General features: G+C 71.0%; 77 protein-coding genes. 34 read left to right on the plus strand and 43 right to left on the minus strand.

Annotation, left to right across the window (positions count from 1 at the left end; translation table 11 throughout):
- The 3 genes from AAW14_RS28250 to AAW14_RS28260 all read left to right on the plus strand — a co-directional run.
- Positions 1-178, plus strand: a 178-nt coding sequence (locus AAW14_RS28250; protein WP_265566906.1) for an adenosylhomocysteinase, incomplete at its 5' end; no start/stop codon positions are given.
- Between the two features lie 15 nt (positions 179-193).
- A complete protein-coding gene (gene metF, locus AAW14_RS28255) occupies positions 194-1,084 on the plus strand; it encodes a methylenetetrahydrofolate reductase [NAD(P)H] (RefSeq protein ID WP_265566790.1) in 891 nt (296 codons plus the stop codon).
- Positions 1,081-2,625, plus strand: coding sequence for an FAD-dependent monooxygenase (locus AAW14_RS28260; protein WP_265566791.1), 1,545 nt, complete (start codon positions 1,081-1,083; stop codon positions 2,623-2,625). Before metF ends, AAW14_RS28260 begins: the two co-directional genes overlap by 4 nt.
- A 72-nt stretch (positions 2,626-2,697) precedes the next feature.
- Here AAW14_RS28260 and AAW14_RS28265 read toward each other — a convergent pair whose 3' ends face one another.
- The 10 genes from AAW14_RS28265 to AAW14_RS28310 form a co-directional block, all read right to left on the minus strand.
- Positions 2,698-3,561: an NAD(P)-dependent oxidoreductase gene (locus AAW14_RS28265; protein ID WP_265566792.1), complete on the minus strand. Its 864-nt coding sequence runs from the start codon at positions 3,559-3,561 to the stop codon at positions 2,698-2,700.
- A 32-nt stretch (positions 3,562-3,593) separates the two neighbouring features.
- The gene (locus AAW14_RS28270) at positions 3,594-3,905 is read right to left on the minus strand and encodes an antibiotic biosynthesis monooxygenase family protein (RefSeq protein ID WP_265566793.1); all 312 of its coding nucleotides are present in this window, start codon (positions 3,903-3,905) and stop codon (positions 3,594-3,596) included.
- Complete coding sequence (locus AAW14_RS28275; protein ID WP_265566795.1) at positions 3,895-4,215, minus strand: antibiotic biosynthesis monooxygenase family protein; 321 nt, start codon at positions 4,213-4,215, stop codon at positions 3,895-3,897. The genes AAW14_RS28270 and AAW14_RS28275 overlap by 11 nt, the downstream gene beginning before the upstream one ends.
- Positions 4,215-4,967 carry an SDR family NAD(P)-dependent oxidoreductase gene (locus AAW14_RS28280; protein WP_265566797.1) on the minus strand — a complete coding sequence of 251 codons (753 nt, stop codon included), beginning with the start codon at positions 4,965-4,967 and terminating at the stop codon, positions 4,215-4,217. The genes AAW14_RS28275 and AAW14_RS28280 overlap by 1 nt, the downstream gene beginning before the upstream one ends.
- Before the next feature lie 118 nt (positions 4,968-5,085).
- Complete coding sequence (locus AAW14_RS28285; protein ID WP_265566799.1) at positions 5,086-5,541, minus strand: anthrone oxygenase family protein; 456 nt, start codon at positions 5,539-5,541, stop codon at positions 5,086-5,088.
- 10 nt (positions 5,542-5,551) lie between these two features.
- Positions 5,552-6,016, minus strand: a complete 465-nt coding sequence (locus AAW14_RS28290) for an SRPBCC family protein (RefSeq protein WP_265566800.1) — start codon at positions 6,014-6,016, stop codon at positions 5,552-5,554.
- Between the two features lie 29 nt (positions 6,017-6,045).
- On the minus strand, positions 6,046-7,278 hold the full coding sequence (locus AAW14_RS28295; RefSeq protein WP_265566801.1) for a ketosynthase chain-length factor: 1,233 nt from the start codon (positions 7,276-7,278) through the stop codon (positions 6,046-6,048).
- On the minus strand, positions 7,275-8,564 hold the full coding sequence (locus AAW14_RS28300) for a beta-ketoacyl-[acyl-carrier-protein] synthase family protein (protein ID WP_265566803.1): 1,290 nt from the start codon (positions 8,562-8,564) through the stop codon (positions 7,275-7,277). The genes AAW14_RS28295 and AAW14_RS28300 overlap by 4 nt, the downstream gene beginning before the upstream one ends.
- Positions 8,561-8,995, minus strand: coding sequence for a cupin domain-containing protein (locus AAW14_RS28305; RefSeq protein ID WP_265566804.1), 435 nt, complete (start codon positions 8,993-8,995; stop codon positions 8,561-8,563). The genes AAW14_RS28300 and AAW14_RS28305 overlap by 4 nt, the downstream gene beginning before the upstream one ends.
- A 55-nt stretch (positions 8,996-9,050) precedes the next feature.
- A complete protein-coding gene (locus tag AAW14_RS28310) occupies positions 9,051-9,386 on the minus strand; it encodes a TcmI family type II polyketide cyclase (protein ID WP_265566806.1) in 336 nt (111 codons plus the stop codon).
- A 177-nt stretch (positions 9,387-9,563) separates the two neighbouring features.
- On the opposite strand from AAW14_RS28310, the gene AAW14_RS28315 reads away from it, so the two are divergent.
- Complete coding sequence (locus AAW14_RS28315) at positions 9,564-9,950, plus strand: SchA/CurD-like domain-containing protein (RefSeq protein ID WP_265566808.1); 387 nt, start codon at positions 9,564-9,566, stop codon at positions 9,948-9,950.
- A gap of 77 nt (positions 9,951-10,027) precedes the next feature.
- On the opposite strand, the gene AAW14_RS28320 is transcribed toward AAW14_RS28315, so the two are convergent.
- From AAW14_RS28320 to AAW14_RS28365, 10 genes are all read right to left on the minus strand, one after another.
- The gene (locus AAW14_RS28320) at positions 10,028-10,480 is read right to left on the minus strand and encodes a DUF1772 domain-containing protein (protein ID WP_265566809.1); all 453 of its coding nucleotides are present in this window, start codon (positions 10,478-10,480) and stop codon (positions 10,028-10,030) included.
- The gene (locus AAW14_RS28325) at positions 10,477-10,866 is read right to left on the minus strand and encodes a SchA/CurD-like domain-containing protein (RefSeq protein ID WP_265566810.1); all 390 of its coding nucleotides are present in this window, start codon (positions 10,864-10,866) and stop codon (positions 10,477-10,479) included. Before AAW14_RS28325 ends, AAW14_RS28320 begins: the two co-directional genes overlap by 4 nt.
- Complete coding sequence (locus AAW14_RS28330; RefSeq protein ID WP_265566812.1) at positions 10,866-11,639, minus strand: SDR family NAD(P)-dependent oxidoreductase; 774 nt, start codon at positions 11,637-11,639, stop codon at positions 10,866-10,868. The genes AAW14_RS28325 and AAW14_RS28330 overlap by 1 nt, the downstream gene beginning before the upstream one ends.
- Positions 11,636-11,905, minus strand: a complete 270-nt coding sequence (locus tag AAW14_RS28335; RefSeq protein WP_265566813.1) for an acyl carrier protein — start codon at positions 11,903-11,905, stop codon at positions 11,636-11,638. The genes AAW14_RS28330 and AAW14_RS28335 overlap by 4 nt, the downstream gene beginning before the upstream one ends.
- Before the next feature lie 79 nt (positions 11,906-11,984).
- Entirely contained in the window at positions 11,985-12,809 is an 825-nt protein-coding gene (locus tag AAW14_RS28340; RefSeq protein ID WP_265566815.1) for an AfsR/SARP family transcriptional regulator, read from the minus strand.
- Positions 12,810-12,824: 15 nt separating this feature from the next.
- Complete coding sequence (locus tag AAW14_RS28345; RefSeq protein ID WP_265566816.1) at positions 12,825-13,598, minus strand: thioesterase II family protein; 774 nt, start codon at positions 13,596-13,598, stop codon at positions 12,825-12,827.
- 72 nt (positions 13,599-13,670) lie between these two features.
- On the minus strand, positions 13,671-14,453 hold the full coding sequence (locus AAW14_RS28350; protein WP_265566818.1) for a 4'-phosphopantetheinyl transferase family protein: 783 nt from the start codon (positions 14,451-14,453) through the stop codon (positions 13,671-13,673).
- Positions 14,453-14,797 carry an acyl carrier protein gene (locus AAW14_RS28355; RefSeq protein ID WP_265566819.1) on the minus strand — a complete coding sequence of 115 codons (345 nt, stop codon included), beginning with the start codon at positions 14,795-14,797 and terminating at the stop codon, positions 14,453-14,455. The genes AAW14_RS28350 and AAW14_RS28355 overlap by 1 nt, the downstream gene beginning before the upstream one ends.
- Positions 14,798-14,822: 25 nt before the next feature.
- A complete protein-coding gene (locus tag AAW14_RS28360; protein WP_265566820.1) occupies positions 14,823-16,577 on the minus strand; it encodes an acyl-CoA dehydrogenase in 1,755 nt (584 codons plus the stop codon).
- A gap of 69 nt (positions 16,578-16,646) precedes the next feature.
- A complete protein-coding gene (locus tag AAW14_RS28365) occupies positions 16,647-16,847 on the minus strand; it encodes a hypothetical protein (RefSeq protein WP_265566822.1) in 201 nt (66 codons plus the stop codon).
- A 221-nt stretch (positions 16,848-17,068) separates the two neighbouring features.
- On the opposite strand from AAW14_RS28365, the gene AAW14_RS28370 reads away from it, so the two are divergent.
- From AAW14_RS28370 to AAW14_RS28385, 4 genes are all read left to right on the plus strand, one after another.
- Positions 17,069-17,746: an antibiotic biosynthesis monooxygenase gene (locus AAW14_RS28370; RefSeq protein WP_265566823.1), complete on the plus strand. Its 678-nt coding sequence runs from the start codon at positions 17,069-17,071 to the stop codon at positions 17,744-17,746.
- A gap of 92 nt (positions 17,747-17,838) precedes the next feature.
- Positions 17,839-18,057, plus strand: coding sequence for an acyl-CoA carboxylase epsilon subunit (locus AAW14_RS28375; RefSeq protein ID WP_265566825.1), 219 nt, complete (start codon positions 17,839-17,841; stop codon positions 18,055-18,057).
- 127 nt (positions 18,058-18,184) lie between these two features.
- The gene (locus tag AAW14_RS28380) at positions 18,185-19,915 is read left to right on the plus strand and encodes a fatty acyl-AMP ligase (RefSeq protein ID WP_265566826.1); all 1,731 of its coding nucleotides are present in this window, start codon (positions 18,185-18,187) and stop codon (positions 19,913-19,915) included.
- A gap of 33 nt (positions 19,916-19,948) precedes the next feature.
- Entirely contained in the window at positions 19,949-21,193 is a 1,245-nt protein-coding gene (locus tag AAW14_RS28385; protein WP_265566827.1) for an acyltransferase domain-containing protein, read from the plus strand.
- A 78-nt stretch (positions 21,194-21,271) separates the two neighbouring features.
- Here the strand turns inward: AAW14_RS28385 and AAW14_RS28390 are convergent, their stop codons facing one another.
- The 6 genes from AAW14_RS28390 to AAW14_RS28415 all read right to left on the minus strand — a co-directional run bounded on the left by AAW14_RS28390 (position 21,272) and on the right by AAW14_RS28415 (position 28,906).
- Positions 21,272-21,886, minus strand: coding sequence for a response regulator transcription factor (locus AAW14_RS28390; RefSeq protein ID WP_265566828.1), 615 nt, complete (start codon positions 21,884-21,886; stop codon positions 21,272-21,274).
- Between the two features lie 46 nt (positions 21,887-21,932).
- The gene (locus AAW14_RS28395) at positions 21,933-22,871 is read right to left on the minus strand and encodes a sensor histidine kinase (RefSeq protein WP_265566829.1); all 939 of its coding nucleotides are present in this window, start codon (positions 22,869-22,871) and stop codon (positions 21,933-21,935) included.
- 1,286 nt (positions 22,872-24,157) lie between these two features.
- Positions 24,158-25,714, minus strand: a complete 1,557-nt coding sequence (locus AAW14_RS28400) for a right-handed parallel beta-helix repeat-containing protein (RefSeq protein ID WP_265566831.1) — start codon at positions 25,712-25,714, stop codon at positions 24,158-24,160.
- Between the two features lie 483 nt (positions 25,715-26,197).
- Positions 26,198-26,350, minus strand: a complete 153-nt coding sequence (locus tag AAW14_RS28405) for a hypothetical protein (protein WP_265566833.1) — start codon at positions 26,348-26,350, stop codon at positions 26,198-26,200.
- 456 nt (positions 26,351-26,806) lie between these two features.
- A complete protein-coding gene (locus AAW14_RS28410; RefSeq protein WP_265566835.1) occupies positions 26,807-27,853 on the minus strand; it encodes a methyltransferase in 1,047 nt (348 codons plus the stop codon).
- Between the two features lie 42 nt (positions 27,854-27,895).
- Positions 27,896-28,906 carry a methyltransferase gene (locus AAW14_RS28415; protein ID WP_265566837.1) on the minus strand — a complete coding sequence of 337 codons (1,011 nt, stop codon included), beginning with the start codon at positions 28,904-28,906 and terminating at the stop codon, positions 27,896-27,898.
- Between the two features lie 184 nt (positions 28,907-29,090).
- Between AAW14_RS28415 and AAW14_RS28420 the strand changes: the two genes are divergently transcribed.
- Positions 29,091-30,287: a cytochrome P450 gene (locus tag AAW14_RS28420; protein ID WP_265566838.1), complete on the plus strand. Its 1,197-nt coding sequence runs from the start codon at positions 29,091-29,093 to the stop codon at positions 30,285-30,287.
- A gap of 7 nt (positions 30,288-30,294) precedes the next feature.
- The gene (locus tag AAW14_RS28425) at positions 30,295-30,516 is read left to right on the plus strand and encodes a ferredoxin (protein ID WP_265566839.1); all 222 of its coding nucleotides are present in this window, start codon (positions 30,295-30,297) and stop codon (positions 30,514-30,516) included.
- A 114-nt stretch (positions 30,517-30,630) separates the two neighbouring features.
- On the opposite strand, the gene AAW14_RS28430 is transcribed toward AAW14_RS28425, so the two are convergent.
- Complete coding sequence (locus AAW14_RS28430) at positions 30,631-31,191, minus strand: MarR family winged helix-turn-helix transcriptional regulator (RefSeq protein WP_265566840.1); 561 nt, start codon at positions 31,189-31,191, stop codon at positions 30,631-30,633.
- A gap of 114 nt (positions 31,192-31,305) precedes the next feature.
- On the opposite strand from AAW14_RS28430, the gene AAW14_RS28435 reads away from it, so the two are divergent.
- Positions 31,306-31,893, plus strand: coding sequence for a hypothetical protein (locus tag AAW14_RS28435; RefSeq protein WP_265566842.1), 588 nt, complete (start codon positions 31,306-31,308; stop codon positions 31,891-31,893).
- Here the strand turns inward: AAW14_RS28435 and AAW14_RS28440 are convergent.
- Positions 31,853-33,571, minus strand: a complete 1,719-nt coding sequence (locus AAW14_RS28440) for an MFS transporter (RefSeq protein WP_265566844.1) — start codon at positions 33,569-33,571, stop codon at positions 31,853-31,855. The two genes, AAW14_RS28435 and AAW14_RS28440, sit on opposite strands and share 41 nt — an antisense overlap.
- On the minus strand, positions 33,568-33,960 hold the full coding sequence (locus AAW14_RS28445) for a hypothetical protein (protein WP_265566845.1): 393 nt from the start codon (positions 33,958-33,960) through the stop codon (positions 33,568-33,570). The genes AAW14_RS28440 and AAW14_RS28445 overlap by 4 nt, the downstream gene beginning before the upstream one ends.
- Before the next feature lie 136 nt (positions 33,961-34,096).
- Here AAW14_RS28445 and AAW14_RS28450 point away from each other — a divergent pair, with 136 nt between their 5' ends.
- The 4 genes from AAW14_RS28450 to AAW14_RS28465 all read left to right on the plus strand — a co-directional run bounded on the left by AAW14_RS28450 (position 34,097) and on the right by AAW14_RS28465 (position 38,927).
- Positions 34,097-35,296, plus strand: coding sequence for a nucleotide disphospho-sugar-binding domain-containing protein (locus AAW14_RS28450; protein WP_265566847.1), 1,200 nt, complete (start codon positions 34,097-34,099; stop codon positions 35,294-35,296).
- Positions 35,297-35,324: 28 nt separating this feature from the next.
- Complete coding sequence (locus AAW14_RS28455; protein ID WP_322741134.1) at positions 35,325-36,092, plus strand: SDR family NAD(P)-dependent oxidoreductase; 768 nt, start codon at positions 35,325-35,327, stop codon at positions 36,090-36,092.
- 832 nt (positions 36,093-36,924) lie between these two features.
- On the plus strand, positions 36,925-38,274 hold the full coding sequence (locus tag AAW14_RS28460; protein WP_265566849.1) for an FAD-dependent oxidoreductase: 1,350 nt from the start codon (positions 36,925-36,927) through the stop codon (positions 38,272-38,274).
- A gap of 95 nt (positions 38,275-38,369) precedes the next feature.
- Positions 38,370-38,927: an SDR family NAD(P)-dependent oxidoreductase gene (locus AAW14_RS28465; protein WP_265566851.1), complete on the plus strand. Its 558-nt coding sequence runs from the start codon at positions 38,370-38,372 to the stop codon at positions 38,925-38,927.
- A 400-nt stretch (positions 38,928-39,327) separates the two neighbouring features.
- Here the strand turns inward: AAW14_RS28465 and AAW14_RS28470 are convergent, their stop codons facing one another.
- The gene (locus tag AAW14_RS28470) at positions 39,328-41,601 is read right to left on the minus strand and encodes a TOMM precursor leader peptide-binding protein (RefSeq protein ID WP_265566852.1); all 2,274 of its coding nucleotides are present in this window, start codon (positions 41,599-41,601) and stop codon (positions 39,328-39,330) included.
- Positions 41,595-41,891: a hypothetical protein gene (locus AAW14_RS28475; protein WP_265566854.1), complete on the minus strand. Its 297-nt coding sequence runs from the start codon at positions 41,889-41,891 to the stop codon at positions 41,595-41,597. The genes AAW14_RS28470 and AAW14_RS28475 overlap by 7 nt, the downstream gene beginning before the upstream one ends.
- Before the next feature lie 266 nt (positions 41,892-42,157).
- Here AAW14_RS28475 and AAW14_RS28480 point away from each other — a divergent pair, with 266 nt between their 5' ends.
- On the plus strand, positions 42,158-42,952 hold the full coding sequence (locus AAW14_RS28480) for an AfsR/SARP family transcriptional regulator (RefSeq protein WP_265566856.1): 795 nt from the start codon (positions 42,158-42,160) through the stop codon (positions 42,950-42,952).
- 93 nt (positions 42,953-43,045) lie between these two features.
- Positions 43,046-44,635 (plus strand): acyl-CoA carboxylase subunit beta, encoded by a 1,590-nt coding sequence (locus AAW14_RS28485; RefSeq protein WP_265566858.1) that lies wholly within the window; start codon positions 43,046-43,048, stop codon positions 44,633-44,635.
- A gap of 489 nt (positions 44,636-45,124) precedes the next feature.
- Here the strand turns inward: AAW14_RS28485 and AAW14_RS28490 are convergent, their stop codons facing one another.
- The 8 genes from AAW14_RS28490 to AAW14_RS28525 all read right to left on the minus strand — a co-directional run bounded on the left by AAW14_RS28490 (position 45,125) and on the right by AAW14_RS28525 (position 54,308).
- Positions 45,125-45,889 (minus strand): CAP domain-containing protein, encoded by a 765-nt coding sequence (locus tag AAW14_RS28490; protein ID WP_265566859.1) that lies wholly within the window; start codon positions 45,887-45,889, stop codon positions 45,125-45,127.
- 353 nt (positions 45,890-46,242) lie between these two features.
- Positions 46,243-47,175 carry an amidohydrolase family protein gene (locus AAW14_RS28495; protein ID WP_265566860.1) on the minus strand — a complete coding sequence of 311 codons (933 nt, stop codon included), beginning with the start codon at positions 47,173-47,175 and terminating at the stop codon, positions 46,243-46,245.
- Positions 47,172-48,362, minus strand: coding sequence for an isocitrate/isopropylmalate dehydrogenase family protein (locus AAW14_RS28500; protein WP_265566862.1), 1,191 nt, complete (start codon positions 48,360-48,362; stop codon positions 47,172-47,174). Before AAW14_RS28500 ends, AAW14_RS28495 begins: the two co-directional genes overlap by 4 nt.
- Complete coding sequence (locus tag AAW14_RS28505) at positions 48,359-49,546, minus strand: acyl-CoA dehydrogenase family protein (protein WP_265566863.1); 1,188 nt, start codon at positions 49,544-49,546, stop codon at positions 48,359-48,361. The genes AAW14_RS28500 and AAW14_RS28505 overlap by 4 nt, the downstream gene beginning before the upstream one ends.
- Positions 49,543-51,720 carry an acyl-CoA dehydrogenase family protein gene (locus AAW14_RS28510; protein ID WP_265566865.1) on the minus strand — a complete coding sequence of 726 codons (2,178 nt, stop codon included), beginning with the start codon at positions 51,718-51,720 and terminating at the stop codon, positions 49,543-49,545. The genes AAW14_RS28505 and AAW14_RS28510 overlap by 4 nt, the downstream gene beginning before the upstream one ends.
- A 75-nt stretch (positions 51,721-51,795) precedes the next feature.
- On the minus strand, positions 51,796-52,611 hold the full coding sequence (locus tag AAW14_RS28515; protein WP_265566866.1) for an LLM class F420-dependent oxidoreductase: 816 nt from the start codon (positions 52,609-52,611) through the stop codon (positions 51,796-51,798).
- A gap of 40 nt (positions 52,612-52,651) precedes the next feature.
- Entirely contained in the window at positions 52,652-53,647 is a 996-nt protein-coding gene (locus tag AAW14_RS28520) for a zinc-dependent alcohol dehydrogenase family protein (RefSeq protein WP_265566867.1), read from the minus strand.
- Positions 53,648-53,900: 253 nt separating this feature from the next.
- Entirely contained in the window at positions 53,901-54,308 is a 408-nt protein-coding gene (locus AAW14_RS28525; protein ID WP_265566869.1) for a winged helix-turn-helix transcriptional regulator, read from the minus strand.
- A 167-nt stretch (positions 54,309-54,475) separates the two neighbouring features.
- On the opposite strand from AAW14_RS28525, the gene AAW14_RS28530 reads away from it, so the two are divergent.
- Positions 54,476-55,405 (plus strand): NADP-dependent oxidoreductase, encoded by a 930-nt coding sequence (locus AAW14_RS28530; protein WP_265566870.1) that lies wholly within the window; start codon positions 54,476-54,478, stop codon positions 55,403-55,405.
- 180 nt (positions 55,406-55,585) lie between these two features.
- Here AAW14_RS28530 and AAW14_RS28535 read toward each other — a convergent pair whose 3' ends face one another.
- Positions 55,586-56,548, minus strand: a complete 963-nt coding sequence (locus AAW14_RS28535; RefSeq protein ID WP_265566872.1) for a LysR family transcriptional regulator — start codon at positions 56,546-56,548, stop codon at positions 55,586-55,588.
- 313 nt (positions 56,549-56,861) lie between these two features.
- On the opposite strand from AAW14_RS28535, the gene AAW14_RS28540 reads away from it, so the two are divergent.
- From AAW14_RS28540 to AAW14_RS28570, 7 genes are all read left to right on the plus strand, one after another.
- Positions 56,862-61,007, plus strand: coding sequence for a type I polyketide synthase (locus tag AAW14_RS28540; RefSeq protein ID WP_265566873.1), 4,146 nt, complete (start codon positions 56,862-56,864; stop codon positions 61,005-61,007).
- A complete protein-coding gene (locus AAW14_RS28545; RefSeq protein WP_265566874.1) occupies positions 61,004-62,443 on the plus strand; it encodes an MFS transporter in 1,440 nt (479 codons plus the stop codon). The genes AAW14_RS28540 and AAW14_RS28545 overlap by 4 nt, the downstream gene beginning before the upstream one ends.
- A 48-nt stretch (positions 62,444-62,491) precedes the next feature.
- Entirely contained in the window at positions 62,492-63,736 is a 1,245-nt protein-coding gene (locus tag AAW14_RS28550) for an acyl-CoA dehydrogenase family protein (protein ID WP_265566876.1), read from the plus strand.
- A 48-nt stretch (positions 63,737-63,784) separates the two neighbouring features.
- Positions 63,785-64,522, plus strand: a complete 738-nt coding sequence (locus AAW14_RS28555; protein WP_265566877.1) for an SDR family NAD(P)-dependent oxidoreductase — start codon at positions 63,785-63,787, stop codon at positions 64,520-64,522.
- 59 nt (positions 64,523-64,581) lie between these two features.
- Complete coding sequence (locus AAW14_RS28560; RefSeq protein ID WP_265566879.1) at positions 64,582-65,595, plus strand: ketoacyl-ACP synthase III family protein; 1,014 nt, start codon at positions 64,582-64,584, stop codon at positions 65,593-65,595.
- A gap of 148 nt (positions 65,596-65,743) precedes the next feature.
- Positions 65,744-65,956, plus strand: a complete 213-nt coding sequence (locus AAW14_RS28565) for a DUF5988 family protein (protein WP_265566881.1) — start codon at positions 65,744-65,746, stop codon at positions 65,954-65,956.
- Between the two features lie 299 nt (positions 65,957-66,255).
- The gene (locus tag AAW14_RS28570; protein WP_265566883.1) at positions 66,256-67,077 is read left to right on the plus strand and encodes an SDR family NAD(P)-dependent oxidoreductase; all 822 of its coding nucleotides are present in this window, start codon (positions 66,256-66,258) and stop codon (positions 67,075-67,077) included.
- 77 nt (positions 67,078-67,154) lie between these two features.
- Here the strand turns inward: AAW14_RS28570 and AAW14_RS28575 are convergent, their stop codons facing one another.
- Together AAW14_RS28575 and AAW14_RS28580 are read right to left on the minus strand one after the other, a co-directional pair.
- Positions 67,155-68,315 carry an MAB_1171c family putative transporter gene (locus AAW14_RS28575; RefSeq protein ID WP_265566884.1) on the minus strand — a complete coding sequence of 387 codons (1,161 nt, stop codon included), beginning with the start codon at positions 68,313-68,315 and terminating at the stop codon, positions 67,155-67,157.
- A complete protein-coding gene (locus AAW14_RS28580; protein ID WP_265566885.1) occupies positions 68,302-68,688 on the minus strand; it encodes a regulator component in 387 nt (128 codons plus the stop codon). The genes AAW14_RS28575 and AAW14_RS28580 overlap by 14 nt, the downstream gene beginning before the upstream one ends.
- Before the next feature lie 9 nt (positions 68,689-68,697).
- Between AAW14_RS28580 and AAW14_RS28585 the strand changes: the two genes are divergently transcribed.
- The 8 genes from AAW14_RS28585 (at position 68,698) to AAW14_RS28620 (ending at position 77,962) form a co-directional block, all read left to right on the plus strand.
- Positions 68,698-68,946: a hypothetical protein gene (locus AAW14_RS28585; protein WP_265566887.1), complete on the plus strand. Its 249-nt coding sequence runs from the start codon at positions 68,698-68,700 to the stop codon at positions 68,944-68,946.
- 752 nt (positions 68,947-69,698) lie between these two features.
- Entirely contained in the window at positions 69,699-70,613 is a 915-nt protein-coding gene (locus AAW14_RS28590; protein WP_322741135.1) for a TauD/TfdA family dioxygenase, read from the plus strand.
- Between the two features lie 43 nt (positions 70,614-70,656).
- On the plus strand, positions 70,657-71,976 hold the full coding sequence (locus AAW14_RS28595) for a LuxR C-terminal-related transcriptional regulator (RefSeq protein WP_265566889.1): 1,320 nt from the start codon (positions 70,657-70,659) through the stop codon (positions 71,974-71,976).
- A 346-nt stretch (positions 71,977-72,322) separates the two neighbouring features.
- Positions 72,323-72,484 carry a hypothetical protein gene (locus AAW14_RS28600; RefSeq protein WP_265566891.1) on the plus strand — a complete coding sequence of 54 codons (162 nt, stop codon included), beginning with the start codon at positions 72,323-72,325 and terminating at the stop codon, positions 72,482-72,484.
- Complete coding sequence (locus AAW14_RS28605; protein WP_265566893.1) at positions 72,481-74,229, plus strand: fatty acyl-AMP ligase; 1,749 nt, start codon at positions 72,481-72,483, stop codon at positions 74,227-74,229. Before AAW14_RS28600 ends, AAW14_RS28605 begins: the two co-directional genes overlap by 4 nt.
- Entirely contained in the window at positions 74,226-75,914 is a 1,689-nt protein-coding gene (locus AAW14_RS28610; protein WP_265566895.1) for an acyl-CoA dehydrogenase family protein, read from the plus strand. Before AAW14_RS28605 ends, AAW14_RS28610 begins: the two co-directional genes overlap by 4 nt.
- A complete protein-coding gene (locus AAW14_RS28615; RefSeq protein WP_265566897.1) occupies positions 75,911-77,653 on the plus strand; it encodes an acyl-CoA dehydrogenase in 1,743 nt (580 codons plus the stop codon). The genes AAW14_RS28610 and AAW14_RS28615 overlap by 4 nt, the downstream gene beginning before the upstream one ends.
- A 33-nt stretch (positions 77,654-77,686) precedes the next feature.
- A complete protein-coding gene (locus AAW14_RS28620) occupies positions 77,687-77,962 on the plus strand; it encodes an acyl carrier protein (RefSeq protein WP_265566899.1) in 276 nt (91 codons plus the stop codon).
- Between the two features lie 344 nt (positions 77,963-78,306).
- Here the strand turns inward: AAW14_RS28620 and AAW14_RS28630 are convergent, their stop codons facing one another.
- A complete protein-coding gene (locus AAW14_RS28630; RefSeq protein WP_265566901.1) occupies positions 78,307-79,509 on the minus strand; it encodes a cytochrome P450 in 1,203 nt (400 codons plus the stop codon).
- A 426-nt stretch (positions 79,510-79,935) separates the two neighbouring features.
- Between AAW14_RS28630 and AAW14_RS28635 the strand changes: the two genes are divergently transcribed.
- Positions 79,936-84,680 (plus strand): non-ribosomal peptide synthetase (locus AAW14_RS28635; protein ID WP_265566903.1); only part of this gene is annotated, 4,745 nt, incomplete at its 3' end.

An 84,680-nucleotide genomic window follows, 5' to 3' on the forward strand; every position in this document is an offset into this window, starting at 1 on the left:
CAAGCCCGATGTGTACCCGACCGGTGTGTACACGCTGCCCAAGCACCTCGACGAGAAGGTCGCCCGGCTCCACCTGGACGCCCTCGGTGTGAAGCTCACCGAGCTCCGCCCCGAGCAGGCCGCGTACATCGGCGTCGAGGTCGAGGGCCCGTACAAGTCCGACCACTACCGCTACTGACCCGGGAGGTGAGCCGTGCCACGCGTCTGCGATCTGCTCGCCGCCGGCCTGAGGTCCTACTCCTTCGAGTTCTTCCCGGCCAAGACCGAGAAGGGCGCACACCGACTGTGGGAGTCGATCCGCCGGCTCGAACCGCTCCAGCCCACCTTCGTCTCGGTGACCTACGGCGCCGGCGGATCCTCCCGGGACCGCACCGTCGAGACGACCCGGCGCATCGCCCGGGAGACCACCCTCACCCCGGTGGCGCACCTGACCGCCGTCCAGCACTCGGTGGCCGAGCTGCGCCATGTCATCGGGTCGTACGCGGAGGCGGGCGTCCGCGACATCCTCGCGCTGCGCGGGGACCCGCCCGGTGACCCGCAGGGCGAATGGCGGCGGCATCCCGAAGGCCTCGACCACGCCGACGAATTGGTGCGCCTCGTCCGCTCATGCGGTGACTTCGGCGTCGGTGTGGCCGCGTTCCCGGAACGCCATCCGCGCTCCGCCGACTGGGAGAGCGAGATCCGGTACTTCCGCCGCAAGTGCGAGGCAGGGGCCGGCTACGCGATCACCCAGATGTTCTTCCAGGTGGAGGACTACCTGAGGTTGCGTGACCGGCTGCACGCGCACGGCTGCGACATACCGGTGATCCCCGGGATCATGCCCGTCACACAGGTCCGCCAGGTCGAGCGGATGGCACAGCTGAGCAACGCCGTCTTCCCGCCGCGGCTGGCCGCGCGGCTCCACGCCGTCGAGGACGACCCCGAGGCCGTACGCCGGATCGGTGTGGAGTACGCGGCGGACATGTGCGAGCGGCTGCTCGCCGAGGGCGCGCCCGGACTGCACTTCATCACGCTGAACCAGTCCACCGCGACCCTGGAGATCTACCAGGGCCTCGGTCTTGCGGGGCAACGGGAGGCGGCGTGAGCGACACGGATCCGCCGGTGCTGGTGGTGGGGGCGGGGCTCACCGGTCTGGCGGCCGGCGCCCTGCTGGCCTGGCACGGAGTGCCCGTGCGGGTCGTCGACCGGCGGCCGTCCCAGTCCCGGCACCCCCGGGCCCGGGGACTCCACCCCCGGGCCATGGAGGTCATGCGCCGGCTCGGCGTGGAGGAGACCATACGGGCCGCGCCGTCCGCGGTGGCGCTGGCGCGCAACGACACCGTCATCACCACGACGTCGCTCGCCGACCGGGAGCTCGCCCGGCTCGACGCCGGCTACTTCATGGGCGCGCAGCGGAAGGTGGGAGGGCTGTCGCCCACGGGGTGGTGCCAGTGCCACCAGGCCGAGGTGGAGCCCATCCTGCGGGCGCGGGCACTGGAATTGGGCGCCCGGGTGGAACACGGCGTCGAGATGACCGACTTCCGTCAGGACGACCGCGGCGTGGAGGTGACCTTGAAGCACACCGCCGACGGCACCGGCGAGACCGTGCGGGCGAGCCATCTGATCGCGGCGGACGGCGCGCGCAGCGGTGTCCGGGAGCGGCTGGGCATGCCGTTCGAGGGGAGCGGGCCGTTCGGCAGGTTCGTCAACATCCACTTCCGCGCGGACCTGTCGGCGGCGCTGAACGGCCGCCGCTTCATCATGGCGTACATCCGCAACGAGCACGTCAGCGCGGGGCTGATGCCGCTGGACAACCGCTCCTTCTGGCTGCTCCACCTCGTCCTCGGCCCCGACGACGACGCGCGCCCCTCCGCCGAGCGGTGCCGCAAACTCGTGCGCGCCGCGGCGGGCGTCCCGGAGCTGGACGTCGACATCCTGGGCATTGCCCCGTGGGAGGCGTCGGCGCGGGTGGCCGCCCGGTTCCGGGAAGGCCGCATCCTGCTGCTCGGGGACGCGGCCCATGTCATGCCGCCCACCGGCTCCTTCGGGGCGAACACCGGCATCCTCGAGGCGCACAACCTCGCCTGGAAGCTGGCCGCGGTCCGTGCCGGGCAGGCGTCCGATGCGCTCCTTGACACCTACGACGGCGAGCGGCGGCCCGCCGCGGCGGCCACCGTCCAGCAGGCCGTGCTGCGCAACCGGGACCGCCAACGTCTGAACGAGACGCCGGGCGCGCGGCCCGACCCGCGGATCCGGCCCGACGCGGTGGTCTGGTTCGGCTCCGACTACGCCTCCGGCACCGGCCGCTGGGCCGACCTCCCGGACGGCCGTCCCGGCACCCGGGCCCCGCACGTGCCGTGGCCCACTGCCGGAGCGGACGGTTCCGTGCTCGATCTCTTCGGCCCCCGTTTCGTCCTGCTCACCGGGCCGGAACCGGCCGACAGCGGCTGGCGCCCGGCCGTGCAACGGCTGCCCCTCGACGTTCACGCACTCCCCGGCACCAAGGCGTGCGCCGCGTACGGCATCACGCCCGACGGCGCGGTCCTGGTCCGCCCCGACGGGTATGTGACCTGGCGGTCCCGGACAGCCGTGCCGGCACCCACGGCGGCCGTGGCCGGCGCCCTGGCCGACGTACTGCACCCCTGACGGGCGACGGAACGGACGGCAAGGCGCCCTCCCCCCGGCGGCACAAGGGGGGAAGGGCGCCCGAGTTCCGTACTACTTGTGGTGTTCGACGATGACGGACGCGTCCTTCGCACCGTCCCCGGCCGCCACCACCGCCGCGAACCGCTCTCGCACCACGTCCAGCACTGGCAGTTCCAGCCCGCTTTCAAGGGCGGCCTGCGTGGCGATCCGGATGTCCTTCTCCATCAGGTCCGAGCGGAAGAAGGCCGGTTCGTACGACCCCTTCAGCATCAGGCCGGCCCGGAAACGCATCACCACGGAGGCGAACCCGGACTCCGCGATGGCCGAGATGACCCGGTCCCGGTCGAGGCCGGCGGCGACCCCGTAGGCAACCGCTTCGGCCATCGAGGCGACCTGGGCGCCGAGCAGGAGGTTCAGGATGAGTTTCAGGCTCGTCGCCGTGCCCGGTGCGCCCAGGTGTACCACCTGGGTGCCGATCGCCTCCAGCACGGGCCGGACCTCGTCCAGGTCTTCCTCGGCCCCCGAGACGAACACCCGCAGTTCGCCCTTTCGGGCCTGGAGGGGATTGCCCACCACACACGCCTCGACGCGCCGCAGTCCCTTCTCGGCCAGCCGCCGAGCCGCCTCCCGGGCATAGCCGGGGGAGACGGTGGAGGTGTCGACGACGAGCGACCCGGGCTCCAGCACGGGGACGACCCGTCCGAACAGCACCTCTTCGACGGCCTGTTCGTGGCTGAGGCTCAGCACGACGACCCCGTGCCCCTCGGCGGCCTGCTCCGGCGAGTCGGCGCCACGAGCTCCGGCCCGCACCAAAGGATCCGCCTTCTCGGCGGTCCGGTTGAACACGGTGAGCCGGTAGTCGCCCTCCAGCAGCCTGTGCGCCATCCCGCTGCCCATGGCTCCGAGGCCGATGAACGCCAGTTGACGGTGGTCCATGACAACTCTTCTCCTTCGTTACGGGGCGCGCCTCAGTACGCGGCGTCCACCTCGAACACGGCGAACGGCGCGACGGTGCGCGTGTCCCGGTACGGCCGCAGGGGCGCGGTGTCCTGACGGTGGTCCGTGCCCTGCTCCCACTTCAGGAAGGCGGCCATGGACTCCCACCGGCTCATCACCGCGAGCGCGGTGGGATCCGCCGGGTTGCGCAGCAACTCGTTGCCCAGTAGTCCGGGCACGCCCGCCATCCGTTCGCTGACCCGGTGGTAGGCGGCCCGGACCGCGGCGAGCTGCTCGTCGTCGTACGCGGCCTGGTAGACGAGGACGCGGACCTCAGCCGGCACGGCCGACCGCCCTGCCCTCGATGCGCTCGACCAGTTCCATGGTGTGGAACGAGCCGTTGCGGCGGAACGGGTGCAGTGTCGCGCGGTGCTCGAGGTGAGCGGGGCTGTTCTCGAACTCCCGGAACTGCTTCTCGTCCACCCAGTCGCTGACGATGTAGTAGGTGCTCTCCTCGCCGGTGGAGCGGGACAGGGACTGGCCGAGGCTGGCCGGGTGGCCGGTCACGGCGTCGCTGCCCTCGCGCCAGACGCGCTCGAAGTCGGTCTCCCGGCCCGGCTCTATCTCCATACGGAGCATCACCCGGAAGGTCATCAGGAGATCCCCCCGTCGACGCCGATGACGTTGCCGGTGACATACCGGGAAAGGTCGCTGGCGAGCCAGAGCACCGCGCCCGCCACCTCGTCCGGAGTGCCGAGCCGGCCGAGGGCGGTCTTCGCTCCGTAGCGCTCGGCCATGAGGGTGCGCTGCTCCTCGGGCAGGGCGTGGAAGTTCTCGGTCTCGATGACCCCGAGGGCGATGACGTTGAACCGTATGCCCTTGGGGCCGAACTCCTTGGCGAGCGAGCGGTTCAGGCCCACCAGCGCCGCCTTGGTCGCGGTGTAGTGGGCGCGCAGCGGGATGCCGGCCTCCACGGCCCGGGAGCCGATGCTGACCACCGACGAACCCGCGCCGAGCAGCGGCAGGGCGTTCTGGATCACCAGGTGGGCGCCGGTGACATTGGTGGTGAAGATGCGCTGGAACTCCTCCAGCGGCAGCTCGGCGTACGGGATGTGGCTGATCGCGCCGGCGTTGTTGACGAGGAGGTCGAGCCGCCCGTGACGGTCCTTGACCTGCTCCAGCAGGCCGGCGACGTCGGACGGTTCGGTCAGGTCGGCGCGCACCACTGCGTGGTCACCGCCGGTCTCCTTCAGCTCGGCCTCCAGGGAGGCGACGTAGTCGCTCTCGCGCTGGTAGCAGGTGACGACGTCGACACCGGCCCGGGCCAGGGCGAGGACGACGCCTCGGCCGACGCCTCGGGTGCCGCCGGTGACCAGGGCCTTCTTGCCCTGCAGTGCGAGATCCATGATTCCTCCGCGGGTGGACGCGACAGTGACGTACGAGCAGGTGGGTGGAGCGGGAAGCGAAACAGGAGGTACGGAAGGGACGGGTCGTCAGAGCAGTGCGTACGGAAGGGACGGGTCGTCAGAGCAGTGCGCTCAGGGCCGCGCAGTTCACCACCAGAGCGGCGATGGTCAGCAGGCTGCGCCGACGGTTCCAGGCGCCCCAGGAGCGGCGCGGGTCCGTGAAGTCCGCCGGCAGGTTGTCCGGGTCGAGGGTGCGCATCCACCGGTTGACTGGGGCGTTGCGCGTGACCGAGATGACGGCCGTGGCCGTGGCGAGCGCGCCGGCCACGGCGAACGCCGCCCGCGCGGCCGGCTCCGGCGCCAGGAACGCCAGGCCCACGTCGCAGCCGACCGTGCCGACGAGGCACAGCGGCATCGCCGGGTCGTAGCGGGTGCCGAAGAACGCGTGGGCGTGTACGTACCGGTCGACGGGCAGGGAGGCCAGATAGGGGAAGCCGCCAAGCTGCGTGCCGAACAGCACCCCGGCCGCCAGCCCGTTCAGCAGCAGCACCAGGGGAGTGAGCAGGGCCAGCACGAGCTCCTCCTCAGCGGACGGCCGAACGTGCGGCGGCCTCGACCTTTTCCTTGATCAGGGCCATCTGCACCTTGGTGTTGCGGTTGAGGTGCTCGGTCATCGCCTCGTCCGTGGCCGGGGCCTGGGGCTTCATGTGGAAGTCCTGGACCCAGCGCATCCGGACACCACCGCCCGGCTCCTGCGTGTACTCCCAGTAGATCTTCATGTACTCGAACGGACCGGTCTCCACCCGCTCCGCGTGCACGGTACGGCTCTGTGCATCGGCGGTCCGCCGGGACACCCAGCTCCAGATCTGTCCGTCCTCGTCCGGGTGCATCGTCAGACGGAAGACCACGGTGTCGCCGTCGTGCTCGAGCACCTCGGCGGAGGCGTACTCGCTGAACAGTCCGGGCCAGTTGGGAACGTCGTTGGTCATCCGCCACACCACGTCCATGGGCGCGTCGATGACGATGTGGTTGTCGGTGTGTCCAGCCATCGTGAGTGCTCCTTGCGTTGTCGTCGCGGTCAGCGGCCCAGCACCAGGGCCGAGGTGAAGCCCCCGTGGCCGCGCGCCAGCACCAGGGCGTGCCGCAGCGGCAGCTCCCGGGGCGCGCCGGTCACCAGGTCGATCTGCAGCCCCGGGGCGGGCCGCCGGGTGCCGACGGTGGGCGGGACCACACCGTCGCGCAGCGCGAGCAACGCCGTCGCCACGTCGAGGGGTGCGCCGCCGCCGTAGAGCCGGCCGGTGAGCGTCTTCGGTGCCGTCACGGGCACCGCCGACGGCCCGAAGACGGCCGTGATCGCCTCCGCCTCGTCACGGTCGTCGGCGGGCAGTCCGGCAGCGTCGGCGAACACCACGTCGATGTCCCCCGGGGCCAACCGGGCCGAACGCAGCGCCTGTTCGGCGACCCGGCGCAGTACCCGGGGCCGCCCCGAGCCGGCCGGCGGGTCGAAGCCGGCGGCGTGGCCGAGCACCCGTCCGTAGCCCGGCAGAGCACCGCGGGCCTCGGCGGCCCCGGCACTCTCCAGCACGAGGATCGCCCCGCCCTCGCCGGGCACATGGCCGCGCGCCTCGGCGTCGAACGGCAGGTAGGCCCGTTCCGGGTCGGTGGCCGTGGACAGCTTCCCGGTGCTCAGCTGCGCGGTCAGGCCGTACGGGCACAGCGAGGCGTCCGTGCCGCCGGTGAGCACCAGCCGGGCGCCCCGGTCGGTGAGCCTGCGGGCCTGGGCGATCGCGTCGAGCCCGCCGGCCTGCTCACAGGCCAGCACACCGCACGGTCCGCGCATTCCGTGCCTGATCGACAGCTGGCCGGTGGTGGCCGCGTAGAACCAGGCGATCGACTGATAGGCGCCGACCCAGGACGGGTCGTGCTGGTACAGCGCCGTCATCTCCTTCTGCCCGAACTCCGTGCCGCCCGAGGACGAGGAGGTGACGACGGCCATCTCGTACTCGGGCAGTCCGGCCGGGTCGACGCCCGCGTCCGCGAGGGCCTCCTCGGCGGCGGCGAACGCCAGATGCGTCCAGTGGTCGGTCTGGGAGACCAGCCGGTTCGGCCGTACGGCGGTGGCGGCGTCGAAGCCCGGTACCTCGCCCGCGAGTTGCACCGGATACCCGGACGGGTCGAACCGGGTGAGCCGGCCGATCGCCGGTTTGCCGGCCAGGGTTGCCGACCAGTGGGCCTCCGTGCCGAGGCCCGTCGGCGCGGCGACGCCGATACCGGTGATCACCGGCGCCCCGGCGGGGGTGCTGACGGTCATGTCCCGCTCCTTCCGGCCGCGGCGGCCGCCGAGCCGGGGCGCGCCAGCAGCATCGCGGTCTGGAAGCCGCCGAAGCCGCTGCCCACGCTCAGCACCACGTCCATCGCGTGCTCACGCGCGGTGCGCGGCACGTAGTCCAGGTCGCACTGCGGGTCCGCGTTGTGCAGGTTCGCGGTCGGCGGGACGACCTGCCGGTCGAGGGCGAGGGCGCAGGCCGCCACCTCGATGGAGCCGATCGCGCCCAGGGAGTGGCCCACCATGGACTTGATCGAGCTCACCGGGATGTCGTAGGCGTGCGCGCCCAGGCTGCGCTTGAACGCGGCGGTCTCGTGCCGGTCGTTCTGCTTGGTGCCGGAACCGTGTGCGTTGACGTAGCCGACGTCCGTGGGGTTCAGCCGGGCCTGGTCCAGGGAGACCCCGATGGCTTCCGCCATCTCCCGCCCGTCGGGCTTCAGTCCGGTCATGTGGTAGGCGTTGCTGCGGCCGGCATAGCCGGCGACCTCGGCGTAGATCCGGGCGCCGCGCCGCTCGGCGGCCTCGCGTTCCTCCAGCACCAGCACCGCCGACCCCTCGGCGAGCACAAAGCCGTCCCGGTCCCGGTCGAAGGGCCGCGAGGCGTGCTCGGGGTCGCTGTTGTGCGGGGTCGTCGCCTTGATCGCGTCGAAGCAGGCCGAGGTGATCGGGGACAGCGGGGCGTCGGTGGCGCCGGCCAGGGCGACGTCCGCGCTGCCCTCCTCGATGAGCTGGACGGCGTGCGCGATGGAGTCCAGGCCGGAGGTGCATCCGGTGGACACCAGCGCTACCGGGCCCTCGGCGCCCACTTCCCACGCGACCTCGGCGGCCAGTGTGCTCGGCACCATGTAGCCGTACAGGTGCGGCACGCCGTACTCGTGGTCGACCAGCCACTTGCGGCCGCGGTCGCTGAGGATGACGTACTCCTCCTCCAGGCCCATGGTGCAGCCCACGGCGCTGCCGATGCTCACCGCGACCCGTTCGGGCTCCAGGTCGGCGAATTCCAGCCCGCTGTCGAGGACCGCCTCACGGGCGGAGACCACGGCGAACTGGGCGGCGCGGTCCATCCGCCGCACCTGCCGCGGCTCCAGGCCCGCGGCGATCGGGTCGAAGTCGACCTCCGCGGCGACCTGGGAGCGGAAGAGGGCCGGGTCGAACAGGGTGATGCGCCGGGTGGCGGTGCGCCCCTCGGCCAGCAGCTCCCAGAACGCCTCCCGGCCGACCCCGCCCGGTACCACGGCGCCGACACCGGTGATGACGGCACGTCGGCTCACGACGCCCCGCCCACGTCCGGGTTGGCCTCGTCGGGACGCTGCGCCTGCTCGGTGTCCACGTGCCCCAGTTCGGGCCGCGGCGCCAGCGGCGACAGATGGAAGGCCAGCGAAGCCGTGGTCTCACCGGTGTTGACCAGACGGTGGCGCACCCCGATGGGCACCAGCAGCGAGTCGCCGGCGGTGAGCGCGATCGGCTCGCCGTCCATCGTCATGCTCAGCTCGCCGCTGACGACGTGCAGGAACTCCTCGGAGTACGGGTGGTAATGCTCGGTGACGAAGTCGCCGGGCTCCAGCGTCAGTACGCCGCCGAAGCCCGAGGTGCAGCTGACGGTGCGGGGGCTCAGGGTGACGCGGATGTCGCCGCCGCGTTTGGTGTTGGGCGCGACCTCGTCGGCGGAGACCTTCACGGTCCGGGTGATGGCGGTGGTCATGGGTGCACGTTCCTTCCTGCGGAAGCTGCGAGGGGGCCGTGTGACACACGGGGTGTCACTGGATGCGCCCCTTGTCCTTCGTCCAGACGTAAAAGGGCTCGGCCATCGCGTCCTTGGGCTCCTTCCAGTTCGGGTCGTAGGGCTCGACGCACTCCGCGAGCCGGGTGTTGATGTCCTCGTAGAGCGGGTGGCTGCGCGCCCGGTAGAGGTTGGGGGAGATGTCCTCGTCGGCCTCGACCAGGTGGAAGTAGAGCCCGTGGAAGCGGAAGAGGGTGCGACGCGAGACCCCGATCATGTGCGGGAGGTCCGTGGCGTCGGACTCGGCGAAGATCTTGGCGATGTCGTCGGTCTTGTCGGGCCGCAGACGGGCCACGATCAGGGTGCGGTGCACGGCGAACCTCCCGGGAAAAGCCTCTGTCGGCATCGGATCCGGACGGTCGCACCGGCGTCTGGAGAGCCGCTCGAAGACACCTGAATTCCCGGCCGCGGCTGGACGGCAGTTCGAGGCGTCCCCGAGCCGGATCGGCTGGGCTGGGACACACACCCCGGAGCGACAAGGAGCCGTCCCATGCCGTTTGCGGCGATCACCTACGACATCAAGCCCGGCCACGAGAAGGAACTCGCCGAGATCTTCGGGAACTTCAAACGGGTACGCGGCAGCAACGTCTTCGACGCCCAGGGCCGCAGCGCCGGAACCATCCTGGCCACCGCGGTCTTCCTGCGGGACGACACGCTGGTCCGCGTCATCGAGTACACCGGCGACCTGGAGGCGGTCGCCCGGTTCATGGCGAACCAGCCGGGCGTACGCGAGGTCGAGCGCAAGCTCAAGCCGTACCTGAGCCGGCCCCGGGACACCGACACGCCGGAGGGCTTCGTGGCGACCTTCAAGCGCAGCCTCCTGAAGACCGTCGCGGAGGTCTCCGTACGGGATCGGGAGCCCGCCCCCCAGTCCTGACCGCCCCAGCACGCCTCCGGCCCTTCCGCACATTCGGTGCGCGGAAGGGCCGGAGGCGTTGCGTGTGTGCCCTGCCCTCAGGAAGCCGTGACGGCAGCCGCCGTCACGGCCAGGGCCAGCACGGCCAGGGTCGTCCGCAGCAGGTGCCAGCGGCGCCACAGGGGCCGCGGATCCTGCCAGTCCGCCGGCAGCGCCGTCGGGTCCAGGACGGCCTTGACCCGCCGGTTGATGGGCACGTTGCACAGATGGGACACCGTCGACACGCCGACGAGGAGCACGGTGGCGACGATGAACAGCACCCGCGCGGAACCGCTCGTCAGTGCGGCGAGCGCGCCGTCGGCGACCGCACTGCCGAGCACGATGACCGGCATCGTGGGATCCCAGTTCCGGCCCAGCAGCCGGTGCGCGTACACATAGGTGCCCGTGTCCATCGCGAACAGGGCGGGCACCACACTCAGAGCCACGGCGAACAGCACCCCCGCGGTGATGCCGCCGCCGAGCAGCGCGATGACCGCGAGCAGCGCGGTCATGACGCCTTGGCCGCCGAGGGATGGGTGTCGACGGTCAGCTGGGAGATCGAGCGCATCGTCGCGTTGCGGAAGTACTGGACGAAATCCTGCGTGCTGGTGGTGTCCCGCTGCTCGGCCAGGAACGGAGCCAGCTTCTCCTCCAGGATGTGCACCCCCTTCTGCGCGGCCATGTGGCGGGCGACGGCCGAGAAGTCGCCCTCGTAGTGGATGATCCGCACCAGCACTTCGTCCTTGACGAACACGGCCGTGCCGAGCAGGCGGCCGGCCCGGTCCCCGGACTCCCCGGCGAAGTCCGGCGTGCTCACCCGCTGGAAGCCCGCGAAGATCTCCGCGATCCGGTCCTCGTGACCCGGCTTCACGCGATAGGTGATGGCGGCGTAGGGCATCAGATTCCTCCGTCGACGTCGAGAGTGACACCGGTGACGTACGCGGCCGCGTCCCCGGCGAGATACAGGACCGCCCCGGCCACGTCCTCGGGACGGCCGAGGCGGCCGAGCGCCGTCATGCCCGCGATGCGCTCGGCAACCGGAGCCGGCAGGCCGGCCCCCGGTTCGGTCTCGGTCACACCGGGAGCCACGGTGTTGACCCGTACTCCCCGGCCCCCCAGCTCCTTGGCGAGGGCCCGGGTGAACCCGACCAGGGCGGCCTTGGAGGCGCTGTAGTGCACGCCGAGCGGCCGGCCGCGCAGCGCCACGGAGGCGCCCACGTTGACCACCGAGGCGCCCTCGGCGAGCAGGCCCACCAGCGCGTGGGTGACCTGGTAGACCGAGGTGGTGTTGTGGTTCAGCACCCGGTGCCACTCCGCCTGGTCCAGGTCCTCGAACTTGGCGTGGCCGTCCACACCGACGTTGTTGACCAGCACGTCGACACCGCCGAGGTGCTCGCGCACCGCGTCCGCCACCAGCCGGGCGCCCGCCGGCTCGGTGACGTCGGCCCGCACCAGTACGGGTGACTCGCCGCCGGCGGCGGTCAGTTCCTCGGCGAGGCGGCGGGCCGGTTCGCCGTCGGTGCGGTGCACGACGGCCAGCCGGGCGCCGGACCGGGCGAAGGCCAGCGCGATCGCCCGGCCGATGCCGCGGGTGCCGCCGGTGACCACCACACGCCGGCCGGTGAAGCCCGTGCCGGCGGGGCCGGGGGACAGGGGGGCGGGAGCGGTCACCGGACCGCTCCGGCGCGCGGGGCCTCCTTGATGAGGTTCAGCAGCAGCCGCGGTGTCTCGGCCTCCGCCACGGCGTCGTCGGACAGCATGATGCCGTGGCGGCGCTCGATCACGCCGGTGACCTGGAGCAGCGCCAGGGAGTCGTAGCCGAACTCCAGGAACGGCGTGTCGAGGGCCTCCTCACCGTCGAGGCTCATGCCCTCCTCCGGCGCTCCGACGCACTCCAGCAGCAGCGCGCTGAGTTCCGCAAGGGTGATGTCGCTCATCGTTCGTTCTTCCTTTCGCAGGCCGACCCAGGGCCGGTGTTCACGGTGGGGAACGGGACAGGGAGGCCGGGCCGGACCGTCAGCCGACCCGGGCCAGCCGCCCGAGCGGCAGGGAGCCGTCCAGGTCGAGCAGGGGGGAGGAGTCGAGCACCGCCCGCTGGAGGTTCTCGATGCCGGGCGAGGGATCGAGGCCGAGGTGCTGGCCGAGCGCGGCCCGCAACTGCCGGTAGGCGTTGAGGGCGTCCCCCCGGCGTCCGGCGCGGTACAGGGCCACCATCAGCTGGCCGTGGATGCCTTCGTGCAGCGGGTAGCGGGCGGCGAGTCCGGAGAGTTCGCCGATGAGCTCATGGTGGCGACCCAGCCTCAGGTCCGCCTCGATTCGCCCGTGAAGCACGCTCATCCGTGACTCCTCAAGGCGGGTGGCCTCCACCTCCAGCAGGGGGCCGCACTGCACGTCGACCAGGGCCCGGCCGTGCCACAGGGCGAGCGCCCGGCCCAGGTAGTCCGAGGTTGCGGCCCAGTCGCCCTGCTCCAGTGTCCGATGGCCGGCCGAGGCCAGCGCCTCGTACTCCTGGACGTCGACCAACCCGCCCTGGGTGTCGAGCAGATAGCCGCCGGGCTCGGTGACCAGGACGCTCTTCGCGCCGTTCGGCAGGCCGGCACGGTCCTCGCCGAGCGCGCCGGAGATGAGAGTGCGCAGCTGCAGTATGTAGGTCTGCAGGGTGGTCTGGACGCTGCGCGGCGGCGATTCCCCCCAGACCTCCTCCACCAACGAGGAGACCGAGACCAACTGGTTGGCTTGCAGGGCGAGCAGGGCGAGCACCTTGCGGGGCTTGACGGCGGTGGGTGTCACCGACACCCCCGACTGAATCGCCCTGAACGGCCCCAGTGCGCTGATGTCCATCCGCGGATCCCCTTCCTAGAAGTACGTTTCAGCCGGTGGGGGCGCGGGCACGGCGCTGTGCAGCGCTGCCCCGACGGCCGCCGGCACCTCGCGGTCGCGGACGAAGAAGTGACCGCCGGCGACGGTCCTGAGGTGGAACCCCGAGCTGGTGCAGCGCTCCCAGGCAGCAACCTGCGCGACGCTCACCATCGGGTCGTCCCGCCCCGCGAACGCCCACAACGGGCAGGGCAGGGGGGCCGGTTCAGCCGTGCGCAGGCCTGCCGCGAGCCGCAGGTCCGCCCGGAGGGTGCCGAGCGTGGCGCGCAGCCAGTCACGGCGGGCGAGCAGCGCCTCCGGCACGCTCGCGTCGTCGGTGAGCAGACCCGCCAGCTGCGCGTCGGTGAGGTTCCGGGCCGTCCCCGCCGCCAGCAGCGGTGAGGGCAGGTGCGGTGCCGGGCAGGCGCCGACCGCCACCAGTGCCGGCGCCCGGTGCCCCGTCTCGACGAGGTGCCGGGCCAACCGGTAGGCCACCAGCGCTCCCAGGCTGTGACCGTACAAGCCGTACGGCCCGTCCAGGAGCGGCCCCAGATCCTGCGTCAGCTCCACGAGGAGCCGGTCGGCGTCGGTGATCGGTGCCTCGCGCCGCAGGGACTCCCGGCCGGGCAGTCGAACCGGGACGACCGCGACGCCCGGGCCGACCCGCTGCCGCCACCCGGCGAAGGCCATGGCGCCCGCGCCCGCGTGGTGGAAGCACAGAAGTCTGCGCGCCGATCCGTCGGCGGGCCATCGCGCAGCGAGAAAACGAGGCACGGGATCCCCTTTCCGTCCCAACGCAGACCTGGGAGACGGCCTCGAGCGTCACCGCACCCTCTGGAAGAGCGCTCAACGAGCGGTCGAGAGTCGTGGTACGAAGGGTGCGTCACCGGTGTGGGGCCGGCCGCCGAAGCCGGGGTCGTGGACGGCGGCGCTCACCATGTAGCGGCCGGCGACCAGCCAGCTGGTGAACGACCACTCCCCGCCCGCGACGGGGGAGCCGTCCGGGCGCAGCAGCTGTACCTGCCTGTCCCGCGGGCTGAAGCCGAACTCGGTGAACCGGAACCGCAGCCCTTGGCCGATCGCCTTGCTGTACGCCTCTTTGAGCGTCCACAGCCGCACGAGTTCGCCGTTGCGCAGCTCCTCCACCACCTGCTGCAGGGCCTCGAGTTCGTATGGGGTGCACACCTGGCGCTCCGTGCCCAGGCCCAGCATCCGCCGGTCGGCGAGTTCGATGTCCACGCCGATCCTGCTGTGCCGGGTCAGCCCGACCACCAGCAGCTCCTCGGTGTGGCTCAGGCTCACATCCAGCTGGTCGATGCCGCGCAGGTACGGGCGGCCGCCGGGCTTGTACGCCAGCTCCAGTTCCTCCGGAGCGGTGCCCAGGACCGCGCCCGCCGCCGACTTCAGCAGCAGCCGGGACGCCACGAACCGCCGTAGGGCCTGCGGCTTTGTGATGCGTCCGAGCCGGGCGTGGTCACGCCCCAGAACCGCCGCCAGCCGGTCGTCGCCGAGGTCGTCGGGGAGCCAGTCGGAGATCGCCGCGTAGATGACGGACGCCCCCGAGGAGCGGACCTGCTCCCGCACCGGATCCCAGGAGGCGCCGGGACCGCGGCACAGCCACGGACGCATCAGCCCACCGGCAGACCGACGAGCTCCGTGAGCCGGTCCGCGAGGTCGCCGAGGGTGCCGCAGCCCAGGAACACGTCCGCCAGGGAAACCTCTGCCAGCTCCGGGTACCGGTGCTCCAGGCAGCACTTCATCTCGATGAGCATCACCGAGTCGACGTCGAGGTCGTCCTCGAGCCGCAGTTCGGGGGTCAGCTCCTGCGACGGCTGCCCGAGCACCCGGGCCACCTCCTCCCTCACGGCACGCAGCGTCGCGGGGACCGGGGCGTCCGCCCGGTCACCCGCCGGGCGGGTGGCAGGAGGGCCGGCCCAGGGGAGTACGGGGGGTGGGAGAGTGGGGCGGGTCATGGTTCTTGTTCCTCCTCGGCGGCGCTCATCGGCCGATCAGGGTGGCGTACAGGTCGTAGCTGCGGGCGTCGTCGAATCGGTCCACCAGCTCGGAGAGCAGTTGTTCCTCGCCGAGCCGGGGCGGTCTGGGGGTCGCCGGGTCGAGCCTGCGCAGCACCCGCGCCAGTGCCATCACCGCCCAGGCCGGGCCGGCCAGCAGGTCGTCGCCGGAGGCGGTGTGGTGGCGCCACACGCCCAGACAGGCGGCGCCCGCGGCGATCAGCGAGTACCGGTCGGCCAGCGCGTACACCCGGGGTTCGGGGCGACCGCCGCGGCGGCTGACCAGGGCCGCGCAGTCGTGCCGGAGCCGGTCCAGCTCGGTGCCGAGCGCGTCGGCGTATCCGGCCAGCGCCCGCTCCAGTTCGCCCCCGCCCGGTGCCCGCGCATGCTCCACGGAGGCCTCCAGGCCGCCCACGAGGGAGTCCCCCTCCGCGGGCAGGGTGAACTCCCAGGGCCGTACGTCGGGCAGCCCGGGTTCGAACGGCTGGAACAGCGCGGCACCGGCCGGACCACTGTCCGGGCCCCGTAGTGCGGGCAGCCGGAGAAGATGGGCGGCGATGGCCGCCCGGCTCGCCTCGCTGCCCACCGGGCCGAGACCGATCATCGGCAGGTCCCGCACCGACTTCTGGAAGGCGGCGTACGCGCCCTGACGCGCGTACGACTCCGCGCCGAGCACGATCGACAGGTCGTACAGCGTCTCGGTGAGGAACATGGGCAGCAGGTACTTCACCACCGCGCTCAGCGTGGCGCTCTCGCGCGGCAGCAGATGCACCGCCCGGGTGGCCACCAGCGCCAGCGCGTCGCACATCAGCAGATCGCTGAACGCGTCCAGGAGCGCCGCCCGGGTGCGGGGCATGCGCAACGAGGCCCGGCTGCGCGAACGGTGGGAGCGGGCGAAGGCGACCGCGGTGCGCAGCGCCGTGTCCGCGCAGCCCAGTGCCATCGACGGGCCGGCCGCGCGGGTGACGGGAAAGGCGCGCGCGGCCAGCTCCGCCCCGTCCGGCTCGGCACCGAGCAGTTCCCGGTCGCTCACCCGGTACCGGGTGAACTCCAGGCCGTGCACCAGACATCCGCGAATGCCGGTGGTGGACCTGCGGGGCAGCAGCCGGAACCCGGGGGTGCCGGACTGGGGGGTGTCGATGAGGAAGGCGCTGTGGGCATCCGGCCCGGACCGGCCCACGCGCGCGAACAACAGCAGTGAGGCCGCCCGCGCGGCGTTGTTGAGCGCCTCCTTCCGGCCACTGAGGAGGTATCCGTCACCGTCGGGGACCGCGGTGAATCCGTTGTGGAGGAAGTCGTTGCCCTCGGCCGGTTGGGGGTAGGCGCACGCCATGCGGCCACCGGAGAGCAACAGGTCCGCCGTACGCCGTCGTTGGTGTACGGAGCCCCCGGACCACACGACCACCGCCGCCAAGTACGTGCTCATCCCGTACCCCAGTCCCAGGGCCGCGTCCCGCCGGAACACCGTCCGCATCACCCGCACCAGGGCGTCCAGGCGCCGCAGTCGGCCGCCCAGTTCCTCGGGCACGAACTCGGCGTTGAACCCGAAGTCCTCGAGCAGTTGTTCCGCCGCCGGCAGCATCCGCCGCTCACCGTCGGCCCGCACGAACTGCTCGGCTCCCAGCGGGTTTCCCGGATCGTCCAGGTCCCCGAAGCCGTGCTCGAGCCGGGCGATGCGCTCCTGCACGCCGGTCTCGGCTGTTTGGGCGTACCCGTGCCCCGGAGTGGTGTCCGCCGCCATGGCCATCACCTCCGACCTCCCTTCCTGTGCGGCTCCGCAGTCCCCGTTCCTCCGCTGTGCCCCGGTCGGTCAAGGGCGGCTCAAGGTGGCCGTGGCACGCTCTTCGACACGCGCCGGGCCCGCGTTCTCGTACGGCCAGGAACTGCCGAAGAGCTCCCGCGGAGGCAGGCCCGGTATCCACATCCAGCCGTACGCCACCAAGGCGTGGAGCACCGGACGCAGCACACTGCGCAGCGGGCCGGAGGGGTTCGGTCCGAGGTTGTCGTTCATGCTCGGCATGGCACATCAGATCCCTTCGTGACACTCGATGGAGGCAGCCTCGCAACCGACGCTCAACCGGGCCTCAAGGAACCCTCGGAGCGGGACCGGGACAGGGCGCCGCCGCCCTGTTGGGCCGCCGACTCGAGTCCGCCTCGAGCGTTCCTTGGTCAGCTGTGCGGAAGGACTCTCAGGTTCCGGTGCGACCGTCAGGCCCGAAGGGAAGGTGCGCAGTGACGCGGAAGACCGCGAGCGGGAGGGCGCGGGAGCCGCGTCCGGCCGGTATGCGCGGAGACCGGGACCAGCAGGTCACCTCTGTACATGAGTTCGTACTCGGCGACGGGCACGACGCCGCGGACTTCGAAGCCGAACTCGACAGGCTGGTGTTGTCCCACAGCACGCGGAAGGGACTGCGGCACCAGGTGGTCCTGCGATCCCTGGACCGTCCGGGCGCCTATCTGCTTCTCGGCTGCTGGCAGACCTCCGAGCAGCTGGTCGACGCGATTCACGCGGACGCCGTCTGCGCCCGCTTCCACCAGCTCGGCCGGCTGGCCGAGGTCACGCCCGGACAGGCGGTGACGGTCGGGCTGATGGCGGCCGGACTCGCCTTGGCCGAAGCTGCGCACGCCTTGCTGATCGGGGCCGTGCTGGCCGGCTCGTCAGCCGCCTTCGAGATGCAGTTCGGCGAGCTGGTGGGCACGTTCCTCCACGACCCCGGGTTCGGGGGCGGTCTGCTGCTGCGGTCCACCCTCGATCCACGCGTCTACCACGGCCTCATCTGGTGGAGCAGTGCGCAGTCCTGCGAAGACGCCGTGCAGGGCGACCACTTCCTTCGGTGCCGTCGCCGCCTTCAGCGCCTGACTTCCCAACTCACCTTCGAAGGCGCGCAGTTCGTCCGAGAGGACGCCTGACTCCGCACGTCCCGAGCGGGCGGCCGTAGGACTCCAGTCACCCGCAGGCGGATTCCGACCGACGTTCGAGTCGGGTGGAACACGCTGGCGACATGCCCGAACACACCTTCTTCACCGTGCTCCGTGGGCATCCGGACGACACAGAGCTGGCCGCCCTGGCGGCGGTGCTGGCGGCGCTGCGCCTTTCCGGGCAGTCCGCAGCGGGCGCGGACACGGCCGCTCCGGTCCGGGGTGCCGAGGCGCCGCGCCGAGCCTCCTGGCACGCGGCCCGGTTCCGTCAGCGTCCCGCGGTGTCCTGGTCGGCTCCGTGAGCCGTCGGCCTCCCGGCCGGTCCGGACGGCAGGGCGGGCAGCGGGCTCGGGCCGGGCCCGCACACCGCTGTTCCGGGACGTTCCGCGTTCCGCGACGGCGCCGAGAAACACCTGCGAGGGGGACGCGTTGACCGAATACCGTACGTTCACCGAGCTCATGCTGGCGCGGAGCGCGGCACACCCGGACCGTGAGGCCCTGCTCCTGCTGCCGGACAACGCGGAGCGCACGAGACCGGAAGCGGTCTCCTACCGCTGCCTGGACGCGTCGGCGCGCCGGCTCGCCGGATGGCTGCAGAGCCACGGCGCCGCGGGCCAGCGGGTGCTGCTCATGCACCGGTCCCGCCACCGTTTCGCCGTGAGCTTCCTGGCGTGCCTGTACGCCGGCGCCGTCGCCGTGCCCGCTCCGCCGGGCGCCGGACGAGCCCACCACGCGGAGCGCATCGCCGGGATCGTCCGGGACACCGCGCCCTGCGTCGCGCTCACCGACGCCGCCCTCGCCCCCGAGACGTCACGGCTGCTGGCCCAGTGCGGACACGGAAGCACACCCTGTCTGCCGGCCGACGTGGTGCCCGCCGCCGAACCCTGGAATCCGCCAGAGCTGTCCCCCGACACGGTCACCTACCTCCAGTACACCTCCGGATCCACCGGCCACCCGCGCGGTGTCGTCGTCACCCACGCGAATCTGCTGGCCAACCAGCGGGCGATCCACGAGGCGCTGGGCACCGAGCCGGGTGCGCGGCTGGGCGGCTGGCTGCCGCTGCACCACGACCTCGGCCTCGTCGGGCAGCTGCTGCACCCGCTGTGGCTCGGCGGCACCTCGGTGATGCTGTCCGCCGAAGCGTTCGTCAGGTATCCGGTGCGCTGGCTGGAGGCCATCAGCCGGCACGGGATCACCGCCAGCGGTGCCCCGGACTTCGCCTATGACCTGTGCGTACGCCGGATCACCGATGAGCAGCTGGCCGGGCTCGACCTGTCCGGCTGGCGGACGGCCGTCTCCGGCGGCGAGAGCGTCCGGGCCGAGACGCTGCAGGCCTTCGGCGAACGCTTCGCCCCCGCCGGGTTCCGGGCCGAGGCCTTCGTGCCCTGCTACGGGCTGGCCGAGGCCACTCTGCTGGTCTCCGGCGGCAGGAACGCGGAGGCGAGCCAGGAGCGCACGGTCGACGCCGAGGCGCTCGAGCGGAACCAATGGCACGAGCCCGTACCGGGCCGGCCGGTGCGCCGGCTGTCGTCCTGCGGGCCGGCCGCCGGATGCGACGTCCGGATCGTCGCCCCCGAGACTGCGGCCGTGCTGCCGGAGGGACGGATCGGAGAGATATGGGTCCGAGGCGCCGCGGTGGCCCGCGGCTACTGGCGGGACCCGGGCCAGACCGCCCGGGCGTTCCACGCCGTGACGAGTGACGGCGAACGTGGCTTCCTGCGCACCGGCGACCTCGGTGCGCTGTGCGATGGAAGGCTCTATGTCACCGGACGCCTCAAGGACGTCATCGTGGTGGCAGGGCGGAACGTCTACCCGCAGGACGTGGAACGCACGGTGCAGCGCGTGAGCGCGCTCTTCGGGCCCGGTACGGCCTTCGGCGTGCCGGGCGAGCGGGAGCGGGTCGTGGTCGTCCAGGAACTGCGCACCCGCAGCAGCTTCGATCTGGACCTCGACGCCCTCGCCGCCCAGGTGGAGCGATGTCTCGCCGAGGAGTTCGACGTCCGGGTCGGCGGCGTGCTGCTGGTCCGCCCCGGCACGGTGCGCCGCACGACCAGCGGCAAGGTGGAGCGCTCCGCGATGCGGGAGCTGTTCCTGGGCGGTCGGATCCGGCCGCTGCACCAGCGGCTCGACAGCGACCTCGCGACCGTACTCGCCGTGTGAGCACGCCGACAGGGGGAAACGAAGGGGGCAGATGTGGATCGCACACCGCACGGTGAGCCGGCCGAACCCGATGTTCTGGCGTGGCTCACCCGGCGAATCTCGGACTACGCGTCCCGGGAGATCAGCCCGGAGACTCCGCTCTCCGAGTGCGGACTGGACTCGGTGGCCGTGCTGAGTCTGTTCGGCGACATTGAGGAGGGCTTCGGTTCGCTGATCGATCCCGACGACATCTGGGCCTACGCCTCGGTCCGTGCCCTGGCGCACCACATCACCGTGTGCCGGTCCCGCCTCGGCGACGGCGGGCGGATCCGCCCGGCGTTCGTTTTCGGAGGGCAGGGCGCCCAGCACCCCTGTATGACGGCCGGCCTCCACCGCGACTCCGCCGTGTACCGAGCGTGCCTGACGCGGGCGGACGAGGCGCTACGGCCGTATCTCGGCTGCTCGGTCGCCGAGGTGATCCTCAGCGGCGGTCCCGACATCGACCGTACGGCGCTGTCGCACTCGGCGGTCTTCGCCGTCGGCTACGCGCTGGCGGAGACCCTGCTGGACGCTGGGGTGCGGCCGGTGGCGGTGGTCGGGCACGGCGTGGGGGAGCTGACCGCGGCCGTGACCGCCCGGGCTCTCCCCCTGGCCGAGGCGGCCCAACTCGTCGCACTACGCGGGCAGTTCATCCAGGACCTGCCGGACGGCGGCGGCATGCTGGCCGTCTGTGCGGACCCCGACGAGGCGGCGGACGTCATCGCCGGTGAGCCCGAGGTGTACATCGGCGCGATCAACGCGGCACGGGCCACCGTGCTCTCCGGCCGCCTCGATGCACTGGCGCGGGTGCGTGACGCGCTGTCCGCGGCCGGCCTCTCCAGCAGGTTCCTGTCTGTCGGGCACGCCTATCACTCGCCGTGCATGAACCCGGTGGCTCCCCGGTTGCGGGCCCTGGCGCGCCGTTTCCCCGGCAGCCCGCCCGCGGTGGCCTACTACTCGCCGGTGTACGGCCGACAGTGGACGGAGCGGCTGGGGGCGGACTACTGGGCCGTGCAGGTCACCTCCCCGGTCCGGTTCGCCGCGGCCGTGCGGCGGATGCTGTCCCAGGACATGCCCACCCATGTGGTGGAGATCGGCCCGAGGCCGGTGCTCACCCCGTTCGTGCGCAGGATCGACGGGGCAGCCGGTCCGCGTTGCCTGCCGGTGTGCCGAGGCCCCGAGACCGACGTGGTGGATCTCGCCGGAGTCCTCTCCGCGCTGGATGCCGGGCCGCTCGCCGAGGACTCCATGATGTGGTGATCGGAACGACCCGGCGGCCGCTGTTCCGTCAGCGGCCAGGTGGTGACCGCCGGCCGAACTCCGCGGGCCCCACGCCGGTCACGGTATCCAGCCGGCCTCCTGGGCTATACGGATGGCGTCGACCCGGTTGCGGGCGTTGAGCTTGGAGACCACCGTCGTGAGGTAGTTGCGCACGGTTCCCTTGGTCAGGTAGAGGGCTCTCGCGATGTCGGCGGCGTCGCCGCCGAGGGCTGCCAGCCGGAGCACTTCGGTCTCCCGGCGCGACAGCGGGGACTCCACCGCCTCCCAGGCGGACAGCGCCAGTTGGGGGTCGACGACCCGCTGCCCGGCGGCCACCGACCGGACCGACTGGGCGAGTTGACTGGGCGGCGCGTCCTTGAGCAGGAATCCGCAGACCTGCGCGGACAGCGCCCGGCGGACCGTGCCCGGACGACCGAGGCTGGTGAGGATCAGCGCGCGGCAGCTCGGCAGCCGCTCGTGCAGTTCCGCAGCGGCGGTGATTCCGTCGGTGCCCGGCAGGTCGATGTCGATGACGGCCACGTCGGGACGGGTGCGCAGGGCCGCCTCCACGATGAGGTCACCGCGGTCGACCGACGCGACCACTTCGAGATCCGGTTCCAGCTCCAGCAGGGCGACGAGGGCCCCGCGGATCATGTGCACGTCCTCGGCAAGCAGGATTTTCAGCGACAGCATAGATGTCCCCCGATCAACGTGCTGTTCCGCCGTCGTGCGGTGAAGGTTATCCGTTGTCCCGCTGTGCCGTACCTGCCGGACGTACGGGAGCCTCGGCGACCAGATGGAACCGACCGTCCGCGTGTACACCGGAGGTGAGGCATCCCCCGACGGTGTCGAGCCGGGTGCGGAGGTTGTCCAGGCCGCTGCCGCCGGGGCCGGGGAAGCGGTCCTTGTCCACCACTCCGTCGTTGACGAGGGCCAGGCGCACGGTGTCGCCCTCGCGGAGTGCCGTGATGGTGCACGACTGCGCCTTGCTGTGCCGGAGGATGTTGGTCACTCCTTCCCGAAGGGTGGTCGCGAGCGCCGTGTCCACCGCCGGGTGCAGCCGGCCGCAGCGGATGTCCAGGGCAGCCCGTATGTCCGCCGCGGCCAGCACCGTCGCGGCCGACTCGGCCTCGTCCGCCAGCGACATCTCGCGGTAGCTGCGGGCCACCAGACGGGCGTCCGCGAGGGCCTGCCGCGAGACATCCAGCACCGAGGTCACCTCCTCCAGGGCACGCGACGGGTTGGCCACCACCAGACGGTGGATCAGCTCGCACTTGAGCGTGATGGCCGACAGGCTGTATCCGAGCAGGTCGTGTACGTCCCGGGAGAAGCGCAGCCGCTCCTGGGCGACCGCCATGCGGGCCAACTCCCGCCGGGCCGAGTGGACTTCGTGCACGAGGTCGGTCAGCCGGGTCAGCCCGTACAGCACCAGGCCGGTGAGCAGGGTGGTGAGCGGGGTGTACAACTCGGCGACGACCGGCAGATGGAGAGCGAAGGCATACCCGCCGATCACCACGGCCACCAGTGCGAACAGGATCCAGGACAGTGGAGCGGGCAGCATGAGCAGGATCGATGCGCTGAAGATGCCGCCCATGCTGCCCCAGGTGATTCCGAACCACAGGAAGGGGGCGAAGGTCAGGACCGCCTGGACGGTAAGCGTCAGGGCCTTCCACGGCATCGGCCAGCGACGGGTTTTGGGTGAGCTATGCAAAAGTTGAACGGCGAAAAGGGCTGTCACCGTGCCCACGCAGAGAAGAAGCCGGTCAACGCCGGGTTTCTCCCAGAGGACGTTGAGAAGAAGAACAGTTGTATAGCCGCACAGCGCCGTGATCGTAATGGTTTTGGCCACGTGTGTGGCCGGAATGTCGCCACCCGGTAGAGGTCTCACAGGTTCGCCGTCGGGATGTGCCCCCAGCTGCCGTTTTTGTTCCTTCCCGGATGGTTCGACGTCGTCGTGAACGACTCCTGTTTCCATAGGCCGGAAAGGGTCGACCATGCGGTGCCTCCTCGTCAGAGGGGTGGGATACGAATCCGGTATATACGTTAACCCGGAAAGGGGGAACATGGCTGAATCTCTTCTGCTGTGGGCGGGGCCTCGGCCGACCCCGGCAGGAGGGCCGGTGAAGGCCGCAGTCCATGTGGACTATTGGGGGATGCGGTCCGTCGGCCATTCCCGTTTCGCCTGTCGCCGGCGACAGGCCCCGCCTTCGCCCGGCCCATGTGGCCCGCCGCGGCCCGCCGTTGATTCCGCGTCCGATGCCTCACCTCGGCCGATGGGCCGTCGGCGACCCGGAGGCTCGCGCAGTTCCGGCCGAGCACGTCGTAGATCCGTGCCCTGTCGAGGAGTTCGGCGGCCTGCGCACCGCCGACGACCGGGAACCGCCCTCGCACCTCGCACCGGCGCGGTGCACGTCCGACCACGGGACCGCCTCCCGCACGGCGGCCGGACATCCGCACGCCGAACCCGGGCGGCTCCCCGCCCGACGGCCACCCCACCGACGGTCGGCACCGTCCGAGGGCCCTGTCCGACCGCCGGTGCGGGTGCCCTTGACGCCGGTCGGGCCTGGCAGAGAGCTTCGTGCTCCTGGTCGGGCCGCAGGGTCGAACGCGGTGGCCGTGGACCTTGTGTTGGCGTGGACGGCGTCCTTCGAAGAGCCCGGAAACTCTCCGCGGCGGCGTTGTCGAAGCGTGATCCGGTGCGTCCGCAGTTCTGCCGCAGCCCCAAGTCACTTATTTCACACCTGAATTCGGCAGTGTGAATTCGCTGCCGCGATCCGAGTGTGCGATGCATCCGGGTCGCAGGCCCCCGGCCGTGAGCGCAGGGACTCCGGGCTGACCCCGAGTTCCCGGGCGGTCTCGGGCGACACCTCGAAGAGTTCAGCAGGCCGCGGCGCGCGCGACGGCCCCGGTGGAGAGTGCGTGTCCGCCGGGGCCGGGCGTGCCCGCTGGACGCGGGTGGGAAGGTCAGCCGCTCACCGGGGGACCTTGGTAGGCGCCGATGCTGGGCGTGGAAGGTATCGGGTTCCCGAAGTAGTCACTGGCGCCGCTGTCGGCGAGCGACGCCCCGGCGCCGATCGCCGGGGAGCCCGTGCGCAGTCGGTAGCCGTCCGCGGTCCCGGCGGAGACCGCGGTGCCGGGGGCGGTGAGCAGGGGGTCGGCGGACACGCCGCCGGACGTGTGCGACGGCAGCGTGGAGACGTTGCGATAGAGGTTGTTGGTGTAGGTGTCGTACGGATCGGCGAAGGCGGAGCCCGCGGCGCTGCCGACGAAGATGTTGTTCGTCAGCCTGAAGGTGGTCGGGGAGACGGTGTTGACCATCGTCGTGGCACCCGGCGCGTAGATCGTGTTGTTGTAGATCCGGGTGTTCGGCACATCGCCGCAGGGCGCGGTGATGACAGCGAGGAAGCTGCCGCCGTTGTCGTTCTGGCTGATGTTGTAGCGCACGACGCCGCCGCTGGACGCCGCACCGTTGGAGGGGCAGACGAAGAGGAAGCCGCCTCCGTTGTCGTGCGAGAAGTTGTACTGGTACACGGTGTTGACGTTGGCGCCTTCGATGTCGAACGCCATGCCGGGCGACTTGCCGTGCCCGACGTCGTTGTTCTGGAACACGGTGTGGTCGGAGTTCCAGGCGTACATGCCGACGTTGTAGTCGGCGGAGCGGGTGTTGAACCCGTTCACGGTGTTGCGCACGACCCGGGCCTCGGAACCGTTGAACACCATGATCCCGTCGCCGCCGGCGTCGGACACCGTGTTGTCGGCGATGACGACACCGGTCATCGGCACCCAGGTGGAGCCGGGGCCGTTCGGGTAGATCGAGCGCTTCTGCCAGGACGAGACAGTGCCGATGCCGGTCCGGTCGACATGGGTCACCGTGTTGCGGCGGACCTGCACGTCGTCGAACCCGGTTGGTGTGGTCGACCCCTCCGCGCTGAACAGGATGCCGCCGCTGGCGTGCGGGTCCCGGCAGTCGCAGCCCTGCACGTCGTGGACGTTGACGTCGGCCACCACATAGTGGTGGCCGGTGCCGTAGTCCTCCAGCAGGACCTGGATCCCCACCCGCTGCTGGTCCGCGGCGGGCGCGGGGCCGGTGCTCGTGATGTCGAGGTGGCGCAGCTCCCACCCCTCGACGTTGTGCAGCAGCACGGCTGCCGTTGCGCCCTGGCCGTCGATCCGGGCGTCGGGGCCGGTGCCGTAGGACCTCGCCACGATGGGCGCAGCCGTGGTGCCGGAACCGTGCGGGGCCAGAGTGCCGTTGCAGGTCGTCCCGGCGCGGAACTGGATGACGTCGCCGGGCCGGAAGGTCGCGGCGTTGACCCGGGCGAGGCTGCGCCACGGGGCTGCGGCCGAGGTGCCGGAGGCGCTGTCATTGCCCGCGGAGCAGTCCACGTAGTACGTGGTTGCGCCGTAGTACGTGCTTGCGCCGGTCTCGGTCTGCGCGGAAGCCGTACCCGCGACGAGCACGAAGGCCAGTCCCAGCGTCGAGGCGACTGCCAGGCTCCTCGCAGTGATCGGTATTGCCATGAGGCCCCCAATCGGGCAGGCGGCCGATTCACGCCGCCTGTCCTGTTTCTGATGGTGCTGATTGGGCCGGATGCTTGCGCCGTGGCCTCGCGGAGCACTCGAGCGCCGCTGGATCGGGCACCGAGGCCGGAATGCCCGGGGCGCCCGGCGTGTGCCCGCGACCTGCCCAGCCGCCCGCCCTCGGCGCCGCCGACCTGGGCATCCTTGCGGCCGTCCCGTCCGGTCCCCGTGGGCGCCCCGTGGCAGCGGTCGCACTCAAGCCGCGCCTCCTGGCGCGCCCCTCGATTCCGGCCGCCGGTGTGTACCCGTAGGGTTCACATCCAGCCGAACCGCCGGTCGGCCGTCGCTGGGGAGCGGTTCAGCTCGCCTTGCGGGCCACCGTCAGAGTGTCGTGGTCGCCGAGCGGGCCACCGTCAGAGTTCGTGGTCGCCGAGCGGGCCGACTCGTGGAGGCGAAGCCCGCCCTCTGCGCGTACGCCGCGATCTAGACCGCCGGGTTCTCCGGGCCGCCGTCCGTGACCAGCAGTATGTCCAGGCCGATCACCGGGTTCCCGGCGTGCTTCGGCTCGTTGTCCGGCATCCGGTCGTGGCCCAGCAGGGCGCCGACGGGCTTCAGCGCGTCGAACGCCTTGTGCACCGGCTCGCCGCGCCGCCTGCGGGGCCCGGTCGTGCACCACAGTCCGTCGCCGGCTGGGGCAGCCGTAGCGTCTCCACCGGGCCGTCGCCGGTCTTCGCCGTCGCAGTGGCGCGTCCGGACAGCACGGCGCGGGCGGCCGCTTCGGCACCTGCGGCGTCGGTCCTGCCGCGCCCCCGCCGCAGCGTCATATCCGGACGGCCGATTCCGGTCACCTCGAGGCCGCGCGCAGGTGAGGGGCCCCTGCGGCGCCGTCCCGGCCGGAGCACTCCACCGCAGCCCGTCGCAATGTGCCCTCGCCGACGCCGCGACCCTGCCGGACGGCGGCCCCACCGGGACCTTCCGTCGCGGTGAGTACACCTCCCCCGGCGAGCCGTTTCCCGTGGGCCGCCCCTGGCACGGTCACGGGAGGGAGCCCCCGGCCGGCCCGGCGGGGGGCTCCCTGTTCCTGGTGGTGCGTCAGGCCGCGACCGCTTCCACCGCGTGATACATGAACGGGCAGGGCAGTGGAGTCAGCCCGCTCAGCTTCAGTCCGGAGGCCGCGAAGAGCTGCTCGAACTCGGTGAGGGTGCGCTCCAGGCCGGTGGTGACCGCCATCATCTCGATGTCGAAGACGGAGACCCCCAGCGCCTCGACGGGGTCCTCGCCGACCCGGCCCTCGGGCAGCACCGAGGTGAAGACCACGACCCGTCCGTCCTTGGCCATCGCCTCACGGCAGTTGCGCAGGATGCGGGTCGAGGAGTCGTCGTCCCAGTCGTGCAGGATGTTCTTCAGCAGGTAGCCGTCGGCACCGGCCGGGACTGAGTCGAAGAAGCTTCCCTCCACAATGTCGCAGCGGTCCTCGACACCCGCCTCCTTCAGCACCTGGGGCGCGGCCAGCACGCCGTTGGCCGTGTCGAAGACGGTGCCGCGCAGCTTGGGGTTGGCGTTGAGCACCGCGGACAGGTGGGTGCCGTTGCCGCCGCCGACGTCGACGATGTGCCGGAATCCGGTGAAGTCGAAGTTCTCCGTGATCGCCGGGATCTGGACCCTGCTGCCGGCCCCCATCGCGTCGTGGAAGCGCTGGGCCAGCTCGGGGTCGGTCTTCAGCTTGTCGAACAGACCCGCGCCGTGCACCAGGTCGAAGGCGGGCTTCCCGGTGCGGACCGCCTGCTCCAGTGCGCCCCAGGCCTGCCAGACCGCCGGGGCGGCGTGCATGGCGTCGAGCGGCGCGGCCTGGAGCGGATGGTCGCTGCGGTAGATGGCGCCGAGCGGAGTGAGCGAGAAGCGCTCGCCCTCGCCGATGGTGAGCAGCCCCGCGGCCGCCGCCGCGCGCAGCAGCCGGCGCAGGAACCCGGCGTGGGTGCCGGTGGTGGCGGCCAGTTCGGCGACGGTGAGGGCCGAGTCTCCGAGTGCGTCCGGGACGCCGAGCCGGGACACGGTGCCCGCAATCTGGTTGACGGCGAAGCCGAAGAGCAGCGGAAGGTAGTCCTCCGCGCCAGGCTGGGGGGTTCGGGATGTGGCCATGGTGCTCCCTTGGTGAGCGCTTGCGGTGGGCTGGGGTGCGGGTCAGCTCTTGCGGCAGAGCACGAGCGTGTCGTAGTCGCCGAGCGGCCGGTGTGTGATGCCGCCGAAGCCGGCGGCGTGGGCCTCGGCGGAGAGCTCGGCGACGGTGTACTCGGCGCCGCCCTCGGTCACCAGCAGCATGTTGAGGCTTGCGACCAGGTTCTCTGTGTCGTCCTCGGCCTGGCCGAGCATCCGGTCGTAGACCAGCAGGGCGCCGCCCGGGTTGACCGCGCGGTACGCCTTTGCCAGCAGCTCCTGCCGTTGCTGCGGGTCCCAGTCGTGCAGGATGTGGCCGAAGATCAGGACGTCGGCGGACGGCAGGGCGGGGGTGCGGAAGAAGTCGCCCGGATGGAAGGTGATCCGTTCGGCCAGGCCCTGCTCCGTCATGTACTCGTCGAAGAACGGCTCCATCTGGGGCAGGTCGAGGACATGCCCCTCCAACTCGGGCCGTGCAGATGCCAGTTGGGCCGCCAGATGGCCGCGGCAGCCGCCGAGATCCAGCACCGACCGGAAGTCCGTGCCGTCCAGGGCGGCGAGCAGTTGCGGGCCGAGGCCCTGGGTGACGCCGTCCATCATCCGTACGAAGTGGCCCAGCGCGGCGGAGTCGTCCAGCATCGCGGTGTAGTCGCCGTCGGCCTGCGGCTTCCCGGTGCGCAGAGCCTCGGTCAGCCGTCCGTACACCGGGTAGAGGTTGAGGTCGGCGCCGTGCAGGAAGCCGGCCACGCAGCCGGGTCGGCCGGGCACCAGAAAGCGGTCGGCGCCCTCGGCGTTGCGGAACCGGCCGGCCTCCTCCCGCAGCAGGCCCATGGCGATGAGCAGCCGCAGGAAGTGTGCCAGGCCCCGGCCATGCAGGCCCAGCCGGACGCGGATCTCCTCCTCGGTGGCGGGGCCGGTGTGCAGCATTGCGAACAGGTCCAGTCGCACCGCGGTGAGCAGCGCCTTGGACTGGCAGAACAGGTTGCCCAGGCGCAGGATGCCGGCTGCCGCAGTGGCATCCGGAGCGGTAGTCGTCATGGCCGCATCTCCCTTTCATGGCACCAACTGGCCGCACCGGGACGTTTTCAGCGGCGGATGGAGGATCGCTCGACCTGGGCCGGAGCGTCCGCAGTTCGACCCGGCCTTGAGTTCAGCCCCAGTGCCCGTTCGCAGACTGCCGTGGTAAGCGCACCGCCCCACTGAGACGAGATGAGGTGCCAAGGTGAGCTCGTCGTGCCCGGTCAGCTACCCCTTCCCCTGGGCCGAGACGCCCGACATCCCGCACGACTGGCGGACCATGCGGGAACAGTCCCTGCTGCACGTCACGCTGCCCAGCGGCGACCCGGCCGTCCTGGTCACCCGGTACCGGGACGTCCGCAAGCTCTTCGCGGACGAGCGGCTGAGCCGCAATACCGCCCGCTACCCCACCTCGCGGATCTCCGCCAACAACGACCTCTTCGGGGATCCGGAGATCGACAACGACCCGCCGCGCTACCTGGAGGAGCGCAGCGTGGTGATGCGGGCCTTCAGCGCGCGCCGGATCGAGGCGCTGCGCCCGATCGTCCAGCAGATCGCCGAGGAGTTGATGGACGCCATGGAGGCCGGACCGCGTCCGGCCGAACTGATGGAGGCGTTCGCGTTCCCGCTGCCGATCCTGGTGATCTGCCACATGCTGGGTGTGCCGCCGCGGGACCGCCAGAAGTTCCGCCGGCTCATCGACGGCTTCCTGTCGGTCTCGGCGCTGTCGGACGAGGAGGTCGAGGAGTGCCGTACCGGTCTGTGGACCTACCTCGGTGAGCTGATCGAGCACAAGCACGCCGACCTGGGCGACGACCTGATCAGCGAGTTGATCAGGGTGAGCGCCGAGGACCCGGAGAAGCTGACCCCGTACCAGCTGCAGCACTGGGTGAAGACCCTGCTCATCGCCGGGTACGTCACCACCGCCTCGCAGATCGGCACGAGCATCGCCGTCCTGCTGCACCGCACCTCCGTCGCCGACGAGCTGAAGAAGGACCTCGGTCTCGTCCCTTCCGCGGTCGAGGAGCTGCTGCGCTTCCAGATCATGGGCACCTCGCTGGGCTCGCTGCGCTATGCCCTGGAGGACATCGAGCTACTGGACGGCACGGTCATCCCCAAGGGCTCGACCGTGATGCTGTCGGTGGAGTCCAACATGGACGACACGGTGTTCGAGAACCCCTGCACCCTCGACATCCGCCGCCAGGACAACCACCACATGACGTTCGGCGCCGGCATCCACTTCTGCGCCGGGGCCGCGCTGGCCCGGATGGAGCTCCAGGTCGCCACCGAGGGGTTGCTCAAGCGCTTCCCGGGGCTGCGGCTCGCGGTGCCGGGGGAGGAGCTGGCCCGCCCCCAGGGCGGCTTCCTGGCCGGGTACGCCCGGATTCCGGTGGCCTGGTGAGTCGGCGATGAGCCCGACCGTGCGGGTGACCGCGGACAACGAGACCTGTGTGACCAGCAGTTTGTGCGTCTACCGGGTGCCGGAGGTCTTCGACCAGGACGAGGAAGGGCGGGTGGTCGTCCTGGACTCCCGTCCCTCCGCCGACCTGCTCACCGAGCTGCACCGCGCCCGGCGCAGCTGCCCGACCCGGTCCATCCATGTGGAGGTCGAGGAGGCCCCCGAAACGTAGTTCGCCGACGAGCCGGTGAGGGCCGGTCGGGCGGGGAGGCGGACGAAGGAGCGCGGCAACGAGGAGGCATGGCGCCGGGAGGCGCGTGCGCCCCAGGAGCGGGGCGCGGCCGGGTCAGCCGGTCGCGCCCCGCCGTCGTCTGCCTCCGCGTGTCCCGGCGTCGGGGGTGTCGGCGGGCCGGGCGAGGGCGGCGGCGTGTTCTTCCTGCTGGCGGGTGGCGAACCGCAGGAAGTCGGTCATCCTGGCCAGGGTGGTGCTGTCGAAGCCCCGCAGGTACTCCGCGCCCTCTTCGGCGATCGGGCTGAAGATCTCCTCCGTCAGCGTGCGGCCCTTCTCGGTGGGTTGCACGATGACGCGGCGCCGGTCCCCGGCATCCCGGACCCGGGTCGCGTAGCCGGCGCGCTCCAGCCGGTCGATGGCGGTGGTGACGCCTCCGGTGGTGAGTCCCGCGGCGGCGGCCAGCTCGCCCGGGCTCATCGGGGCCGGGCCGAAGAGCAGCTCCAGGCAGCGCAGGTCGGTGCGGTTGAGCCCGAGGCGGTCGGCGACGCGCTGGTCCAGGGTGTCGGCGGCGCGCTGGAACTCCTGCATCACATGGCCGAACTCCTCGATCAGAAGCTCGTGGTCCTCGCTGGTCCGCCGTGCTGCGGTGCTGGTCCGCCGTGCTGCCGTGCCCACTGGGAAGCCCTCTCGCTAGGTCTCTTGACATTCTAGCGAACCGGTCTAGAGTCTCTTGTAGAGCTAGTAACTAGAAAATCTAGTTACTAGGACATCTTCTCAAAGGAGGACGTCATGTCCGATCTGGTCAAGGGCACCACCGCCCGCCTGGTCTTCCCGCGTGGCATCCAGTACCTCACCCTCGACGTCGCGCCCTCGTCGGCCGGGGGGCTCTACACCGCCCGGTTCCAGGGGCCGGAGCCCCGCGTGGCCACCGACGACACCACCGTCTCGGTCGTCCCCCGGGGGGCGCGTCACCCGTTCGACCTGGTGGCCCGCAGGGCGCACTTCACGCTGAGCCCCGACGTCGAGTGGCACATCGTGTTCCAGGGCCCGGCGGTGCATGTGGAGGCCGATCTGACGGGTCTTCGGCTGCGCTCGCTGCAGACCGCCGCGGGCATGGCCGACGCGCACTTCCTGCTCCCCGAGACTGACCGGACGGTGCCCATCCGGCTCGGTGACGGAGCACGCAAGATCACCTTCCGGCGTCCGCCGGGCGTCGGGGTCTCGCTGCTCGGCGCACACGGAGTCACCGGCCTCTCGCTCGACGGCCGGTGGATGGGCTCCCAGCCCGCCATCGACTGGCGCAGCATCGAGGAGACGGCCCGAGGCCGGTACGAGATCACGCTCGACTCCGGTGCAAACCGCCTGACGATCGCGTGAACGCCCGCCGCTCGCGCAGCTCCGGCCGCCCTCTCGGACGGCGGTGCCGGCCGGGGCTCCGGCTGCCGCCGCTGCGCGGCAGCAGCGGGGTGAGCGCCAGCACCACCACAAGGGCCCCGGCCGGGTACCGCAGGCTGTCCGACGCCGCGTCTGCGAACGACCGCTGCCAGGCGGCCTGCACCCGGGCGGCCACCGCCGGGCTGTCGGCCGGTGCGGTACGGCAGCTCTCCGGCACCTGGTACGGATCGGTCGCCCTGGTGCGCTCTGCCACACATCGCACCAGGGCCGCCGAGGCGCTGTCCCGGGCCGCCCCCGCAGAGCCCTGCGCGGCCGGCCCGGCCCGCAGCGCCGGCAGTTGGGCGCGGGCGTGCGCGGCGCCGCCTGCCGCGACCTGGCCGAAGAAGAGCAGACCGACCAGGCCCACACCGGCCGCCGAGGCGAAGTACACGGCCGCGTTGGCGATCCCGGCACCGCTCCCCGCGTCCCGCTGGGGCACCCCGGCCAGCACCAGGTTGATAAGGATGGGGACGATGAGGCCGAGCCCGCAGCCGATCAGCGTCAGACAGCCGCACAGTGGCCAGAAGCCGAGCGGCTGCGCCCGGAGCACACTGCCCAGCAGCAGCGTCCCGGACGCGGCCACCACGCACCCGGTGGCCAGCAGTGCCCGCCCGATCCGCGGTGCCAGCGAGACCGCCGGCACTCCCAGCAGGCACAGGCCCAGGGTCCAGCCCACCGTGGCCGCGCCGGTGCGCAGCGCCGACCAGCCGAGCCCGGCCTGGGTGAGCCAGACGACCGGCATCTGCTGGGCGACCAGCGCCGAGTACACCAGGAGCAGTTGCACCATGCCCGCAGAGAACGAGCGGCTGCGAAACAGCCCCACCGGGACCAGCGCCCGCTCCGGCCCCCGGCGCGACTGATGCCATACGACCAGAACGCCCACCGGAAGCGCGCAGGTCAGCGCCGCCGTCATCCAGGCGGGCCAGCCCGCGGTCCGGCCCTGCTGCAACGGGTAGACCAACAGCCCGGAGAGCAGAGCCACCAGCAGGACCCCGACGGTGTCCAGCCGCTGCGGCCGATCCGACCGGGACTCGGGCAGCAGCAGCGCGGTGCCGATCAGCACCAGCACACCCACCGGCACGTTGACCAGGAAGATTGCCCGCCAGCCAAGACCGAGCGCATCGTCGGTGGCCAGCAGCCCGCCGAGCACCGGACCGGACAGCTGCGCCAGGTTCATCACACTGCCGTACACCGCGAAGGCCACCGCCCGCCGCTCGGGCGGGAAGAGCACCTGCAACACCGCGAGCACCTGAGGGATCATCAGGGCGCCGAAGCCGCCCTGCAGGAACCGGGCACCGATCAGCACGCCCGCGGTGGGCGCCAGAGCGCATACCGCGGACGCGGCGGTGAATCCGGACACCCCGACGAGGAACACCCGTCTGCGGCCGTGCAGGTCACCCAGCCTGCCGCCGGCGATCAGCAGTACCGCGAAGGCCAGCGCATAGGCGGCCAGGAACCACTGGGCCTCGGAGTAGCTCGCGTGCAGGTCCCGCTGAATGGCGGGCGCCGCCACCGCGGTGATGCCCAGGTCCAGCGTGTCCATGAAGGCCGCGAACAGCACGACGAGGAGTGCGCCCCAGGCCCGCCGGGACGGCGGGGCCGATGCCGGAACGGTGCTCATGCAGGCCCTTTCCGCAGCAGCGTGGCGGGGGCGATCGGCGGCTCGGTGGCGTCCTGGTCCAGCGGGACGCTCAGCCGCGACGCGGCGCGGGCGAAACCCTCGGCGCGCACCGCGCAGTACCGAAGGGACGTCGTCGTCCGGCTGAACATCGGCGCGTGCCGGTGGTCCGGTGCCAGAGCTGCGCACCGCGCGTGCGCACGGCCGTAGTTGGGCAGCAGATGGTGCAAGTCCTGCAGGGTGCAGTGCGCGAGGGCCCGACCCGGCGGCGAGCCGTCGGCGAGCCCGCGGTAGTACGGATCGTCCAGCAGCCGCCCCGTGCCGAGGGCCATGGTGTCGGCCAGTTTCTCCCGCAGCCCCGCGCCGGAGGCAGTGGTCTTCGGGTTCACCATACGGCTCAGCCTGCGCCGACCGACTTGAGTGCCGATCGGGGCGCGGTGGGCGGACGGGCTCCTGACGGCGGCGGTCCAGTGGTTCTTGAGCGCGGCACATGCCGCCGACGACACGGTGACGCAGGTACGGGGCCGTATGGCCGCGAACCAACGACGACTCGGTGAGGGGTTGGGACAAGACATGCGGGTGCTGTTCACCACCTGGGCCTGGCCGTCGCACCTGTACCCGCTGGTGCCGCCGGCGTGGGCGCTGCGGGCGGCCGGGCACGGGGTGCTTGTGGCGAGCCAGCCGGGACTGCTGTCGGAGATCGTCCGTACCGGCTTGCCTGCCGCCTCGGTCGGACACGATGTGGACGCCGTGGAGATGGTGCGGGGCTATCTGCTGCCTTCGGAGACCGTCCAGGGCGGCGCGGCGCCGCGGACCGGCAAGGGACCGCGGGCCATGCAGATGTTCCTGGCCCATGCCGAGTCCATGGCCGACGACCTGGTGGCGCTGGCCCGTCAATGGCGGCCGGACCTGGTGGTGTCGGAGCCCACCGCGTTCGCGGGCCCCGTCGCCGCGGCGGCCGTCGGCGTACCCTCGGCCCGCCTGCTCTACGGCACCGACCTGATGCTGCGGGCCCGGCCGCTGCTGCCGGAACTGCTGGCGCCGCTGGCCGCCCGGTACGGCGTCACCGAGCTGGACCCCTTCGGGGTGGCCACCATCGACCCGCTGCCGGTGAGCCTGCAGGTGCCGGCCGACTACCGCCGCCTGCCGGTGCGTTACGTCCCCTACAACGGGCCGGGCCCCCGGCCGGCTCCGCTGCCGGACCACGACCGCCCCCGGGTGTGCGTCACCTGGGGCCACACGATGGCCAAACTCGATCCGGCGCGGTTCCTGGCCGGCCAGGTGCTGGCGGCGCTGCACGGCACCGGCGTGGAGCTGGTCGCCGCTGTGTCGGCGGACCAGCGGCCGCTGCTCGGCGCGCTCCCGCCGGACGTCCGGGTTGTCGTCGACACCCCGCTGGACCATGTGCTGCCGCACTGCGACCTGGTGGTCGCGCATGGCGGCGCGGGCACCGTGCTCACCTCACTGCACCACGGCCTGCCGCTGCTGATGCTCCCGCAGCTGCCCGACCACGCCGGCCACGCCGCCCGGGTGGTGGCGGCGGGTGCCGGTGAGGTGCTGGCCCGTGACGACGCCACGCCCGAGGCAATCCGGGACGAGGTCGACCGGCTGCTCAAGGACGGCCCCGAGCGGGCGGCAGCGCGCAGGCTGCAGCAGGAGATGCACCGGCAGCCGACCCCGGCCGCGCTGGCCGCCGGGCTGGAGACCCTGGTCCGCCAGCTGTCCTAGGGCACACCCCGCCACCGAACGAGGAGCCATGATGGATCTGCAGCTGAAGGGGAAGAAGGCCGTCGTCACGGGCGCCAGCCGGGGCATCGGGCTGGCCATCGCGCAGGCGCTCGCCGCCGAGGGCGCCGAGGTGTACGGCGGGGCGCGCACCGTCAGCGACGAGCTGCGCGACACCACCCCGTACACGCTGGAGGTGGACCTGGCGACCCCGCAGGGGCCCGGCCAGCTGGTGGGAAGGGCCGTCGAGGAGTTCGGCGGACTGGACATCCTGGTGAACAACGTCGGCGGGCGGACCACGGCGGCGGCCGGTTTCCTCGAGGTGTACGACGACGCCTGGGCCAGCACCTTCGAGCTGAACTTCCTCAGCGCCGTCCGGGCGATCCGGGCCGCGCTGCCGAGCCTGCTCGAGAGCAAGGGCTCGGTGGTCACCATCGGCTCGGTCAACAGCCGGCTGGCCCAGCCCCGGCTGGTGGAGTACTCGGCGGCGAAGGCTGCCCTGGCCAATCTGAGCAAGTCGCTCTCGGAGGAGTTCGGGCCGCGCGGCGTACGGTTCAGCACCGTGTCGCCCGGACCGGTGCTCACCGGCACCTGGACCAACCCCGAGCTGGCGGCGCGACGGGGGATGTCGGTTGAGCAACTGGTGGCGGCGGTACCGGCGTTCACCGGCCTGTCCACCGGAAAGATCATCGACCCGGGTGAGGTGGCGGCGGTTGTTCTGCTGCTGGCGTCCGGGCGGCTGCCCAGCGCCACCGGCAGCGACTGGGTGATCGACGCCGGCATGCTCAAGTCGCTGTGACCACCGCGCTGCGCTCGGGTCCGGGTCGAGGACAGGTCGACCGCCGTTCAAGGCGCGCTCCATCCGGGCCGGGGACGATGGCGAAGGGCTCGCCCCGCCGCACGCCGCTCGCCGGCTCGGCGGCGGAGGTTCTCAACAGAGGGAACGGTCATGCAGACACCTGTGGAGCAGAGCACGGCGGCCGACCGGCCGCGCGGCCTCCCGCACCACCGTGGGGCGGGTTACGGGGCCGGCCCGGCGAACATGATGCTCCCGGCTCTCGGGGAGGCTCCCGTCCCTGGCGGCTTCGTCCCGCACGAGCGGCGCGAGGGGCCAGTCCGGCACCCGGCCGTCCGCTACGGAACGGGTCGCTCGTGCCGCGGTGCCACCGGGACAGGGGCGGCCGGGAGCGGCACGCGGCGCGCCGTGCGGTTCCGGCCACTGGCCGCAAGGCGGCTTTGCCGCCCCTGTCGCCCGCCGTCCGGGAACTCGTCGACCGGGAGGCGTGGGGGGAACCGTCGGTGGAGTCGTACTGCTCCCTGCGCCGGAAGCACGGCCAGGTCCGCCGGATGTTCGTGCACAACCGCAGCAGGACGGGCCACGGCCTGGCAGCCCTCGGTCCGAGCCTGCCCGCCGTGCGTGGGCCGGTCATTCTCAACTCCCTGCCCGACCGGCAGGTTTGCGCCATTCATGAGGAACAGGTCGGTACGGCTCTGGGCCTGGCCCCGGTCTGTGCTAACCTCCCGGATAGGTCGCGTTATATCGCGTCATTGCGTGAAGGGTGGGTGCGGCCTGCACCGCCCACGGCACACAGCAACCCGAGCACTGGACGGACCAGGGGGTCACCGCAGTCATGGCCACTACACCGCTGCACGTCATCATCATCGGAGCCGGCACCGGCGGTATGTGCCTGGCGCACGGCCTGAAGCGGGCCGGGATCAGCGTCGCGGTCTATGAGCGCGACCGCACCCGGACCGCGGGTCTGCACGGATACCGGGTGGGCATCGACCCGCACGGCAGCCGCGCGCTGAAGGCATGCCTGCCGCCCGACCTGTACGAGACCTTCGTGGCCACCTGCGCCCGGGACCCGAAGTACTTCGTCTTCCTGGACGAGCACCTCAAGCCGACCATCACCATCCCTCTGCGCGAGGGCCTGGACGAGGTCGACAGCGAGAAGTCGGTGAGCCGGATGACGCTCCGGCAGGTGCTGTTCACCGGCATGGAGGACCACATCCACTTCGGCAAGACGTTCACCCACTACGAACGTCGCGAGGACGGCAAGGTCACCGCCTTCTTCGAGGACGGCAGTTCCGCGGTTGGCGACGTGCTGGTCGCTGCTGACGGGGCCAACTCCCGGGTGCGCAAGCAGTATCTGCCGCACGCCCAGGTCGAGGACGCCAGGATCATCTCCATCACGGCCAAGGTCCCGCTCACCGAGGAGAGCAAGGCACTGCTGCCCAAGGGCCTCTTCCCCGGCATCGGACTGGTCGTCGCGCCCAAGGGCTACAGCTGCATCCTGCACTGGATGGAGTTCCCCTGGGACCGCGAGGGCGGACTGAAGAACAACATCGGCGGCAACGACGCCGACCTGCTCGCCAACTGGCCCGGCCTGCTCTTCGACAACACCCGGGACTACATCAACTGGGGCTTCTGGGCCTCCACCGACAAGTTCCCCGCCGATGTGATGCAGCGCGGCGGCAAGGAGCTCATCCAGCTGGCCCTGGAGATGACCCCCAACTGGAGTCCCGAGCTGCGCAAGCTCTTCTCCATGGGTGACCCCACCACCTGCTTCCCGATCAACATCCGCACCTCTGTGCCGATCGAGCCCTGGCCCAGCAGCAACATCACCCTGCTGGGCGACGCGATCCACACCATGACGCCGGGTCAGGGCGTCGGAGCCAACACCGCGCTCCGGGACGCCCACGCGATTGTCCGCGCCCTGACCGCCGTCCGCGACGGCCACAAGCCTCTGGTGCAGGCAATCCACGACTACGAGGGCAAGATGATCGACTACGGCTTCAAGGCCGTCCTCGAGTCAAAGAAGCAGACAAGCGGCGACCAGCCCATCCACAAGCCCTACGTCGGCCGGCTGGCGCTCGCCGGCATGCGCGGCTACCTGCGGCTGGCCGACCGCGTGCCGGCGATGAAGCGCAAGATGGCCGACGACATCTACCGCTACCGCGGTGGTGAGGACGAGGACTGACGCCGGGCGTCCGTTCCCCAGGGCCGCCGCTGTGCCGCCGCGCTCCGATGCGGCGGCACAGCGGCCCATCCACCAGTGCACAGGAGAGCCGTCCCATGGACCTGGGACTCACCGGCAAGCGCGTCGCGATCTCCGGCGCCACCCGGGGCATCGGCCGGGCCACCGCCACTGCCTTCGTCGACGAAGGCGCCCGGGCCGCCATCACCTGCCACTCGGACGCCCAAGCGGCCGCCAGGGCCGTCGCCGACCTCGGCAGCGCGGAGCGGGCCCTGGCTGTCCCGCTCGCCCCGGGCGAGCCCGCCTCCATCGAGGCTGCGGTGCGTACCGTGGAGGGGACCTGGGGCGGCGTCGACGTCGTCGTGGCCAACGCCAGTCGTTCCTCCGGGTCGACCCAGGCCAGCTGCCGCCGTTCCAGGACCTGCCGACAGACCAGTGGTCCCGCTCCTCAGGGACAACGTCGATGGCCACATGCTCACCGTGCGCGCCGCGCCCGGCGGTATGCGCAAGCGCGGCTGGGGCCGGATCGCGCTGCTGTCGTCCGTCACCGCCGACCTTGCTCGCCCGGCTCCGAGATCTACGGCGCCGCCAAGCCGGCCCTTCACGGCTTCTTCAATGTGAACGGCGAGGTCGTGCACACGGCCGGCGGGCGCTGACCCCTCCGGCACCCCTGATCGCCCGGTTCCGCATCCGCGGGCCGGGCGACGGTGCTGAGGGCCATCCGGCACCGGCGCCGACCGGAGTCGCCGACCGCTACCGCCCCCGGTTCGGGTGCGTGACCGGCGGCCGGCTCCTCGGGCGTACCGCACAAGCCCGGACCCCGGCGGCGGTTGGCAGCCGGGGTCCGGGCTCAGTGGCGATGGCACGGTCGCCCGTACCCGAGTGATCTGTCCGATGCCCGCTGGGAGTTGACCGAGCCGGTGCCGGCCGCTCGGCGGGCGGAGCGACGGCGGCACGCCCTGGACATCGGCCGCCCGCCCGAGCACGACCTGCGCGTGTTCATGAAACGACCTCCTGACCATCGGCGTCCCGACGAGGCCGGGGGCCGGACCGAGGTCATGCGAACAGAGGAAGGGGATTCAGATCCTCGTAGCGGACCGGCCTCTCCCGCAGCCCGAGCCGCACCGGAACCTCGTACAGTCTTCCGGGCGCAAAGCGTGCCCAGAAGTGCCGCAGTCCGGGCACCACGACTTTGACCACGGGCAGGCCCGCGTCCGGCCTGGTCTGGTCGAGGACGAGCAGTTCCATGCCGTGCCGGGCCAGCAGCGAGGACGCCTCCCCCACGTCCTCGAGCAGGTCGGTGCGAGCAAAGTGACGGAATTGCCCGGGAGTTCGGGCGGTTTCGCCCGGATCCGGCAGCAGATACGGCTGGTTGTGCACCGTCGCCCTGGTCCACCAGGCCAGGATGTCCGGATCGTCCACCTGATAGCCCCCCTTGCCGTCGGTGTGGGGGAGCAGCTGTCCCATCTCGGTGACCGCCCGCCGCAGCGCCAGTCGAGGATCGAAGTGCGCCCCGAAGCCGAAGGCGATCTCCTCGGACGGCCCGTCGGTGCGCCGGGAGAGTGCCACCACCACCGGGATGCCGAGGTCCGAGGTGAGGTCCAGTGCCCACAGCTCGCGGCCGAGCCGCGCGTAGGTCCCCCGCAGTCCGGCGAGCCAGGGTTCGTCGAAGGTGTCCAGGTCGAGTGCCGGATACCGGGTGCAGTTGTACCACCACAGGGCGACGGCGTCCCGCTCCACCAGTTCCAGGAAGCCCTGGACCACCGCGTCCTCCAGGCTGCTGCCGGCGGCGTTGCCGTTGGAGTCGGCGCGCGGCAGTCCGGGGGGCGGAGGACAGCTGAAGTAGAGCATCGAGGTGGGCAGCAGACGCTGTCTGCCCGTGGTGAGGGAGTGCACCGGGGTCCAGTCCACCGCGCGGCGCGGATCGAAGGGCGCGCACACCCAGTGGAAGGCCGAGTGACCGGCGTTCCAGCGGTCGCGGTCGAGGAACTGCCGCTCGTGGAAGAGCTGGCAGGCGTTGGGGTGGACGGCCGTGTCGCCCAGTTCCTCCAGCGAGGCGCGGATGACCGGTTCGTCGCCCTGCCGGGTCGCGGAGAAGCGTTCCACCGCCTCGCAGAGCGCGCTCACCTCCGCCTCTTCCGCGGTCACCCCCTTGCCGCCGCTCAGCCGTCTGAGCCCGCCGCGCACCTCGGCCAGGGTGTGGCCCGCCAGCGCCAGATTATGGCCGGACAGTCGGCTGTTGATGCCCTCGGGGGCGTGCGGATCAGGCGTGATCCCCGCGACAATGCCGGTCACGGAGTCGGCCAAATGGCCGTAGAGTTCGAGTACCTGACGTGGTGTCATTAATCTGTGGTTGGCTCCGGTGCCCGTCGCCTTCGGCCGGGACACCAGCCGTGGGGGCCGCTCGACCTGCCGGGCGACCAGCGAAGGGTCCCCGCACTCCGGGCACTGCGGACGGCGGGTGACCGGGTGGTGCCCGGACCTCAGGGTGCAGGTGTCCAGCGTGTACACGCAGCGCTGGTTGTCGTGCCGCACCCCCGCGATCCACTTGGCCGCCTCCAGCACGGCCGCCTGCAGACCCAGCGCCCGCCCCGCGGCCAGCGACGCCTCCGGCACGCTGAGCGGCGCCGCCGCTCCCACGGCCCGGCACACCGCCTCCTCCGCTGCGCGGTGCGCGCGCAGCCGGTGCGTCAGACACGACCAGCAGGGCCCGTCGCCCGGTGTGAACACCGGACCCAGCCAGGTCTCCGCGCCGCGGGGCTTGGCCAGCAACCAGGGGCGCCCGGCCGCCCGCATCCGCTGTTCGATCTCGGCGAGTTCGGGTGCGATGTAGTCGTCGCACAGCACCAGCGCCAACCCTGCACCGGTTGCGTCTTCGCTGACGACGACCGTGAGTCCCACGGTCCGGCAGGCATCGATGGCGGCGGCCGGGTCGCCCTGCCCCACGACCACCAACTCGACCGGGGTACGGGCGATGCTGGCGGTGGCGGCGGCGGCGTCGCCGAGCAGATCCCAGTAGGCCCGGGAGGCCGCGTCCGCCGTGTCGTGCACGCTCGGCTCCTGGTAGCCGATGAGGTTGGCCCTGGCCAGCTCTCCCACGAGTCGCCCTGCCTCCGAGACAGGCATCCGGACGGCCGCCTCGCGCAGCAGGCGGGGCAGGGTCCGGGAGCCGTCCAGGAGGGGGGCGAGGGCCGTGACGTGCGGTCCGCGCAGGACCGTCACGTCACGGCCGGAGAGCAGGCAGACGGCGGCGTCGCCGATCGCCTGGACCCTCAGATGGTGCTTGAACCCCACCGTCGGGGCTCCAGGAGCTGCAGTCCCGCTCAGCATCGCCCAGCCGCAGCCGCGACCGGTTCCTCGGGGCTCGCGATGCACCAGGTGGGAATGGCCAACGAGTCCGTCGCCGGGCGGCTCAGGTCCTCGATGACCACGATCTTGCCGACGGGCGCCGACGGAACGGGCGACACTCCGAACTCGGCCAGGACGGTCGCCGGGCTGGTGTCGAGTCGCCGGGCCAGGTCCGGCTCCAGGCCGGAACGCGCGGCGAGTTCTGCGAAGCGGAGTTCTTCGTCGGTGAGGTCGACAGCGACGGGCACCGGACGTGCGCTGATGGTGTCCATGATCAGGCCCCCTAATACGGTTCAGACTCGCGTTCGGCAGTCGAGCGGGTGCTCGATGGCTTGTTGGCTGCGTGAGATTCTGAGCGCGCTTCGGCGTGACGAGGGAGTGCGGCCTTCACAGGGTGACCGTGAAATTTTCATGATTGCGTTCGTGCGTTGCTCACTGGGCGGCCGGCCGCCCCGGGTGTGAATCTGATCGGCATGCTCCGGGTGAACGTTCCCCGGTCTGGGTCCGTGGGATGCGACTCGAAAGGGGAGAGCACGCAATGGACATCAAGGTACTTGGCCCGCTTACGGCTCATGAGCACGGTGTCTCGGTGGTGCCCAGCGCGGCCAAGCCCCGGCAGATACTGGCCCTGCTCGCCCTGCAGGCCGACCACGTCGTCACCGTACCGACGCTGATGACGGAGATCTGGGGAGAGCGGATTCCGCGCAGCGCTTCAACGACGTTGCAGACATACATTCTTCAACTACGCCGCAAGATCACGGCTGCGCTGGCCGGACAGCCCGCACGGGACGCCAAGGACGTGCTGGTCACCCAGTTCGGCGGCTATCTGCTGCGGGTGCAGCCCGGAACCGTCGACGCCCAGGAGTTCGAGCAGCTCGTGGCAGGCGGCCGGGCGGCCTTCGATGCCGCCGACTACCACACCGCCTCCCGGCTGCTGTCCCGGTCCCTGGCCCTGTGGCAGGGGCCCGCGCTGGTCGACGTACGGGCCGGCAGCATCCTGGAACTCGAGGTGCTGCGCCTGGAGGAGAATCGTATGGCCGCGCTCGAGCGGCGAATAGACGCCGATCTGCGCCTGGGCCGGCATGGCGAAGTGGTGCCGGAACTCAGCGTACTGACGGCCCGTCACCCGATGCACGAGCGGTTCTGCGCCCAGCTCATGCTGGCCCTGCACCGGTCCGGAGGTTCCTGGCGGGCGCTGGAGGCCTACCAGCGGCTGCGCGGAGCCCTGGTCACCGAGCTCGGCCTCGAGCCGTCGCCGTCCCTGCAGCAGCTCCACCAGGCGGTGCTCTCCGGCGACATGGTGCCGGACCTGCAGACGGCCGGGGTCGACTGACCCGGCGCCGCCGGGCCGGACCGGCCCGGCACCGACTGCCGGCTTCCAGCCTGTCTTCAGCCCCTTTCGAGGTGCCGTTCCTACGTTCGGGCGATGACGACCTTCGACGAACTCCTCGCCACGACGCCCCGGCTCGATCTGCGCCGGTCGACCGCGGAGCTGCGCCATCTGAAGGAAGAGATGAGCCGGGGACCCGACCCGGACGCCACCCGACGCCAGCACGCCAAGGGCAAGCTCACCGTCCGGGAGCGGCTGGACCTGCTCTTCGACCCGGGCACCTTCACCGAGATCGAGCCGCTGCGCCGGCACCGGGCCAGCGCCTTCGGCATGGAGGACCGCAAGCCGCACGGGGACGGTGTGGTGATCGGCTGGGGTGAGATACACGGCCGGACTGTCTTCGCCTACGCCCACGACTTCCGTGTCTTCGGCGGCGCACTGGGCGAGGCGCACGCCGCCAAGATCCACAAGATCATGGACCTTGCGCTGTCCGCGGGTGCGCCGCTCGTAGGCCTGAACGACGGAGCCGGCGCGCGCATCCAGGAGGGCGTCACCGCGCTCGCCGGCTACGGCGGCATCTTCCAGCGCAACACCAAGGCGTCCGGCGTCATCCCGCAGATCAGCGTGATGCTCGGCCCCTGCGCGGGCGGCGCGGCCTACAGCCCCGCGCTGACGGACTTCGTCTTCATGGTCCGCGAGACCTCGCAGATGTTCCTCACCGGCCCGGACGTGGTCAAGGCCGTGACCGGCGAGCAGATCTCCCAGAACGGGCTGGGCGGCGCGGACGTGCACGCGGGTGTCTCCGGGGTCGCCGGTTTCGCCTACGACGACGAGGCCGAGTGCCTGGAGGACGTCCGCTACCTGCTGTCGCTGCTGCCGGCGAACAACCGGGAGCTCCCGCCGGAGGTGGCCGGTGCCGACCCGGCCGACCGGCGCACCGACGCGCTGACCTCCCTGGTGCCCGCCGATCCGGTCCAGGCCTACGACATGCACGACGTCATCGAGGAGATCGTCGACGACGGCGAGTTCTTCGAGGTGCACGAGGGCTGGGCGCGCAACGTGGTGTGCGGCTTCGCGCGCCTGGGCGGTCAGACTGTGGGCTTCGTCGCCAACCAGCCCGCCGTGCTGGCGGGCGTGCTGGACATCCATGCCTCCGAGAAGGCCGCCCGCTTCGTCTCCACCTGCGACTCCTTCAACGTCCCCCTGGTGACACTGGTGGACGTGCCGGGCTTCCTGCCCGGAGTGGACCAGGAGCACGGCGGTGTCATCCGGCACGGCGCGAAGCTGCTGTACGCCTACTGCAACGCCAGCGTCCCGCGGATCTCACTCGTGCTGCGCAAGGCATACGGCGGCGCGTACATCGTGATGGACTCCCGCTCGATCGGGGCCGACCTGTCCTTCGCATGGCCCACCAACGAGATCGCGGTGATGGGAGCGGAGGGGGCTGCGAATGTCATTTTCCGACGCGAGATCGCCTCAGCCGCCGACCCGGAGGCGACACGGGCCCGGCTGGTCAAGGAGTACCAGGCCGAACTGATGCATCCGTACTACGCCGCGGAGCGCGGGCTCGTGGACGACGTCATCGATCCCGGCGACACCCGCCGGGTGCTGGTGCGCGCGCTGGCCATGCTGCGGGGCAAACACGCCGTGCTGCCGGAGCGCAAGCACGGCAACGTGCCGCTGTGAGCCGGACCGCGGGCCGCTCCCGCGCGACGGCGCCATGCGAGTGACCGCATTCCCGGGTGCACCCGACCCGGACCGACCCGAACCGACCCGGACCGCCCGGACCGCCCGGACCGCCCGGACCGCCGGGACCGCCGGGACCGACCCGGACCGCCCGGACCGCCGGGACCGACCGCCCGGACCGCCCGGACCGACCCGGACCGCCCGGACCGCCGGGACCGCCGGGACCGACCGCCCGGACCGACCCGGACCGCCCGGACCGCCGGGACCGCCCGGACCGCCCGGACCGACCCGCAACGCTAGGCCGTCCCGCAACGCTAGGCCGTCCCGCTCCGGCTCGTGACCCCGCACGGCGGGGGTCCGGGCGCCGTCGTGCGGCAGCAGCCGTCACGGCCTACGCCCTCCCGCCGGCGGTCCGGACGCCGGCGGGGGACCGGGCACTCCGTACGCCGCTGCGCAGGCGTACGCCGGAAGCCGTTGCCCAGCTGCCTTTCACCCGGCAGTTGCGAAGTCCTGGGTCCAGTAGCTGTTGGGCTGTGCGAGTCCGACGCCGATCTCCTTGAACCCGCAGTCGAGGATGTTCGCCTTGTGGCCGGGGCTGGACATCCAGCCCGCCATGACCTGCTCGGGAGTGGCGTAACCGTAGGCGATGTTCTCGCCGTAGCTGCTCCAGTTGTAGCCGGCCCGCGTGATCCGGTCGCCGGGGGAGGACCCGTCGGACCCGGTGTGCGACATGTTCTGGTGGGCCGCCATGTCGTCGCTGTGCGCCTGCGCGGCCTTGGTCAGGATGGCGTTCAGCGTCACGGCCGGGCAACCGACCTTGCTGCGCTCGGCGTTGACGAGTTGCACGATGCGGGCGGCGAAACCGGACGCGGTGGCGGTGGGCTTCGGGGCGCTCGGCGCTGCCGGGGCCGCGGGGGCGGCGGTAGTGGGCCGGGGAGCCGTGGCCTTCGCGGTGCTCGAAGGCGCCGTGGCCGGAGGCTTCGGCGCGGTGGTCTTCGGAGTGCTCGTCGAGGGGCTCGGAGTTTTCGATGCCGCCGGACTGGGCCCGTCGGCGTGGCCGCCGTTCCAGTTCCGGTCCCAGGCGTCGTTCCACCACCCGTTGGCCGCGTGCTTCCCGGCGCTGCGGTAGTGATGTCCTGCGCTGTCCCGCCAGTCGGTACAGGCAAGGGCGACGGACGGCACACCCACCGCGCCCACGGTGACGGCAGCGATGACTATCCGCCGGTAGTGATTCCTTTTGCGATGAATTCCCATGCGTGACCTCACTCGGTAATCGCCGAGCGCCCTGGTGCGGCTGACTCTGCGCGGAATCGGCCCCTGAACTGCGGAGACGTCCTGCGAGTCGTCATTCTTGGGACGGCTTCACACAAGCGCAAAGGGCGGTCACTACTACCCTGCTTCGTAGGTTTGAGCGGCTCTTGCCATGAGGGCGGTGGCGTGCTGGTCCGGCTGTCGCGGCCGTTGCGGAATTCTGTTTCCTCGTCAGAAACCGTTGGTCTTCCCAGAACGGGCGACAGCGCCGAGTGCGTGGGAATGCCGACGGGCCTGGGGGGATTTGCACCTATAACAAGACGGACAAATCCCATATGTCACCAGAGGGCTATCTACTATTCGGCACGCCTAATCCCCGGAGGTGGTGTGACGGATGTCACGGAACCGTGATTTCCGGGCCCGTCCGGCCCTCCGGCATCGCTCATCGGACAGGACCGCGGCACGCCCGGCGGATCGAGCCAGCGCATCAGCGCGTCGCCCATCACCAGATCCCTGTCCCGGCCGCGCAGAAAGTCCAGCTCCTCGGTGAAGAGCGTCACGGCCTGCTCGTACGGGCAGGGCAGCCGGGTCCAGTCCGAGCCCCAGAACATGCGGTGAGGGCCGAACGCGTCGAAGACGCGGCGCAAGGGCTCGTGCAGGCCGGGGAAGGGGTAGGCGTCCGTCGTGTGGCAGGGCAGCGCCGACGCCTTCACCGCCACATGGGGATGACGGGCCAGGGCGAGCAGGCCGTCGAGTCCGGCGAACGCCGTCTCGTCACGGGCCCCGAGGGGCAGACATAGGTGGTCGAGGACCAGCCGCAGTCCCGGGTGTGCGGCGGCCACGCGGTCCAACGCGCCGGTCAGGCCCGGCGCGTACACCATCACCGGCAGCCCGGCGCCCTCGACGGCGGCCCAGAACCCGTCCAGGCGGCCGGCGGTGAACAGCTCGCGCCAGGGGGGCCGGTGCAGTGTGAGGCGCACACCCAGGACACCGGGCCGCCCGATCAGCTCGTCCAGTCCCCGGGCCCACCGGCCGTCGTGCACGGCCACCCTGCCCATCACCGAGAAGCGGCCGGGACAGGCATCGGCGGCTGCCAGCACCACGTCGTTGTGGTCGCCCTCCCACGACGGCGGGACGAGCACCGCGCGATCCACCCCCGCCTCGTCCATGACGGTCAGCAACTCCTCGACGGTGGGCGGCACTTCACGGTGGGCGGGCCCCGCGCCGGGTGGCCACGGCCGCGTCGGCCGGTCGCTCTGCCACAGATGAGCCTGAGCGTCGACGATCACGCTGCGGGGCCCGACAGCCTGGTCTCCAGCGCGGCGAGCACGGCGCTCGCCGACGCCGTCGTGCCGACCGCCTCGCGGTGGCCCACCAGGTCGTACGTCAGCGACTCGCCCTTCAGGAGTACGTCTCGCACGGCGTGGTCGATGCCGTCCGCGGTGCCCGACAGGAGCCTGTCGCGATGGCGGGCGCCCAGCCAGCGCAACAGCTCCGCCACCGCGAGCAGCATCGCCATGGGGTTGACCCGGTCCCTCCCCGCGTGCGCCGGGGCCGATCCGTGGATCGGTTCGAACATGCCGTGCCGGTCACCGATGTTGCATCCCACCGCCATGCCGAGCCCGCCCTGCAGGACCGCGGCGAGCTCCGTGAGGATGTCGCCGAACATATTCGTCGTGACCACGACGTCACAGTGCTCGGGGCGCCGCATCAGACGGTAGGCGAACGCGTCCACGAGCACCACCTCCCGCTCCACCTCCGGATAGTCGGCGCCCACCTCCTCGAAGACCTCCTGGAAGAGCCGGCAGCCGTGCAGCACGTTGTCCTTGCCGACACAGGTGACCCGGCGGCGCCCGTCCTCCGGTGCGCCCCCGCGCCGCAGCGCCGTCTCGAAGGCCAGCCGGACGACCCGTTCGGACGCGGCGCGGGTGACGATCCTGCTGTCGGTGGCGACCTGCGCGATGCCGCCGGGCGCCAGGGTGCCGCCGGCGCCCGCGTAAAGATCCTCCGTGTTCTCCCGGACGAACACCATGTCGACCTGGTCCGGCTCCCACACCTGGCGCAGCGTTCCCGACACCATTTGCCGTATGCCGGGCAGGAGTCTGACCGGGCGGACGTTGGCGTACAGATCGAGGCGCTGACGGTTGCCGACAATCGCGGACCATCCGGCGAGCCGGCCGTCCGCGCGCAGCAGTGTGCCCCGCCCGTCGGAACGCGGCAGCCCCACCGCGCCCAGCAGGATCGCGTCGGCCCTCTCGCAGACCGCCTCGGAACCCTCCGGCCAGTCCACGCCGTGGCGCACATAGTGCTCTGCTCCGCACGGCACCTCGTCGATGTGCAGGGGTACACCGATGAGTCGCTCGACCGCCTCCAGGAGCCGCCTGGCCTGTACGGCGACGTCGACTCCGATGCCGTCTCCGGGAAGCAGTGCGATGCGGTAGCCGGCCGGCGGCCGTGCGGAGCCCGGGGCGCTCATCGGCCCGCTCCCGCCGCAGTGCTGAGATCCTCGTCCAGACCGGTCCCGGACAGCCAGTCGAAGGGCCGGTACACGGCATGACCGGTGCCCATGCCCTCGGCGATCAGCTCGCGCAGCCGGTTGGAGGCGAAGCCCCCGATGACGTTCATCGGGGCGTCCCGGTACAGACGCTCCACGGGATGCCCCGGCTGCAGGGCCCGCGCGCCGTGGATCTGGAGGGCGCTCTGGGTGGCGGCGACCGCCAGCTCAGTGGCGTATGCCTTGAGCATGGCGATCTCGTCCCGCGCGGACCGGCCCGCGGCCCGGTGCCACGCCACCCGCTGGGCCAGCAGCCGTGCCGCGTCGATCTCCGTCCGCAGCCGGGCGAGTTGGGCCTGCACGCCCTCCATGTGGCCGAGCGGCCTGCCGAAGGAGACATGGCTGCGCGCATGCGTGACGCACGCGCGCAGTGCCGCCTCGGCGATGGCGATGGAGGAGACGGAGATGAACAGCCAGCCCCATGCCATGCCCTCGGCGAACTCCGCGTACGGCACCGGAACGACGTCGTGCGGCGCGACATGGGCCCGGTCGAAGCGCAAGCCGCCCCACGGCATGGCCCGCAGCCCCATGTGATCCATCGGGTAGCGCTCCACACCAGGCTGGCCGAGATCGACGAAGGCGAAGCACCAGCCGTGGCCGTCACGGTCGACGCGCTCGTCGAGCCGGGCGAGAACCACGGCGAGATCACCGGTCGGGGCGTTGGTGATGCGCGCCTTCTCGCCGCTGATGACCAGGCCGCCGTCCCTGCCCTTCGAGACGGTCGTGCGGTACGTGCCCGCGTCGCTGCCCGCCGTCCGCTCGACCACGGCGAAGGCACCCAGTTTCCGTCCGGACAGCAGCGCTTCGAGCAGCGGCCGGTGGGTGGCGAGCTCTCCGTAGCGGTGGATGAGCTTTCCGCACAGCAGCGTGGACATCGTGGCCGACCAGTAGGTGGAGGGACAGGCCAGAGCCAGACTCTCCATGGCCGCGACCTGGGACACCCCGTCGACGGCCGTGCCACCGACGGCCACCGGATGGAAGACGCGGAGGTACCCGCTGTCGACGACGTCCGGCCAGTTGGGTGCGGGCAGTTGGCCACTCAGGTCCGCGTCGCTCGCGCGGGCGGCGATGCCGGCGAAGCGCCGGGGGAACTCCGAGACGTTCACTGGTCGGCCTCCGGGAATCGGTCCGCCGGGGACAGGGCGAGCAGGGGACCCGCGATGACCGGCTGCAGCACGTCGGGCTCGCCGCCCACCCCGGCGAAGAACGCGGCGTCGCGCTGGGCCCGGAGTACCGGGTGTCCCTCGGCGAGAGCATCCGGGCCGTGCAGTACGGCCGCCGACTCGGCCACCGACTGCGCGGCACCGGCGGTGAACAGCCGTAGGGTGGCGGTGTGCTGGGAAGGGACCGGCCCCGGTCCGTCGAGCAGGGAGGCCACGCGCTGGACGAGGCCGACACACAGCTCGAGGCGCGTGCGCATGTCGGCGAGCCGGGCGCGCACCGCCTGGGAGTGGCCGAGCGGCGCGCCGAACAGCCTGCGCTGTCCGGCGAGCGCCGCCGCACGACGGACAAGGGAACGCATCGCCCCTAGCCAGACCGCCGATGAGAACACCCGCTCGTGCGCGGCGAGGAGGGGGACGGCCTGGACGGCGGGTCCCAGCGCGGCGCCGGGGCCCAAGCGGCAATCGGTGAAGACGAGTTCGCCCCAGGTGCAGGTGGGCAGCGCGGCCGGGCCCCGGCCCACGACGACGGTGAGTCCGGGTGTGTCCCGGTCGACGAGGTAGGCGTGGTCACCGGCGACGACCACGAAGTGGTGGGCGACCGCCGCGTTCACCACGAGGCGTTTGGTGCCGGTCAGCAGGGCGCCGCCGCCGTCGGCGGGGGTGGCGGTCGCCGTGGCGGGCAACGCGCCACCGAGCGTGTCGAGCAGGGAGATCCCCAAGAGCCACTCACCGGAGGCCGCAGCGGGCAGCAGCCCTCGCCGCAGTGTCCCGGGCGCGAGCCGGTGGACCACGGCGGCGCACAGAAGTCCGTTGGCGACGGCCGCCAGCGCCGTCCCCGGATCCTCCGAACCGTGGGCGTAGCCGTCGAGGAGCGCCGTGGTCTGCAGCGCGGTGAGCCCGCGGCCGCCGTGTGAGGGCGGCAGGAGTGCGCCGCCGGAGAGCCCGATCTCGGCCAGGCCGGCGAACAGCTGGGGGTCCCAGTGTCCGGACCGGTCGCGCTCCGCGGTGCTCGGCGCGACCTTGAGCGCGCCATAGGCGTGCGCCTCGGACCGGAGCCGCTCCAACGAGTCGAGTGACTCGAACAGCGTGGTGAGAGAGGGAAGTTCGGTGAGACTGAGCGCGTCGAGGGGGACGTGATCCATGGATGCTCCTCCCGGTCGGGAGGCGTCGCGGTGCGGGCGGTGCGGCGACTTCTCGTTGATGTACTGCGCCTCGAAGCCGGACTTCGCGAGAGCCTCCAGACCGAGGGCGATCCGCTGGACCCGGGCGCGCACGGTCTCGGGGCCCACCGGGTCGTGCGGGTGGGACTGGGCGCTCGCTCCCATCTTGAGCATCATGGGCGCACAGATCTGCACCAGTTCGGGCACCTCGTAGAAGCGGAGGAAGCCACCCTTGGTGCCGTAGACGTCGACGGGCACGTCGATCAGGAGGTCCGGGGCGGCCCTGCGGATCTCCTGCAGGACCGCCAGGCCGAGGTCGTGAGTGGTGGTGACGCTGTTCGCGCCGTTCTCGGCGTAGACCTTGGCGGTGAAGGGGTTGGAGACGATGCAGTGCGAGGACGACTTGATCATGAGGTCGCCGGGCAGGACCCCCGCCGCGCGCATGTCGGAGAGCATGCGGATGACCCCCAGGTCGTACGAGATGAGCCCGCGACAGCCCATCTCCGTGAGGCGGATCGCTTCTTCCGCGCTGACCGCGAGGGCGTCGTTGTTGTTGACCCGACGGCCTTGGGAGGCGCCGAACCCGCCGCGGTAGAAGGCCGCCTTGCGGTCGTACTCCGGCCGGGGACCCAGGGCGAAGACCATGCCCACCCCGTTCTGGTGGCAGAGTTCGAGCATGTCGCGTATCTCGGAGTCGGACAGCAGGAACGCCCCGAGCGTTTCGTTGAAGCGGGTGACCGGTACGCCCTCCTCCCGCAGTCCGGCGAGGGTCAGCTCAAGGACCTTGAGGTTGTTCACGACCGGGACCTCGACCCCGTAGTGCCCGCCGCCCTCGAACTCGAGGCTGGACGGACGGAGTTCGATCTCGTCGCTGTAGGGCAGGTCCTGTCCCCGCAGCCAGTCGCGGGCGCGTGACGCGCCCCTGATGATCTCAGGTGTTGCGACAGCAGTACTCATACGTGGTCACCTTCTCGAATGGCGATGTGTGTCAGCTGCCGTACAGGTGGCGGGAGCCGGGGCGGGCGACGGGGCTCAGGAGGCCAGCCGGTCCCCGAGCGCGAGCGCCGTGTGGTCGATCAGCCGCCGCGCGGCGGCCGCGTCCATGGGCCGGGGCCAGAACAGACACCGGTCCACTCCCGCCCGCGCATATTCGTCCACGTCCTCGAGCCGGCCGCCGAACAGCGTCACCGGGATCGGCTCGTCGGATCCGGGCCTGCGGACCGTACGCCGGAAGCGGTCGATCTCCTCGAGAACCCCGGGCCGCAGCATGGGGATCCACTCGTCCCCGTACGCAACCACGCGCTCGGCGACCCGAGGGCCGTTCCCGGCGACGAGGATCGGCGGATGCGGATGCCGTACGGGCTTGGGCCAGGAGGTGACGGCCTCGAAGTCGACGAACTTCCCGTGGTACGAGGCCACGTCCTCGGTCCAGACCTCCCGCATCGCCAGCACCCGCTCGCGCATCACCGCCCAGCGGTCTCGAGGGTCGACACCGTGGTGCCGCAGCTCCTGGAAGATCCACCCGGGCCCGACGCCGAAGTTCATCCGGCCCTCGGAGAGCACGTCGAGCGTGGCCACCGCCTTCGCGGTCACCAACGGCTCCCGCTCCGTCACCAGGGCGACCGCGGTGCCCAGTTGGAGCGCTTCGGTGGTCTGCGCCGCGGCGGCCAGTGCGACGAAGCAGTCCATCCCGTTGCGGAACTCGTCGGGCAGGCCCGCCACGTCGAAGACCTCGGGCGTGTGCGCCGGGATGTGGGTGTGGTCGGGGAAGAAGAGCGACTCGAAGCCGCGTTCCTCGAGCAGCGCGGCGAGCGCGCCCGGCCGGATCGAACCGGCCGTGGGAAACATGATGAATCCGTACCGCACGATGTGCGTCCCTCCACGGGGTTCAGCGGCCGACGGTGACGACTACCTTGCCGAGTCTCGCCTCGGTCTCCAGGTAGGCGTGCGCGGCCACGATCTGAGCGAGGTCGAAGGTGCGGTCGATCAGGGGACGCAGCCGGCCGGAGGCCAGCGCCGGGGTGAGGAAGTCAGCCGCCGCGCGCAGCCGGTTCGGGTCCCTGGTGGTCTCGAAGACCGTGTACGAGCGCATGGTCAGCGCCTGCATGGTCTCCGCCCCGGGGAACGGAGTGGGATCGCCGCTCAGAGTGCCGTGCACCACGATCGTGCCGTCGGCGGCGGTGGCCCGGGCGAGCTCCCGCACGCCCGGTCCGGCGACGGCGTCAAGGACGAACTCGGCGCCGCGCCCGCCGGTCTCGGCGAGGACGGCGGAGACCAGGTCCTCCTCGCCGGGGACGATGACGCGCGCCGCCCCGGCGGCGAGGAGTTCCGCACGCCGGTCCGCGCTGCGGACGACCGCGAGTGGTCGCGCACCGACCAGGCGGGCCAACTGGATGGCCGCCACCCCGACGCTGCTGGCGGCGGCAGTGATCACCACGGTGTGCCCGGACCCCATGCCGCCGCGCTCGATCAGAGCACCGTAGCCCGTCAGATACTGCATCCACGCCGCGGCCGAGACCACCGGATCGAGACCGTTCGGCCTGGCCAGCACAGCGTTCACGGGGACGATGGCCAGCTCTCCGTACACGCCGTAGCGGTTCTGCGAGAACGCCGGTACGACATTCACGGGCTGGCCGGGCCCTACCTGGTCGACCTGCGGGCCCGCCGCGTCGACGACGCCCGCGGCCTCGTATCCGAGCACGGCGGGGAAAGCACGCGGCTGCTCGATGTAGGTGCCGCGGCGGAAGTTCACCTCTGCCCGGTTCAGGCCGATCGCCTGCACCCGTACCCGCACCTCGCCGGGTCCGGGCTGCTGCGGCTCCAGGTCTTCCAGCCGGAGCACCTCGGGCCCGCCGAGGCGGTGGAACCGGACTCTGAGCGCCATGGCCATCCAACTCCCGTGTCTGGTAGCGGCCTTGGAGCAAGGGAAGAAAGCCGGCAGCCACGGTGGGGTCACCGTGGCTTCCCTCGCGTCGGGCAACAAACCTAGAAACGTCAACTCTCCCCTGGCGAGTACGTACCGATAAGTGCGTACCTCACCGGAAGGAGAGCCGTACGGAGCCGCTCCGGGCAGGTTGGACCGGATGCACTGGACGGGCTGGACGGACCGGGTGGACTGCGTGCACTGGGTGGAACGGCTAGGAGGTGGTCCGCTGTTCGTCGTAGCCGTCGCGCGCGGCCAGGACCTCGTCCATGTGTGTCTCGGCCCAGTCCTTGATGGCCAGGATGACGGGCATGAGGCTCTCGCCCAGCGGGGTCAGCTGATAGTCGACGCGGACCGGTACCGAGGGGGTGACCGTGCGGGTGACCAGGCCGTCCCGCTCCAGCGTGCGCAGGGTCTGGGTGAGCATCTTCTGGCTGATGCCCGCGACGGTGGCGCCGAGCTCGCCGTAGCGGTGCGAACCGTCGGCGAGTGCGGCGAGCACCAGGCCGATCCACTTGTCGCTGATCGTGGCGAAGAGTTGGCGTGTGGGGCACTGGGCGACAAACGCGTTGTACGCCGTCTTGGCCTTCTCGCGCCGCTGAGCTGCGCTCATGGTGGCCATGGCACTCCTTGTGGTGGGGTACGCACCTTTCGGTACGTACTCGCCAAGAGAGAGTTGAGCTTCCTAGGTTAGTTGCACGCGCCGAGGAAGCAACGGGCCCGTTCACAACCTTCCGGCGACGAAGTCAGCCACACGGTCGCAATGCAGAAGCAGAAGCAGGAGCAGTCATGCGTGCAGTCGCTGTCAGTAAGTTCGGTGGACCGGAGGCCCTGCGGGTGATCGACGCCCCGAAGCCGGAGCCGGGAGAGGGCGAGGTGCGGGTCAAGGTCCTCGCCAGTCCGGTCAACCCGGTCGACGTCTTCATCCGTTCCGGTGCGCTGGCCGATCTGCTGCCCGAGAGCGAGTATTACGTCCCGGGCGTGGACGTCGCCGGCGAGGTGGACCTCGTGGGTCCTGGAGTGAGCGGGTTCGCGGTGGGGCAGCAGGTGGTCGCCCTGGTCCCCTGGTTCGTCAACCAGGCGGGCACCTACGCCGAATACGTGGTCGTGCCGGCCGACGCCCTGGCGGCCGCGCCGCACAAGGCCGATGCGGCCGCCGCCTCCACGCTCCCGCTGAACGGGATCACGGCGTCGCTCACCCTTGACGTGGTGGAGCCCGCCGCGGGCAGGACCATCCTGGTGACCGGGGCCGCGGGCGGTGTGGGCGGCTACGCGGTGCAGCTGGCCGCCGGCCGGGGAGCCACAGTCATCGCGGTCGCGGGACCGGACGACGACGCGGCGGTGCGCTCGCTCGGTGCCCGTCATGTCGTGGCCCGGGGCGAGGACGTGGCCGACAAGGTGAAGGCGCTGGCTCCCGAGGGGGTCGACGGTGTGGTGGACGCCGCGTCGCTGGGTGCGGCGGTGCTCCCCGCGGTGCGTGACGGCGGCCGTTTCGCGGCCGTGCTCGGCCCCGCGGCACCGGAGGCCGAGCGGGGCATCACGGTCGAGACGGTGCAGCAGGGCCCAGACGGCAAGCGGCTCGCCGCGCTGGTGTCCGAGGTCGACGCGGGGCGGCTGACGCTGCGGGTCGCCGAGAAGTTCGCACTGGCCGACGCCGCCGCCGCGCACGAGCGCTTCGGCAAGGGCGGGGTGCGCGGCCGCCTGGTCCTGCTGCCCTGAATCGTCCCTCCCTGGTCCGCATTCCGAATCCGGAGTGCGGACCAGGTCACGGGGCCGCCGTGTCATTCCCCCGCTGACCGGTGGCCTCGTGGCCGCCTTCCGCGGGTTCGGTGATTCCGGTTTCTTCGCTGACGGTTGCTCAGGTTTCGTAACGTGATTTCTTCATTCCTTGGTTATTGTCTAAAGAGTGTTGCGGAAGTTTTGTTGATGTTCTTCGGCGGCCAGGCGAGCGGCTTCCAGGAGTGCCCGGCTCAGCTCGGAATTCGGATCCCGGACGGCGAGAGAAGTGCGCGCCCGTAGTGGCGGTTCCGCCGGTAGGTATGTCACGAGGCTGCTCGGATTGGCCTGCACCGAACCTTCGTAGAAGATTCCCCATGTGGGGTCCCCGACGCCGATCTCGGCGAGCGTGTTCTGCACCGTGGTGAAGGGTTTGCCGAGCAACGGCTCGAACCCGGCAGCCTGGCAGAAGCCCAGGATCAGGTCGTAGAAGGCCGGGTTGTCGGCCCGGCTCACCAGGCGCAGCGGCAGATCCTTGAGCTCTCCCAGCCGGAGCGCCGGCCGGCTCGCGGCGGCGTGCCCGGCAGGCAGTACGACGACGAGCCGCTCCCACCAGACCGTGCTGAGCGTGAGGTCGCGGTGCTCCTGGTATATGCGGACGAAGGTGGCGTCGAGAGTGCGGTCGCGCACCTGCTGCAGCCGCAGCCACGACGGCGCCTCGTGCAGTTCGACACGGAGGTCGGGCCAGTGCTCGGCGAGATGGGCGAGCACGGAGTCGAGCCGTGTGCCGAGCCCGTCCGCCGTGCCCAGCCGCAGCAGCTTGCCGGCGCCCGCGCCTTCGTTGCGCGCGATCTCCAGTGCGCGGTCCGCGGCGGCCAGCAGGGCGCGCGCCTCCGGGAGCAGGCGCAGCCCGGTGCCGGTCAGGCTGACGGGCCGGGTGGTGCGGTCGAAGAGCGCGGCGCCCACCTCCCGCTCCAGGCGCTGGATCTGCAGGGTGACGGTCGGCTGCACGATACGAAGTCGCTCACTGGCCCTCCGGAAGCTCGACTCCTCCGCCACTGTGACGAAACACCTGAGCTGCCTCAATTCCACGTCGGTGCCCCCCGTATGCTGCGATCGTGAATCGCTATCGAGTCGATAGTACATTCACTGTTGGACAGATGATGCTTCTCCTGTTGACTATTCGAGCGGCAGCCGAATCCGGTCAATTTGTTAATAGCCTGTGAACGGCCGCCGTCCCTGGTTTCGGTACGCGATGCCGCGTGTCCCGGGTTTCTGTATGCGCCACCTAATTCTGCGTCCGCCCGCCGTACGCCCGTGGCTGTATGAGGAGAGAGCAGACATGACTGCCCGTACTAGGCGAGACACGAAGAACCACAAGAGCGGAAGTCAATATTCCTCGGTCCGGTCCTCCGGGGTCCGGTCCTCCGGTCGATCCTCCGGCCCTGACGCCATCGCCGTGATCGGAATGAGCTGCCGGGTCCCGGGGGCACACGGGGTCGACGACTTCTGGAACCTTCTGTCCGAAGGCGTCGACGCGGTCCAGGACATCCCCGCAGACCGCTTCGACGTGGACGGCCTGCACAACCCAACTCCCGGAACACCGGGGGCGATCATCAGCCGCCGCGGCGGATTCCTGGAGAACATCGACCAGTTCGACGCCGGTTTCTTCGGTATATCGCCCCGCGAGGCCGACTCCATGGACCCGCAGCAGCGTCTTCTCCTGGAGTGCGCCTGGGAGGCGCTCGAGGACGCCGGTGTCCCCCAGCGGCGGGGCGCCGGCCACAACACGGGAGTGTTCGTCGGGGCCGACAGCTCCAACTACTGGGAGCTGCAGCACCGCGACAACCCCGACATCTACGGGGTGCTGGGCGGGGGCGCGCGCTCAGGACTGTCCGGACGGCTCTCGTTCGCCCTCGACGCGCGCGGCCCCAGCGTCACGCTCGACGCGGCCTGCGCCTCCTCCCTGGTCGCCGTGCACATGGCTTGCCAGAGCCTGCGCGCAGGTGAGTCCGGCATGGCCATCGCGGCCGGTGTCCATATGATCCTCGCCCCTTGGGAGAGCATCGCGTTCTCGGCCGCCGGGATGCTGTCCGAGGACGGCCGCTGCGGCTTCGGGGACGCGTCGGCGAACGGCTTCGTGCGCAGCGAGGCGGTCGGGGTCGTCGTGCTCAAGCCGCTGGAGCGAGCGCTCGCCGACGGAGACCCGGTCCGCGCCGTCATCCGGGGCAGCGCGACCTCCAACGACGGAGTGGGCAGCGGCCTTCTGATGTCGCCGGCGGTGGACGGCCAGATCCGGATGCTCAGCCGTGCCTACGCCGACGCCGGGATCAGCCCCGGTGACGTGGACTTCGTGGAGGCGCACGGCACCGGCACCCAGGCCGGCGACCCGGTGGAGCTCACCGCCCTGGACCAGGTTCTTTCCCAGGGGCGCCGCAAGGGGAGCAAGGCCTGGGTCGGTTCGGCCAAGACCAACATCGGTCACGCCGAGGCGGCGGCCGGAGTGATCGGCCTCATCAAGGCCGTGCTCTCCATGCAGCACCGTACGGTCCCCGCGGTCCTGCACCACCACCATCCCAATCCGAAGATCCCGTGGGACGACCTCGCCCTCGCCGTGCCCCGCATCGGGCAGCCACTTGACGAGGACCGCCAACTCATCGCCGGGGTGAGCGCGTTCGGGGTGACGGGCACCAACGCCCATGTTGTTCTCACCACCCCCGAACCGCGGCCGGAGCCCGGAGTGCTCCTCGCCGACGAGGCGGTCGCCGAGCAGGGGGACGCCCACGTCCTCGTGCTCTCCGCCCGCTCCGCCGACGCGCTGCGCGACCTGGTCCGCTTCTACCTCGCCTATCTCGGGCCCGGCGGACCGGGGCGCGAGCACGCACTGCGGGACATCTGCTACACCGCCGCCCAGCGGCGCACCCACCACGAGTACCGCCTTGCTGTCGTGGGGGACGGCCACGACACGATCGCCGACGCCTTGCGCTCGTCGCTGCACAACGGCCCCGAGGTACGGGCCGCCGTACGCCCCGGCATCGCCTTCGTCTTCCCCGGGCAGGGCTCCCAGTGGAGCGGTATGGGCCGTGAACTGCTCGAGGTGTCACCGGCGTTCAGGGCCGCGATCCACCGCTGCGACGACGCGATCCGCGCCGAGGCGGGCTGGTCCCTCCTGGAGAAGCTGGCGGATCCGGACACCGTGTGGGAGGGCATCGACCTGGTGCAGCCCGCGCTGTGGGCCATGGAGGTCGCCCTCGCGGAGACCTGGAAGGCGTGGGGCGTCGAGCCCTCGACGGTCATCGGGCACAGCATGGGCGAGGCGGCCGCGGCCTGTGTGGCCGGGGCGCTCAGCCTGGAGGACGGCGCAGCGGTGATCTGCCGGCGCAGCAGGCTGATGAAGCGGGTGGCCGGCAACGGCGCCATGGCGGTGGTCGAACTGGACGCCGGGCGGGCCGCGGCACTGGCGGCGGAGACGCACGGCGTCTCGGTCGCGGCGTTCAACAGCCCCGGAAGCACGGTGCTCGCCGGGAACGCCGCGGAACTCGACTCCATCAGGGAGCGGCTCGAGGCGCAGGAGATCTTCTGCCGTCTCGTCCACGTGGATGTGGCCTCGCACAGCGCGCAGGTCGATCCGCTGCTCGACGACCTCAAGGCCGAACTGGCTCCCCTGGCACCGCGCACGGTCACGACGGCGCTGCACTCCACCGTGCTCGACGAGCGCGTCGACGGCCGGGAACTGGACGCCTCCTACTGGGTTCGCAACCTGCGCGAGCCCGTGCGCTTCGTCCAGGCGGTCGAGGCCGTACGTGCCACCACCGCCACGGCGTTCGTCGAGATCAGCCCGCACCCGGTCCTCGGCCACTCCGTGCAGGAGACCGTCCGCGACTCCACCTCCAGTGCCCACACCTCGCTGCGCAGGAAGCAGCCCGAGCGAGAGGCCATGCTCACCACCTGGGCCCGCCTGTACGAACTCGGCGCCGCCGTCGACCCCAGCGGCCTCTATCCCGGCGGACGGTACGTCGCGCTGCCGCAGTACCCGTGGCAGCGCGAGCGCTACTGGATCGCGGGTGAGACGGCCGCACCGAGCCCCTCCGCGACGATCCTGGAACTCGACCCGAGCGCCGAGCGCTATCTCGTCGAGCACCGGATCAGGGGGGTGGCCGTGGTGCCGGGCACCGCCCTGATCGACGCCGTGCGCACCGCGTGGGCCCGGCAGTACGGCACGGGGCCCGTCCTGCTCGAGGACGTCTTCTTCAGCGAAGGGCTGACCGTCCAGGAGTCCTTGCCCGTACGGCTGCGCATCACCCTCGCTCCGGACGCCGCGGGCGAGGCCCGCAGCGCCCGGTTCGCCGTCGCCTCCCAGCCGTTGACCGGTACGCCGGAAGGTCACTGGACCACGCACTGCACGGGCCGGGTCCGCGAAGCCGGGGCGGCGGCGCCTGCCGGGGAAGGGCTCGACGCCGTGCGGCGGCGCTGCGTCACCGAGTGGGAGCCGGCCGGCTTCTACCGGGCGGCCGCCGGGGCCGGCGCCGACTGGGGACCCGCGAACCAGGCGGTGCGCACGCTGTGGACCGGCACGGGAGAGGCTCTCGCGCTGGTGCGCCTGCCCGACGGACTCCCGCTGGGGCGGGACGCCGTGCACCCCGCCCTCCTGGAAGCCGCCGCGCAGCCGCTGCTCGCCGTGCTGGAGGCGACGGCACCGTTCGTCGCGACCTCCATCGACCAGGTCCACCTGGTCCGTGACGCCGCCGAGGTGTGGAGCCACGCCCGGATCCGCGCCGCGGACCCGGACGGCACCGTCGTGGCCGACGTGGTGCTCCTCGACGAGGGGCACCACGTCGTCGCCCGGATGGAAGGTCTGCGACTGCTTCTGCTGGGGACCCCGGCAGGCCCCGCCGTCCCGAAGGACGACGCGGCGCCGTCCTACCGGTCCACTCCTGCCCGACCCGGGGCGGCGGGTGCCCCGCACCACATCACCGAGCCCGAGGGAGTACCCATCGTGGAGATCACCGGAGAGATACACATCCGCGACGCGCAGCAGCGTCTCGTCGTCGAACTCAGCGGAAGCCTGCGCGTAGGTACCCCGGCCGCGCAGCCGGGCCCGGGGGCGCCGGCCGCGACCATGGGCGTGACGCAGCAGCCCGCCGCCCCGGCCGGCGGCCAGGCACCCGCCCTCACCGCCGCGCCCCCGGCGGAGACCGACGCCCTCACCCGGATCGCGCCGCCCGTGCGCACCACCCCCTTCGCAGCGCCGACCGCACCCGAGGCGGCCCCCTCCCTGAACGGCAGCGGCGGTACCCGCCAGGCGGTGCAGACCCGGCCCGCCGCCGCGCCCGCCCCGGCGGCGGGCACCGCCGAGGAGCCCACGACCGCACCCGGGGAGCAGATCCTCGCCGAGGTGTCCCGGGTGCTGCGGCTGCCCGTGAGCCGCCTCGAGACGTCCCGGTCCCTCACCGACCAGGGCCTGGACTCGCTCATGGCGCTGGAACTGAAGAACCGTCTGCAGCAGGCCTCCGGAGGCTCAGTGACGGTACGTCAGATTCTTGACGCCGAATCGGTCGACGCCCTTGTGCGCGACCTCACGGCGGAGGGGAAGACCCAGCCGTGACCGAAGCGGCGGTGCGGCAGGGGCGGGGCCTGTTCGTCGGGGTGCTCATCGGTGTCCAGTTCATGGTGTCCCTCGACGCGACGATCGTGAACGTCGCCCTCCCCTCCGTCCAAAAGGATCTCGGTATGACACCGGCGTCCCTCGGCTGGGTCGTCAACGCCTACGCGCTCTCCTTCGGCGGGCTGCTGCTGCTCGGCGCCCGCCTCGGGGACACCCTCGGACGCAGGCGCGTACTGGTGGCGGGCGCCGTGGTGTTCGCCCTGTCCTCCCTGGGGTGCGGCCTCGCCGCCGGGCCGGGGCAGCTGCTGGCCGCACGGGCCGTCCAGGGATGCGGCGCGGCTCTCATGTCGCCCGTCGCCATGGCCATCGTCATCGCCACCCTGGACGGCCGCGAACGGCACCGGGCCCTCGGCCTGTGGGGCGCGATGTCGGGCCTGGCAGGCGGACTCGGCATGCTGGCCGGGGGAGTGCTCGGCCTGTTCTCCTGGCGCTGGAACTTCCTGGTCAATGTGCCGATCTGCGCGGCGCTGGTACCGCTGGCGCTGCGCCGGGTCCCGGAGAGCAGGGTGGCGCGCGCCGGCCGCCCGGACGTGCTGGGCGCGCTGCTGAGCACCGCCGGTCTCGCGCTCCTGGTGTTCGCGGTCGTCCGGACCAGGGAGGTGGGCTGGGGCGCGCCGGCCGCGCTCGTACCGCTGGCACTCGCGGCGGCACTGCTGACCGGCTTCGTCCTGTGGCAACGACGGGCCTTGGACCCGATCGTGCCGCTGAGGATCTTTCGGCTGCGTACCGTGTCCGTCGGCAACGCGGTCACCGCCCTCACCGGCGGCGCCGGGCAGGTGACGTACTTCTTCGTCACGGTCTACGCCCAACAGGTCCTCGGCTTCTCCTCGTTGGCTTCGGGTCTGGTCTTCCTGCCGATCAGCGCCGCTATCTTCCTGACCTCCACCAGAGCCTCCGGCCTGATCCAGTTGATGGGGCTGAGGCACAGTCTGATGGCCGGACTGGCGCTGTCGGCGGTGTCCCTGGTCTGGCTCGCCCGCACACCGCCCGACGGCAGCTACGCCCGCGATCTGCTCATCCCTTCCGTGCTGTGGGGTCTGGGCTGGGGGCTCGCCCAGGCCGCCTCGTTCATCACCCCCGCCCGCGGCGTCGAAGCCGAGCTCGCGGGCACCGCATCGGGCCTCATCGCGACCACGTACCGGGTCGGCGGGGCCGCCTGCCTGGCGGTCATGATCACGATCGCCTCCGGACGGGCGGGCGAGCGCGGCACCGCCGTCCTCTCGGCACCGGCTATGGGGCACGCCCTGCTCGGCGGCGCCGCGGTCTGTCTGCTCGGTCTGCTGCTGACCTCGCTGCTGCCCCGCGATACCGACGACGCCCCCCAGGCCGCGCCCGTCACCGGCGCCGCCACCACGAGTCAGTCACGCCGGCTGTGACAGTCCGTGCGACGGACGGCCACGGCACTTCACGGAGAGAGACCTGCGATGGAATTCACGCTCACCGACGAGATGGTCGAATGGCGGGCCAGGGCCCGTGCCTTCGCCGACGAGGCGGTACGCCCCGTCGCGGCCGGCCTCGACGCACGCCCGGACCCGGCCGACGCCTGGTCCTGGGAGCTGGTCGAGGAGGCCGACGGGCGGGGACTGCGCCAGGCGCCGCTGCCCACCGAGTTCAAGGGTGCGGCGACGGACTACGTCACCAACACCCTGATGCTCGAGGAGATAGCCGCCGCCGACCTCGGCATGGCGGTGGTCCTCGCCCAGCACTGGAAGTTCTCCCAGATGCTCAACGAACTGGGCACTCCCGCGCAGAAGGAGCGGTACCTGAGCCGCAACGCGGCCAATCCGCACGGCCTGTTCGCGGCTTCCTTCACCGAGCCGAACGCAGCCTCCGACAACCTGCTGCCCTACCGTGCCCCCGGCGCGGGGATGCAGACGTTCGCGCGGCGCGTCGCCGGCGGCTACGTCATCGACGGCATGAAGCACTACATCTCCAACGCCAACCGGGCCGACACCATCCTGTGCTTCGCCCGCACCGACCGGGAAGGCCCGCTGACGGAGAGCGTCACCGCCTTCGTCGTGCCGTCCGGCGCCGACGGGCTGCGCATCGGCAAGGTGCACGACAAGGCGGGCGAACGTCTCGCCAACAACTCCGAGATCTTCTACGAGGGCGTGTTCGTCCCCGACGAGGACGTCCTCGGCGAGCCCGGTACGGCACTGCGCAGCGTGGCCCGGCTGCTGCGGGCCAGCAACGCCTACGCGGCGGCGTGTGCGCTGGGCGTGGGGCGCGAGTGCTTCGACCGCAGCCTGCGGTGGTGTCGCGAGCGCGTCCAGGGCGGCGCCCCGATCATCCAGCACCAGGCGGTCGGCTCCTACCTGGCCACCATGTACAGCAATGTCGAGGTCAGCCGGACCCTGATCTGGCGGGCCGCCTGGCAGGCCAGGCGCCCGGAGACGTTCTCACCGGCCATGGCGGTGATGCCGAAGCTCGTCGCCTCCGAGCTCACCTTCGACTCGGCCCGGCGGGCGATGGAGCTGTGGGGCGGAGCGGGCGTGATGCGCGAGAACGGCATCGAGAAGCTGCTGCGGGACGCGGCGATCTGGCTCCACTCGGACGGCACCAACATCATCATGCGCGAACGCCTCGCCAACCTGCTGCGCGACGCCGCTCCGGAGGCATCCCTGTGGGACGCCACACCGACCGCCGCCCAGATGGTCGGCATCATCTGAGCGCCCACCGAGCGAACGGTCCGTCAGGACCGTGGAAGTGAGGGCACCATGAGACTGCGGGGAAGGGCCGCCGTCGTGACCGGCGGGACCAGCGGCCTCGGCCGGAGCATCGCCGAGGCACTACTGAGGGAAGGCGCCGGCGTGGTCTGCGCGGCCAGGTCCGAACGGGACATGGCGCGGATCGCCGAACTGGCCGGTGACCGCGCCGTGTTCCACTGCACCGACGTACGCGACCCCGGCTCGGTCGACGCATTGATGCGGTTCGCGCAGCAGCACTTCGGGCGGCTCGATCTGTGCGTGGCCAACGCGGGCGTCACCCGCGACGGACCCGTCCACACCCTGGACCCCAAGGAGTGGGAGGAGGTCATCGGGACCAACCTCACCGGTACGTTCCACTGCGTGCAGGCCGCCACCCCGTATCTGCGGCAGACCGGCGGAAGTGTCGTCGCCATCTCGTCGGCGCTCTCGACCCGGGTTTCGGAGGGGGCCGCCGCGTACAGCGTCTCCAAGGCCGGGATCGACATGCTGACCCGGGCCTGCGCCGCGGAACTCGCCGCGTTCGGGATCCGCGTCAACGCCGTGGCGCCGGGCTTCATCTCCGAGGGCATGGGGAGCAGGCTCGCCGACAACGACCTGGTGTGGGGCGAGTACCACAAGCGGCTGCTGTCCGGCAGGCCGGGAACCGGCGCCGAGGTGGGACGCGCGGTGGTCTTCCTCGCCTCGCCCGAGGGGGCCTACGTCAACGGCCATGTCCTCGAGGTCAACGGGGGCCTGCGCTGGGCATGACGGTCCGGCCGGATCCCTCCGGCCGGCACTTTCCCGTCGACTCACAGAGAGGAATCCGTGTGAGGACCGCCGACCGCATCACGATCGCAGCCGCGGCCGCCTGGCTCCCGGAGCGACGCCTCACCCCGCAATCCGTCGGCGCGGACAGCGAGGACGTCGGATACGAGGCCCTGGTCGTCGCCGAGGACCCCTCGCCGCCGCAGATGGCGGTCCGGGCCGCGGAGGTCGCCCTGGAGCAGGTCTCCTGGACGGGCAAGGACGTCGATCTGCTGCTGCACGCATGGAGCTACTACCAGGGACACGACTTCTGGTCCCCGGCGCACTACGTCGCCGAACAGACCGGCGCCCGCGGCGCGTTGCCCATCGGTGTGCAGCAGATGTGCAACGGCGGAGCGGTTGCGTTGCAGACCGCCGCGGCGTACCTGCTCGCCGCGGGCGACGTCTCCCGGGCGCTGATCACGACGGCCGACAAGTTCTGTACCCCCGGCTTCGACCGTTGGCACGGGGACATCGGCGTGGCGTACGGCGACGGCGCGACCGCCGTCCTGCTGTCGGCCGCCGACGCCGACTCGGCACCCGGGAGCACGCAACTGCTGTCGGTGTCCACCGTGTCGTTTCCCGAGCTGGAAGGCATGCACCGAGGGCACGACCCGTTCGCTCCGGCGCCGCGTTGGCACAGCGCACAGGTCTCCCCGCGCCGCACGAAGAAGGCGTATCTGCGCGCCTATGGCGATGTCGGGTACCGCAAGGCCGAGCGGGAGGCCCTGACCTCCGTGGTGACGTCGGCGCTCGAGGACGCCGAACTGGACGGCCGGGACATGCGGTTGAAGGCCGTGGTGCTTCCTCGCCTGCACGGTCGGCTGCTCACCACGGAGTACATCCCGCTGCTGTCCGCACTGACCGTCGCCAGGCCCGTCGACTTCGGCAGCACGACCGGTCATCTCGGCGCCGGCGATCTGGCGGCGGGCCTGGCGAGTCTGCAGGAGCAGAGGCTGCTGGCGGAAGGCGAGTACGCCCTCCTGCTCAGCACCGGCGCGGGGTTCAGCTGGTCGTGCGCGGTGGTGCGGCGGTGAGGGGTGCCGGGGCTGCCCGGCCGTCGGCAACTCCGGTCCGAACCGCCCATGGCGGCCCCTGCACCAGCGCAGGCGCCTTCTGACCCACCTCTACGACAGGCACGACTCGCACCACGACCAGCAACCCGATTCAAGAAGGGAATCCTCCATGTCGATCACACCCAATGCGATTCTGCGCGGCGGTGCCGGAGTTCCGGACCAGGAGAGGGTTCGGTACGTGGCGAACATCGCCGACACTTTCAAGCTCCACCTCGCGAACCGGTATGAGCACTACGAGCCGACCGACGCCAAGCACACCCGCCACGACGGCCTGGAGCTCCGTGTGTTCGAGTGGGTGTGCCGCACCTACGTGGCCGAATAGCAACGAGGTCGGCTTCCTCTTCGCCTCTCTCGGCCGGCTCGTCGGCTCCGTGCACACCGAGCGAGCGATCGCCCCGGGCAACGCGGTGGCCCTGGGACCGCACGGCACCCTGGGCGTGGTTGCGTCCTGCATCACCTGACCGGAACATGGCCGGACAGCGGCGCACATCCTGGAACCCGCTTGTCACCGGGCGAGTCAGCCACGCTGGCTCAACATCGTCGTCGGCGGCGCGCCCGGCTCATGGCCCCATCTACGATCGGATCCGTTTGTGTGATCTCGGAACAGAAGGCTGAACAACAGTGACGAACGAGCGAGTTGTCATCGTGACCGGCGGAGGTTCGGGTATCGGGGCAGCCACCACCCGGCTGCTGCGCGAGAACGGTCACCACGTGATCGTCTCGGGTCGGCGCGCCGAACCGTTGCGGCTCCTCGAACAGGAGACCGGGGCGCTGGCGTATCCGTCCGATGTGGGCGACCCCGACGCCGCCGACGGTCTCGTCCGCACGGCCCTCGCTGCTCATGGGCGACTCGACGGTCTTGTGCTCAACGCGGGCATCGGGCGCGGCGGAACGGTCGGGGACATGTCGTTGGAGGACTGGGACAACGTCATGCGCACCAATGTCACCGGTCCGCTGCTGCTCCTGCGCGCGGCGATCCCGCACCTGCTCGAGGCGCGCGGATCGGTGGTTGCCGTCGCGTCCGTCTCCGCACTGCGCAACGGCGCGAGCAACGCACCGTACGCCGCGTCCAAGGCCGCCCTGCTGCAGCTTTGCCGCTCCGTCGCCGTCGATTACGGGCGTCAGGGGGTGCGCGCGAACATCGTGTGTCCCAGCTGGGTGAGGACCGAGATGGCCGACCGGCGCATGGCGCGTTTTGCCCAGGAGGCGGACCTGAAGGACAGCAGCGTCGAGTCCGCCTACCAGGAGGCAACCAGGCTGCTGCCCATGGGGCGGCCTGGCGACCCGCGTGAAATCGCCGAGGCGATCAGCTGGTTGCTCTCTCCGGCAGCATCCTATGTCAACGGTGCAGTGCTCACCCTGGACGGTGGGGCGACGGCCCTCGATCCCGGGACACTCGCGTTCGACTTCCACATCGCTCCACGCGAGGGCGCGGAAGTCTGATACTCACCGGTGCATGGGTGCCGCACCTGCTGCGTTCCGGTCTGCTGCGGCCGCGTACCGCGAGTGCGTACCGCGGGTCAGGGTCGCTGAGGCCGCAGCGCGCCGGTCGTAGCAGGGAGTGCGTCGGTCATGGAGGGCCACATCCGGGCGATCGCGAGGAGCGTCGCCCGGCTGCTGCGATCCACACCGGGCAGCGGGCACGGGGTGGACGGCGGTTCGCCGCTGAGCTTGGCGTGCCGGGCTTGGCCCAGGGCGGCGGCGAGCGCACCTGCCGTGAGGCGGTCGCCTCGTAGACCTGTGTCCCAGGCGTGCTGATGTGCCTTCTCGTACGTGTCCGGCTGGACGTATCGCTGCAGATCCAGGAGTGCGTCATACGTCTCGATGGTCTGCCGGTGCGCCTGCAGCGCCAAGGGGCAGTGCGGGCGCAGCACCTCCTGGACCCGAGTCCGCTGCGGTCTGGCGAGGGCCACCTGCGGTACCGCAACCACAAGATCGCGCCACAGCGGCCACAGCTGCCAGGTGGTCCGCAGGGCCGTCAGCGCCCGGGCGCAGGCGGTTGCGGTGGGTACCAGCAGTGACGCCGCACGGAACAAACCGTGGATGCTGATGATCAGTGACAGGTAGGGGAGCATGCCGGGTGCGCGGAAGAAAAGGTGGAAGAGATAACCGGACCAGAAGGCAATGGCCAGGACGCTTCCCACCGCGAACAGCCGCAGAGACCATACGAGATCGCGGTCGTCCGTGCGCAGGCTGTACAGCCAGCAGACGACGAGGGCGACGGAGTCACCGATCAGATGGGCGACGACGAGGATCAGCCAGTACAGGGATGACGGATCGGCAGGCCCCTGAGGAGAAATCGTCGAGGCCGATTGGTCAACTCCGAGCTGGTCCAGGGCGAATAGCGAGCCCATCGCCGCAACCATCCCCACCACCGCGGCGACACGCAGGCGATGCGTACGGGTGGAGTCGACGATGAACACAAGGACCAGTCCGGCGCTCAGGACGCCGATCAGGTTGCGGGTCAGCGAGACCGTGTGTGCAGTGCTGCCGACGTTCGTGCACCACTCGACGACCTTGGGCTGGAAAAGGGTGATGGCGATGGTCGCGGCAAGGACCGTGAGCCACAGCCCCCGCTGATGGGGCACGCGCAGCGCGGGACCGGCCCGCCAGACGAGGGCGATCCACAGGGTGAAGACGCCGCACAGCCCGACGTCGTTCGCCAGCTCACTCACCGCCATCGACCGTCACTCCCAGGAAGACTCCGAGCCGTCCCAGGGGGCCGGTCAAGCGGCCGGGTTTCCCGGCGCTCTGTATCAGGCTGGCGATCATCTCGGCTTCTTGTTCCTCGTTGGTCGTGTAACTGGTGCGGGCCATGAGGCGCTTGACGACATGGGGCTGGGGGTCGGTGAGCAGTTGACCGGCCAGGTCGTCGGCCTCGGCGGTGAGGCCCCGGTGGTGGTCACACAGCAGGTGACCGATCTCGTGGAGGATGATGTGCTCCCTGTGCAGGGGCGCGGTACGGGCTTCGTAGAAGACGTAGTCGGCATCGTCGGTGGCCAGCCAGAGCCCGCACACCCCGCTCTCCGCGGCCTGCTCGGGCAGCTCCTTCACAATGAGAGGGTGACCTCTGAGTTCCTCGACCCGGTCGCGGACCGCTTCGAAGGAAAGAGACCGCTGCACACCGAGATCACGCAGGATGGTTGTGCATCTGCGCTGCAACTCGACGTATTCGCCGGTTCTCCTCACTCGCTGTTCCTGTCGGCGGGACCAGCCGCGGTGTACCCTTTGCCGGGTTCATCCGACATGGTGCTCGCGAGAGCGAGCAAGGCGTCGAGCCTCCTGGAACGCTCTGCCGGAACGCGAAGGTGATCGGGAGACGGACCTCTCGTGCCGCCATTGGCACTACAGCTACCAGTCACTGCTCCAACCCCGGGTAGAGGAACCGCCGCTTGCTGACTCCAGCGGACAGAACGTCGCCCAAAGCCTAGTCAGCCATCCGCCACTCCGAACCAGGCCGACTCGACTCCGGCTAGCCTTTGGCTCAAACTGTTCTCCGGTTCTCCGGCGGCTGACCCCTTGGGGTCTGTGATCAGGCCGAAGGAGAGCAGTTGGGGTGTCCGCGGATCGACTGGCGCATGCCGCCTCCCGGAGGCAACTTCCCCGTACCGCCGACGCGTCCCGCAGCGGTCGTACCGCTTCCTCGGCGACATCGGGTCACGCGTCGCCAATTCCCACAGGGTTCGGGACATGCGAGTCCTGTCACCGGGTACAGGGCGACCTGGAACAAGGTGTGCGGCATCGGCAAATTTGTCGAGAGTACCGACGCCTGAACGCCCTGCGGGCGGCGGGGTACCGGCCATGGGGCGGTGCAGTTCGAATGGCCGGTATCAGCGTTCAACCGCCGCGGATGCCGCAGTTGATCGCGCAGAGAAGGGTGGCAGCCTGTCCGGCTGCTGCGGCACACTCCCGGGGAGTCGAGTCGTGGTCGGCTCGATCACGCCGACGCGCCGGCACCGCGCGCCCCGTCGCCCCGGCACCCGCATGACGCCCACACCAGCGAGTCGCGTATCGCTTCGGAAGGGAACACCCGACGCATGAGCCAGCGAGCAGCATTTCCACTCGTGATCGAGTCGGAGGGGGGTGAGAGTCTCGCCGAGCGGGTGAAAGCCCAGCGCCGCACCGTGCGGGCCTCCCTGCTCGAGCACGGCGCCCTGCTCCTGCGCGGATTCTCCGTCCCCGACGTGACCGCCTTCGACTCCGTGGTCCGCGAGCTGTCGGGGGACCCGCTCACGTATACCGAACGCTCTTCGCCGCGCAGTGCGATCCAGGGGCAGGTGTACACCTCCACGGACTACCCGCCGAACGAAGAGATCTTCCTGCACAACGAGAACTCCTACCAGCAGTCCTGGCCCATGGCGCTGTACTTCTACTGCGTGCAGCCACCGCTGACGCTCGGAGCGACATCTCTTGCCGGCACCCGCGAGGTGCTGGCCAGGCTCGACAGCTCGGTACGCGAGGAGTTCATCCGACGAGGCTGGCGCGTCGTGCGCAACTTCCACCCCGGAATCGGGCTGACCTGGCAGCACGTGTTCAACAGCGATGACCGCGCCGCCGTGGAGGCGTACTGCGCGGAGAACGACATCGAAGCGAAGTGGCTGCCGAACGATGCCCTGCGGACGACGGCGGTCAGGCAGGCCGTCCACCGCCATCCCGTATCGAGCGAGCAGGTCTGGTTCAACCATGCCGCCTTCTTCCACGTGACCACGCTGGACGCGGTGATCCGCGACGGGCTGCTCGAGATGTTCGACGAGCCGGATCTGCCGACGAACACCTACTTCGGGGACGGTGGCACCATTCCCGACGATGTCATCGAGCACGTGCGCGAATGCTATCGGGCCGAGACCGTGCGCTTCGACTACCGCGAGCACGATGTCCTTGTCATCGACAACATGCTGACCTCTCACGGCCGGGAACCCTTCACCGGCCCGCGCAAGATAGCAGTCGCCATGGCCGAGCCCTTCCACCCGGAATTCTAGCGCGGGGACGAATCGCGTGCTGCATTGCGGAACTGGGAGAGACGTGAACCTGTTTGGTCGCCGCAATGAACTGCGGGCGGTGCAGCGGCAATTTTCGGATGTCCAGCGCGGAGAGAGTGGATTCCTGCTGGTCGACGGGGTTCGCGGATCAGGCAAGAGCTCCCTGGTCGGACATGTCGTGTCCGATGCCGAGAAGCGGGGAATCCGCGTCGTCACGGGGCCGTCGAATGGCCACCGCCCGTTGCTGCTGGCCGGGGCACTCGCCGCCGGTGCCGCCAGATTCGCCGGGATTCCTCGCAGGCCGCGGGGACATCCCGAAATCGGAGGGTGGCCCCAAGAGGCCTTCGAAGCCGCCGTCGAGGCCGAACTCAACGCCCCGGATAGCGACTCCACCGGCCCCGTGCTCATCGCCCTGGACGACGTCGACTGGGAGGACCCGGACGTCGGATTCCTGCTCGCCGCCCCGCCGGCACGTACCCGGCGTCCAGTGCTCTGGCTGCTTTCCGGCCCCACCCCGCCCTCCCGGAGCAGTCCGCTGGAAGGCGCTCGGAACATCGGTGCCGTTCGGCTGACCCTCGGGCCGCTCGGCGGGCGCGACGTCACAGCGATGGCCGCCGAGGCTCTCGGGGGCACGCCGGATGCCGGTCTGGGCGGTCTGCTCGAAGCCTGCGGAGGGCATCCCGGACTGCTCAGGGCCCTGCTGAACGAGTTGATCGCCTGGGGTGGCTGCACCGTCCGGCAGGGCGTCGCCGGGTGGGGTGCCGGGCCGCTGCCGCGGCGTGTGCTCACCGCGCTGCTGCGCGAGGATCCTCGCCTCTCGGGCGGGGCGCGCGCCCTGGCAATGGTGGCGGCGGCACAGCCGAACCCCATGCGGACGAGCGAGTTGACGCGGATTCCGGAGCAGGACGTGCTCCTGCTGCTGCGCGCGGTCCGGGAGGTCGTGGAGGCGGGTGTGCTGCGCATCGACCGTGGCCGACTCGGCTTCCACCACTCGCTGGTGCGGGAGGCCGCGACCTGGCTCCTTTCACCGGCCGCGCGCAGTCGCCTGATGGCGCGATTCGGCGTCGCACCCAGCGGCCTTTTCGCCGTGCCCGTTCCGGCGGGCGCGTCCAACTCCCTGCTGAGCCCGGCGGAACGCACCATCGCCGAGCAGGTCGTGCGCGGCCTGACGAACCGCCAGATCGCTTCCAGCATGGATATTTCTCCGCATACAGTCAACTTCCATCTGCGGAAGATTTTCAGAAAGCTCCGGGTCTCCTCTCGTGTCGAAATGGTGGGAACCTACCTCCACGTGTGGCGCCCCGAGCAGACGACCACGGCCGTCGAGCCCATCCGGGAAAGCAGAGCCGCCGATGCGAAATAGGCAGGGAGCGCGCGAACGGCTACTCGAACGAGTAGTGGATACCGTGCCCTGGGACAGGCAATCTGGAAGGTGAGTGCAAGGTGCCGTACGCTTCCTTGCGGCAAATCATGGGGGAACAGCTGTGCGTCGTACGCAATCTGGATTCAGTCTGCCGCTGACCGCTGCCCGGTCGGACAGCGGCACCGGCGTGCGGTATTCCGCGGGAACTCCCTCATGTTCCGGCGGCGGAATACCCCGTGAAAACCGAGCTGTGCCGCCGGGTTTTCTCTCTGCTCGCCCGGTGCCGTTTTCCGCTGCGCCGCCCGGGTCACCGAGACCGGTACGCGAAGCCGACCGCCGTGATCGCATGGGCCGCCGCCCCGACTTCGAGTTCATCAACCTCCAGGCCACGCCGACCGTTTCGGACATCGCCTCACGGCGGTTGGACCAGGACCCGGCGGGCCGCTGCCACCACAGGTTCGCGGGCACGCGCTTCTCGCCCGCCCGCGCGGAGAGGAGAGCCCTGTGAACCTGACTCTCGAGCCCAGCGTGCTCCATCTGTTGCGCCGCCACGCCGACGAGCGGGCCGACCGGACCGCCGTCACGTTCGTCCACGACCACGAGGCACCTGACGGCGCGCAGAGCCTGACCTATGCGGAACTGGACGCGGAGGCGCGCCGCGTCGCCTCCTGGCTGCAGGAACGCTGTGCGCCCGGTGACCGGGCGCTGCTGCTGCATCCGGCCGGCCTGCCGTTTGTCACCGCGTTCCTCGGGTGCCTCTACGCCGGCGTCGCCGCGGTGCCTTCACCGATGCCAGGCCAGTTCCAGTACCAGCAGCGCCGCGTGACAAAGATCGCCCGCGACGCGAGCGTGAGCGTGGCGCTCACCGACACGGGCCAGTTGGCCGAGGCACGGCAGTGGATCGCCGACACCGGACTCGAGCTGCCCGCCGCCGCCAGCGACGCCCCCGACTTCGGCGACGGCGTGAACTGGCGCCGTCCCGGAGCCACGGCAGAGGACCTGGCGCTGCTGCAGTACACCTCCGGGTCGACCGGCGACCCCAAGGGCGTCATGGTCAACCACGCCAACCTGCTGCACAACGCGGACAGTCTGCGGGGTGCCCTCGGCCTCACCGAGGAGACCAACTTCGGTGGCTGGATTCCCCTGTACCACGACATGGGCCTGATGGGGCAGCTGCTGCCCGGCCTCTTCCTGGGCAGCAACTGCACACTGATGTCGCCGATGGCGTTCCTCAAGCGTCCGCACCATTGGCTCGCGCTGATCGACCGGTACGACATCGGCTTCTCCGCAGCGCCCAACTTCGCCTACGACCTGTGCCTGCGCCGGGTCACCGACGCGCAGATTTCCGGACTCGACCTGTCGCGCTGGCAATACGCCGCCAACGGCTCCGAGCCGATCCAGGCCAGCACGCTGCGGGAGTTCGCGCAGCGCTTCGCCCCGACCGGCTTCCGGGCCGAGCAACTTGCGCCGTGCTACGGCATGGCCGAAGCGACCGTGTTCATCTCCGGCCGCTCCACCCGGCCGCCCCGAATCCGGGCAGTCGATCCGCAGGCGCTGGAGAAGCACCTCGTCCAGGACCCTGATACGGCCGGTCCCGTGCGCGAGCTGGTCGGCTGCGGCGACGTGCCCGACTTCGACGTGCGCATCGTCGACGCGGAGGGCCGGAGGGTGCTGCCCGACGGTACGACCGGTGAGATCTGGCTGCGCGGGCCAAGCGTGGCGGCCGGCTACTGGGGCCGTCCGGATGCGACCGAGGAGACCTTCCAGGCCCGCACCGCCGACGGCGACGGGCCCTACCTGCGCACGGGCGACCTCGGTGTGCTGCTCGACGGGGAGCTCTACGTCACCGGCCGCACCAAGGACCTGCTCATCGTGCACGGCCGCAATCTGTACCCGCACGACATCGAACACGAACTGCGGCTGCGGCACGCACCGCTGGCTGCCTTGGCCGGCACGGCGTTCACCGTCCCCGTCCCGCAGGAGGAAGTGGTGGTGGTGCACGAGGTGCGGGGCCGCTTCAGCCAGGAGCAGCTGCGCGAACTCGCCATCGGTATGCGTGCCACCGTGCACCAGGAGTTCGGAGTGCACACCGCGGGCATCGTGCTGCTGCGGCCCGGCACGGTCCGCAAGACCACGAGCGGGAAGGTGCAGCGCGCCGAGATGCGCGGCCTGTTCCTGGAGGGAGCCCTCGCCCCGCTGTACGCCGAGATGGCGCCCGCGGTGCGGGCGACGAAGGCGGGAGCGGCCGGATGACCGCAGTCGTGCCCGAGTGGCCCGCCGGTCTCCCCGCAGTGCTGGCCGACGCCATGACCGCGGCGGCCGCGACGGGAGGCCCGTTCGGCGTGAGCCGCAGCGCGGCCCTGGACGCCGCGGAGGCATTCCCCGAGCAGGAATGCGCCTTGCTGGACGCCTGTGGACTGCCCCGCGCCTACGTCCCCGCGCGGCTCGGCGGAGTACCGGGCGGCCTGCCCGAACTGCTGCATGCGCTGCGCGAGGTGGCCCGCCGCGATGTGACGGTCGCCGTGGCGCACGGCAAGACCTTCCTTGGCGCCGTGTCGACGTGGGTCGCCGGGACGGAGCAGCAGCAGCGCGCCCTGGCCCGGCTCCTGCTCGACGAGAATGCGGTGGTTGCGTGGGGTCTGACCGAGCGGGGAATAGGCAGCGATCTGCTTGCCGGGAGCCTGACCGCCGTCCGCGGACCGGACAGGGAGTGGCGGCTCACGGGCGAGAAGTGGCCGATCAACAACGCCACCCGGGGACGGCTCATCTCCGTCCTGGCACGCACCGATCCGGCCGGCGGTCCGCGCGGGTTCAGTCTGTTCCTGGTCGACAAGTCCACACTTGCGGAGGGGACGTGGCAGCCGCTGCCCAAGGAGCCGACGCACGGCATACGCGGCGCAGACATCAGTGGGCTGCGCCTGTCTGACGCGCCGATCCCGGCCGATGCGCTGATCGGAAAGGTCGGTGACGGACTGGGGACCGTTCTGCGCGCGCTGCAGCTGACCCGCACCGTGTGCGCCGCGCTGTCCCTGGGAGCCGGCGAGCACGCGCTGCGCCTGGCGCACGAGTTCGCCGCCGAGCGTGCCCTTTACGACACCCGGCTGCTGCTCCTGCCGCTGGCCCGGCGAGTGCTGGGCCGAGCCGCTGCGTCCTTGGCCCTGGCGGATGCCGCGGCGCTGCTGGGTGCACGCTGCGCTCACGGACTTACCGGGGAGATGAGCGCCGTGTCGGCGGCCGTCAAGGCGGGAGTGCCGTGGATCGTCCAGCAGACCATCGACGACCTCGCCGAACTGCTCGGAGCGCGAGGATTTCTGACGGCACATCACGCCGACGGCATGTTCCAGAAGCTCGAACGCGACCACCGGATCGTGGCGGTCTTCGACGGCAGCACGGCGGTGAACCGCTCGCTGCTCATTTCCCAATTCCCGCTCCTGGCCAAGCTCATCCGAACCGGCACCTACGACGCCGCCGGACTCGCCGCGACCACCGGCGAGACCCCGCTGCCGGAACTGGAGCCTGCGGCCCTGCGTCTGGTGAGCCGCACGGGCTGCAGCGTCGTCCAGGCGGTGCCGGAGGCAGCCGCGCGGATCGCCGCCCTGGCGGGAGCGGGTTCCGTGCCGCCGCGCGCGGCGGCACTGGCCGTCCTGCTCTCCGAGCAGACGGTGGCGCTCGCGCGGGACATGGCGGAGCTGCCGCCGTCCGCCAGGAACGCACCCGCGGCGGCGTTCGCGGTGGCCCGGCGATTCGAGGCGTGCTTCGCCGGCGCCGCCGCCCTCCACCTGCTCGTCGCACCCGGCGGGACGGAGAGCGCCGTGGCACTGACCGCGGCCCTGGAGCGGTGCATGGAGCTGCTGGTGCCCGGCCACCGGCCGCCGTCCGACGCCTACGAGCCCCTCGTCCCGCCACTCGCGCGACCCGTGGAGGAACCGGTCCGATGACTCTCGTCGACCCCGCCGACAGCGCATCCACCGCGCCACACACGGACGCAATCGACCGGCTGGAGGCGCTCTTCGGCGACGCAGGCGACCCGGCCAGTCCGGTCGGCCGAGACGCGGTACTGGCCGCCGACACCCACGGCACCATGCTGTCGGCCGGCGAAGACCTGCTGGACGCCTTCGGGCTGAACGCCCACTTCGTCCCCCAGGCCCTGGGCGGCCGATTCACCGGCCCGCAGGAGCTCATCGGCGTGATGCGCGCGGTCTACCGGCGCGATCCCTGTCTGGGCCTCGGCTACGGCGCGGGATCCTTCATGGCCGCCGTCAACGTCTGGACTTCGGGCAGCACCGAGCAACGGACATGGCTCGCCGCTCACCTGCTCTCCGAAGGCCGGGTGGCCTGCGCCTACCACGAGCTGGCCCATGGCAACGACTTCGCGCGGGCCGAGCTGACCGCCCTGCCCGGACCGGACGGACGGCTGCGCATCAACGGCCGCAAGGAAGTGGTGGCCAACCTCGACCGGGCCGGAGCCATGGTGCTCTTCGCCCGCACGAACGGCGCTCCCGGCAGCCGCAGCCACTCCCAGCTCCTGCTGGAGCCCGATCGGCTGCCGCCGGGATCCGTCACCCGCCTGCCCCGCTTCGGCACGGTCGGGATGCGCGGCGTGCCTCTTGGCGGAATCGAGTTCACCGACTGCCCCGTCCCCGCCGACGCCGTGGTCGGGACCTCCGGCCATGGCCTGGAGACGGCCCAGCGCTCCTTCCAGCTCACCCGGATCGCGCTGCCCGGCATGAGCGTCGGCCTCCTCGACACCGCGCTGCGCACTGCCTTGCGCGGGGCCCTCGGACGCCGTCTGTACGGCTGTACCGCCGCCGACCTGTCCCTCTCCCGGACCGTGCTCGCCGAGGCGTTCGCCGACCTGCTGCTCGCGGACGCGTTCATCACCGTGGCCGCCCGCGCGGCCCACACCGCAACCGGGCAGTGCACCGTGTACGCCTCGGCGGTCAAACTCCTTGTCCCCGCCCTGCTGATGGCAGCGGTCCACCGGCTCTCCGAGCTGCTCGGCTCGCAGTTCTACCTCCGCGCCGGGGAGCAGCCGCTGTTCCAGAAGCTGCAGCGCGACGTGCTGCCCTCGGCATTCGGCCACGCCTCCCGCGTCTCCTGCCAGTCCGCGCTGCTTCCGCAGCTGCCCCTGACCGCACGGCGGACCTGGAGCGCGGACGACGGGCCAGTGCTGCCCACCGCGACCTTTCGGCCCGCGGAGCCGCTGCCGCCGCTGGACTTCGGCTCCCTCGCGTTGACCGCGGGCGGTCGTGACCCGCTCTCCCGCTCGCTGCTCCAGGGCGCTGACCGGCGCACCGGAGAGGACGAGGCGATTGCGGCGCGGGCATCGGAGTACGCCGCCGAGGTGCGGTCGCTGGCCGCCGCGGCGGCTTGTCTCACACCCGACCAGCTGGGTCCCGGAGCACCGCCCCATGCATTCGACCTGACGACCCGTTGGGCCGGGGTGCACGCCGCCGCGGCCTGCCTGGGACTGTGGTGGGAACGGCCGAGCGGCGGACAAGGCTTGGGGAACGACCCCGCCTGGGTGCTCGCCGCCCTGCACCGGCTGGGCGCCCACACCGGCCGCCACCACGACCCGCTCCCGGAACCGCTCACCGGCGTCCTCTGCACGGAACTCCTCCGGCGTCACGACGCCGGCCTCACTTTCGACCACGCTTGCCGACCCACGGGCGCCTGAGCCCACCCGACCCAGCACCCAACGGAGGCTGCCATGTCCGACATCACCGACCGCCCAGACACGGCCGATGCCGAAGAGCTCCGCGAATGGCTGCGCGGCTGCGTGGCCGAGTACGTCCGACGTCCGGCCGAGGACATCGACACCGATCTGCCGCTGTCCGAGTACGGCCTCGACTCGGTGTACGTACTCAGCCTGTGTGCTGACATCGAGGACCGTTACGGCATCGAGGTGGAGCCCACTCTCCTGTGGGACCACCCGGCCATCGGCCCGCTCGCGGACGCCCTGACCCCACTGCTCGCCGGCCGCTAGGCGGACTCGGCGGACGACGGCAAGCCGACGCTGGTCGGGCGGCTGCTGCGCGATGCCAAGTCGCGGCCGGCCCGACCGGCGTGAGGCAGTCGACCACACTTCCTGGCGCCACGGTCGGGCTCCCGGCCCGGCGCCGCTCACCGACGGCATGCGCGCCGAGCGCGATCAGTGCGTCACGATCGGCATGACGCGCCCTCACAGGGCGACAAGAGATTGGAAGTCAGGCGTACGAGCGGCAGCGGAACGTGCGCGGTGGCCCGCCCCAGACGATCCCGCCGAAGCGCACGGACGATGACGGGGCGCCCGTTCTGGCCGCGACCCGTCATCCACACCGGTCGGGGCTGTCAGGCAAGAGCCAGCCTGACGGGCAGCCGTTCAGGGCCGTTCACGACGATCGAGTCCAGCAGTTTGGGTACGCCGTCGAGCTCGATCCGCACGGACCGGTCGAGCAGCTCGCCGTAGAGCAGTCGCAACTCGACCCGGGCCAGCACGCTGCCGAGACAGAAGTGCTCGCCGAAGCCCAGGGCCAGGTGCCGGTTGGGTTTGCGCGAGATGGTGAAGGTGTCGGGCGTGTCGAAGACCGTCTCGTCGCGGTTGGCCGACGGCAGCCAGAAGACGACCCGGTCACCCACCTCGATCTTCTTGCCGTGGATCTCGGTCGTGCGCACGGCGGTCCTCATGATGTGCGTGGCAGTGGACGTCCAGCGCAGGACCTCCTCGACAGCGGAGGGCAGCAGAGCCGGGTCCTCCACCAACTGCTGCCACTGATCGGGGTGGTCGAGGAAGGCGAGCATGCCCCCGGCAGCCGCGATCCGCGTGTTCTCGGTGCCGCCGACCAGCAGGTTGTCGCAGTTCAGGATCACGTCGTCGGGGCTGAGTCGCTCACCGTCGATGTCAGCCGTCGCCAGCACACTCACCAGGTCGTCGTCCGGGTGCGTCGCCTTCTCGGCCTGGAGCGTCTCGAAATACCCGAGGATGTTCAGGTGGGCGAACCGGCGGGTGAGCGGGTCGCCGGCCGCGAAGGCCTGGCTGGTCAGGTCGTAGAGGTACTCCCAGTCGGACTCCGGAACCCCCATCATCTTGCAGATCACATACAGCGGAACACGGGCGGCGACATCGGCCACGAAGTCACAACTCCCTTGCTCAAGCGCCTTGTCGACTATGCCCTTGGTGATTCCCGCCATCTCTTCCTCGAGCGCACGGACCGAGCGCACGGCGAACCACTCGTCCACCAGCCCACGCAGCTGACGGTGGCGCGGTGGATCGGTCAGCGCCAGGGTGCGGCCACCGCCGGGGTCGGCTCCATGGTCGGCCGGCCGAAGCAGAATGCCCTGGGCCGAGCTGAAATTTCCCGCGTCTCGGTAGGCGGTGCGCACGTCCTCGTATCTGGTCAGGGCCCAGAAGCCGGGAAGTTCCGTCGGGGGGTGCCAGTACACCGGTTCATTGGCACGGAGCCAGCGCCACTGCACAAACGGATCGCCGTGCGAGTAGAGTCCGGGATCCACCAGATTGATCGGCGGGGGCGGTTCGACCGGCTCATTGTGCATGCGAATGCCTCACAGGTTCGTTGGAATTCTAGACCCGAAATATCATGCACGCGGCCGGGAGTTAGCGGAATGTCGTCCGCCTGCGGGACGCGGGATGACATCGGCGTGAGAGTCCCCGCCGCATGGCCCGTCGGCAGCGTTGACATGGGAGATCCCGGCGGCGTTCAACCGCCGCCGCGGCGCAGTTGAACGGTGCGCGGCGTCCCGGCTGGCAGGGGAGGGGGGACGGCCTCGGACAGCTGCAGCTCATTGATCGCAGCGGCGTCTCTGAGCCATAGTGGATCACGTATCGGGCGGTGCAGACTGCGTGCCGGGGAAGCGTGTGCGGGGCCAGGGCGTCCGCCGCAGCAATGGCTCTTATTACCGTTCCATCGAAATAGGTGAATATTCAGGCCCGGCTGGTCTGCCTTATGACTGCATCCCAGGATGCCGGTCGAACCGGCGCCCTGCCTGAGGTTTGCGCTGTTGCCTGCGCTGTGCGCGGGCTCTCGAAGTCCGCAATATCAAGTTACAGCGGTGTGCAAGGAGAGCTGGGCAGTTGTGCGGCATGCCTCGGCGGCGGCTGCCCGTGCTGTTCCAGCCGATGAGTCGAACCGAATGGAGTGCGCGGGAATGGCTACGACTGAGGGTGAACTTCGGGAGCTGATGGCCGGTCAGCTCGCGATCTGGTACAGCCATCAGCTTGCGCCCGAGAACCCGTGCTTCAACGGTGCCGAGTACCTGGAGATCGGCGGCGAGTTGGATCTGGGCCTCCTGGTTAAGGCCTCGGAGCGCCTGATCGAGGAGGCGGACGCCGCTCGGCTGCGGATCCGCGAGTTCGACGGGCAGCCGCGGCAGTACTTCCATGACGTGAACGACTACCCGGTCGAGGTCCTCGATGTGAGCTCCGAGGCCGATCCGCACGCGGCGGCCGAGAGCCTCATGTGGGACGATCTGCGGCGGTCGAAGGGGGCGGCCGAACGGCCTCTCTACACCATAAAGATATTCACGGCCGGTCCACGCCTCACCTTCTGGTACCAGCGGGCCTACCACGTGATCCTGGACGGCCGCAGCGCGGGGCTGGTGGTCGGCCGCCTGGCGCAGATCTACAACACCCTCCTGCAGGGCGGTTCGGTGGAAGAGGGCGCCCTGCCGTCCAGCACCGTACTGATGGACGCGGAACGCAAGTACCGGGCTTCTGCGGACTACGAAGCGGATCGCGAGTACTGGCGTGGTGTCCTGGCAGGCCTCCCGGAGGCGGAAGGCCTCGGCAGCAGCTACGCGGGGCGGGCCCAGCGAGCTCCCGTCCGGTTCGTCGAGAGCGTGGACGGTTCAATCGGGGCAAGCCTGAAGGCGGCGGCTCGCGGGCTGGGGACCAACTTTGCCGGTCTGATGATCAGCGCTGCGGCTCTCTACCAGCACCATCTCACCGGACAGCGGGACGTGGTCGTGGGTGTTCCGGTGAGCGGCCGTGCAGGAACGCGGGATCTCGCGATTCCGTTCATGACCAACAATGTTCTCCCGATCCGGGTGACGATCGCCCCGGACACCTCTGTTGCGGACCTCGTGCGAAGGACGACCCGGGCGGTGCTGGAGGGCCTGCGCCATCAGCGGTACCGGTACGAGGAGATGCTCCACGACGCGATGCTCGGTGAGGGCGACCTCTGGGACCTGCTCATCAACGTGATGTCCTTCGATATCTACGAGCTGCCGTTCGGTGACTGCGCTGTGACCGCGCACAACCTGTCCAGCGGGCCGGTCGACAGCACCCGGATCGACGTCTACGACCGGTCCGGCATGAAGGTCGCCGTTGACGTGAACGCCGACGCTCCTGACCTTCCGTCAGGTGACGAGGTCTGCCGCCGCTTCCTCGCCATGGCGAACTGGCTCGTGTCCGTCGAGCCCGACGAACTGGTCAGCAGGTCCCACCTGCTGGACGCGGTTGAACGCCGGCGGGTGCTCGTCGAGTGGAACGACACCGAGGCCGATTTCGGGTCGGGGCTGGTGCCGGAGTTGTTCGAGGCGCAGGTTGCCCGGACTCCGGATGCGGTGGCGGTGGTCGTGGATGGTGTGGAGGTGTCGTTCGGGGAGTTGGATGTGCGGGCGAATCGTCTTGCGCAGTATCTGGTGGCGCAGGGGGTGGGTGCGGAGTCGCTGGTGGGGGTGTGTCTGCCGCGTGGTGTGGAGATGGTGGTGGCTGTTGTGGCGGTCTGGAAGGCGGGGGCGGGGTATCTGCCGATCGACCCGGAGTACCCGGTGGAGCGCATCGCCTACATGCTGGCCGACAGCGGCGCGGCTGTGACGCTGACGGAAAGTGCGGCGCTCGCCGGGCAACTGGCCGGCGCGGCCCGTGCAGTGGCGCTGGACAGTGCGTCGCTGGCGGCGCAGTTGTCGGTGTTGCCTGCGGTGGCTCCTTTGGTGCGGGTGTCCGGGGAGGGTCTGGCGTATGTGATGTATACGTCGGGGTCGACGGGGCGGCCGAAGGGGGTTGCGGTCACGCATGCGGGTCTGGCGAACTACGTCGGGTGGGCTGTGGGTGCGTACGGTGGGGGCGGTGGTGCGCCGTTGCATTCGTCGTTGGCGTTCGACTTGACGGTGACCAGTGTGGTGGTGCCGTTGGTGTCGGGTGCTCCGGTGGTGGTGAGCCGGGCGGGTGGTGCGGAGGGTTTGGCGGAGCTGCTGGGTGATCGCGGTGGTTTCGGTCTGGTGAAGGTGGTTCCGGCGCATCTGCCTTTGTTGTCGCAGATGCTGGCTGGCAGTCAGATCATTGATGCGGCGGGGACGTGGGTGGTGGGGGGTGAGGCGTTGCCGGGTTCGGTGGTGCGGGCGTGGTTGGAGCGTGCTTGTGGGTCGGTGGTGGTCAATGAGTACGGTCCGACCGAGGCGGTGGTCGGGTGCTGTGTGTTCGAGGTGCGGGCGGGGCAGGAGGTGGTGGGTGATCGGGTGCCGATTGGGCGTCCGGTGGCGAACATGCGTCTGTATGTTCTGGATGAGTTCTTGCGGCCGGTGGCGCCGGGCGTGGGGGGTGAGCTGTATGTCGCGGGGGTGCAGGTGGCGCGGGGTTATGTGCGTCGCCCTGGTCTGACGGCGGAGCGGTTCGTGGCGAACCCCTTCGAGCCGGGGGTGCGGATGTATCGCACGGGCGATGTGGCGCGGTGGAGTCGGGATGGGCAGTTGGAGTATCTGGGGCGTGCGGATGAGCAGGTGAAGGTCCGTGGGTTCCGGATCGAGCCGGGCGAGGTCGAGGCCGTCCTGGCCGCGCACCCGCAGGTCGCGCAGGCTGCGGTGATCGCCCGCGAGGACACACCTGGCGACATCCAGCTGGTCGGGTATGTGGTGGTCGACGGCGTGGTCGATGACCTGGCGGAGGAGGTCCGGGTGTTCGCGGCCGACAGGCTGCCCGAGCACATGGTCCCCGCCGCCGTCGTGGTGCTGGACGGGCTGCCGCTGGCCATGAGCGGCAAGCTGGACCGCAAGGCGCTGCCAGCCCCGGAATTCGGTACCTGGGCAGGGACCGGGCGCGGCCCGGCGAACGCGCGCGAGGAGATCCTGTGCGCCGCCTTCGCAGAGGTCCTGGGCCTGGAGCGCGTCGGTGTGGACGACAACTTCTTCCAGCTCGGTGGCCAGTCGCTGATGGCGATCCGCCTGGTGGGGGCGATACGCAAGCTTGGCGTGTCGGTGTCGGTGCGGGCTTTCTTCGAGTCCCCGACCCCGGCCGGCCTCGCACTCTCCGTGGGCGCGAGCAAGGTCGCCGTACCGGCGAACCTGATCCCCGCGGATGCCCGTGAGATCACCCCGGAGATGCTGCCCCTGGTCGACCTGTCGGCCGACGAGGTCGCGCGGGTGGTGGCCTCGGTGGAGGGCGGTGCCGCCAACATCGCCGACGTCTACCCGCTGGCCCCGCTGCAGGAGGGCCTGCTCTTCCACCACCTGCTGGCCGAAGGCAACGACGACACCTATCTGGCCTCGGCCGTGATGGAGTTCGACTCCAGGGAACGGCTGGACGCCTTCGCCGGTGCCCTGCAGCAAGTGCTGGACCGGCACGACATCTTCCGCACGGCGATCGTGTGGGAGGGTCTGCCCGAGCCGGTCCAGGTGGTCTGGCGGCACGCCCAGCTGCCGGTGACCGAGGTGACCCTCGACCCGCAGGCCGCGGACCCGGTGGCCGAGCTGCCGGCGATCGTGGGCCGGAGGATGGACATCACGCGGGCCCCGCTGCTGAGCCTCCATGTGGCCTCGGTCGCGGACGGCCGCCGACTCGCGCTGCTGAGGCTTCACCACCTGGTGCAGGACCACACCACGGTCGAGGTGCTGCTCGCCGAGATACGGGCCATCATGCTGGGGCGCGGCACCGAACTGCCGCAGCCGCTGCCGTTCCGCGATGTGGTGGTCCAGACCCGAGCGGGCCTCGACGGCGGAGAACATGAGCGGTTCTTCGCCGATCTGCTGGGGGACGTGACCGAGCCGACTGCGCCGTTCGGGCTGCTGGACACGCGTGAGCCGGGGATGGACACCGTCGAGTCCGAAGTGCGGATCGCTCCGGACCTCGAGCGCCGGCTCCGCAGGGTCTCCCGGAAGGTCGGCGCCAGCCCCGCGACGCTGATGCACGTGGCGTGGGCCCGGGTGCTTGCGGCGGTGAGCGGCCACGACGACGTGGTCTTCGGCACGGTGCTGTTCGGCCGAATGAACGCCGATGCCGATGCGGATCGGGTGCTCGGCCCCTTCATGAACCTGCTGCCGGTGCGCGTGAAGACGGGGCAGCTGGGTGTGCTGGCCGCCGTGGGTGCGGTGCGGAGCCAGCTCGCCGCGTTGCTCGAGCACGAGCACGCGCCGCTCGCCGTGGCGCAGAACGCCAGTGGTGTGGAGGGCGACAGCCCCCTGTTCGCCTCCATGTTCAACTACCGGCACAACGACCGCTCCGTCAGCAAGAGCGGTGCTCTCTTCGACGGCGTCGAGCTGCGGTCCTACCGGGAGCAGACCAACTACCCGCTGGCGGTGAATCTCGATGACGACGACGAGGGCATGCGTCTGACCGTCGATGCGGCTCGCCCGGTGGACCCGCAGCTGGTCGGCACACTGCTGTGCACGGTGATGAGAAACCTGCTCGCCGCGCTGGAGCGGGCAGCGGCGGGTGGCCCCGAGATCGCTTTGGGCGCGGTTGAGGTGCTGGACGGGGCCGAGCGGCGTCGGGT

This window comes from Streptomyces hygroscopicus (genome assembly GCF_026168105.1).
Taxonomy (GTDB): domain Bacteria; phylum Actinomycetota; class Actinomycetes; order Streptomycetales; family Streptomycetaceae; genus Streptomyces; species Streptomyces hygroscopicus_D.

Excerpts from the sequence above, each read along its gene's own strand:
- AAW14_RS28340 (WP_265566815.1), bottom strand. The coding sequence starts at position 12,809 with ATGGACATCAGCGCACTGGGGCCGTTCAGGGCGATTCAGTCGGGGGTG.
- AAW14_RS28280 (WP_265566797.1), bottom strand. The coding sequence starts at position 4,967 with ATGGATCTCGCACTGCAGGGCAAGAAGGCCCTGGTCACCGGCGGCACC.
- AAW14_RS28575 (WP_265566884.1), bottom strand. The coding sequence starts at position 68,315 with ATGGCGGTGAGTGAGCTGGCGAACGACGTCGGGCTGTGCGGCGTCTTC.
- AAW14_RS28555 (WP_265566877.1), top strand. The coding sequence starts at position 63,785 with ATGAGACTGCGGGGAAGGGCCGCCGTCGTGACCGGCGGGACCAGCGGC.
- AAW14_RS28390 (WP_265566828.1), bottom strand. The coding sequence starts at position 21,886 with ATGCTGTCGCTGAAAATCCTGCTTGCCGAGGACGTGCACATGATCCGC.
- AAW14_RS28450 (WP_265566847.1), top strand. The coding sequence starts at position 34,097 with ATGGCCGCGAACCAACGACGACTCGGTGAGGGGTTGGGACAAGACATG.
- AAW14_RS28335 (WP_265566813.1), bottom strand. The coding sequence starts at position 11,905 with ATGAGCGACATCACCCTTGCGGAACTCAGCGCGCTGCTGCTGGAGTGC.
- AAW14_RS28480 (WP_265566856.1), top strand. The coding sequence starts at position 42,158 with ATGGACATCAAGGTACTTGGCCCGCTTACGGCTCATGAGCACGGTGTC.
- AAW14_RS28265 (WP_265566792.1), bottom strand. The coding sequence starts at position 3,561 with ATGGACCACCGTCAACTGGCGTTCATCGGCCTCGGAGCCATGGGCAGC.
- AAW14_RS28510 (WP_265566865.1), bottom strand. The coding sequence starts at position 51,720 with ATGAGTACTGCTGTCGCAACACCTGAGATCATCAGGGGCGCGTCACGC.
- AAW14_RS28470 (WP_265566852.1), bottom strand. The coding sequence starts at position 41,601 with ATGCTGAGCGGGACTGCAGCTCCTGGAGCCCCGACGGTGGGGTTCAAG.
- AAW14_RS28515 (WP_265566866.1), bottom strand. The coding sequence starts at position 52,611 with ATGTTTCCCACGGCCGGTTCGATCCGGCCGGGCGCGCTCGCCGCGCTG.
- AAW14_RS28465 (WP_265566851.1), top strand. The coding sequence starts at position 38,370 with ATGGACCTGGGACTCACCGGCAAGCGCGTCGCGATCTCCGGCGCCACC.
- AAW14_RS28565 (WP_265566881.1), top strand. The coding sequence starts at position 65,744 with ATGTCGATCACACCCAATGCGATTCTGCGCGGCGGTGCCGGAGTTCCG.
- AAW14_RS28615 (WP_265566897.1), top strand. The coding sequence starts at position 75,911 with ATGACTCTCGTCGACCCCGCCGACAGCGCATCCACCGCGCCACACACG.
- AAW14_RS28360 (WP_265566820.1), bottom strand. The coding sequence starts at position 16,577 with ATGGCGGCGGACACCACTCCGGGGCACGGGTACGCCCAAACAGCCGAG.
- AAW14_RS28520 (WP_265566867.1), bottom strand. The coding sequence starts at position 53,647 with ATGGCGCTCAGAGTCCGGTTCCACCGCCTCGGCGGGCCCGAGGTGCTC.
- AAW14_RS28620 (WP_265566899.1), top strand. The coding sequence starts at position 77,687 with ATGTCCGACATCACCGACCGCCCAGACACGGCCGATGCCGAAGAGCTC.
- AAW14_RS28440 (WP_265566844.1), bottom strand. The coding sequence starts at position 33,571 with ATGAGCACCGTTCCGGCATCGGCCCCGCCGTCCCGGCGGGCCTGGGGC.
- AAW14_RS28485 (WP_265566858.1), top strand. The coding sequence starts at position 43,046 with ATGACGACCTTCGACGAACTCCTCGCCACGACGCCCCGGCTCGATCTG.
- AAW14_RS28530 (WP_265566870.1), top strand. The coding sequence starts at position 54,476 with ATGCGTGCAGTCGCTGTCAGTAAGTTCGGTGGACCGGAGGCCCTGCGG.
- AAW14_RS28460 (WP_265566849.1), top strand. The coding sequence starts at position 36,925 with ATGGCCACTACACCGCTGCACGTCATCATCATCGGAGCCGGCACCGGC.
- AAW14_RS28290 (WP_265566800.1), bottom strand. The coding sequence starts at position 6,016 with ATGGCTGGACACACCGACAACCACATCGTCATCGACGCGCCCATGGAC.
- AAW14_RS28410 (WP_265566835.1), bottom strand. The coding sequence starts at position 27,853 with ATGGCCACATCCCGAACCCCCCAGCCTGGCGCGGAGGACTACCTTCCG.
- AAW14_RS28400 (WP_265566831.1), bottom strand. The coding sequence starts at position 25,714 with ATGGCAATACCGATCACTGCGAGGAGCCTGGCAGTCGCCTCGACGCTG.
- AAW14_RS28295 (WP_265566801.1), bottom strand. The coding sequence starts at position 7,278 with ATGACCGTCAGCACCCCCGCCGGGGCGCCGGTGATCACCGGTATCGGC.
- AAW14_RS28325 (WP_265566810.1), bottom strand. The coding sequence starts at position 10,866 with ATGCCCTACGCCGCCATCACCTATCGCGTGAAGCCGGGTCACGAGGAC.
- AAW14_RS28445 (WP_265566845.1), bottom strand. The coding sequence starts at position 33,960 with ATGGTGAACCCGAAGACCACTGCCTCCGGCGCGGGGCTGCGGGAGAAA.
- AAW14_RS28365 (WP_265566822.1), bottom strand. The coding sequence starts at position 16,847 with ATGAACGACAACCTCGGACCGAACCCCTCCGGCCCGCTGCGCAGTGTG.
- AAW14_RS28415 (WP_265566837.1), bottom strand. The coding sequence starts at position 28,906 with ATGACGACTACCGCTCCGGATGCCACTGCGGCAGCCGGCATCCTGCGC.
- AAW14_RS28425 (WP_265566839.1), top strand. The coding sequence starts at position 30,295 with ATGAGCCCGACCGTGCGGGTGACCGCGGACAACGAGACCTGTGTGACC.
- AAW14_RS28275 (WP_265566795.1), bottom strand. The coding sequence starts at position 4,215 with ATGACCTTCCGGGTGATGCTCCGTATGGAGATAGAGCCGGGCCGGGAG.
- AAW14_RS28375 (WP_265566825.1), top strand. The coding sequence starts at position 17,839 with ATGCCCGAACACACCTTCTTCACCGTGCTCCGTGGGCATCCGGACGAC.
- AAW14_RS28315 (WP_265566808.1), top strand. The coding sequence starts at position 9,564 with ATGCCGTTTGCGGCGATCACCTACGACATCAAGCCCGGCCACGAGAAG.
- AAW14_RS28550 (WP_265566876.1), top strand. The coding sequence starts at position 62,492 with ATGGAATTCACGCTCACCGACGAGATGGTCGAATGGCGGGCCAGGGCC.
- AAW14_RS28320 (WP_265566809.1), bottom strand. The coding sequence starts at position 10,480 with ATGACCGCGCTGCTCGCGGTCATCGCGCTGCTCGGCGGCGGCATCACC.
- AAW14_RS28435 (WP_265566842.1), top strand. The coding sequence starts at position 31,306 with ATGTCCGATCTGGTCAAGGGCACCACCGCCCGCCTGGTCTTCCCGCGT.
- AAW14_RS28600 (WP_265566891.1), top strand. The coding sequence starts at position 72,323 with ATGGGCCGCCGCCCCGACTTCGAGTTCATCAACCTCCAGGCCACGCCG.
- AAW14_RS28610 (WP_265566895.1), top strand. The coding sequence starts at position 74,226 with ATGACCGCAGTCGTGCCCGAGTGGCCCGCCGGTCTCCCCGCAGTGCTG.
- AAW14_RS28305 (WP_265566804.1), bottom strand. The coding sequence starts at position 8,995 with ATGACCACCGCCATCACCCGGACCGTGAAGGTCTCCGCCGACGAGGTC.
- AAW14_RS28490 (WP_265566859.1), bottom strand. The coding sequence starts at position 45,889 with ATGGGAATTCATCGCAAAAGGAATCACTACCGGCGGATAGTCATCGCT.
- AAW14_RS28355 (WP_265566819.1), bottom strand. The coding sequence starts at position 14,797 with ATGACCCGCCCCACTCTCCCACCCCCCGTACTCCCCTGGGCCGGCCCT.
- AAW14_RS28525 (WP_265566869.1), bottom strand. The coding sequence starts at position 54,308 with ATGGCCACCATGAGCGCAGCTCAGCGGCGCGAGAAGGCCAAGACGGCG.
- AAW14_RS28630 (WP_265566901.1), bottom strand. The coding sequence starts at position 79,509 with ATGCACAATGAGCCGGTCGAACCGCCCCCGCCGATCAATCTGGTGGAT.
- AAW14_RS28535 (WP_265566872.1), bottom strand. The coding sequence starts at position 56,548 with ATGTACTATCGACTCGATAGCGATTCACGATCGCAGCATACGGGGGGC.
- AAW14_RS28395 (WP_265566829.1), bottom strand. The coding sequence starts at position 22,871 with ATGCCGTGGAAGGCCCTGACGCTTACCGTCCAGGCGGTCCTGACCTTC.
- AAW14_RS28475 (WP_265566854.1), bottom strand. The coding sequence starts at position 41,891 with ATGGACACCATCAGCGCACGTCCGGTGCCCGTCGCTGTCGACCTCACC.
- AAW14_RS28350 (WP_265566818.1), bottom strand. The coding sequence starts at position 14,453 with ATGCGTCCGTGGCTGTGCCGCGGTCCCGGCGCCTCCTGGGATCCGGTG.
- AAW14_RS28455 (WP_322741134.1), top strand. The coding sequence starts at position 35,325 with ATGATGGATCTGCAGCTGAAGGGGAAGAAGGCCGTCGTCACGGGCGCC.
- AAW14_RS28500 (WP_265566862.1), bottom strand. The coding sequence starts at position 48,362 with ATGAGCGCCCCGGGCTCCGCACGGCCGCCGGCCGGCTACCGCATCGCA.